Consider the following 115,343-nt stretch of genomic DNA (forward strand, 5'->3'; position numbering starts at 1 on the left):
GTTACGGGTTTCGGGCTTCAGGCCTTTGTGAACATGGCTTCAACCTTGCATCTTATCCCCACCAAGGGCATGACGCTGCCTTTCATCTCCTATGGTGGCTCCTCCGCCATGTCCATCGCTCTGGCGGTTGGCATGGTGCTGGCGCTTACGCGGCACCAGCCCGGCAGCCGCACTCAGATCGGAAACGGCTTCATGACCACTCTCAGACAATGGCGGCCCGCATGAGCACACGCACTATCGTCATTGCCGCCGGAGGGACCGGTGGGCACTTCTTTCCGGCTGAGGCATTGGCCGATGCGCTGGCCGAACGCGGCCACCATCTGGTGTTGATGACGGACGAACGCGCCGGAAAGCGGACCGAGGGCGTGTTTGCCTCCTGCCCGCAATATGTGCTGCGGGGCGCAGGGGTGGCTGGCCGTGGCCCCATCCGGGCGCTGAAGGCTGGCACAACCCTGCTGGCCAGTGCGTGGCAGGCGCGTTCCATCCTGCGCACGATCCAGCCGGATGCCGTTGTGGGGTTTGGCGGCTATCCGTCCGTGCCACCCCTGCTGGGCGCGCGCCTGCTGGGCCGCAAGCATCCGGCGCTGATCATTCATGAAGGCAATGCCGTTCTGGGCAAGGCCAATGCCGTGCTTTCCCGCTTTGCGGATGTGATCGCCACGTCCTACCCCTCCGTCGCCAAGCTGCCCATGGGGGCCCACACCGCCTTTACCGGCATGCCGGTGCGCCCCGCCATTGCCGCGCTGGCAGGGGAAGGCTTTGTGCCACCAGGCGAGACACTGAACCTGCTGGTATGGGGTGGTTCTCTGGGCGCTACGGTGTTCGCGCAGGTTGTGCCCGCAGCCCTTGGCAAACTGCCCGATGCCATTCGCGCCCGCCTGCGTGTGACCCAACAGGCCCGCAAGGCGGATCTGGATGAAGTGCGCAAGGCCTATGCTGATATGGGTATTCAGGCACGGGTTGAGCCCTTCCTGAACGATGTGCCCGCCCTGTTGCAGAGCGCGCATCTGGTGATCGGCCGTGCCGGTGGGTCTTCCGTTGCGGAACTGACCACCGCTGGCCGCCCTTCCATTCTGGTACCGCTGCCCATTGCCGCCAGTGATGAGCAGACAGAGAACGCCCGCGCCATCACCACCGCTGGCGCCGGATGGATGATCCGCCAGCCGGATTTCACCCCCGCTGCCCTTGCCTCCCGGCTGGGCGATTTGTTCACGGCTCCGGAAGAGCTGGCGCGGGCTGCGGCCGCCGCAGCCTCTCTCGCCCGACCGGACGCCGCCACCCGTCTGGCCGATGTTGTAGAAGAATGCTTGCACCTTTCCCCCTCGCCCGCCTATCCGACACCACCCAGCCAGACGGAGTTCAGCGCATGAGAGCCCTGCCCCTTTCCATTGGAACCATCCATTTTGTCGGTATTGGCGGCATTGGCATGTCCGGCATTGCGGAAGTGCTCTCCATGCTCGGCTATTCCGTGCAGGGATCGGACATTGCGGAAAACGGCAATGTCAAACGCCTGCGCGCAGCGGGTATTCCCATCGCCATCGGGCATGACGCCGCCAATCTGGGTGATGCGCAGGTGGTTGTGATCTCCACCGCCGTAAGCCGGGACAACCCGGAAGTGGTGGCCGCCCGCAGCCGCCTTATTCCCGTTGTGCGGCGTGCGGAAATGCTGGCCGAACTGATGCGCCTGCGCTGGTCCGTAGCCATTGGCGGCACACACGGCAAAACCACCACCACCAGCCTTGTGGCAGCCGTGCTGGAAGCCGCACAGCTTGACCCCACCGTGATCAATGGCGGGATTATTGAGGCCTACGGCACCAACACCCGCATGGGTAAAGGGGACTGGATGGTGGCCGAAGCGGATGAGAGCGATGGCTCCTTCCTGCGTCTGCCCTCCGTTATTTCCGTTGTGACCAACATGGACCCGGAACATCTGGACCACTGGGGTTCTGCCGAGGCCATGGAAGCTGCGTATGACCAGTTTGTCTCCAACGTGCCGTTCTATGGGTTTGCTGTTCTGTGCATTGATCACCCAGCCGTGCAGCAGATGATCCCGCGCCTGTCCGACCATCGGATTGTCACCTACGGGTTCTCCCCACAGGCAGATGTGCGCGCTGAAAAACTGATCACCGATAAAATGGGCGCAACGTTTGAAGTCACCCTGACGGACCGCGTCACCCGCCGCACCCGCAAGGCTGGCCCCTTCCGCCTGCCCATGCTGGGTTCTCACAACGTGCAGAACGCGCTAGCCGCCATTGCCGTGGCAACGGAAATGGATATCAGCGATGACGTTATCCGCTCCGGTCTGGCCTCCTTCCGGGGGGTCAAGCGCCGCTTTACCCGCACGGGTGAAGCCGGTGGCATTACCGTGATTGATGATTACGGCCACCACCCTGTTGAAATTGCCGCCGTGCTCAAAGCCGCGCGGCAGGCCGGGGCCAACCGCGTGATTGCCGTCATGCAGCCGCACCGTTACTCCCGCCTGCAAATGCTGTTCTCTGATTTCTGCACCTGCATGAATGATGCGGACACGGTGATTGTGGCCGACATCTACGCGGCCGGGGAAAACCCGATTGAAGGCGTTGACCGTGACGTGCTGATTGAAGGGCTGCGTGAACGCGGCCATCGTTCCGTAGTGCCGCTCTCCAGCCCGGACCATCTGGCGGAAATGGTAAACGCCATCGCTAAACCCGGTGATTATGTTGTGTGCCTTGGTGCAGGCACCATCACCAACTGGGCGCAGGCGCTGCCCGCACAGCTTGCCGCGCTACAGGCTACGGCCAAAGGCGGACGCGCGGCATGAGTGCCGTCACCATGACAGATCTGGTGCAACAGGCGTTTGATGGTGCACGGGGGCGGGTCACGCCTCAGGCTCCATTGGGGCCGCGCACATGGTTCCGTGTGGGTGGCGCGGCGGAATGGCTGTTTCAACCTGCGGATACGCAGGATCTGGCTGCCGTCATGCAGAAGCTCTCGCCAGAACTGCCCGTCACGGCGCTGGGGGCATGCTCCAACGTAATCATCCGGGATGGCGGGCTGGATGGCATTGTGGTGCGTCTGGCACGCGGCTTTGCCGATGTTGTGGTGGAAGACGATGGTCTGGTGGTGGGGGCAGCGTGCCTGGACGCCACCGTAGCAGAACATGCCGCACAGGCAGGGCTGGCAGGGCTGGAATTTCTGGCCGGTATCCCCGGCTCCATTGGTGGTGCTGTGCGCATGAACGCGGGCGCTTATGGTTCGGACATCGCCACGGTGCTGGACTGGGCTGAAATTGTTACGCGGGATGGTAGCATCGTCACTCTGGAAGCCGGCGCGCTGAATTTTGGCTACCGCCGCTCAGGCCTGCCGGAGGGAGCGTTTGTTACGCGCGCGCGCCTGCGAGGCACCCCTGCCAACCCTGCTGATGTTTCTGCCCGCATTGCGGATGTCCGGGCCGCGCGTGAGCAGTCACAGCCTGTACGGGCCAGAACGGGTGGTTCCACCTTCCGCAACCCGGACCCGGATGTATCCCCCCGCAAGGCGTGGGAACTGATTGACGCTGCCGGATGCCGTGGCCTGACTTTGGGCGGCGCACAGGTGAGCGAAAAACATTGCAACTTCCTGATCAATACTGGCTCCGCCTCCGCGGCGGATCTTGAGGCGCTGGGGGAAGAAGTGCGCAAACGTGTGGCCCAGAACGCGGGTGTCACACTGCATTGGGAAATCAAACGCATTGGCAAGGCAGGAACCCCGGCATGAGCAACCCTAAACGTGTGACGGTTCTGATGGGGGGTATCTCCTCCGAACGTGAGGTCAGTCTGGCATCGGGCAAGGGGATTACCGCTGCCCTGCGCACTTTGGGCCATACCGTAACGGAACTGGATGCCGGGGCGGATCTGGCTGCGCTTGTTAATGATCTGACCGCCCAGAAACCGGATGTTGTGTTCAACGCCCTGCATGGTCGGCTGGGGGAAGACGGATGTATTCAGGGCGTGCTGGAATGGATGGGCCTGCCCTACACCCATTCCGGCGTGCGCGCCTCCGCCACCGCCATGGACAAGGCCGCCGCCCGCGCCGTGTTCCTCTCCGCCGGGCTGCCCGTGGCGGAAGGCAAGGTGATTGCCATTGAAGAACTGGAAGCCGCAGACCCACTGCCCGCCCCGTATGTGGTCAAACCCGTAAGCGAAGGGTCTTCCGTCGGGGTGTCGATTGTGCGCAAGGGCTCCAACATTCGGGAAAGCATTGTGCAAAGCTGGCGTTATGGCCCGCACGCCCTGGTAGAAGAGTTCATTCCGGGCCGTGAAATCACCGTTGGCGTTCTGGGAGATCGCGCCCTGACAGTCACGGATATCACCCCTACCCCCGGCAAGGGGCATGATTTCTATGATTATGACGCCAAATACAAAGCGGGCGGTTCTTCCCACACGCTGCCAGCACAAATAGACCCGGCGGTGGCGGAACAGGCGTGTGCCATTGCCGTGGCCGCGCATCAGGCGCTGGGGTGTTCAGGCGCGTCCCGCTCTGATTTCCGGCTGGATGACACCGGCAGCGGCCCGGCGCGGGTTGTGCTGCTGGAAGTGAACACCCAGCCCGGCATGACGGAAACATCCCTGCTGCCAGAACAGGCGGCTTATTGTGGCATCAGTTACCCGGAACTGTGCGGCTGGCTGGTTGAAGAGGCACTTCGCCGCTGATGAGAACCCCGCCTTCCCCTTCTGATCGTCCGTCACGCCTTGGCCTGTTCGCCCGGCGGCAAAAGCGGCTGCTGCGGCCTTTGGCCGGGCTTCTGGTGCTGGGCGCACTTGGGGGGGCGGGATATCTGTACCTGCAACTGCCGGGCACGCGGGAACAGCTTGCCCCCCTGCGCGACAAACTGCTGAACAAGGCGCCGCTGCGCGTCACCAGTATCAAGATTGACGGCGCGCAACTGACCAGTGAAGACACCATCCGCAAGGCGCTGGGCGTTTCCGTGGGCGAACCGGTTCTGAACTTCAGTGTAACGGACGCGCGGGACAGGCTGAATGCCCTGCCCTTTATTGATCATGTTGTGGTGGAACGGCATCTGTCTGGCGAGATTGACGTCCATATTACGGAGCGCCCGCCCTTTGCCGTATGGCAGCACAAAGAGCATTTTGAACTGATAGACCGCCAAGGCAACAAGGTGCCGGATCAGGGCATGACCGGCAAGGATGCAGAAGCCTTCACCAAACTGCCGCTGGTCGTGGGTGACGGTGCGAATGAACCCGCCGCCGCCCTGATTGATGCACTGGCACAGGAGCCGGACGTACGCTCCCGCATGGTTGCGGCCGTACGCGTGAGCAACCGCCGCTGGAACCTGACGCTGAAAGACGGCGCAACCGTGCTGCTGCCAGAAGGGGAAGAGGTTCCGGCCATTCACCGTCTGGCCAAGCTGCATGCCACCACGCACCTGCTTGACCGCCCGGTGGTGCTGATTGACATGCGCCTGCCAGACCGGCTGACCATTCGGGAAAAACCGCCAGAAGCGGCCCCACAATCAGATTCCTCCGGCAAGGCCGGGCCGGACACCACCCCCGGTCATGCCGCACAACAGAACTCCGCCCAGGGTGGCTCCTCTCACGCCTCAGCCCCCCCGCCGGGAAACCCCACATGAACGACCGCTCACGCTCTTCTTCTCCCAATTTTTCCCTCGGTGGCCGCCCGCGCAAGAAAGGGACTCCTGCCTCCTCGTCTTCCAGCCTGCGGATGAGCGGGGATGAAACCATCCTGCCGCTCCCCCCTTCCGAGGCCAACAAACGCCCGCGCACCTGGCGCAGCGGATATTCCGCCGTGCTGGATATCGGGTCCACCAAGATCACGTGCCTGATCGGGCGCGGGGAGATCAATGGCGGCCTGCGGGTAGTTGGCTGCGGCTGGCGACGATCTGATGGCATCCGCAACGGAGCCATTACGGATCTGCACAAAGCGGAAACCGCCATCCGCGCCACGGTTGGGCAGGCCGAAATGATGGCCGAACGCACCATAGACCGCGTGGTGGTCAACCTCTCCTGCGGGCACCCGGCCAGCCGGTTGTTCAATGTGCGTTGGCCCGTGGGTGGACGTGTGGTGACAGAAGCGGACATCCGCCGCGTGGTAACGGAAGGCCGCGTGCAGGCCACGGTGGAAGGGCGGGATGTTGTGCACACCCTGCCCATTGATTTCACGGTGGATGATACAGAAAACGTGGCAGACCCTCGCGGGCATCTTTGTGAAACCCTCAAGGCCCGTCTGCATATTATTGATGCCGCCTCCACCGCGCTGCTGAATCTGGAAACAGTGCTCAGCCGGGCGGAACTGAAGCTGGAAGCGCTCGTTTCTTCTCCCATGGCGTCCGGCCTGTCCGTGCTGGATGCCGACGAACGTGAACTTGGCACGACGGTTATTGAGATGGGTGGTGGCACAACGTCTCTGGCCGTGTTTGGAGAAGGTCAGATTCTGCACACCGCACAGATTGGCGTAGGCGGCCTGCATGTCACACGCGATATTGCGCGGGGGCTGAGCACGTCACTGGAGAATGCCGAACGCCTTAAAACGGTGTATGGCAGCGCGGATCTGGCCTCTGATGTTGAAGATGAACTGCTGACCGTTGAACTGCTGGGCAATGATGTGCCGCAGTTTGAACAGATTTCCCGTGCTCAGTTAGGCCGGATCATCCGTCCCCGGATGGAAGAAACGCTTGAACTGGTGCGGGAGAAATTGGATGGCGCAGGGTTGGGCAATGCCGCCAGTGGTCGCATTGTGTTGACCGGCGGGGCCTCACTTCTTGATGGCATGCGCCCCCTTGCAGAACGTATTCTGGGTTCACCCGCCGCCAAGGGCCGGCATGGACCCGCCTTTACCCGGTCTGTCCGGCTGGGACGGCCCAAGCATATTCTGGGCCTGCCTGAAAAAACCGCAGCGGCGGCAGGGTTCGCCACCGCAGCGGGCCTGCTGTCCTGGGCTGCCAGCGCCGAACGTCCGTTTGGCGATGTGGAGTTCAGGGAAGCCCCGCCATCTGGCTTTTTGCAAAAACTCGTCGCTTTTATTCGTGAGAGAGTTTGATATACTTAAAAGAATATTGACTCATCACGTCACACCGCCCTTCAAAAGATACCGTTTGCCGCTGCCGTTTCCCAGGAGAGACTCATGACACTGAATCTGACCGTTCCACCTCAAAATCACGCTGATTTCTCGCCGAGAATCACAGTCATCGGCGTTGGTGGCGGCGGCACGAACGCAGTGGACAACATGATTACGTCAAACCTTCAGGGCGTGGAATTTGTTGTCGCCAATACAGATGCCCAGAGCCTTGCCAAAAGCCGGGCTGACCGCCGCATCCAGCTTGGCCCGCATCTGACCCACGGGCTGGGCGCTGGCGCAAAGCCAGATGTTGGCCGCGGGGCAGCGGAAGAAGCGGCGGATGAAATTGCACGGTATCTGGACGGCTCGCACATGGTGTTCATCACCACGGGCATGGGCGGTGGCACAGGCACCGGGGCGGCCCCCGTTATTGCGCGCATGGCGCGTGAGCGGAACATTCTGACGGTCGGTGTGGTCAGCAAGCCTTTTGACTATGAAGGCAAACGCCGCGCCCTGATTGCAGATGAAGGGATCAAGGAACTTCAGCAGTATGTTGATACGCTGATCGTGATCCCCAACCAGAACCTGTTCCGCGTTGCCAGTGAACGCACGACCCTACGTGAAGCCTATAAGATGGCTGACCATGTTCTTTACATGGGCGTGCGTGGCGTGACCGATCTGATGATGGCCCCCGGCTACATCAACCTGGACTTTGCCGATATCCGCAGCGTAATGGCGGAAATGGGCAAGGCCATGATGGGCACCGGCGAGGCCGAAGGCGAAAACCGCGCCATTGAGGCCGCTGAAGCCGCCATTGCCAACCCGCTGCTTGAAGATTCCTCCATGTCTGGCGCACAGGGCCTGCTGGTGAACATCACCGGTGGCGAAGACATGACTCTGTTTGAAGTTGAAGAAGCCGCCAAGCGCATCGGGCGTGAAGTGGCCGAAGGCGCAAACATGATCTGGGGCTCCATTATTGATGACAACATGGATGGCAAGATCCGTGTGTCTGTTGTGGCGACCGGCATTGACATGAAGCCCCCTGCTCCGGAACGCCTGCATCTGGTGCCTGCTGATGCAGAAACCCCGCAGGAAGCCCCTGCTGCAACTGGCGCTGGTCAGGCTCCGTCCACCAACACGGCTGCTCAGGCCGCACCGGAAGCCAGCGCCCCCCAGCAGCCGCGCGCCGCAGCACCGGCCCAGCCGCAGTATCAGGCTCCTCAGGGTGGTACGTCCCGCGTGGCCCCGCCGCCTGCGCACAGCATTCCGGGCCAGATTCCGCCCGCAGCAGCACCGCAGCAGCCACAGCCCGCGGCCCGGCCTATCCCGTCTCCGCGTTCTGGTCTGTTCACGGAAACACCGCGTTCGTCTTATCAGCCGGACCCCACGCCGCCTTCTTCCCGCAGCCTGTTCGGGCGCGTAACGGGTGCGTTCCGCCGGAGCACCGGCATGGATGAACCTCGGAACGAACCGGCAGCACCCGCACCCCGCCCCACCATCAGCCCGGCAGATCAGGGCCCAAGCGTGCGGCAGGCCGATACGGATGACACGGGGCTGGAAATCCCGACCTTCCTGCGCCGTCAGTAATTTTTTCCGTTCGTTTCTTTTTTCTGGCGCGCTGCTCCTTACAGGGCAGCGCGTTTTTTAGAGGCCGCTTGAACAGTCCGCAGCGTCAGACTGGTGACTATTTGTTGTAGCCGAAAAGGCGGTTTTTAAAGGCCGATACGGACACATCGGAACAAAAAAACACCATTTTTCAGGCGCAACGAACACCCATCAGCCCGATTGGGCAGACTTTTTAAACAGCCTCTCAATGTAATAGATGGCAATAATCATTGACTCGCCAGAACATCTCGCTGGCTTTAGCGTTAAGCTGCAAAGTTTTTCACTCTAGCAGGAAAACGTCAGAGCCATGGACAGTCTCCTGATGGAACCGATTACTCTTTCCACCACTCCGGAAACGTATGCGGTTCCCACTCATAACCGGGCCAGAACGGTCAAGGCCGTGCAGCATACTTTGCATCACTCCATCTCCAGCGTAGGGACGGGGTTGCATACAGGCGCACCGATCAACCTGACCCTGAGACCAGCCCCTGTTGGCCATGGCATTGTTTTCCAGCGGACCGACCTAAACGCCGCGCCCCTGCCTGCCCGATTCGATTACGTGGTGGACACGCGCCTGAGCACCGTTGTGGGGGAAGCGGGCAACCCCGCAAACCGCATTGCCACCATTGAACATCTGATGGCGGCCTTCCATGGCTGCGGCATTGATAATGCCCTTGTTCTGGTGGACGGCCCGGAAATTCCCGTTTTTGATGGCTCGGCCGCTGACTTTGTTTTTCTGCTGGATTGCGCTGGCCGTGTGCCTCAGGATGCCGTACGGCAGAGCATTGAAGTGCTGCGCCCTATCCGGGTAGAGCAGAACGGAGCCTTTGTTGAACTCCGCCCCTCCACAACCCAAACGTTGCATCTGTCTCTTCAGATTGACTTTGCCGCCGCTGCCATTGGCAAGCAGGATTATGCGCTGGAACTGACACCAGCCACCTTCCGCCATCAACTGGCCCGCAGCCGCACCTTTACCCTGCGGCAGGAAATAGAAGCCCTGCACAAGGCCGGTCTGGCCCGTGGTGGTTCGCTTGAAAACGCCATTGTTGTTGATGGAGACCAGATTCTCAATCCCTCCGGCCTGCGGTGCCCGGATGAATTCATCCGCCACAAGGTGATGGACGCGGTAGGAGATCTGTATCTGGCGGGTGCCCCCATCAAGGGCGCATTCACTGGCCATCGGTCCGGCCATAGCCTGAACAACAAGGTTCTGCGCTCCCTGTTTGCTGATCCGTCAGCATGGCGCTTTACCCCGCCTTCCGCCGTTTCTGCGCGGGTGGCTGCGTAAGAACATTAGAGAGAAAGCGCACGGACCATCTTTCCTTCCCTTTCCTTGCTCGCTATGCGTGCTATAAGACAGCTTCAAATTGAAGAGCCGGGATGTCTGTGAGCGTTATCAACCCTCTTTCCGTTCGCTGCCGCATACGCCATCTGGTGTCGGCCAGTCTGCTGTTGGGCTTGTCCGGTTGCGGGCTGTTCGGGCACGAGAAAGCGCCCCCAGTTCCCAAACTGGCTTCGGCTGAAACGCTGTATAATAACGGTATTGATGCCTTGCGCACCCGCCGTTACACGCTGGCCGCAGCCGAGTTTGAGGTGCTCCAGCAGAACTATCCCTATTCAGGTTACGTTGCCAACGCGCAGCTTATGGAAGGCTATTCCTATTACCTGAAGGGCAAGTACCCGGAAGCTGTGCAGCAGTTGAACCGCTTCATTGGCCTGCACCCCACCAGCGCGGACGCCGCCTACGCCTATTACCTGCGCGCCCTGTGCTTCTATGAACAGATTGCCGATGTGCAGCGTGACCAGCAGGGCACCGTGGAATCCATGGATGCGCTGGAGGAAGTGATTACCCGCTTCCCGCAGTCCAAATACGCACGAGATGCGCAGCTCAAGATCGACCTGTGCCGTGACCATCTGGCCGGTAAGGAAATGCTGGTAGGCCGCTATTACCAGCAGGAACGCAACTATGAAGCCGCCATCAACCGCTACCAGCGCGTTGTGGAAGACTTCCAGACCACCAACCACGTGCCCGAAGCGCTGGAACGTATGGTGGAAGTCTATCTTGATCTGGGGCTGACAGATCAGGCCCGTAAATCCGGTATTGTGCTGGGCTACAACTACCCTGGCAGCAAATGGTACCGCTTTGCTTACAGCAACCTCAAGCGTTACAAACTGCTGAGCGACAACTTCCCCGTTCCGGGCAAGCTGATTACCGCCCCCAAGGCCCCCGCCGCCACAACCACACCGCCTACGGCAGCCGGTGCGGCCCCTGCGCCTTCGGCCCTTGGCCAGCAGCCGGGTGCGGCACAGCCCATGGATATTCAGAAAGCGCCGGTTGCACCGGTCAAGGCCGAGCCCGCACCACCAGATCAGGCCCGCGTACTCTGAGCCTGAAGGTGCTCACGCCAACATTTTCCACAAAAGGGGCAGGCTGCGGTCTGCCCCTTTTTGTTTCTGTTCTCTTTCCGTTCGCCTATTTTTTTTATAGAACGCTTCAAGGCGGTTAACACACCACCGCTTCAGAGATTGTCTTCGTCAGATTTTCAGACCGGACCCATCATGCTGACAAACCTTTCCATCAGGGATGTGGTGCTTATCGAAGCGCTGGACCTTTCCCTGCACGCAGGCTTCACAGCGCTTACCGGGGAAACCGGTGCCGGGAAATCCATCCTGCTTGACAGTCTGGGGCTGGCGCTGGGGGAACGGGCCAGTGCTGGCTTGGTGCGCGCGGGCGCCGATGAGGCCCGTGTGACCGCCAGTTTTGACGTGCCACTCGATCACCCGGCCTATGCGCTGCTGAACGAACAGGGGATTCCGGCCGAAGCCGGGGAGCCCCTGATGCTCCGCCGCATTATTTCAAAGGAAGGCCGGTCTCGCGCATGGGTGAATGATCAGGCCGTGGGCATCACGCTCATGCGTCGCGTGGCTGTCACCCTGGTGGAAATTCAGGGCCAGCACGAGCAGATGGGGCTTGCCGATTCCAGCACCCATCGCGGATTGCTGGACGCCTACGGCGTGGGGTCTTCCCTGCTCACGGACGTAACGCGCGCTTACGTGACATGGCAGAAACTGATTACCGAACTGGAAACCGCACGCAGAAACCTTCAGGAAGCCGCGCGGGAAGAAGAATGGCTACGGCATACGGTGGACGAACTGGCCACCCTTGCCCCGCAAGCGGGAGAAGAAGACGCTCTGGCCCAGCAGCGCCATGCCCTTCAGCAGGCCGAACGGCGCGGTGAGGCCATTGCAGCAGCCCAGGCAGAACTGAACCCGCGAGACCGGCGCAATGCTGGCCCAGCGGCGGCCTTACGGGGTGCCAGCCGCGCTCTGCAACGCCTGCTCCCGCCTCCCTCTGCCGAAAAAACGACCCATGACCCGCTGGAGGCCCGCACCAGCGAGGCTCTGGCTGCCCTTGAAGGCGCAGAAAACGCACTGGCGGAAGCAGAAACCCTGCTCTCTCGTCTGGCCGATGAATCGGAAGCCAACCCGCGCCTGCTGGAAGAAGCGGAGGAGCGCCTGTTCGCCCTGCGTGCCGCCGCACGCAAACATGATGTAACAGTCGAGGATCTGCCCGGCCTGCGCGAACGGCTGACCCTGCGGCTGGCGGCACTTGAAACCGGCGTCACGCATCTGGATGCACTGCAACAGGCCATGCAGGAAGCCCGCACGGTGTATGAAACATCCGCCAGACGCCTTTCTGCTGCGCGGGAAAAAGCCGCCCGCAAGCTGGAACAGGCTGTGACCCGTGAACTCAAACCCATCAAACTGGAAAAGGCCCGCTTTCTGGTGGATATCCAGCCCCTGCCCCCTGAAAACTGGAGTGCGCAGGGCATGGAGCAGATTACCTTCCTGATTGCGGCCAACCCCGGCCAGCCGCCCGGCCCACTGGCCAAGGTGGCATCCGGCGGTGAGCTTTCCCGCCTGATGCTAGCGCTCAAACTGGTGTTGGCGGAGCAATCTGCCATTGGCACCATTGTGTTTGATGAAATTGACGCCGGTGTGGGCGGTGCCACCGCCGCCGCCATTGGGGAACGCCTGCACCGGCTGGCAAGCCGGTCCGTGCAGGTGCTGGCCGTGACACACAGCCCGCAGGTGGCGGCCAGCGCGGATGCCCATCTGCGCATTGGCAAGATTGTACGCAATGGCAATACCGCCACCCACGCCGCACCGCTTGGCATGGAAGAACGGCAGGAAGAAATTGCCCGTATGCTGGCCGGAGACGTGATTACCGATGCCGCCCGCGCCGCCGCCGCCAGCCTGCTTGGACAGAAGAATGACTGAACACCTCGCCCCGACTGAACTGGACGCCGCACAGGCCAAAGCTGAACTCACCCGCCTTGCAGACCTGATAGGCCGCTACAATACCGCCTATTATACGCATGATGCGCCCGAAGTGAGCGACGCCGAATATGACGCCCTGCGCAAACGCTACGATGCCATTGTGGCGCTTCACCCGGAGTCTGAACCGGCAGAGAGTGCGGCCCAGACCGTAGGGGCCGCGCCGGACAATGCTTTTGGCAAGCACCGGCATCTGGTGCCCATGCTCTCTCTGGACAACGTGTTTGATCAGACAGAATTTGAAGCCTTCATCAGCCGCGCGACCCGCTTTCTGGGGCTGAGCGAGGCGGATGCCCAGAAGCTGGCCTTTGTGGCCGAACCCAAGATTGACGGGCTTTCCATCAGCCTGACCTATGAAAACGGACGCTTTGTACGGGGCACAACCCGAGGCGATGGCACGGAAGGCGAGGATGTGACCGCCAACCTGCTCACGCTGAAGGATCTGCCTCAGCAGCTTGAGGGGCACGCGCCGGAACTGATTGAAATTCGTGGGGAAGTCTTCCTCTCCAAGGAGCATTTTCTGGCGCTGAACGCGGCGCAGGAAGCCATTGGCCGCAAACCCTTCGCTAACCCACGCAACGCAGCCGCGGGTTCCTTGCGGCAGCTTGACCCTCGCGTTACCGCCCGCCGCCCTCTTTCTCTGTTCGCCTATGCCATGGGCTTCAGTTCAGAAAAGCAGGCCCGCAGCCATTGGGCATATCTGGAGCAGTTGCGGGCATGGGGATTTCCGGTCAATCCGCTCTCCCGCAGGCTGGAAGCGGCCAGTGGTGCCGAAGCTTTTTTTGAAGAGATTGGCCGTGCCCGCGCCGCGCTGAGCTACGATATTGATGGCGTTGTTTACAAGATAGATGATCTGACATTGCAGGAACGTCTGGGCTTTGCGGGGCGCGCGCCCCGCTGGGCGGTGGCGTGGAAGTTCCCGGCAGAGCAGGCCATTACCACCCTGCGGGCCATTGAAATTCAGGTAGGCCGCACCGGCGCCCTGACCCCGGTTGCACATCTGGACCCCGTCAATGTGGGGGGCGTACTGGTCATGCGCGCCACGCTGCATAATGAAGACGAAATTGCCCGCAAGGACGTGCGCCCCGGCGATACGGTGCAGATTCAACGCGCGGGTGATGTCATTCCACAAATTCTGGCGGTGGTGCCACCGGGCCCGGATGCACCGCCCCGTGCGGAGCCATTCCACTTCCCTGACCATTGCCCTGCCTGTGGCGCGCTGGCCGTGCGGCCGGAAGGGGAAGCCGTGCGCCGCTGCACAGGGGGCCTGACCTGCCCTGCGCAGATTGTGGAGCGGCTTATCCATTTTGTCTCCCGCAATGCCTTTGACATTGAAGGGCTGGGCGAGCGCAGTATCCGCGAGTTTTATGAGGAAGGGCTGATTCACACCCCTGCGGATATTTTCCGCCTGCACACCCATGCGGAAAGCATCATGAAGCGGGATGGCTGGGGCGAACAGTCTGTGCGTAACCTGATGCAAGCCATAGAAGCGCGCCGCACCATTGCGTTCTCCCGCTTTATCTTCGCGCTGGGAATCCGCCGCATTGGCGAGAGCAACGCCCGTCTGCTGGCGCGCCATTACGGCACGTATGAAAACTGGGTGGCACAGTTGCGCAAGGCCGCCATCATTGGTTCAGACGAACGGCTTGAACTGGGCTCCATTACCGGCATTGGCAGCGTGATCGCGGATGATCTGGTGGCCTTCATGAGCGAGGAGCACAACCTTGCAACATTGGAAGACCTGAGATCGTTCCTGAACATAACAGAGGAAGAACAAACCTCCGGCGGGCCGCTGGCAGGCAAGACCGTCGTGTTTACCGGCACCCTGCACACCCTCACCCGGCAGGAAGCCCGCGCCATGGCGGAGCGGATGGGGGCAAAAGTGTCTGATTCCGTCTCCAAAAAAACGGACCTTGTCATTCTGGGGGAAAAAGCGGGCTCCAAAGCCAAAAAAGCGGCGGAACTCGGCATTGATACGCTGGACGAAGCCGGATGGAACGATTTTTGCGCAAGTCAGGGCTAAGACCGGCCTGAAGCGGGCCTTTGCCCAAAAAGAGTCATTGCCGCGGGAAACAAAACGCGTCATGCTCGTTGCTATCGATGGGGTGGATTAAGTCGTCCAAAATAAAAAAATAAAATCCGTTCGCAGATCGGCCCGTTGCTCCGGTAGTTCCCATCCCCTCGATCGGGGTAGAGCTGGCTCTGCGTTCGCACCAACGAAGTGAACGGCAAAATGACCAAGTGGATCTATAGTTTCGGCGCTGGCCATAATGAAGGCAACGCCGGAATGCGCAATCTCCTCGGCGGCAAAGGGGCCAATCTGGCTGAAATGGCCAATATCGGCCTGCCAGTTCCGCCCGGATTTACAATCACCACTGAAGTCTGCTCCGCCTTTTATGAAAATGGCCGCGCCTACCCGGCAGAGCTGGAATCCCAGATTGAGGATGCCATGGGCCGGGTTGAAAAGGCCATGGGGCTGCGCTTCGGTGATGCCAACGCACCGCTTCTTGTTTCCGTGCGCTCGGGCGCACGTGTTTCCATGCCCGGCATGATGGACACGGTGCTGAACCTGGGCCTGAATGATGAAACGGTGGAAGGGCTTGTCCGCTCCTCCGGTGATGCCCGCTTTGCGTGGGACAGCTACCGCCGCTTCATCCAGATGTACGGCTCCGTTGTGCTGGGTGTCCCGCACCATCGGTTTGAAGACATTCTGGAACAGGCCAAGCGGGAACTGGGCAAGGAAGATGATACCGCCCTCAGCGCTGAAGACTGGCAGCTTGTGGTCAAGGACTACAAGAGCATTGTTCAGAACGAAACAGGCAAACCCTTCCCTGAAAACCCGAAGGATCAGCTCTGGGGCGCCATTGGTGCCGTGTTCGGTTCCTGGATGAACCCGCGCGCCAACACCTACCGCAAGCTGCATGATATTCCGGCAAGCTGGGGCACGGCTGTCAACGTTCAGTCCATGGTGTTCGGCAACATGGGTGATGACTGCGCCACCGGCGTCTGCTTCACGCGTGATCCCTCCACCGGCGAGAACATTTTCTACGGTGAATACCTGATCAACGCGCAGGGTGAAGACGTAGTGGCTGGTATCCGCACGCCGCAGCCCATGTCCGCCGAACGCGCCACGCCTGACCAGAACCCGATGGAAAAGGCGCTACCGCAGGCCTATCAGGAAATGCTGAAGGTGCGTGAACTCCTGGAACGCCACTACAAGGACATGCAGGACATTGAGTTCACGGTGCAGAGCAACAAGCTGTACCTCCTGCAAACCCGTAACGGCAAACGTACTGCCGCAGCCGCACTGCGCATTGCCATTGACATGGCACGCGAAGGTCTGATCACGCAGGAAGACGCCATTACACGCGTACCGCCCTCCTCGCTTGATCAGCTTCTCCACCCGGTTCTTGACCCCAAGGCCGAGCGTACACAGCTTGCCCGTGGCCTTCCGGCCTCCCCCGGTGCAGCTACCGGCGTGATTGCATTCTCCGCTGAAGATGTGGAAGACCGTGCCGCCAAGGGTGAAGATGTCATTCTGGTGCGTATCGAAACCTCACCCGAAGACGTGCATGGCATGCACGCAGCCCGTGGTGTGCTGACAACCCGTGGTGGCATGACATCCCACGCGGCCGTGGTGGCCCGTGGTATGGGCCGTGTTTGCGTTGCAGGTGCTGGCAGCATTACCGTGGACTACAAGGCACAGACACTCAGCGTTGGCGGTCATACCCTGAAGGCTGGTGACTGGATCACGCTGGATGGCGGCACGGGTGCTGTCTATCTGGGCCGTGTTCCCACCATTCCGCCTTCTCTTTCTGGCGATTTCTCCACCCTGATGGGCTGGGCCGATTCCGTGCGTCGTCTGGGCATTCGTGCCAATGCAGAAACGCCGGAAGATGCTGAAACAGCCCGTCGCTTCGGCGCGGAAGGCATTGGCCTGTGCCGTACGGAACACATGTTCTTCGGCCCGGATCGGATTGGCCATGTGCGCCAGATGATCATGACGGAAGAACCGGAAGCCCGTGCCCGTGCCATTGGGGCGCTGCTGCCCTTCCAGCGGGATGATTTCTCGGCCCTGTTCCGCATCATGGCTGGGCTGCCCGTCACTATCCGTCTGCTTGACCCGCCGCTGCACGAGTTCCTGCCGCACGGGGAAGCAGAACTGAAAGACGTGGCCGCCGCCCTTGGGCAGAGCGTGGACGCCCTGCGCGCCCGCCGGTCTGCCTTGTCCGAAGCCAACCCCATGCTCGGCCACCGTGGCTGCCGTCTGGGCATCAGCTATCCGGAAATCTACGCCATGCAGGTGCGGGCCATTACGGAAGCAGCACTTGCCGTTTCCAAGGAAACTGGCAAGGCCGTTATTCCGGAAATCATGATCCCGCTGGTGGGCACCAAAGCAGAACTCGATCTGGTGCGCAAAGCCTGTGAAAGCGTGATTGCGGATGTGCTGAAAGAACAGAACGCCGAGCTGACCTACACCATTGGCACCATGATTGAGCTGCCCCGTGCAGCCATCACGGCAGACCAGATTGCGGAAAGCGCGGACTTCTTCTCCTTCGGCACGAACGATCTGACGCAGACCACCCTTGGTCTGTCCCGTGACGATGCTGGCTCCTTCCTTCCTGCCTATGTGGAGAAAGGGCTGCTGCCGCAGGACCCCTTCATCTCCATTGACCGGGAAGGCGTTGGCGCGCTGGTGCGCATGGGCGTTGAAAAAGGCCGTGCGACCAAGCCCGACCTCAAGCTGGGCATCTGCGGGGAACACGGGGGCGATCCGCTCTCCATTTCCTTCTTTGAGGAAGTGGGGCTGGATTATGTCTCCTGCTCCCCCTTCCGCGTGCCCGTTGCGCGGCTTGCCAGCGCACAGGCCGCCCTTGCCGCCCGCCGCAATGCGGTAAAAGCCTGAAGAAACAGGGCCGCCCCCAAAAAGGGCGGCCTTTTTCTCAGCCAAAACGATTATGAACCAGAAAACACTGACCCTTCATCTCGTGTCTGAAGCCACAGGCCAGACCCTTGATTCTGTTGCCCGCGCCTGCATTGCGCAGTTCCCGAACACGGAAATCCGGCTCCGCCACTGGAACCTGATCCGCTCCCGCCTCCAGCTTCGGCGTGTTCTGCGTCACATCGCGCTGGACCGTGGGCCCGTCATGTCCTCGCTGACAGATCCTGCCTTGCAGGCGGATATGGAAGCAGGATGTGCCAGCATGCAGGTACGGCTGCTGGATGTGCTGGACAGCGCTGTGACCTTCCTTTCAGAAGAAACGGGGGAGGAAGCTACGCGGCATCCTGGTGGCCAGTACATCATGGATGAAAACTATTACCAGCGTATCGAGGCCATGCATTACGTGCTGGCGCATGATGATGGTCAGGAAACAAACGAACTGAATGAAGCCGATGTAGTGTTGGTGGGCGTTTCCCGAGTTTCCAAAACGCCAACCTGCTTTTATCTGGCTAACCGGGGCATCAAGGCCGCCAACGGGCCACTGGTGATGGGCATTGAGCCACCCAAGGCATTGTTCACCATAAAACGGCCGGTGATCGGCCTGACCATTGATCCGGAAACACTGATCGAAATTCGCCGTACGCGCCTTTCCCAGATGATCCCATCCGGTCGCCTGCGTGACCCTGCTGCTGATTACGCCTACATTGATCTGGAAAAAGTGCAGGAAGAACTGCGCTGGGCCCGCCGCCTGTGCCGCCACCACAACTGGCCGGTTATTGACGTAACCCGTCGCTCCATTGAGGAAACATCAGCCTCCATTCTGGATCTGATTGAAACCCCCGGCTACGTGGGCACGGCCTGAAAAAGGCAGTGCCGGTTGGGTTGGTCTGAAGGTGTTCCTCATAAGGGACGACCATCCAACCTCGTACCATCCTCGCCCCGGAAGCCATCGCGAGAGCACCGTCCTTAGCTCATGAAAGAGGGTTATCATTCATACGAGGTTGATGGTGCGCTGAAAAAACAGTCGGTGCAAAGTGAAGTAAATTTCTGTGGGCAGAAAAAGCCGACCTGACGGCGGAATGCAAAGATGCACCCGCCCAATCAAACAGTGTTCAGCCACAAACAGCCCTGAAAAACTTGGAGCCTTTGTTAAACAGGCTCTTAATCGTCAGTCAGTTCATTGGGTTCCAGATGCTGAACCCGCGTGGCCTGTCCTTGTGCATTGTAATAGATAATGCTGCTGCCGCGGCGCTGTGCATAGCCATCCGGCTTGCCATCAGGCGTCCAGAACAGAAGGCGGTTTGCGTCGGCCTGTTCCTGCACTTTGTCCCCAGCGGGCCGGTAGCGGAATTTGCTGAAATCCTTGTGGGCGCGGGGCAAAGGCGGCTTGGCAGCCAGCTTGTGCATGTCCGGCCCTTTGTGGCCTTCTTCATCACCGCCGTCATCATCATCCGCCAAAACCGGAGACGCAGTTATCACAGGAAGGGAAACGGCCAGCAATCCTGCGGCCAGAAGACATCCTTTACGAAACCACTGCGTCATGACGTGTCGCACTCCCCACTCTCACACAGCTACATGCCAGAGATATGTGCCCGCTTTTTACGGCAAGCGCAATTGTGCACGCTGCGCCCCTGCTCTTTGGGCAAGGCAGACGCGCACGCGAGCGATACTCAGGACAAGCAACGCAATTACTTAGGCTGCCCCGGTTCAAGCTTCTGGCAGATTTCCGCCAGCTTTACGCGGGCAAACTTGGCCACCTCTCCTAGCGCCGTTGCCGTTTCAACCTCAGGTTCATATCGCAGCCGTTGCTCCAGTGCTTTCATTACTTCCGCGCGTGTCAGATCCTGAGCATAGATCACAAACGGCATATCAAACCGTTCCTGATACGCCTTGTTCAGTGCGCGAAACTGAGCAAACTCCTCAGAAGAAAGCCGGTTAAGATCCGCTGGCACATCGGAAACAGGCTGTGTCAGCGCCTCGGCTGAAGCCACGGCCAGAAATGTTTCCAACCCCGGATAAGCCCGGACTACCCGCCGGCGTGCCTCATCGGGTGCGGCACGCACCATGGCTGTCAGTGTCGTAAAAAGGGATTTGACATCAGCAAACGGCCGACACTCGTAAGCCTCTTCCGCGGCCCAGGTCGCATGATCGAATACAGAACCGAAAGTCGAGACAAATCGCTCCCGGCTCATGTCGTTAATGCTTTGCATCAATGGGTTGCTCATACAGATGCCGCCTCTCTTGCCGGCAGCCTGTGTGACAGACTGCGCCTGTGTTCAGAAAACTTGCCATGAGGAAGAAACGTGTCTCTCCCCTTATTCAGATGGTGCGTTTCTTCTCCTCCCGCAACGCAGCAACCCCTCACTTTGTTGCCATATATTTGACACGTCATCTGAACAAAACGCAGTTGGTCGATCGCACCCACAAACTTAACAGGAGGCATCTGCCACCGCGTCCATACATAGCGTGGGGAACCTCCCTTTCGCCTTTCAGACGCGGCCCTTATCATACGCGCCATGACTGAAACGCTGATCGGCCCGTTCTCATTGGAAAAAGACATCCGCAAAAGCCGTTTTCTGGCACGGGCCACCCCTGTGCGCAGTGCGGAAGAGGCCGATGCCTTTATCAGCCAGATTGCCGCCGCCGAGCCTGATGCCACACACCATTGCTGGGCCTGGCAGATTGGCCCCATCTGCCGTTGCCATGATGCAGGAGAACCCTCCGGCACCGCAGGGCGACCCATTTTACAGGTGATTACGGCACAGAAGCTGGATTTTGTGGCGGTTGTGGTCAGCCGTTGGTTTGGCGGCATCAAGCTGGGTGCGGGCGGCTTGATCCGCGCCTATGCTGGCACAGCAGCAGAATGCCTGCGCGAAGCCCCCAAGGAAGCCATTATCGAACGTGTCACCCTCACGTTCCACGTCCCGTTTTCCCTGCTGGCCATTCTTCAAGCCCGCTTGCAGGAGTGGGGGCTGGATGCAGCCACGCCGGAATACGATGCCACGGGCGCGCAGTTTGTGCTCACCCTCCCTGCCGCACAGCAGGAAGACATCACACACCGCCTGCTAGACCTGACCAGCGGCCAAACAAGCGTTTCAATTGTGGAAAAATGAGAAATGCCTCCACCAAGGGAGGCAAAGCACACCCCACAGCCTCAACAACGCTGCAGGGCACGCCATATAGGCTGGCGGATTTAGCGGGGCGTTACCCAGCCATTCCCCGTGGAGTCGCCAAGTTGACCAGAGCCGTACGGGCCACTGCTTTGATAGGCGGACCCATAACGGGAAAGATCAGAGCCTGTAATGGAGTCACGATGCACCTTGGCCAGATGATCAGGATCATCCCCATGGTTGAACTCCATGGACGGCGCGTCCTGATAACCCGGAGGCAGATTACGGTGGCCATGCACGGTTCTTTTTTCCGCAGAACCACTCTTTGAGGAGGAGCCGGAAGCTGCCCCTTCCCCAAAGGAAATGTTGTTATCCGGCGTCAGGGATGGGTCACCAGGAGCGGCTGATGCACCAGAAGCCAGACACACACCAAGGCTGAGACCCGCCAGCAGCAGGAAAGATGATTTACGCAGCTGCGCCATTGCGCGTCACCCCGTGAAAAAAAATGATCCTAACCTGCACCCTCACTGTGTGATGCAGGCGGCATGGCGTTAGTATCGCACCAACTCACGAAAAAATCCAATCCACGTTACTTTGCGTCTGGCCGAGCCACTGAATGCTCTATGGTGCTGATCTTGTTGGGGTTTCAGGATGACCTCCTGCGTGTTTCCCCAGCGGGCAGACGCCATGCCGTGTGAACAGCCCGCTCATTCTCTTTACGCATTTCCTGCTCAGTCGTTGCGCGTACGGGCGGATTACCGGAAGAAAATTTGCGTATTGGCCGCGTTTTGGACATAAAGACAGCCCCTTGCGGCCTTTATGGCAACGGGGACTGTTTTCTTTACACCTAACCCCACATCTTCAAGACAGATAGAACTGACAGGATCAAGTCCATGAGTGCCTCGCTCGCCCAGCCCCGCCCGACGTCTGCTACCTGGATGCCGGATAGCTGGCGTTCGTTTCCTGTCAAGCAGATGCCAACCTATCCGGATCAAGCCGCGCTGAAAGCGGTGGAAGACCGGCTGCATGTGTATCCGCCACTGGTATTTGCCGGTGAGGTGCGCCGCCTGCGCGCCCAGTTGGCCCAGGCCGCCAAAGGGCAGGCTTTTGTATTGCAGGGCGGCGCATGCGCCGAGAGCTTCGGCGAATTCAAGGCCGATGTGGTGCGCGATACGTTCCGCGTGCTGCTACAGATGGCGGTTGTGCTGACCTTTGGCGCAAAAGTGCCGGTAGTGAAGCTGGGCCGCATGGCGGGCCAGTTCGCCAAGCCGCGCTCTTCCGATACGGAAACCAAGGGCGATGTCACGCTGCCGTCCTACCGTGGGGATATCATCAACGGGCCGGACTTCACGGCAGAAGCCCGCATTCCTGACCCTGTGCGCATGGAAACCGGTTATTTCCAGTCCGCCGGTATCCAGAACCTGCTGCGCGCCTTCTCTCGCGGGGGCTATGCCAACCTGCATGAAGTGCACCGCTGGAATCTGGGGTTTGTGGAACGTTCTCCGCTGGCCAACCGCTACCGTGTGATGGCGGAACGGATTGGGGAGACTCTGTCCTTCATGCAGGCCTGCGGTATTGACGCTGCCTCCGCCCCGCAGGTGGATGAAACCGAATTCTATACGTCTCATGAAGCCCTGCTGCTGCCTTATGAACAGGCACTCACCCGTGTCGATTCCACATCAGGCGAATGGTATGACTGCTCCGCCCATTTCATCTGGATCGGGGACCGCACCCGCCAGCCGGACGGCGCGCATGTCGAATTCTTGCGTGGGGTGCGTAACCCCATCGGCATCAAGGTTGGTCCGACCTCCACGGTGGAAGATCTGGAAAAGCTGCTGGAAATCCTGAACCCGACTGATGAAGCCGGGCGCATTACGCTCATCTCCCGCATGGGCGCGGACAAGATTGACAAGCACCTGCCGCCGCTGATGCGGGCCGTAAAAGCCACCGGCCGTACCGTGACCTGGCTGACTGACCCGATGCACGGCAACACCATCTCCACCACGCAGAAGGTCAAAACACGGTCATTTGATGCCATCATGACGGAAGTGAAAGGCTTCTTTGATGCCTGTGCGGCTGAAGGTGTGCATGCCGGTGGCGTGCATATTGAAATGACCGGTCAGAACGTAACGGAATGCGTGGGCGGCGCACACTGCCTGACGGAATCCGATCTGGCTGACCGTTATGAAACTTTCTGTGACCCGCGCCTGAATGCCGAGCAGTCTCTGGAACTGGCGTTCCTGATGGCTGAGGAACTGACCGGCAAACGCTGAACGCGTCCACCAACCCATGATCACAGAACCGGGGGGTGCCTTTACCGCACCGCCCGGAACCCCCATCATCCAGGCAGCCTGAACCGGAATGGAGATGAGACAAGGATGGTGCAGCCTTCTAACGGCGTTGAAACGCCCGGCCTGAACACGGCCAGTTCGTCCGCACCGCTTCCCGACCCGGTCATTACGGCCAGAACGGATTCCTACTTCAACCGCACCAAGCGGATTGTCTCTCACTTTGGAGACTGTGAGGTTACATACGCCTTCTTCATTCGTCGTCCCGTCATCTCCGCGCCGGGGCTGATGCTGGAATGGCTGAAGAACGTGATGGCGGAGCGGAACAGCCCCTACACAATTGATCTGGTCCACCCGGAAGGCGAATGGGTGGGTGCTGGGGAGCCATTAGTCTATATCACCGGCTCCTTCACTCATCTGGCTGATCTGGAAACGCTTCTGCTGCAAAAGCTGGGCAGCCCCTGTGTGGCCGCGCACCGCGCGTATCAGATTGCTGTCTCCCTGCCCCACACCAAGTTTCTGGCCATGGATGCCCGCCACTGCGCTGGCTATGGAATGCAGGAACTGATGGCCTATGCGGCTTCCGTAGGGGGACGTGCCGCCAAACGCGATGGCGCCATCGGTTTTATCGGCACCGCGAATGATGCCGTAGCACCGTTTTTCAACAGCACGCATGGTTATGGCACCATGCCCCATGCCCTTATTGGCTATGCGGGTTCCACCGTGCGCGCTGCGGAAATGTTCCACGAACTTTATCCGGAAACGGATCTGGTGGTGCTGGTGGATTACTTCGGCAAGGAAGTGACGGATGCGCTGGCCGTATGCCGCCGCTTTCCTGATCTTGCCGCACAGGGCCGCCTTGGCGTGCGCCTTGACACCCATGGCGGGCGGTTTCTGGAAGGGCTGAACCCGCAGGAATCGTACGCGGTGGTTGACCGCCACGCACCGGAAGCCCTGCGCCGGTATCGTTCTGATTCAGAACTGCGTTACCTGATTGGCACCGGCGTTTCCGCCGCTGCTGTCTGGCGCATGCGTGACGCGCTGGATGAGGCTGGCTTCCCTCATGTGAAGATCATTGCTTCCTCCGGCTTTGGCGTTACCAAATGCGCCTGCATGGCCGATGCCCACGCCCCCATTGATGTGGTCGGCACCGGCTCCTTTATTCCTGATCGCTGGAACGAAACGTACGCCACGGCGGATATTGTGTCCTACAACGGCACGGAACGCGTGAAGATCGGGCGGGAATTCCTCCTCCCCTCCCAGCGCAAAGCACAGAAAGGCTCCTCTGCATGACAGAAACCCTCACACCGGAAGATAAAACCTGGCGTGTGCGTATTCTTGATCTCTCAGGCGGCGCAGAAGACAACATTGTTGAAGAAGTTGGCGGTTTTCATGATCTGGCGCACGCCAACGCGTTTGCCCGTTCTTATGTAAGAGACAGCGTGGAACGGTGCCGCGTGCCGGGCGCTTCTACCAAGGATGTGCTGACAGCCTGGTTCAGCTTTGGGGAAGACGCCGTGGTGCTGGAAGCCGAAGAGGATGGCTGGCGTTCCGCCAATGAACTGGATGATTTTGCCGCTACCCGCGCCACCCCCATGGAGCGGGACTGGCGCGCGTTGGACCCCCGCCGGCTGGTGGATGAGGAGGATGACGCTCCGTTTACGGACGACGACGAACCACCCACCACCCACTGAAAAACCGGCTGCCTGACAGGCAGGAGAGGGCTGGTATTTCCGCGCCAGTCACGGCATAGAGACGTCATGAAGCTTCGTTTTGCGCCCAGCCCCACCGGTATGCTGCATGTTGGCAATGCTCGCCTTGCCATTGCCAACGCCCTCTTTGCCCGCCGCCATGGCGGGGCGTTCCAACTCCGTATTGATGATACGGATATCGAGCGCTCCAAGGAAAGCCATGTTGAAGCCATTCAGACAGACCTGACATGGCTGGGCATTACGTGGGATGAAACCTTCCGCCAGACCGAGCGGCTGGACCGTTACGCCAAAGCCATTGAAAAACTGAAGGCCACGGGCCGCCTGTATCCGTGCTTTGAAAGCGAACAGGAACTGGCCGCCAAGCGCGAAACACAGATCCGCCAGCGCCGCGCGCCGGTATATGACCGCGCCATGCTGAAAATGACGCCAGAACAGCGCGCGCAGGCCGAAGCCAATGGCAAGGTGCCTTACTGGCGCTTCCGTCTTTCTGACCGCATCATTCAGTGGCGGGATCTTGTGATGGGGGCGTGTCAGGTCAAACTGCCTTCCGTGTCTGACCCCGTTCTGGTGCGGACCGATGGCACCGTGCTCTACACGCTCGCCTCCGTTGTGGATGATCTGGAAACAGACATTACCCACATCATCCGTGGCGAAGATCACGTCACCAATACCGGCGTGCAGATTGATATTGCCGAGGCTTTGGGCGCACGCCCCGACCATTTCCGCTTTGCGCACCTGCCGCTGCTGCTGGATGAAAATGGGGGCAAACTCTCCAAGCGGTTTGACGCCATGTCCCTGCGCACCTTGCGTCAGGACGGGGTGGAAGCCGAAGCGCTGGTGGCCTATCTGGCTCGGCTTGGCAGTTCAGATGACCCAATTCTGGTGCCGTTTGCGGAGCAGGCCAAGGTGTATGACCTCTCCCACATTTCAAAATCCGCCGCGCGGTTTGATACCAGGCAGCTTCTGGCCCTGAACCACAAGCTGCTGGCCCAGACGCCTTTCGCTACCGTGGCGGAACGCCTCCCTCACGGCGCAACGGAAGCCTTCTGGCTGGCCATTCGCGGCAATATCGAAATGCTTTCCGAAGCGAAGCTGTGGGCCAGTGTGGTCTATGGAGACATTGTGCCGCCACCGCAGGAAGCGGAAACCTCCGCCTTCCTGAAAGACGCCGCCGCGCTGCTGCCAGAAGAACCGTGGGACACCGCAACCTGGAAGCTTTGGACCACAGCCCTGAAGGAAAAAACAGGCCGCTCCGGCAAAGCCCTGTTCCTGCCCCTGCGCCTTGCCCTGACAGGCGAAGAACACGGTCCGGAACTGCGTGACCTGCTGCCACTCATCGGCCGCAAACGCGCACTCGAACGGCTACTAATGGGACAGGAAGGCTAAGCCTCCCTTCGTAAAAACCTCTGCACCACGCACGTCTCTTTGCATGCGCGGTGCAGAGGCATACTTTTCTGGTTCCATACTGAACCTAGCCTCTCTTGAAGGCACCCAGTGTCGGCCGTTCCGAAACAGGCTCTTGCAGTTTCAGTTTGTCTCGATGTGCGTTTGCACCGTTTAGCGGATGGATCGGCAGTTTTTTGCGATTGAACTGACAAAGTTTCCATCCCAACCGCCGATGTCAAACCTTCTCATGAACTTTGTCCGCTTCAAAAAACTCTCTGCCGCCCATACCGTGTTGAGCTCTCAAACACGCCCTCTGCGTTATGCGCAGCAAATGCCCGAAACAGCACGACTGCCACCTGTCGGCTCTTTTTCCGTTGAGCAGATAGGTCGTTTTTGATGGAGGGAATGAACTATCCGCTCTCGTATAATAAAGGGAGACAATAAATGCTCTGATACCCTCGCGATAAATACCAGGTTACAGCATTAAGTAGAAACAACGCACACTGGCAATATTTCCCTAGGTAGAGTATCCTTTTTTCAGGAAAAACAAGACAGAGAATAGGCAGATGGCTCGTCGGAATATCTCATTACGAGTAATTGTTGCCGCATTGATGCCTCTGCTTGGCGCTGCGGCTGCGCCTCCATCACTTGCACCTTTTATAACCAAAGATAATTTCGATGCGGGTAATTATGAGTTCGCGCGCGGCGCATTTCCCGATGCCACGCCTGAGCAGGTTGCGAGTTGGAACGCTATCAAATCTTATGTCCATGCCTGCGAGCAGGACGCAGGATTAGCTGAAGACGCGCAGTTGAAAGACATAGGCGTCAAGGCTGTCGTTCCCAGAAATCGCGGCTACCAAGACCATCTATGTGGACAAGTGTCATTGGCGTTACCGTCCGCCAAGGCGTTTAAGAATTGGGATAGCTTTCAAAAAGCATTGAAACGAAGCCTGTCTTATTATCAGACTTACGAAGCTGCATTGACTGCAGCCAGTAATGCCATTGAGGTAGATTCAAACAGCGAAAACCTTACTGAGCAAATTATGGCTCGAATCATTCCTGATCAGGGCTGGCGTTATCCGATGATGGGAACGCTGGATACTCTCTCCGGCGTCGATACGGAAACCTCTACTGTTCTCCAGCAGCGCATCCTTATGGCAATGTTTAATACCGATTGGGATAATAGCCAGTGGGTCCGAGGCATCCTGAAAACGCACGGATGGACGCGTATTGTGAAGGCTGGCAAAAAATCATCTAGGATGATGTGGCTTTTGATCCAGCACGCCGATAATGACCCTGCCTTACAAGTCATGGCATTACGCCAGATTGAACCCCTGATGAAAACGGGTCAGTTCGACAAGGCAGACTATGCTTTACTAACAGATCGTGTGAACCTCGCTACAGTTGGGACACAGTATTATGGTTCCCAGTTATCCTGTCAGCACAATCATTATGCCCCCTTCTCACTCGATGCAAAAGGCAGCGACCCTAAAGTGCTAGATGCACGCCGCGCTTCTATGGGCCTAATGTCCGAAGCGAAGTATCTGACTTATCTCCCTCCGCACTGCTAGTTTCAAAGTGGCTTCATTTTTATTGGTAATCACGAATCAATTACGAAAATCCGCAACACGATAGTCCCTGTCGTTCCCCGCGTGTTAGACCATGTGTCCGCTTTGAAAGAACAGATCATGCGCCCTCATGACTGGAATAAAGCCTGCGGACGACCCGCTCCATCGTCAGCCCCTGCACGATGATGGTGAACACCACCACGCCGTAACAGACAGGCAGCACCAGATCGCGCAAGTCTCCGGGTGGCAGTCCAAGCGCCAGAGAAACCGAGATCCCACCACGCAGGCCACCCCACGTTAGAATACCAAGGACACGACCCCGCTCCCACTGCCGGAGATGAACAGGAAGAGTGGACAACAGCACACTCAATGCCCGTACGGCAATGGACAGAGGGATCACGGCAAGCGTGGCCAGCACCGTAAACAGACGTGGGGTGATCTCCAGTATTTCAAAGCCTATGAGCATGAACAGCAGAACGTTGAGCACCTCATCAATCAACGTCCAGGCGATGTCGAGTTTCTTGCGGGACGCTTCATCGAAAATGGCATGGCTATAGCTTGTCCCAAAACACAGTCCGGCCACGACGACGGCAATCGCACCAGACATGCCAAGCTGGTTGGCGATGCTGAATGTTCCGGTGGCCAGAGCCAGAGATGTCAGCAGATCAATATGTGGATCCCGCTGCCCCTTGAGCACACGGAGCGCGATCCCTCCGGTCAGTGCGCCCAGAAGACCACCGCCCAGTGCTTCGCGGCAGAAACTCAGGGCAATTTCAGAAGCCGTTACCCCTTGGCTATCCCCGGTCGCCAGTCCGATTGTGACACCAAAAATAACAACCCCCACGCCATCATTGAACAGGCTTTCACCCGCAAAAACTGCCTGAAGCGGTCCTGGCAAGCCGAGACGTTTCAGCATTCCGACAACCGAAACCGGATCTGTTGGCGCAAGAATGGCACCAAGCACAATGCACCATGTAAAAGGAACGGCGTGGCCCAGCAGGGGGAAAACACACCATGCCGCGCCTGCCAGTAACGCTACGGCCAGAACGGTTCCTATAATAGAAAGGGCCGTTACCGAAGCCAGCTTTGTTCGCAGATGCCCGACATCCACCTGCATGGCCCCAGCGAACAGAAGCAGCGATAGCGCACCATTTAAAAGAGCCGCAGGCAGATTGATGGCTCCCAGCACAGACCGGGGGAGCGACTGAAGATCATAGGCCGGGAACAGCGGATTCAGGATCATGACCAGCAGAGAAATCAGCATCGAGAAGATCAGCACGCCGATCGTCACTGGAGCGCGTAAGGTGTGGTAATTGAGAATGCTGAAGCCTGCTGAGAGGGTCAGCAACAGAGCAAGAAGGCTGATGGTATCCATGCCCTCACGGCTGACCGCTCCAGTTCCTTACGTCAAGGAAAACTGGAAAGAGTCCGCTATTGGAGAAGTATAACGCTTGTTTGACTAACAGATGTGAGGCGAGAACCGCCTGCCTTCGTCCAATACACCGTCCCCAATATAACGGCACACCTCCTAGCCTCCCCTAACTATGAGAGACCGCCTGAAAGCCCTCCCCCATCAGTCTTGCGCTCCTTTCCTGCCAGAGTGCTGTTGCCTTTTTGCCCTATCCCTTCCGCCTTGCCTTTATTTGCCTCCCCTTCTCCCCGTGACAGAACGTGAAAGATTAGGCACTCTGCTGCCCGACGTATGTTTTCGTTCAGCCGCGCCTTCGCGCTGGATTTTTTGCAACAGCCATTCTGGACCTCGCATGCCGTCTTCTTTGACCCGCCGTTCTTTCAGTTTCGGGCTGACCGGCCTGCTGGCTGCCCCTGCTTTTGCCCGGGCAAGTTCCTTCACCCCGGCGGAAACCCCGCCCATGCTGGAAACCCTGAAATGGGCCCCCAAAACACGCACCCGCGTGCAGGCCGTGATCACCGAATATGGGCAGTATTCGGAAAAATATGATCAGACCCACCGCCCCTATGCCGTGTTTGACTGGGATGAAACCGCCATTGTTGGCAATGTGCAGGAAACATTGTTCCATTACATGCTGGCGCATTTCAGTTTCCTGTTGCCTGCGCATGAATTCCGGCACCTGATCCACACCCATATGCCAGAAAAGGCGTTACCTGCGCCGTTTACAACCCTTGATGGAAAACCTGTCTCCCAGCCCCTACTGGTTGAGGACATTCTGGAAGATTACCGGGCGCTAGCAGCACGCTACGGACACCTGCCCCACCCTCTCTCCCTTGAAGCTCTGGATAAAGACCCGGCTTATCAGGCCTTCCGCGCACGCATGATCTTTTATTATCACAGCCTGCGGGCCGTTCATGGGGGAGAGGAAGCCCAGCGCTGGATGATCCGCCTCCTGGCTGGCCAGACCATTACTGATGTTCTGGCCATGACACGCGCCGCAAATGAATGGGGGCTGGGCCAATCCATTACGCCCATTACATGGCGTTGCCCGCCTGACCGCGCCGGAAAAAGCGGTGCGGTCGAGGCCACCTTTGTACAGGCCCTGCGCCTTACGCCAGAAATGGCCGATCTGTTCCAGATCTTGCAGGAACACGGCATAGACCCGGTTATCTGCACATCCTCCCTGGAAGACTGTACAGCCTTTTTTGCAACATCTGCTGAATATGGCTACAATATTCCAAGAGAGCACGTTTATGGTGCACGGCTGGATGAACACAAGAAAGTTCTTCTTTCTACCGAAACTGCAAAATATCCGTTCCCATACGGAAGCGGTAAAACGGCCATTATCCACAAATACGTTATCGCCAAACGGAAACGCCCTCCGCTGATGATTTTTGCGGGAGAAGAAAGCTCAGCCCACCTGCTTTCCGCTTTTCCGGAAACCGCACTGTGCTGCCTTATCAACCGCAAACAGTCTGATAGTATGACCCCCTTTCTGAAAGAGGCCAGCAGCCAGCGCAGTTCCGCCACACCTCGGCTGGTCCTGCAAGGGCGGGATGAAAATACAGGGGAATGGATTCCAGAAGAAGCCAGTATTTTTCTAGGAGAAACCAAACCACGCCTGCCGTGAGCGCAGCGCGTTACCCTGGCATGGAAAACAGGTGAAGGTGAACGTCACCTTTTTACACTAAACGACGCAGCACGAACCGCACTGAGCAGACTTCTGCATCCAATATCCAGTGTGGTTCGCGCTGTGCCCGCGCCGTCGCCTTATGAAACAATCTTACTTGATGACCGCACAGGCAACACGGTCCCCTGCGCCACCAATCGGCTGGGTGGTGTAATCATCCGGGTTTGCGTGAATAACCACGGATGATCCGTCAGCATCCAGAAGGGCTGGATGCTTGCCGCCCGCGTTCAGAGAAACAAGGCTGGAGTAGAGTTCGACCGTTGCCGTGCCATCTGCGGCGACATAAAGGTTGGGCAGATCGCCCGCATCATTCGCGCCCTCATGCAGCAGGCCGTGCACAACAGGCTTTGCGGTGTGAATATGCCCACCAGCACTGGTGAACTTTGGGGGCTCGCAGCTTCCCTTTTCATGAAAATGCAGACCGTGCCATCCGGGCGTCAGCCCTTTTGCTTCCACACGAAGCAGGACACCATTGGGAGCCTCGGTCACTTTGATGGTGCCATGGGCGGCACCATCTGCCCCTTGCAGGTCACCCGTGGCGGTGCTCGCCGCCATCGCAAGGGAGGGCACCAAAGCCATCCCGCAGGCAAGGGCAGCAACAAATTTCAGACGTGAAGCAAACATTGCTTTCTCCTTTTCCGCTTCCGACAGTCGGATACGGTATCGCTATTCAGTCTCACTTGCATAGTCTGGCATACGCTCAGAGAGTTGTGAGCAGCAGAGTGCCCTCTGCACCTTAAATTGACCGAACGATGTCAAACGCATGATGCCGGAGCAAGGTTGCCGCATCTGGCCTCCCCCTGCCCCACCGAGAGCATCGTACCCCGGTTTCCACATCGTCCCGCGCCTGCTCTGCTCTGCTCTGCTCTGCTCTGCTCTGCTCTGCTCTGCTCTGCTCTGCTCTGCTCTGCTCTGCTCTGCTCTGCTCTGCTCTGCTCTGCTCTGCTCTGCTCTGCTCTGAGGGCGAGCGTTGCGCGAAGTCTTTGGTCTTTCAAACAAAAAAGCCCTGCCGCGTAAGCACGGCAGGGCTTTTTGTCAGAAACCTGAAAGAACAGGCTGGCTGATCAGTTCTTGGTTTTGTCAACCAGACGGGATTTGGAAATCCACGGCATCATGCCACGCAGTTTTTCACCAACGGCTTCAATCTGGTGGGCATCGTTAATGGCGCGGGTAGCCTTGAAGCCAATGTTGCCAGACTGGTTTTCCAGAATGAAGTTACGCACGAAGGTGCCGTTCTGAATGTCGGTCAGAATGTCCTTCATGGCCTTCTTGGTGTCCGGCGTGATCACGCGCGGACCAGACACATACTCACCATACTCAGCCGTGTTGGAGATGGAGTAGTTCATGTTGGCAATGCCGCCTTCGTAGATCAGATCCACGATCAGCTTCATTTCGTGCAGACATTCGAAATACGCCATTTCCGGTGCGTAGCCACCTTCAACCAGCGTTTCAAAACCAGCGCGGATCAGTTCAACCAGACCACCGCAGAGCACGGCCTGTTCACCAAACAGATCGGTTTCCACTTCTTCCTTGAAGCTGGTTTCAATGGTGCCTGCACGGCCACCACCAATAGCAGATGCGTAGGACAGCGCGATTTCCAGAGCGGAACCGGACTTATCCTGCGCGATAGCGACCAGACAGGGAACACCGCCGCCGCGCTGGTATTCGGAACGCACGGTGTGGCCGGGGCCCTTCGGTGCGATCAGGAACACGTCCAGATCAGGACGGGCTTCAATGATGCGGAAGTGGATGGACAGACCATGAGCAAACGCCAGAGCGGCACCCTGCTTCAGGTTCTTTTCCAGAGATTCTTTGTACAGCGTGCCCTGGCCTTCATCAGGCGTCAGCACCATCACAACATCGGCCCAGGCAGCGGCTTTATCAGGCGTCATCACGGTGAAGCCAGCATCCTGCGCCTTTTTCACGGCGGAAGATTCTTCACGCAGACCGATCACGATGTCCTTGACGCCGCTGTCTTTCAGGTTGTTGGCGTGAGCGTGGCCCTGGCTGCCATACCCGATAACTGCAACCTTTTTGGATTTGATCAGGTTCACGTCCGCATCACGGTCGTAATAAACACGCATAGACATTGTTTTTCTCCTTACCACGGCAGGGGTTTTTCCTGCCGCTCTGTTATCTTCAGTGACTCTGAATTGTCTGCGGTCCGCGGCAGATTGCCGCGATTCCGGTGCGGGAAACCTCAGCCAGCCCAAGCGGACGCATCAGTTCAATGAAACTGTCAAGTTTGTCGGTTGAACCGGTCAGTTCAAACACGAAGGAAGAGGCCGTGGTATCCACCGCGCGGGCACGGAACGCCTGCGCAATACGCAGCGCCTCGGTACGCGGCTCACCAGAGGACACAACCTTGATAAGCGCCATCTCCCGCGCCACATGCGGCCCGGCGGAAGAAAGATCAACCACGCGGGAAACAGGCACCAGACGTTCGATCTGCGCCTTCACCTGCCGGATATCTGCCGGGGTGCCGGTGGTGACAATATTAACGCGGGACACCAGTCCCTCTTCATCCACCGGGGCCACGGTCAGGCTGCGGATATTGTATCCACGCCCTGAAAACAGACCGATAATACGGGCCAGCGCACCGCTTTCGTTATCTACCAGCAGGGAGATAACCGCAGAGCCGGGAGCATTCTGCTGCATTGAAAAACTTCCTGAAAATCACGCGAGACTAAAGGCGTATCACCACGCCACGGAACAAAAAAATGGGGGCGTCAGACAAGCATCATGCCCTCACGCGTGACCTTTGCGCCACGCTCTTCCTGTTCCGGCCCAAGGATCATCTCGTTATGCGCAGCGCCGGATGGAATCATGGGGAAGCAGTTTTCCCCTTCCGCCACGCACAGATCCACAACCACTGGCCCATCATGCGCCAGCGCCTCACGGATCACGCCATCAAGCTGGTCCATCTGGGTGGCACGCAGCCCTTTGGCGTGGAAGCTCTCCGCCAGTTTTACAAAATCTGGCAGCGCATCACTATAGCTTTCAGAATAGCGGGAGCCGTGCAGCAACTCCTGCCACTGGCGCACCATGCCCATATAGTGATTGTTGATGATGAACAGCTTAACCGGCAGGCGATACTGGGCAATGGTGCCCAGTTCCTGAATGTTCATCAGGGTTGAGGCCTCCCCGGCAACATCCAGCACCAGCGCATCCGGGTGGGCAATCTGCGCCCCAACGGCAGCGGGCAGGCCATACCCCATGGTGCCAAGACCGCCAGACGTCAGCCAACGGTTGGGGGCATCAAACTTGAAGAACTGAGCCGCCCACATCTGATGCTGTCCCACTTCCGTGGAGACAAACGTATCGCGCCCGGTTTCCTGCGCCAGTTCATAAATACGCTGGATGGCCTGCTGCGGTTTGATAATGGCTTCGGGTGCGTGATCCTGATTGAAACGCAGGCAGTTCAGCCCCCGCCATGCCTCAATCTGCTCCCACCATGCAGCCAGTTCAGCCTTGTGTTCATAGGCAGGCTGTTTTTCCCACTCTTCAATCATCAGCGCGATGGTCCGGCCCACATCGCCGATAATCGGCTGATCAACATGAATGATCTTGTTGATCTGGGAAGGATCGATATCCGCATGAATTTTAAAAGAATCGGGTGAAAACGCATCCAGCCGACCGGTTACGCGGTCATCAAACCGGCTGCCCAGAGCAATCAGCACATCACATCCGTGCGTCGCCAGATTGGCTTCGTACGTGCCGTGCATGCCCAGCATACCCAGGAACTGCTTATCCGTGCCCGGAAACGCACCAAGCCCCATCAGGGTGGAGGTAACCGGAAAGCCCGTCAGCTTTGCCAGCTTGCGCAGACCTTCACTGGCTTCCGGGCCGGAGTTGATCACGCCACCACCTGTATAGAACAACGGACGACGCGCCTTTTTCATGGCGGCAACGGCCCTAGCCACGGCTTCACGCTCGGGGTCAACCTGCACTTTGCCCGTGCGCAGCTTGACCTGATCGGCCCCAACGTACGGCGCATCTCCCACTGTAATATTCTTGGGCAGATCAATCAGGACCGGACCGGGGCGGCCGGACTGCGCAATGGCAAATGCTTCATGCACCGCAGGGGCCAGATCTTCCGGACGACGCACCAGATAATTGTATTTGGTCACCGGGCGGGTAATGCCGGTGGTATCTGCCTCCTGAAAGGCATCATTCCCGATCAGCGCCGTGGGCACCTGACCGGAGAGACACACCAGCGGAATGGAATCCATCATGGCGTCCAGCAGGCCGGTTACGGCATTGGTGGCACCGGGACCACTGGTGACCAGCACCACGCCCACCTTGCCGGTTGAACGGGCATAGGCTTCTGCCGCGTGCACAGCCGCCTGTTCATGCCGCACCAGCACATGCCGGATATGGTTCTGGCGGAACAGGGCATCATAAATGGGTAGGACAGCCCCACCGGGATAGCCGAAAATAACCTCAACGCCCTGCTCAGCAAGCGCACGCATAAGGACTTCCGCACCCGGTAGGGTGGTGGGGGTCTGTGCGGCCATGGTGGCAGAAGCGGTTTTCGGTGTCATTTCTTCCTATCTCCCAAAAGCGGGTTGGGCGGCATCTTTAGGGAACCCTGCTGGCATCGTCAATCCCGGATAGAATAAAAGAAATAATTTCACTTAATTTTCTTTCCGAAAATTGCTCGGGAGGTGGCATGCACATATCAAGATCGTATGTCAGCCCCGGTTGAGAGAGTGCATGATGCGCAAACCAAGTGGCCTGCCTGCGGGTATATTTTCCCGTTGCCAGCACCGCCAGCCGTATGGCTTCCTCCTGCGGAATTTCACCACGCAGAAAGGCTGAAAGTTCCGGCACACCATGCGCCCGCATGGCAGGCAAAGCGGGGTCAAGATGCTGCGCCAGCAGGGCTTCCACCTCTTCTATGGCTCCATGCTGCATCATGTGTTCAAACCGCACCGCAATTCTGGCCCGCAGGTCTGAGCGTGGCGGAAGAAGGCGCACAGCCACAAAGCGGCAGGGCGCAGGTGGCAAACCGGGCTGGGCCTGCCACCACGCAAGGCTGCGCCCCGTGCCGCGCCAGACCTCCCACGCACGGGAAACCCGCTGAGAATCCACTGGGCGCAGGCGGCTGGCCATATCCGGATCAACATCCGCCAGTCTGGCATGCAGGGCTTCCGGCCCCTCCTCCGCCACCAGACGTCGCGCCTCGGTGCGGGCGGCCTCTCCGCAATCCGGTATTTCGGCCAGACCATCCGTCAGGGCACGCATATACATGCCGGTGCCGCCGCACAGAATGGGCAGTCGCCCCGCCTGCCATGCTTCCGCCATGGCGCCCAGAGCCTGCGCACGCCACCAGGCCACACTGCCTTTTTCCGCCGCTGGCAACACACCATAAAGCCGATGCGGCACCAGCGCTTCTTCCTGCGGCGTTGGGCGAGCGGTCACAACCCGCAGATCGCGATACACCTGCATGGAATCCGCATTGATTACGGTGCCGCCCAATTTTCGCGCCACAGTCAGCGCAAGGGCTGATTTGCCCGAGCATGTGGGGCCCGCAATGATCAGGGCAACCTGCCCGCGTTCCGCAACGCTGTTTCTCTGGTCTTCCGCTTGCTTCATGCGGGTATTCCTGTCACACCCAATTCCAAATGATGAGCCTGGTCCTGACACTTGTCGCACAGCGCGACGCCGCCACACTTGATGCCGCAACCATTGCCCTGGCGCGGGACACCGTGGATGGCGCGCAGACTGTCACCACACTCTCCGCCGGAGAAGCGGTGGACATTCCCTGCCCCGCCACTGCGGCAGACCGCCTGCCCGCCCTGCGCGCTGCGCTGGCTGACAAGCCGGTTGATGCGGTCCTGACACATCAGGATGCCCGACGCAAACGCCTGCTGGTGTCTGATATGGACAGCACCATTGTGGCGAACGAAACGCTGGATGATCTGGCCACCCATGCGGGCATTGGTGAAAAAATTGCCGAAATCACGGCCCGCTCCATGAATGGCGAGCTTGATTTTGCCACGGCCCTGCGCGAACGGGTGGCCCTGTTGAAAGGCTTTCCTGCCTCCCTGCTGGAAAAAGCCTGGAACGATGTGCGGCTGAACGAAGGCGCAAAGGAACTGGTGCAAACCATGCGCGCCCACGGTGCCCATACAGCACTGGTTTCTGGCGGGTTCACGTTCTTTACCTCCCGCGTGGCAACGCTATGCGGGTTTCAGGAAAACCACGCCAACACCCTGACCATTGCGGATGGCATGCTGACCGGAGAAACCGGGCACCCCATTCTGGGGCCAGATACCAAGCTGGCGTTACTGACCTCTCTGGCGGAAAAACACGCTCTTCCGGCCAACGCCACACTGGCCATTGGGGATGGTGCGAATGATCTACCCATGCTGAAGGCAGCGGGGCTTGGTCTGGCTTTTTATGCCAAACCCATCATCCGCAATGCCATTGCAGCGCAGATCAACCATACCTCGCTACGCACGGCGCTGTTTGTGCAAGGCTATCCGGCTTCAGTGTTTTCAGGCGCATAAAGAGCAGGCCATCAAGCCAGAAAGAGGAAGGAGATCACCCCATGCAGTTCGACCCGCGACGCAACATTTCCTCCTTTCCGTTTGTGCGCGTCTTTCTGGCTTTGGTGGGCTGCGCGCTGATGGCTTACTGCTTCCAGTATTACCTGACCCTCCCCCCAGACTCGCCTGAACACGTCATGCGCCACGTGGCTGCCCTGATTATCGGCACACTCATCCTGCTGGGCACCATCTGGGTCTAAAGGGGCACACCACGCGCCCTAAAACCCCAGCCGCCGGTGCATCTCAGCCACCAGCGCGGGCGTATCATCCAGTGGTTCCACAGCCCATGGCTCCAGTTTTCTGAATGGAGAATGCTCACGCAGCACCCGTATTCGGCCTGAACGCTCAAGTTCTTCCGCAAAACGGGTGATACGGCGTGATTTTCCAGGCAACGGAAAAACCGAGACAGGAGCCTCTCCCGCCACAGCTTCAGACACCATGGACACGCTATCTATGGTCACCACCAGATGGTCAGCGCAGGCAATAAGGCCCACATAAGGGTTTTCGCCCTCACCATCCCACAATGTGCCGCCCACCGAATCCACCAGATCACTCAGCATTTCCCGCGCCTGGGGGTCTGTGCGGCGGGAGGGCGTGACAATCAGGCTGCCTTTCTGCTCCGCAACGGCCTTAACCAGTATGGCCCCCAGCCGCGCAGCTTCCCCCACGCCAAACTGAAACCGTCCGTTGGAGCCCCCTATCAGTCCGGCAATCAACGGACGGGGTAAATGGGCAAAACGGGGCATCCATGTTTCACGTGCCTGCGCCAATCTGTCCGGCGTCAGCCCATGCAGGGCGGTGCGGCCCAGCAGCACATTGGGGCCTGAGATCTCATCATGCACACACGCCACAATCAGATCAAAGTTGGAGAGCGGCTGGCGCGGGTGCTGAATCTGCACCACGGGCCGCCCCGGCGCACGCAGGGCCGCCCCCACTGCGCCCCCTTTGCCGCCAATACTCACCACAACCCGCGCCTGATCAGCGGCAAAGGACAGCGGCTGGCCTGCACCATCATCCAGAAAGCGGGGGCGCAGCCACTGTGGGCCCCGCAGCGCCAGCCGCGCGATACGCGAAGGCCGCACGGCATGAAACTGCCCCTGCCAGCCTGCCCGGCTCACCAACCCCAACGCCTGCGAGCGCATTCCTGCAAAATCCTCTCCCACCACCAAGGCAGACACAGGCACCGCTGCCCCGGTAGCGGCCTGGTGCAAGACAGTGTTTGAAACCGTCGCCTTTCCAGCATATACGTCTTCAGCCATCAGGCGATCTCCCCCGCTTTTCATGCGCTGTCCGGCCCGGTGCCTGCGTATTGCAGAGCAGCCAGAGCGGCAGCACGCCATGCAAAGCATGTTTTTGAACCGGGTCAAGGCGGATAAAATCAGCATGTCCAACAGCTTCGAGGCAATGGGCCTTCTGCCGTCCTTGTGCGCACACGCCGCGCAGGCAGGCATGGCCACTCCTACCCCCATCCAGCAGCAGGCCATTCCGGCGGCACTCGCCGGGCGCGATGTTCTGGCCATAGCTCCCACGGGCACGGGCAAAACCGCAGCCTATGCCCTTCCGGTGCTGCATCAGTTGCTCAAGGCGCGCCGCCCTCAGGATGCGCTGGTGCTGGTGCCCACGCGGGAACTGGCGCTGCAAACGGCAGGCGTGTTTCGCATCTGTCTGGGGCTGAACCCCAGAGACAATCGACAGAAAGCTGGCACACCCGGCATTATCACGCTGTATGGCGGGGTGGACCGTGCCCCGCAGGCGGAAAACCTGCTGCACGATGGCCCCCGTGTGCTGATTGCCACCCCCGGCCGCCTGCTGGATTTTGCCCACACGGGCGAGGTTGATCTGGCCACCTGCACCCACGTGGTGCTGGATGAAGGAGACCGCCTGTTCTCCCCCGAATTTTTTGAGGAAAGCGCCACCGTGGTGGATGGGTTGCCGCAGGTGCGCCAGACCATGCTGGTCTCCGCCACGCTGCCAAAAACCCTGACCCCCATCCTGCAGAAACTTCTGCGCAAGCCGGTGGAAGTGCAGATTGAACCTTCACCCGAAAAACGGGGGCCCATCCGGCAGGGCGCGTATTTTGTGGAGCCCGCCGAGCGCCTGGCATTTCTCAAGGCGTTTTTCAACCGTGACCGCAAAAGCCGCACCCTGATATTTGTCAAAACCAAAGCGGAAGCGGATCAACTGGCCAGTGCGCTCAAAAAGCTCCGCGTGGGGGCAGCCCCTTTGCACGGAGACCTTTCTCAGGCGCAGCGTACGTCCACCGTCACCAGCTTTGCCGCAGGCCGCACGCCCGTTCTGGTGGCAACGGACATTGCCGCGCGTGGGCTGGATGTACCGGATATCCGTACCGTCATCAACATGGACCCGCCGGATCAGCCAGAAACGTATCTGCACCGTATCGGCCGCACGGGCCGGGGCGGCAAAACCGGCACGGCCCTGACGCTATGCAGCCTGACAGAGCGCAAAAAACTCCGGCAAATAGAGGTTGGAGCCTCCGTAAAGCTCAGGATTTTGTCCGAGGAGCAGGCTTTGCCGCCACTGGTCCCGCAGCAGAAGACCCAGCAGGGTGAGGCAACACGCACCAAACGTCTGAAAGCAGCTTCCCGGCCATAGAGGCCCAATCCGCCTTGACAGTCGCATTGCCCTCCGGCTCCGGCACGGGGGGCGGCTGGGCTATCATCTGCCGCAGGGCCTGCGCTATGCCCGCACTTGTGGGTGCACAGAGCACGGCCTGCGGCTTGCTGCGGAACTGCTCGGCCAGACCGCCTACATTGGTGGCCAGCACCCAACGCCCCGCGGCCAGAGCTGCAGCCCCAACACCGCTCTGGCTCGCTTCCCGGTAAGGCAGAAGCAGCACATCAGCCCACGCCAGCAAACTGGCGATCTCGCCCTCCGGCACCCAGCGATTTTCAACACTTACACCCGGCACGTGCGCCAACCGATGCAACCAAGGCGCATCCGGCCCTTTCCCCACAACCCGGCACACATAACCGGGCTGTGTCTGACCCATTTCCTGCAAGGCATCCGCCAGCAGGTCCAGCCCCTTGTAGGGCAGCAACCGGCCAAAGGCGAGCAGACGGATTGACCCGCCATGCGCCAGCGGCTGAGCGAGCGCCGTGCCACCTTCAAACGCAAAGGGCGGATGAGACGCCACAATGGCCTTACGCCCCCGCATGCAGCGCTGCGCCTCCAGCAAGGCCGCAACATGGGTGGTCAACGCCACCACAGCCTCCGCCCGCCAGACAAGCAGACGTTGCAACATGATCTGACCCGGAAAACCATCCCCCGGATGTGCCTGTGCATCATGCACAATGACCACAACCGGCACCCCCGCCCGGCGCAGGGCCTGCGCCATGAGCAGATCAAGAGGGCCGGGCATGGCGCATATGGCAAGGTCTGGCCTGATACGCCGCACTCTGGCCGTTAGCTGGCGCACCAGCCACGGGGCCTGAAGCACACGCCCCAGCAGGGACATGAGCGTTGTATAGGTACGCACGGACAGATCATTCGTGACTGAGGGATCGGCGCGCAGAATTTCCGCTTTTTCTGAAAGAGACAGCACGGCCTGACAGCCTTCAAGCGCGTTCAGGCCCCGCGCCAGTTCCACGGCCATTTTAGGGCCTGCACCACGCCGCCCCCATTGCCAGACCAGAACGCGCATTATTCTCCGTTACCCTTCCCGTGCCCCAGCCTCGCTACAGCGTTCAGCAAAGGGGCTGCTCCAAAGGCTTTCAGCACAGTCTGCCGTGCATTCATACCCAGCCTGCGCCGCAAGGGGGCATCTTCCGCCAACCTGTGCAGGGCCTGTGCCGCAGCGCCCACATTGGCTTCCGCCCACTGCGCGCCCGCAACCTGATAGACCCCACGCTCATCCTGCGCGGGAACAAGCGTATAGGGCACAGGCACGCCGCAGGAGGCATCCAGAAACTCGGCTGTTGCAGACCAGTCTGTCGCCACCACAGGCTTTTCAAGCAGCATTGCTTCCGCAGGCACAAGCCCCAGCCCTTCACTTCTATGCAAGGAGAGCACAATATCGGCGCAGCGCGTCAGGGCATGCACATCCGGCATGGGCAGGGTGCGCGTCTCAAACCGGATATTGGCCGCCCCCTGCGTGGCCGCCTGCAATCTCCGCATATCTTCAGGATAATGCGTGGCGTTGGAGACTTTCATAACCAGCACCCGGTCCGGACGCTCCCCAAAGGCTTGCCGAAATGCCGCAATAGCCGCCAAAGGGTTCTTGCGGGCAAAGCTTGAGGCCAGACTAAAGGATGTCAGCACCACTACGGCCTGTTCTGGCAGACCAAAATCCTGCCGCGTTAGCGCGGAGGGCTGAGGCTGTGCATCCACCAGTGGATACGGCACCACCCGCACACGTCCTGGTGCCAGTTCTTCCAACGCGCGGGCACTGAAACGGGAGGGCGTCCAGATTTCATGCACCGACTCCAGACCCGCCCGCCATTCTTCCGGCAGCTTGGGCAGTTCCCACACCCAATAACCCACAATGCGCCGCCCCCGCACGGCCTTACGGCCCAAGCGCAGCAAGGCCGCTGGCGTTTGCGGGCTGTTGACGTGCAATAAAAGAGCCGCCTGTTTTTCCGCCAGAAATGGCACCTTCGCCATTATTGGACGCGGTGCCAGCAGCCCCGCTTCAACAGCCTCAACGGGCACATGATGGGCCTGTAACCCTCTTAAAAGAAGACGCGCCCCTTCCCCCAGGCCCGAGCCGCGCCCGATCTCTCCCGCCACCACCACCCTGCCATCACACACAGGCGCGGGCCATGTGGCTTTAGGGGCCAGTGCTGCCGTTATGCGGGCCAGCGCCCGGCGGCGGCGTTCCACCGGCAACAGGCGCCACAGGCGATGAAAAAGGGACAGGTCGGACGTCACGCGCTTATTGTGTCAGAAACGTATTAAAGCGCCTACCCCCAGAAGGGAGAGGGATTGCACCAACACGCAAGCCAGACAATACTGCCCAGCCCATGGTGACTGATTGCAACTGCCCTGTCTGCATCGCCCCCTTTACTGCCCCTTTATGGGTGTGGGCACATGCCTTGGCAGTCATGCCGCAAAAGAGGCTGCCCGCTGCTGCCGCTGGCGCGGTTACGCCACCAGAGCCCGCCATATCATGAGTTGCGCGTCCCGCCGCCATAACCCGGAGCGGGGCCTTATTCGTGTTCGCACGCTTTCTGAAACCTTACCGCCCCCCCAGACACAGTTACCCCACTTCAGAATTGCCGTGCCCCCACCCGATCTTTCTCCATGGGAAGCGGGTAATTGCGGCATTCCCGGCGTGCATCATTTTGAAGCAGGTCAACCCGGCCCGCATGTGGCCCTCACGGCCCTGATGCACGGCAATGAGTATAGCGGTGCCTGTGCGCTGGCTGATCTGCTTACCCGCGCCATTCGCCCCCAACGCGGGCGGCTGAGTCTGATTTTCCTGAATCTGGAGGCTTTTTCCCGGTTCGACCCGCAAAAACCCACCCTCTCCCGTTTTGTGGAAGAGGACATGAACCGCCTGTGGTGCGCTGATCTTGTCCGCTCCAACCATTCCTCCGTGGAAATGGAGCGTGTGCGGCAGGTTTTTCCCATTATGGAAACCGTGGATGCCCTGCTGGACCTGCACTCCATGCTCTGGCCCTCTCCGCCCGCCTATCTCTGTGGCCTGACGGAAAAAAGCCATGCTCTGGCCTGCACCCTTTCCGCCGCCCAGCCAAAACCGCCGCTGGTGGTACAGGATGGCGGGCACGAGGAAGGGCCACGCTTGATTGATTATGAACGCTTTGCCTCCAACCGCACGGCAGCAACCGCGTGCCTGCTGGAAGCTGGCCAGCACTGGCTGCCCGAAAGCGTTACCACGGCCCGTATAACCGCCCAGCTTTTTTTGGAACAGATGGGCCTGCTGCCGCCCCGAACACTGTGCGCAACACCCCCAGCCCCACCGCGATGCGCGGTTGTAACCCACACCGTGCAGGCCCATAGCAGCCGCTTTGTTTTCACCCGCGCCTTCCGCAACGGAGATGTTGTCAAAAAAGCCGGAAGCCTTGTGGCATTTGATGGCCCAGATGAAATCAGAACCCCTTATGGCAACTGCGTTCTGGTGCTGCCCAACCTACGCCCCATGCGTGGACACACTGCTGTAAGGCTGGCCAGACTTGGGGAAGCTGTATGAACGACATACATTTTTATCTATTTGAGTATGAATGCATTGTCTCTCATCACACTCACTGGGGTAACCTGCTGACAGCATGAGGCGTAGCGCCGCTCTTTTTTAATCTCCTTTCCTCAGCTTTTTACGAAAAAAATATTCTTACAGACTATATCAGTCAGATCTGGGCTGTGTTTTCACTGTCCGGGCCAGTTCCGCCAGCGCCATGATCTGCCGCACCAGAAAGTCCCGGGTTTTCTGATCCGTGAGTTCCAGCCGCTCGGTATCAAACTTGCCTGTGGCCTGCCCTATCATCACTTCCGGGCGATTAAGAACAAAGGCATCCAGAAACACCAGACTTTGCCGCAGATGATACTGCGCCCGCGCACCCCCTATGGCACCGGGGGAGACAGTCTGAATTGCCAGCGGTTTGCCTGCAAACGGCTGCGGCGTTACGCGGGAAAGCCAGTCCAGCGCATTCTTGAGCACACCCGGCACGGAGTAATTATATTCAGGCGTGACAATAATAACGCCATCCGCAGCACGTATCTGATCAGCCATGGCCAGAACCTCAGCCGGAAAATCCGTGTCCTGCACATCCTGATTATAATGTGGGAATGCACTAATGCTCCCAAGCGGCGTGATGGTCACGCCCTCCGGCGCAAGGTCAGGGAGCGTACGCGCCACAATACCGTTGAAAGACGCCTTACGCAGGCTGCCCAGAAGCGTGACGAACCGAAATGGTGTCTCTTGTGTCATGGTCCTGTGTGTCCTTTACCTGTTTGAGTATTCCAGAAGAGGCATGCTTCCAGACAGAATTTTCCTTGAAGGATGCAGCACGTTTTTATTTTTTACGCTTTTCTCTGCATGCAGGATGGTGTGAGGCTTGCATCGTCAGGCAGCAGGAAGAAAAGACGCTGATCCCCTTTCCTCCCTGCTACACCAGCCTCTCCACTATTGGTCCTACACCGTGCCTCCATCAGGCCGGGATACCGCCGAACCGCCCGGCTCTGAAATCTTCAATCGCCTGCTGGATTTCGTCCTGCGTGTTCATGACAAATGGGCCATAACCGGCAATCGGTTCGTTCAATGGCTGGCCTGTCAGCACCAGAAAGCTGGAAGGCACTGCGGCCTGCACCGTCACGCTTGCGCCCTCACGCCCCAGCAGGACGAACTGCGCATTCCCCACTTCCTCCGTGCCATTGATAATCAGCCGTCCTTCCAGAGAGACAATGGCGCTATTGTGCCCTTCCGGCAGATCAAGCGTGGCCTGAGCGCCTTCCGGCAACCTGGCATCCCACACGTTCAATGGCGAAAATACCCGTGCTGGACCGTGCGCACCGTTATAGTCACCGGCAATCACCCTCAGGCTTCCCGCGCCATTGGCCAGCGGCACGGTTGGAATATCCGCTGCATGCAGGGTTTGATAGCTAGCAGGCGCTCCTTTATCCTTTGCAGGCAGATTGACCCATAGCTGCACCATCCGGAACGGACCGCCTGTTCTGGCATAGGCCGGAGAATGATATTCCTGATGCTGGATACCGTTCCCCGCTGTCATCCACTGCACATCCCCCGGCCCGATCACGCCGCCAGCGCCGGAGGAGTCCCGGTGTTCGACCTCGCCATCATAAACAATGGTGACGGTTTCAAAGCCTTTGTGGGGATGCTCTCCTACGCCACGGCGTTTGTCCGTGGGGCTGAAGTCATGCGGGCCTGCGTAATCCAGCAGCAGAAACGGGCTGAGGTGCTCACCAAAATTACTGTAGGAAAACAGGGACCGCACTGGAAACCCATCTCCCACCCAATGGCCACGATCATTTCCATAACGACCAAGAATTTTCTTCTGCATGGTGGTTTGTCCTGTTGATGAGAGAAAGAACGGCCCAATGCCTCTTCCGTTGAAGATGAACATGGGCTTTTCTGATTGTCTCATGAAGACTATCAGATCGAACGGTGCGTTCTACGGAAGGAACGATGAGAGACCTTAACGACTTCGAGTATTTTGTGCAGGTGGTGAAACATGGCGGATTTTCCGCCGCCGCCCGTGCAACCGGCCTCCAGAAATCCCTTCTCAGCCGTCGCATCCGCCTGCTGGAAGATCGGCTGCATGCACGTCTGATCCAGCGGTCTTCCCGTCACTTCAGTGTCACGGAAACAGGCCACCGCTTTTACGAACATTGTGTGGCCATGCTGGCAGAAGCCGACACGGCCGAACGCTCGGTAGCTCAGTTGCAGACAGAACCATGCGGGGTGGTTCGCCTGAGTTGCCCGGTAGCTCTGCTTAATTTTCAGTTCGGAGCACTACTGGCGCGCTTCATGCAGCGCCACCCCGCCGTCACCCTGCAACTGGACAGCACCAACCGGCGGGTGGATGTTCTGAAGGAAGGGCTGGATCTCGCCATACGCGTCCGGTTTCCGCCTCTCCCCTCCTCCGATCTGGTCATGCGCACGCTTGATACCAGCACCCAATGCCTGATTGCCGCCCCAGCTCTGGTGCCACAGCCCCTTGCCTGCCCGGCAGATCTGACGGCACTCCCCAGTCTGGATTTGCATACCACGCCCGGAGCCCATTCCTGGCTGCTGGAAAATCAGGACGGGCAGACCGCCACCATTTTTCATGACCCGCGACTGGTAACGGATGATATGGCCGTGCTGCGTGAAGCCGCGCTCGCCGGTATTGGCATCGTGCAACTGCCCACCATGATGATCTGGCAGGATATTGAAGCCGGGCGGCTGGTGCACGTGCTCCCCGGCTGGAGCCCACGGGCGGGCATTGTGCACGCCGTTTTTCCTTCCCGTCGTGGTCTGGTGCCAGCCGTGCGCGCCCTGCTGGATTTTCTGGCGCAGGAATGCAGTATCCAACGCGGGCTCGCCACAAAAGCATTCATCAAGCCCGTGTCTTAAAAACAGGCGGTCTCCAAACGCGGTGGGCTAACGTGCGTTACAACCGGAAAAGGGCAGACATACGCCGCTATAAGCTCTCAGGCTCCGCCGATAACAGACCAAGGCACCGCGTCCTTTTTTGCATCATATAGCCAGATCGCACACCCAACACGCGCAGCAAGGACGGACAAATGACAGCCCCCTATACCGCCCTGACAATTACCGGCCTCCTTGAAACGTCGCTTTATGTGGATGACATGGCCCGCGCTGTTCTGTTTTACGAACAGGTGCTCCATCTGCCCTGCATGCAGCGCGGCGAGGTATTGAGTGTGTTTGATGCTGGGCGTCAGGGGGTGCTGCTTCTCTTCAAACGCGGTGCATCAAAAGCCGACAGACCCAACAGCCATGGCGTTGTGCCGGGGCATGATGGTTCAGGCCCCCTGCACATGGCCTTCGCCATTCCTGCAGAAAGCTACCAACCATGGCTGCGCCATCTGCAAACCGAAGGCGTTCCCTTCCGGGGCGAAATGACATGGCCCGCAGGCGGCCGAAGCCTGTATTTTGAAGACCCCGACGGCCACCTTCTGGAATTCGCCACCCCCGGCCTGTGGCCCAATTATTAAATGTGTCGAGCAGTAGGAATTTTCTCTCGGGACACTCCCTTACGGCACGGTGACGCCACGTCATCACCCGGAATCTGGCCCGGAAGCCGCCTCTTTGCGCAGTGTCAAAAAACGGATTGGGGTACTGAAATCCTTTTTTCGGGAAGACGACGTGACGGTTTTGGGGTGACGTCACGGGCATGTCAAACGCCCTTCCTTCCGTTCATGTCATCTCCGGATTGCCCCGGTCCGGGTCAACCCTGCTTGCGGCACTTCTGCGGCAGAACCCTTATGTAAAAACCGCAGCCCACAACACGCCTGTCGCCCCCATGCTCATCCGCATGATGTCTCTTATGAGTGAGGGAGAATATCAGCCCGCGTTTACTCAAGACCAATGGCAGAACATCATGCGCGGCGTGTTGCAAACCTATCTTGACCCAGAAGCCAAAAACCCATTCCTGATCGATATCAATCGGGACTGGAGTGCTCATGCAGGGCTTCTGACAACCCTTTACCCGCAAGCAAAAATCATTTGTTGTGTGCGAGACCCTGTGTGGATTCTCAACTCGTTCGAGCATCTGATCACCCGTGATCCTCTACTGGGTTCTAAACTTGTACCCATGGCCCACCGCGCCACCCAGCATGACCGTATTGACTATCTGGCCTCACGCGAGGGCGCCTTTGGCTACGCATGGCGGTTGCTGAACGAGGTATTTTTCGGCCCCTACGCCCACCACGTCATTGTTGTGGAGTATGACCGGCTTGTGGCCTCTCCCAGCGGTGTCATGAACCATTTGGAACGTCTGCTCGGGCTGCCGCCCTTTTCCTATGATTTCCGGCATATTGCCCCAGCGGACACCACAACATTTGACGCTGCCCTCAACACACCGGGCCTGCATAGCGTCCACCCGCGTGTGGAGCCCACCCAGAAACGGCTGATCCTGCCGCCTCATGTTGTCGAGCGCATGGCGCACCAGACGTTCTGGCGTGAGCCGGGTTTGAACACGGGTGGCGCTATGGTTATCGCCTGAGGCCCGATGATTGCCGAAGGTCTGAGGGGTTGAACCCGAACTGTTTACGGAAAGCGGCTGTAAAATGACCGGGGTTTGAGTATCCCATGCGGAGCGCAATCCCAAGGATGGACTCCTCATCATTCAGAAGCAGCCGATGCGCCTCCTGCATGCGTTCCTTCTGAAAAAAGGCGTACACACTGGTTCCAAAAAGCATGCGGAAGGACCGTTGCAGGCGGGACACGCTCATCCCCGCCTGTCGGGCGAGTTTATCCAGACGAGGCGGTGCGGCAAGATCCGCCAGCAGCATGTCACGAATATTATTCAGCCTGCGTATCTCCTGCCTGGATAAGGAGGTATCAGACGCTTCCCCCTGAAACATTTGTTCCAGCAGCAGCCCCATAAAAGACAAACTCTGCCCCAGCATCTGCAACTGGCTGCCCGGTCGCTCGCCTTCGCCTGTGCTGCCTGTGCTGCCTGTGCTGCCTGTGCTGCCTGTGCTGCCTGTGCTGCCGACAGCACGCAATCCGTTTGCAAAAGCAAGAAGTTGCCGCCCGCCCCTGATCTGATTAAAATAGTGCCCTGACCGTAGTTTTTGATCGAGGCACGCTGCATCTTCCGCAGACAGGTCAGCCAGAACCGAAGGGCTGAGGGCAATGGTCACACCAGCGCCCATCCCTGCTGTTTTGGTAAAATCAATCCGACACCCCGGACGATAGGCGATGTACGCATCATGCAGACCGCCATCCGTTTCATAATGTGTCAGACCATCACGGCAGCGGGCCTCAAGATGGGCTTTGCCGCCCGTGTAGGCTCCAAAATAGATCAGATCATCATCATGCCTGACCGAGTAACTGAAATCATGCTCGGTGCGAGCATCCCAGTAAAGAATACGGATGCCGGTCTGAAGTGCAACCAAACGCGTATAAGCATTAAGCCGCACAAGGACCGGAAGCGCCGTATCCGGAGCGGCACCTTCATAGACAGTCTGGGCCGAGATGGTCTTGGGGCGTTCCGCCGTCATGATAGGGACACTTTCATGTGGAGAACTGGCATTTTTCTGTTCACCATTTGAACCGCATCCCGGCAATGACGGCCGCAGTTCCCACATCGCTGCCTGTATTGGTTTCCCGATGCCCGGCAAACATGCTGACGGTCAGATCCATTCCCGGCACACCTTTCACGGGATAGGCGGCGGTCACTGTCCGGCCTGTCTCCAATGGCATGAAGCTGCGGTTACTCTGCTCGAAAGTCACTGCGCCAAAACGGTTCAACCCGGCAGGGGGCTCCGGCTGCAAGGAAAACGCAGGGGCTGTTATGAAATACTCTTTCCCCACGGGCTTCATCTGGCTGGTGTTGGGTACAGACATATCCGTCTTGGGAGCGGAAGACCTGAGATTTTCTGTTCTGGAGCCAGACTGGCGCGTAGAAGAGGAAGCCGGTGCGGCATGGGCCATGATGCAGGCCACAGGCATCAGCAGAACTGTCAGGCCAATTCCGCAACATTGCCGCTGACGACCAGATCTGTCAGGATGATGAGTGGTAAAGATGCTCTCTGAAAAAGAGAGGAATATCGCGCTCATTGCGTCGCTCCGCACTGTAACATGCGTGCAACAAACAGCAAAAAAACGCTTTTCAGCAAATCAACAAATAAAACAGTTATACTATAGATGTTACAAATAGTTATTCCGGAACGGTTATAATCTGGATATTTTATCTCAATGAAACGAAATGATACAAATACTGTTTCTACAATATACTATACTCGCCTCTATAGTCTTCGCCCCACACGGATAACGCACGAAGAGGGTCCTGTTGGCAGGCCCATGAAGCTGCACTCACGTTTGCGGCCTCAGGGCGATGAGGGCTGGCCCCACCCGATCCCACTCCTGCTCAGGTGTGCCAGACAAGGCACCGGAGCGAGTGCTTTCCCCGCCCAGAACAAAAAAGGGGCAGACCGCAGCCTGCCCCTTCTTGCCGTTTCGTAGAACGAAGACCGTCTTATTTGGAATAGATCGGGAAACGGGCGCACAGGGCTTTGACGCGTTCATGCACGGCGTTTTCCACTTCCGTGTTGCCTTCTCCGCCAGAATCGGCAAGGGCCGTCAGCACTTCGTCAATCATTTCGCCCACTTCACGGAACTCGGCTTCACGGAAACCGCGGGCCGTAGCAGCAGGGCTGCCCAGACGCACGCCAGAAGTAATGGCGGGTTTTTCCGGATCAAACGGAATGGCGTTCTTGTTGGCGGTAATGCCCGCGCGTTCCAGAGCTTGCTCGGCGGCCTTGCCGGTCACTTTCTTGGGGCGCAGGTCAACCAGAAGCAGGTGGGAATCCGTGCCGCCGGTCACGATGTCAAACCCGCGTTCCACCAGCACTTCAGCCAGCACGTTCGCGTTCTTCTGAACAGCTTTCTGGTATTCCTTGAATTCCGGACGCAGGGCTTCCCCAAACGCCACGGCCTTGCCCGCAATCACGTGCATCAGCGGGCCACCCTGCAAGCCAGGGAACACGGCAGAGTTGATCTTCTTGGCCAGCGCCTCGTTATTGGTCAGGATCAGGCCGCCACGCGGGCCACGCAAAGTTTTGTGCGTGGTGGATGTCACGACATCCGCATACTCAATCGGGTTGGGATACAGACCGGCAGCGACCAGACCAGCGAAATGCGCCATGTCCACCATCAGCGCCGCGCCAACTTCATCGGCAATGCGGCGGAAGCGGGCAAAATCAATAATGCGCGGGTAAGCAGACCCACCAGCAACAATCAGGGTCGGTTTGCTTTCCCGAACCAGCTGTTCCATTTCGTCATAGTCCAGCAGACCATCCTGACGGCGCACACCATACTGCACGGCATTGAACCATTTGCCGGAATAGTTGGGGGCCGCACCGTGGGTCAGATGGCCACCAGCAGCCAGGCTCATACCAACAACGGTATCGCCCGGTTTGGCCAGCGCCATGAAGGCAGCCTGGTTGGCGTTCGCACCAGAATGCGGCTGCACGTTGGCAAATCCTGCGCCAAACAGGGTCTTGGCGCGCTCAATGGCCAGCACCTCAACCTTGTCCACTTCAGAACAGCCACCGTAATAACGTCGGCCGGGATAACCTTCCGCATATTTGTTGGTCAGCACACTGCCCTGAGCCTGTAACACGGCTTCAGACACCATGTTCTCGCTGGCAATCAGCTCAATGCCGTCCTGCTGGCGTTTCAGCTCACTGGCCAGAGCGGCCGCAACATCCGGATCAATTTCTGTAACCGGTGCATGAAAAAAACGATCCAGATCCGTCTGGCTCATCAGGAGCTCCCTTGAATTTCATCACTTCGTCCGGCACGGCCGCCGCCAGGATGGACACCGTGCCAGTTCATTACGTTCAAAACACATCTTGCTAAGATGTGCACACTAGCCTCTCTATAGGGCAAAGAAGGCTACCCCGGCGCTCTCTTACCGTTTTTGCCGTGGTTCTGACAGGAGAAAAATTTAATGACGCAAAGGCCTGCTTCTTCCGCAGCCTCGGCTTTTACCCGCTGTATGCCCCTGAACAAGCTGGAATCCACACAAGGCCTTAAAAGGGTTCTGGGCCCCGGCAGTCTGGTTGCGCTGGGTGTGGGCGCCACCATCGGGGCAGGTCTGTTTTCCCTCACGGGTATTGCGGCATCTGAAAATGCAGGCCCGGCCGTTGTCATTTCCTTTCTGATCGCCGCTATCGCATGCGGATTCGCAGGCCTGTGCTACAGTGAACTGGCCAGCATGATCCCCATTGCCGGCAGCGCCTATACCTATGCTTACGTTACGCTGGGCGAACTGATGGCGTGGATCATCGGGTGGGATCTTGTGCTGGAATACGCGGTGGGGGCTGCCACTGTGGCGGTAAGCTGGTCACGCTACGTTGTCTCCCTGCTGGAGTCGTGGGGGCTGGTACTACCACCCCGGCTGACAGCTTCTCCCTTTGAAACGATTCAACTGGCTGATGGCTCCACCGTAACAGGGCTGATGAACCTTCCGGCCACCTTTATCATCTGTCTGGTGTCCTGGATCCTTATTCGCGGTATTTCACAGTCCGCGCAGGTCAACGCCGTTATTGTCACCATCAAGCTGCTGGTGATTGCCGCCTTTATCGGGTTTGGCATTTCCTACATCAACCCCTCTAACTACCACCCGTTCATTCCACCCAATGATGGCACATTCGGCCATTATGGTTGGTCTGGCATCATGCGGGCCGCAGGCACCATCTTCTTTGCCTATGTGGGGTTTGATGCCGTCTCCACCACGGCGCAGGAAACCAAAAACCCGGCTCGGGACATGCCAATCGGCATTCTGGGCAGCCTGCTGGTGTGCTCTCTGGCGTATATTGCGTTCTCCTTCGTCATGACCGGGCTGGTGAACTACAAGGACATGCTGGGTGATGCCGCCCCCGTGGCCACCGCCATCAACCGCACGCCCTACCAGTGGCTGCAACTGGCGGTAAAAATCGGCATTATCTGCGGGTTTACCTCCGTGCTGCTGGGCATGCTTCTGGGTCAGAGCCGCGTGTTCTTCGCCATGTCCCGTGATGGGCTTCTGCCGCCCATGTTCAGCAAAACCCACCCACGGTATCAGACCCCCTGGCTCTCCAACCTGTTCTTCATGGTGCTCACCTGCCTGCTCAGCGCCTTTCTGCCTATCTCGGAACTGGGGCACATGACGTCCATCGGCACCCTGCTGGCCTTTGTGCTGGTGTGTGCGGGCGTGATGGTTCTGCGGCGCAAATCCCCTGACGCCCCGCGCGCCTTCCGTGTGCCGGGCGGGGATATTGTGCCGGTTCTGGGCATTCTGAGCTGCGGTGCCGTCATGGTTTCTCTGGATAAACTGACATGGATCCGTCTGGTGGTGTGGCTGGCCATCGGCATGGTCATCTATCTGGGATACGGGCGTTACCGTAGCGTTCTGGCACGGTCCTGATACGCGCTGGGCGGGGTTGCATAACGCGGCAGGGAGAGCATACTCCGCCCTGCCGTTCACCCCGTTGGCCCTGCCTGTATTCGGTCGCACTCTCCTTGCCCGGCCGTATCAGAGCGCCGACACGCTAGGAGATTCCGCCCATGAAGGCCGGTCGCTTCCCTCTGGCCCGCCCCCGTCGCAACCGTTTTGACGATTTCACCCGTCGGCTGGTTGCAGAAACCTCTTTGGGCATCAACAACCTGATCTGGCCTATCTTCTTCACGGAAGGCACAAACACCGTGACAGAAGTGGCCTCCATGCCCGGCGTGCATCGCGTTACGCTGGACCGCTTGGCCGCCCACGTTGAACCGGCCGCCAAACTGGGTATTCCTGCTGTGGCGCTGTTTCCCGTCACCCCCATGGAGGTGCGGGATGCAGAAGGCACGGAAGCCCTGAACCCGGATAACCTGATGTGCCGGGCCGCCCGTCTGCTGAAAAAGGAATTCCCCAATGTGGGGCTGATCGGGGATGTGGCGCTGGACCCCTACACCAGCCACGGCCATGATGGCGTGATCCGCGATGGGTATGTGGTGAATGAGGAATCCGTCACCATTCTGACGCAGCAGACCATCAATCAGGCCGCTGCGGGCGTGGATATCATCGCACCGTCTGACATGATGGATGGCCGCATTGGCACCATGCGCGTGGCGCTGGATGAAGCCGGGCTGCTGAACACCCGTATCATGTCCTATGCCGCCAAATACGCCAGTGCCTTCTACGGCCCGTTCCGTGATGCGTTGGGTTCTGGCGGTATGCTGAAGGGTGACAAGAAAACCTACCAGATGGACCCCGCCAATAGCGATGAAGCCCTCCGCGAAGTGGAGATGGATATTGCTGAAGGCGCGGATATGGTCATGGTCAAACCCGGCATGCCGTATCTGGACATCATCCGCCGCGTGCGGGACACATTTGCCGTGCCCACCTATGCCTATCAGGTGTCTGGTGAGTATGCGATGCTGATGGCCGCCATCCGTAATGGCTGGCTGGACCATGAACGCGCCGTGATGGAAAGCCTTCTGGCCTTCCGCCGCGCTGGCGCCAACGGCATTCTGACCTACTTTGCAGTTGAAGCCGCTGAACGGATCAAACAGACCTACGGCGTCTGATCCGTTTTTATTTCACGTCAAGGTTAAACCCTGCGCACTCTGTTGGTGTTGAAACAGAGTGCGCGTCGGGCCAGCATGCTGTTACACTTGTCCGGCAGGCTGTTAGGCGGCGCCCCAGCCCGCTCCAATCTTTGCCGGACAGGATGATATGGTTTCCTCGCTGCGACATCCGCAGTTTTTCTACACCACAGCACCGCAGCCGTGCCCCTATCTGCCGGGGCAGATGGAGCGGAAGGTTATTGCTGATCTGAATGTGCCTGCGGCAGATGCCCTGCACAGCCGCCTCTCCCGCGTGGGGTTCAGGCGCAGCCACACACTGGCCTATGCCCCCGTATGCGCCACCTGCGCCGCCTGTATTCCCATCCGCCTGCCCGTTGCGCGCTTTACGCCAGACCGCACGCAAAAACGCACCCTGCGCCGCAATGCTGACCTGACCGCCACCTGCACCGCCCCCAAGGCCACAGAAGAACAGTATGATCTGTTTACCCGTTACCAGAGTGCCCGCCACGCAGAAGGCGACATGGCCGACATGAATGCCGAAGAATATCGCGGCATGATTGAGGACACGACGGTACAAACCATGGTGGTGGAATTCCGGGATACCACCCACCAGCTTCTGGCGGTCAGCCTTGTCGACCAACTGGAAGATGGTCTTTCAGCCGTTTACAGTTTTTATGAACCCGCGGCCCCCCACCGCTCCCTGGGGAGCTTCGCCATTCTGGCCCTGATCCGTGAAACGGAACGGCTGGGACTCCCTTATCTGTATCTGGGCTACTGGGTGCAGAAAAGCCGGAAGATGTCCTACAAATCCCGCTACCACCCTGCCGAAATTCTCAGTCAGGGCACATGGCACACGCTTGACCCGGACAACCCGCCGCCAGAAGAGCGGGAGACTGCCTGATCGAACCATAAAATCAAGCTCTCAGGCCTCGTGTGTTCATGAAAAAATGCGTCCATGCATCCAATAAAACCCATGACAACTCGGTAGATATTTTATTACGCTAGAAGCATATACTCTCTTTGCATGAGAACATTGGGGAATTCAGCAATGACATTTTTCAGAACAGCAATGGTTATTTGCAGTTTGTATTTTTCGTTTTGCAGTGTCTCAAACGTATATGCTGCACCGCAAAGCGAAATATGCGCGAAAATAGAAAAAGCTGATTATCAGGCCACCGCGCATTCTGTTAAAATGTCTCTGCTCCTTTCTTCAAAGGAAGGAACAAAAAAGATACTTTCAATACCCCAAGATACACCCGACAAAAAATTTGAGGTAGAAATCCATTCAGATAAATATTTCCTGATAAAATATAGTGGAAATAAATTACTAAGTATCGGGCAGGCATGTCATTAAAAAATGCCTCAGCCCGCTGTCTCAGCGTTTTACTACTGCCTCCCTGAAGAGCCATAAGAAAAGGCTTAATAAATAATATTATAGCCTATTTCTTATGTCTTCAGACTGCCCCATTTCCATTGCACCATGCTGGGGTTGTCGCCCTTTACCCGGTCAGGCCTTTTTAACCGCCCACGGTGGAGCATTTTTGCCTACTGCTGCACGTTTGCCCACCCAGTCCTGCAAATCCGCAAACTGCCGGACCCGCACCGCACCGGGCCAGAGCAGGCCATCCGTGGAGGAGAAAACCATGGCCTGCCGCAAACCACCATCTGCATATTTCTGCAACGCCACGCCCAGCCCCCGGCCCATGACGGGCAACTGCTCAGCCGGGAAAATCAGGAAGCGGCGATTATCACCCAACACAGCAACCTGATCACCTTCCGCCGGGCTGCAAATCTTGGCGTATTCGCCTTCCTTCAGATTGAGCACCTGACGGCCAGAACGTTTTTCGGCCACCATGCTGTCTTCTTCCACCAGCATGCCGCGCCCTGCGCTGGATACCACAAGCCGTTTTGCCCCTTCCTTGACCGCAAAAACCGCTATCAAATCTTCATCATTGCCCAGATCAAACAGCAGGCGCACCGGCTGACCATCACCACGGCCACGCGGCAGATCTGCCCCCTTGAGGGTAAAGGCCCGCCCATCCGTGCCAAAGAAGCACAGCTTGTCGGTCGTCTGGCACGGCACTGCCAGTTTCAGACCATCGCCTTCCTTGAACTTCTGGTTTTCCAGATCAGTCGTATGGCCTTTGATGGCCCGCACCCAGCCCTTTTGAGACAGGATCAGGGTAATGGGTTCGCGCTCCACCGTTTCCACCACAGAGATATCAACCGGCTTGGGCGCGGACAGCAGCGTGCTACGGCGCTGCCCCAGTGCACCGGCCCCAAACTGTTTGACCATGCCATCCAGTTCCCGGCCAATGCGGGACCAGCGCAGCTTTTCATCACCCAGCAGTTTCAGAAGCTCATCCCGCTCGCCCGAGAGCTTGTCATGCTCCTTGCGAATTTCCATCTCTTCCAGACGGCGCAAGCTGCGCAGCCGCATGTTCAGCACAGCCTCTGCCTGCATATCCGTCAGCGAGAACGTGCTGATCAGGCTAGCCTTGGCATCATCCTCTTCACGGATAATGCGGATCACTTCATCCAGATTCAGATAGACGGCCAGAAAGCCGCTGAGAATTTCCAGCCGCCGTTCCACAGCCTCCAGCCGGTGGCGGCTGCGGCGTTCCAGAACCTCGTGCCGGTGGTCCAGCCATGCCTGAAGCACATCCTTCAGGCCCAGAACGCCCGGCGCACGGTCCGCGCCCAGCACGTTCATGTTCAGGCCAAAACGGCTTTCAAGCTGCGTGGCCCGGAACAGGGTTTCCATCAGCACTTCCGGCTCTATCCCGCGCGATTTGGGCTCCAGAACCAGCCGGATGACATCCGTGCTTTCATCCCGGATATCCCCCAGCAGCGGCAGCTTTTTCTGCTCCAGCAGATCTGCCACCTGCTCGATCAGGCGTGATTTCTGCACCTGATACGGAATTTCCGTAACAATGATCTGCCACGTGCCAAATCGGCCCTGCTCCACTTCCCAACGGGCACGCATGCGGAAGCTGCCGCGCCCGGTCTCATAGGCTTTCAGAATGGCGTCGGAATCTTCAACAATCAGGCCGCCTGTGGGAAAATCCGGGCCCGGCATCAGCTTCAGCAGGTCTTCCGTGGTGCTCTGGGGCTTGCGCACCAGCAAGGCAGCAGCTGCGCACACTTCCGCCGCGTTATGCGGGGGAATACTGGTGGCCATACCCACCGCAATACCGGATGCCCCATTGGCCAGCAGGTTCGGGAAGGCTGCCGGAAGCACAACCGGCTCCTGCTCCTCTCCATCATAGGTGGGGCGGAAATCCACGGCATCGTTTTCAATGCCATCCAGCAGCGCACGAGCAACTTCAGTCAGCCGGGCTTCGGTGTATCGCATGGCGGCGGCGTTATCGCCGTCAATCGAGCCAAAATTGCCCTGACCTTCCACCAGCGGGTAGCGGGCGGCAAAATCCTGCGCCAGACGCACAAGCGCTTCATAAACAGAGGCATCGCCATGGGGGTGGAACTTACCAATCACATCCCCCACCACGCGGGCGCACTTCTTGAAGCCCGCCGAAGGGTCCAGCTTCAACTGGTGCATGGCGTACACCAACCGCCGGTGCACCGGCTTCAACCCATCACGCACATCCGGCAGAGAGCGGGACATGATAGTGGACAGCGCATAGGCCAGATACCGTTCGCTCAGCGCATCCGCCAGCTTGGTCTCTTCCACATGGCCTTCAAACGTCTCGCTCATTTCCTGCTCCCCGGACACTGTGCAGGCTCTCGCCCGCCTGGACACATAGCGTTGCTTGCCCTTTTGTTCCAGCCCTCAGCAAAGAGTCGGAAAAGGTGATAGACTTTCTTCGCGCTGCTTGTGCATGGTCTGGCTCTGACGGGAGCCATATGCTGTCATGTTCCTCCGTTTCCTGTGCCAGAAAGGATACGCCATGTTCCGGGTTACGCGCAGAACGGTTCTGACCACGCTAGCCCTCAGCCCTGCCGTAACAGGCCGCGCGGAACCGGCTGCAATCCGCACACCACCTGGCTCCCTGCCCGATACTACCCTCCTGCCCTTGTGGCCCGGCACACCACCCGGCGGAGGCGGCCCGGAAAACCTCGCACCGCTTGTTTCCGCTAACGGCTCTCTCACCCGTATTGCCGCGCCCACGCTTCAGATCTACCGTCCGGCCCGCCCCAATGGCGCGGCCATGATCATGGCGGCAGGGGGAGGATATCAACACATCACGCAACGCAAGGAAGCCACGCCCGCCACACGCTGGCTGCAAAAACTCGGCATAACCGTAGGGGTGCTCACCTACCGGCTGCCTATGGAAGGATGGCATGCGGCGTCCCTCGCGCCATTTCAGGACGCCCAACGCGCCATACGGCTGCTCCGCACCCATGCCCGCCAGTATGGCATTGACCCTGACCGCATTGGTATTCTGGGATTTTCTGCCGGAGGACATCTGCTGGGGTTATGTGCCACCCGCCCTGACTGGCAGACCTACTCCCCCACGGATACCGCAGACACCGCCCCCATCAAGGTAGCGCTGGCGCTCCTCGCATATCCCATCATTTCTCTGGAACCGCCATACAACCATACGCATACAAGCCGCACATTACTCGGCCCGCACCCCACGCAGGCAGATGCGCGGGCATGGTCCATTCCCCCTTACATTCGGCACGGCAGCCCGCCGTTCTTTCTGGTTCAGGCTGCGGATGACCCGATTGCCGCCCCGGGCCAGACAGCCCTGTTAGAGCAAGCATGTCAGCAGAATGCCGTGCCTGTCACCCGGCACCTTTTTGCCTCCGGTGGTCATGGCTTTGGGCTAGGCCGCCCCGGCACCCCAACCCTCACATGGCCCCATCTGGCGGAACAGTTCCTGCACGAGCAGTCATTCATCAGCTAACATCCAGAAACTGCTGAAGGAGGCGTTATGAGAGAACGGGAGCGTCTTCCCCTGCGGGAGTGATCTTCATCCCCCTCACTCGGAAGGGTCAGCACTTTTTTCGGGCGGCTGATCATGCTCAACAAGCGTCTCAGCCTTTTCTTCAGCGTCGGCCAGACGCGCCACACGCTCTTCCAGCCGTTCCCGCGCTGCGGGCATGGGTCTATGGCGTTGCCCGTAGGCGTCCCGCGCCAAAAAATAACTGGTCAGACGGAGGCCAGCCAACCAGTCCTGCTTCGTGCCCGTCTCTTCATCAGACAGCAGAAACGCCGGGAGCGGCAACAGGCGGTTTTTCCACTCCCCGGCAACCTCCTCCGTCACAGCCTTACCTGTGCGCGGGGAAACATAGGCCAGTCCCTCCGTTGCCCCTGTCACCGCGCAACAGGAGAGATCCAGCCCGAACCCCAGATCGGCCAGAAGCGCCAGTTCCCACCGCACAACATGCGGCAACCCTTCCTGTTCGGACACGGCAGGGTCCATTCCCAGAAAAGTCAGCAATTTCAGAGTATGGGCAAACAGAGCCGGGCAAGGCTCGCCTTCTGGCAGGGCCGTATCAGCCAAAACGCACACAGACTGCATCATGGACAAAGCCAGCGGCGCATCCAGCAGCCGAAAACCACACCCGTACAGCATTTCGCCAGACAGGCGGGGCATGGTGCCTGTGCTGCGGGTCTGAAACCGGGTTTTCACCACATTGCCGGGTTGCCACAGCGCACTCCCTGCACGGGAGCGTGCGCCGTACGCCACGGCATGCACCAGACCATTCTCTTCGGTCAGCACATGCACGCGGGCATTGACCTCCCCCAACGGGAAGGCAGAAAGCACAAGGGCGGGAGCCTCCCTATCCTGGGAAGTCCCGCCCTGTTGCATCAGTCAGGTTCGCCTGAAATCAGACGCCAGAGACTTTCGCTACTTCAGCAGCAAAGTCATCGGCTTCCTTTTCAATGCCTTCACCCAGCTGGAAGCGGTCAAAGCCAACCAGCTTCACGCCAGCTTTTTCCAGCACGTTCTTCACGCGGGTTTCGCCATCATGCACCCACACCTGTTCCAGAAGAACAACTTCTTCATAGAACTTGCGGATACGGCCTTCGATCATCTTTTCGATGATCGCTTCCGGCTTGCCAGAAGCGCGAGCCTGTTCAACCAGAACAGCGCGTTCACGCTCAACTTCTTCCGGGTCCAGGCTGGTCACATCCAGAGAAGACGGACGGGTAGCAGCAACATGCATGCCAACCTGACGGCCAAGCTGTTCAATGGCATCATCAGCCGTGGGGGCTTCAATGGCAGCCAGAACACCAATCTTGCCCAGGCCCGGACGCAGCGCGCCATGCACATAAGTTGCCACAACGCCAGACGGCACCGTGAACACACGGGCACGACGCAGGGACATGTTTTCGCCAATGGTGGCAATCAGGTGCGTCAGTTCATCAGCAACCGTGCGGCCGGTTTCCAGCGTAGCGGCCTTGATGGCTTCCAGATCTTCACCAACCTTCAGGGCAACCTTGGCAACGCTTTCCACAAAGTTCTGGAAGGCTTCGTTACGGGCCACAAAGTCGGTTTCGGCGTTCACCTCAACCATGGCGGCTTTCTTGTCTTCAGACGCAACGCCTACCAGACCTTCAGCAGCGGTACGGCCGGACTTCTTGGCAGCAGCAGCCAGACCTTTGGTGCGCAGCCAGTCAATGGCGCCTTCAATTTCACCATTGGCTTCGTTCAGCGCTTTTTTGCAGTCCATCATGCCTGCGCCGGTCTTTTCGCGCAGTTCCTTCACCAGTGCAGCGGTAATAGCCGCCATATCTGTCACTCCTTAAAAACCGGAACGCGCCCGTGTAGGGGCGCGCACCGGGCTGTTTGTGCCTGCGCGCAGGCACCCATCTTATCTGAAACAGGCGGGCAAAAGGCCCGCCTGTCAGTCAACTTCAGTTTGCAGCCGGAGCTTCAGCAGCAGGAGCTGCTTCCGTTTCCAGAGCCGGATCAATCGGCAGCTCTTCAGCAGCACCGAAATCCTGGCCAGAAGCGCCGAGTTCAGCGGAAATCCCGTCCAGAACAGCGGAGGACACCAGATCACAGTACAGGGAGATCGCGCGGATGGCGTCATCATTCCCCGGAATCGGGAAGGTCACGCCCTTCGGATCAGAGTTGCTGTCCAGAATGGCCACAACCGGAATGCCCAGCTTGTTGGCTTCTTCAACAGCCAGCTTTTCCTTGTTGGTGTCGATGATGAACAGGATATCGGGCAGGCCGCCCATTTCCTTGATACCACCCAGGGAGCGTTCCAGCTTGTCGCGGTCGCGGGTCATATCAAGAATTTCTTTCTTGGTCAGACCGGCCGTGCCGCCGTCCAGCATTTCTTCAATCTGGCGCAGACGCTTGATGGAACCCGTGATGGTCTTCCAGTTGGTGAGCATACCGCCCAGCCAACGGTGGTTCACATAATACTGGCCACACCGCTTGGCGGCTTCAGCAATCGGTTCGGCTGCGGCGCGCTTGGTGCCAACAAACAGAACGCGGCCTCCACCGGCAACAGTGTTGCGGATTGCCTGCAGGGCGCGGTCAAGCAGGCCAACGGTCTGCTGCAGGTCAATGATGTGAACCTGGTTGCGCACGCCGAACAGATACGGCTCCATGCGCGGGTTCCACCGGCGGGTGTGGTGACCAAAGTGAACGCCAGCTTCCAGAAGCTGACGGAGTGTGAAATCAGGCATCGCCATGGGGCGTTTTTCCTACCATTCTGGTTAATCCTCCGCGAAGCACTGCCCTGCGTGAACAGGACACCAGAGGGTGAAGGCTTCGCGTGCGTCGTCCCGGCCTGGGCCAAGCGATGCCGATATGGCGGTTTTCGCTGGCCCATGCAAGGCAAAAAGTGTGTTTTCAGCCCTTTTTCAGCGGTCTGGCTGCCTTGTTGGGCACGCCCCCACGGGTCAGCAGAGCCCGCAGCGCCTTGACGATGGGGAACACTTCCACATTGTGGTCCCCACCCAGTTCACGCCATGCTTTCTGCTCAAGCTCCACAATCTCGCGGTCTTCTTCAAAGATACGGTGCGTGAACAGCCCCAGCGCGGGCCATGCCAGATCAAGCAGAAAACCCCATTTGGGTTTCTTGACAGACAACAGACCAAACGCCTGCGTGCCCTGCTGGTCAGAGCCCAGCGGCACATAACAGGCCCATAGATCCATGATCAGATCACCGTCCTTGTCATGAATTTTCAGCGTCTGATACGGGTAGGTGGTGCGGATGGACACCACTTCCTCCACCGGCTGCTCCCGCCCTTCCAGATCGTGGTGCTTACCAAAAATCAGGGCTTCGGCCAGCGGCTGGTTGCCGCCCTTGCGGGCAAAGCTGTAACGGGCTTCCAGAAAGTTCTCGCCCTTGTCCTGCCCCAGAAAACGCGCCGTGATGGAGCCCATCTGGCGGCGGTGCAGAAACTGATGGTTCATGTCCATCAGGTTTTCATGCATGAAGGTGTAGTGGCATTTCAGACGCGGGCCGAACTGGCGCGTCTTGTATTCCGGATTCCCTACCTGCGCGATATCCGGCACCGGCACACTCTCGGCCAGAGCGGGATCTCCGGGGAAAATGAAAATCAGGCCCGCCTTTTCCCGGCATGGATACGCCCGCACGGGCCGCCCCACATCCGAACGGTTCAGGTAGGGCACGGTCACGCATTTGCCTGCGCGGTCAAACGCCCAGCCATGATAACAGCACTTGATGCAGTCGCCTTCCACCAGCCCTTTGCTCAGGGGCACCTGACGATGCGCGCAACGATCTTCCAGTGCATAAACCGGCCCTTTTTCCGGGCGGATCAGCGCAATGGGGTGGCCAGCATAGCGGGTGGGGAAAGCCTTGCCCGGACGCACCTTGTGCGCCCACGCCACCGGGTACCAGAAATTCGGATTACTATCGATCTGCCGAAGATCATATTCCGGCGCTTCAGCCTGTTGAGCCGTTTCACTCCGAGAAGCTTCCACCAGCATGGCGTGCCCGTCCTTTCCCATGACCAGAGGCTGCTGTTCGGTGCGAACACAACCTCACACAATTCCTGCATGTTACGATTGAGCCTGTGGTTGCCATCATACAACCCCGGCCTCTGCATGCCAGATTAGCCCATGAAGAAGAGGCGTGCCTATCACGTCACGCAAAAAAGCTGCCTCCCCCGCAAGCACCAAAGCCGCAAGGAAAAGGCAGCGTCATGGAAAGCTCCTGAAAAGGGCCGCAGGAGCCCCTGTAGAAACCTGCACTGTCACAACAGCAGGGTCTAACAGTTACCCGGAAGCCGCTTTATCACTTCTGAGGCTGTGTTTCCGTATGAGGAGGCGTGGGTTTCTGGCGGCTATATTTGCCACCCTGATACTTGCCGGGCTGGTAAGCATGAGGTGGCGTAATGGATTCCTTGGTGGTTGGCGTGGAATCGGCTGGCCTGTCATTCGGCGGAGGCTGCGTGCCCGGTTGCTCGGCCTGCGTGCGCGGGTTGGTCCATAGCTTTTTGGATGGATCAATCCGTTTACCGTCTTTGTCCTGTGCCGCAGGTGGTGATTTACCAACCTGAGCGGCCGCGGAATCTGCCGTAGGGGGTTTGCCACTGTCATCCTGTGCCAGAGCAAAGGCCGGAGCCGCAACAAGTGTGGCTCCCAGCAGAAGCGAATAGAAGCGGATAGCCATGATGTGTCTCTCTGTGTTCTGTTATAATAGAGAAGCCTCATCACCTAACTAACCAGTTTTGCAGAAGTTCCTTTCAAAGACGTTTTATCTTGCAAGCAGTCTTTGCAAATGTCCCACGTCCCTGTCCGCGCGGGGCAACACTGCTCTCACGTTCTGCCATGGCTTGAAACGGAACCTTTCCGCGCGCCAGCTACCCCTCCCTGCGCCACATCCAACAGCGTGCACAACCGGCGCAAACCGGACGCACAAGGTTCCATCCATTGCCCATCAAGCAGAGATACCACACGCACCCCCAGGCTGTTGACAAGATAAAGGGCCTTTGCCTGTTGCAGACGAGATAAATCCACACTTTCTTCTGTCATCACACCAGCGCGCAACAGCACGCTCCGCGCGATGCCCGGCAATGCGCCTTCCGCCACCGAGGGCGTGATAAACCGCTCCTCTTCCTGAACCACAACAGTGCTGACAGTTGTTTCCGCCACACGCCCCTGCACGTTCAGCAGCAAGGCGTCCTCATACCCTGCACGCACAGCTTCCTGCCGTGCCAGAATATTGGGCAGATAATTCAGACTTTTGATACGGCTCAACGGAGATTGCTCATCCCGCCGCACCAACCGGCTTGTCATGACCGAGACTGATGCCACACGCGCTGTACCTGCCGCAACGGTCATGAAAACAGTCGGCCGAACATCCTGCGGTGGGGCAAGGCCACGCGGCCCTACGCCCCGTGTCACCGTAAGGCGCGCTGAGCCGTTTTGCAGCCCTGTTGCCGCCAGAAGCGCTTTTGCCGCCTGCGCTACCTCCTCGCCTGAAGGGACGGGCAGAGCCAGCACGGCACTTCCCCCCTGCAAACGCTGCATGTGCTTATCCAGATGCAGAAGGTTTCCGTTCTTGACACGTATTGTTTCAAACAGGCCGTCTCCCAGCGTCAGCCCTCTGTCCGCCAGACTCACATGGGCCTGCGCGGCCACACACACCTGCCCGTTCAGCCAGACAAACGTCATGCCGCACCACCAAACAAGGAAAAGAAGGGAGCCAACTTCAAACGCATTTCCTCATATTCCTTTTCAGGATCGGAAAGAATGGTAATCCCTCCACCCGATGCCAGCATCAGGCGGTCTGCCACGCGCGTAACCGTGCGGATAATGACGGAACTTTCCATCCTGCCCTCCACCCCGATGCAGAACACGCTACCGCAATATGCTCCGCGTGGAGAGGCTTCCAGTTCTTCTATAATTTCCATGGCTCTATGTTTGGGCGCGCCGGTCACAGACCCCGGCGGCAGGGTGGCTTGCAGCAGATCAAACACGTCCCGCCCTGCGGCCAACTCCCCTCGCACTTCAGACACCAGATGATGCACATGGGCAAAGCGTTCCACCGCCAGAAACTCCGGCACGCTCATGCTCCCTACCCGCGCCACCCGCCCGATATCATGACGCATCAGATCCACAATCATCAGGTTCTCAGCACGTTCTTTTTCATCCAGAGCCAGAGCGGCGGCAAAAGCGCTGTCCTCCTCTGGCGTGCGCCCGCGTGGGGCTGTACCCTTGATGGGACGGGACGTGACGCCCCGTTGCGCATTCACCTGCAAAAACTGTTCAGGCGATGTGGAATGCAGCGCATAGCCACCCCCGCACCCAAGATACGCCCCAAAAGGCGCCGGAGCATGCTGACGCAGCGCCAGATAAAGCGCCACATTTGAAAAATCTTCAGGAAAATGGCTGCTATATCGGCCCGTGATGTTCACCTGAAAAATATCACCCGCCGCAATATAATCCCGCGCCCGCGCCACCGCCGCGCAATAGAACTCTCGTGGCTGATCCGGCACAAACGTGACGGCTGGCAGCGGCGCACAGGCAGCAGAAACCGCAGGCAGAGCATGCCAGGCTGTTACATGCGCCTGCCATGGTTCGGAGGCTGGAACGCCTTCCGTTTCATTGGTGAATAACCCGGTAATAAAGGCACGTTTTTCAAGACGGTCCCACAGAAACGCGTGATCATAAAACCCGGCGGCAAAATCCGGTTCATCTGAAACACGATGGTCCACCCTGATCTGTTCCAGAACCTGCCCTAGCCCATAGCCTGCAAAACCAATCCATCCCCCATGAAACGGCAGGGCATAAGTGCCCGTTTCGTTGTCCACCCGTATGGCGGCAGGCATGATACGCCTCAGCCGGGCGAAGAGATCGGAGGGTGTAAAGGGAACGGCAGGTTCGGCATCCTGAATAATCAGACCGTTTTTCACGCTCAGAACATGGCGTGGCGCCGTGCAGAAAATCTGCCAGCGACTTCTATCCACCACCGGACCGCCGCTATCCAGAAACGCGCACCATGGAGCCTCTCCCCATGCGGCAAAAACCGTTTCCGGCTCCCGCCATGGCACTTCACGCGCCCACACACGCACGCTCTTCATGCTCCCTTCGGGCTCCTGTGCGGAAAACCATAAAAAGCGCCTGAGGAGGAGATCAACGCCCGGTCCTCTCTGCCGCAGGCTTACTGTCTTTCACGCCTGTTCTCTTACCTGAAAAGCGTGGTGCATTCGCCCAATACGCCGCGCTATAAACAGAGAGCCCCGACCCCATTTTTCTGTCTGGCGTCACACCTGCTCGACACGGGAAATGCCCGGCAGTGTCTTCAGTTTTTGGCCAAGCAGAGGAGTTACGCGGTAGCCACCTTTCAAGCGCACTTCCACATCACAGGTTTCATCCAGCCCCGGCATCAACACAATGCGACCGGGGCCGCCGCGCTGTTCGTTCAGCAGGGCGCTCAGTTGGGCCAGCGCATCTTCCCGCTCCACCCACACGCGCATTTCGCTCGCACCCTGTGCCGCGGCCTGCTCCAGCTCCATAATATCACTGGCCGTAATGCGCAGGGCTTCGCCTTCCAGTTTCAGGTCCGCTTTGACCAGAACCGCTGTGCCCGGCACCAGACTTTCCCGCACCCGACTGAGCACTTCAGAAAACACGGTCACTTCACACCCGCCGGAAGCATCAGACAGGCGCACCCATGCCATCTTGTTGCCCGTGCGGGTTGGGCGTTCTTTCTTGTCCACCACACATCCGGCAATGCTGACACGCCCTACCCCGGCCTCCGCAGCAGACAGAAGAGCTGACGATTTTGTTGCCCCCAACCGGCGCAGAACCGGGCCATAGGCGTCTAGCGGGTGGGCCGTCATGTGAAAGCCAATGGCTTCTGCTTCCATGGCCAGCCGTTCAAACTCCGGCCAGTCGGAACCATCCACCATGCGCAGGGGCTCCACATCCCCACCACCGCCAAACAGGCCAATCTGGCCGGACGCCGCTTCCTGCGCCTGACTTTGCGCCCGCCGCAAAATGGTATCAGCAGAGCGGTACACACGCGCCCGGTTTTTATCCAGACACTCAAAGGCCCCCGCTTTGGCCAGATTTTCCATCTGCATGCGGTTGATCTGCTTCGGGTCCACCCGTGTGGCAAAATCCGTTATGTCCTTAAACGGTTTGTTGCCCCGTGCGGCAACAAGCGCCTCCATGGCGCTGAACCCTACCTTCTTGATAGCTGCCAGCGCGTAGCGAATACCGTTGGTACCATCAGGCAATGTCTCAACCGAGAAATCGGCTTCCGATTTATTAACATCCGGCGGCAACACCTTGATGCCCATACGCTCGGCTTCCTGCCGCAGGGCCGCAAGTTTTTCCGTGCGTTCCCGCGCAAGGGACATACAGCCCGCAAGGAAGGCAACAGGATGGTTAGCCTTCATCCACGCTGTTTGGTAGGAAACAAGTGCGTATGCTGCCGCGTGAGATTTATTAAAGCCGTAGTCAGCAAATTTTGCCATGAGGTCAAACACCTCAACGGCTTTGTCACGATCAATGCCGCGTTTTACGGCTCCTTCTGTAAAGATCTCGCGCTGCGTATCCATTTCCGCACGGATTTTCTTACCCATGGCACGGCGCAGAAGGTCAGCGCCGCCAAGGCTGTAGCCCGCCATTTTCTGGGCAATCTGCATCACCTGTTCCTGATAGACCATAATGCCGTAGGTCTCTTCAAGAATATCGCGGATTTCCTCGTGCGGGGGCTCCCACGCCTCCCCATGTTTCCGGCGGCAGTAATCGGGAATGTTCGCCATCGGCCCCGGACGATACAGCGCCACGGCGGCAATCAGATCTTCCAGCCGGGTAGGACGCATCTGTTTGAGAACGTCGCGCATACCCGCGCCTTCAAACTGGAACACGCCTGCGGTGTCACCCTTGCTGAGCATTTCATACGTTGCAGGGTCATTCAGCGGAATGCGGCTGAGATCAACCTCAATGCCCATTTTCTTGAGGAAACCAACGCCCCTTTGCAAAATGGTCAGGGTTGTCAGGCCCAGAAAGTCGAACTTGACCAGCCCGGCCTGTTCAACAAACTTCATGTTGTACTGGGTGACCAGCATGTCACTCTTCGGGTCTCGGTAGAGTGGCACCAGTTCAACCAGTGGGCGGTCACCAATCACAACACCTGCGGCATGTGTACTGGCGTGGCGGAAAAGCCCTTCAATCTGCTGGCCAATTTCCAGAAGCCTGCGCAGGGATTCATCGCTTTCACGCATCTCCTGCAATTTGGGCTCGCCCGCTATGGCTTCCTTCAAGGTAACAGGTTTGGCGGGGTTGTTGGGGATCAGTTCCGCAACGCGGTTGACCATGCCATAAGGCAGCCCCAGTACACGCCCCACGTCACGCACCGCAGCACGGGCCTGCAGTTTTCCGAACGTGATAATCTGCGCCACACGGTCCGCCCCGTATTCACGCCGCACATAGGCTATCACCTCGTCTCGCCGGTCCTGACAGAAGTCGATATCAAAGTCAGGCATGGACACACGTTCAGGATTCAGAAACCGTTCGAACAGCAGATTGAACGGCAGCGGATCAATATCTGTGATGGTCAACGCCCATGCGGCCAGAGAACCTGCACCCGACCCACGCCCCGGCCCCACCGGGATATCATGCGCCTTCCCCCACTGGATGAAGTCCGCAACGATCATGAAGTAACCGGGGAAGCCCATCTTGGAGATAATATCCAGCTCAAATGCCAGACGATCGCTATATTTCTTGCGGGTTTCCTCATCCACGTTCATGCCCGCAAGGCGTTTTTCCAACCCTTCCCACGCCATGGCGCGCAGGGTTTCATCTTCTGTGGCCCCTTCACGCACCTTGGGGCAGATGGGCAGCAGCGGCTTGCGCGTTTCCACCTTCACGGCGCAGCGGCGGGCAATTTCCAGCGTGTTGTCACAGGCATCCGGCAGATCGGCAAACAGTTCCCGCATGACGGCAGGCGGCTTGAACCAGTGTTCCGGCGTCACGCGCCAACGATCACGCTCGGCCATGGTGCGGCCCTGCGCAATACAGATCAGCGCATCATGGGCTTCATACATTTCAGGCTTGGGGAAGAAACATTCATTAGTCGCCACCAGCGGCAGGCCAAACTGATTGGCCAGAGCCAGAACGCCGGGCTCCACGGCCTTTTCAATAGCAAGATTGTGGCGGTGCAGTTCCACAATCAGCCGATCATCAAACGCTTCATGCATCTGCGCCAGCCAGCGTTCGGCCTCTTCCTTCTGCCCTTCCGCCAGCATCTGGAACAGCGGGCCGCGTGTGCCGCCGGTAAACAGCATCAGCCCTTCCGATTTCTCGAACAGCGTTTTCAACTGCACAGTCGGATCAGACGGATCAGATTCCTTGAACCCTTCAGAGGAGAGAAACTGAAGGTTGGTCAGCCCCACCTCGTTCTGGGCCAGAAGCACAATGGGTTCCGCCGGGCTGCCGGGTTTGTCATTCCGGGATGGCAGACCAACCTGACAGCCAATAATGGGCTGTATGCCGGATTTGGTGCAGTACTGCGAGAATTCCAACGCCCCGAACAGATTGCCCGAATCCGTAATGGCCACGGCGGGCATCTGCATGTCTTTCGCCATCCCCGCCAGTTCTGGCACACGAATGGCCCCCTGACTGAGGGAGTAAGCGGAATGAACACGGAGATGGACAAAATCAGCGTAAGACATCCTTTGATCCTACCACAGCCCGCCCGAAATCTCACCTCTTGCAGGCCCCTATTTGGCACCCCATGCGCCCTCTTTTTTATGCGTGCGGAAACCGCGCGGAAGGGAAGATACCTACGCCCTTCCCCATGCGCTTCTCCTCCGCGCCCAATGTCGCCCTCCTACAGCCCTCCGTGACCGCGCGGGCTGACACAGCGGCCACAGAAAACAGAGTGCTCCCACTTTCTTCCGCCCTTGCAAGCTCTGCGGAGCAGCCATTCATCAGGCTCAAAAACCCGTGTGTTACGCTGCCCTGCCCTTGCCATGGCACGCCCCCTCCCCAAGGGTATGGGCTTACAAAAACGTGACGGAGTACAAAAACGTGCAATATCGTCAGCTAGGCCGTTCCGGTCTGCTTGTGTCCGCCTTCACACTGGGAACCATGACCTTTGGCGGCAAAGGGGCCTTCGCCAAGACCGGCAACACCGATGTAAAAGGTGCCTCGCGCCAGATTGACCAATGTCTGGATGCCGGGATCAACATGTTTGATACGGCGGACATCTATTCCTCGGGCGAATCAGAAACCATTCTGGGGCAGGCGCTCAAGGGCCGCACCAAGGAAGCGCTGGTAACCACCAAGGCCCGCTTCCGCACCGATGATGGACCAAATGGAGAGGGTTCTTCCCGCTATCATCTGATTGCCGCCTGTGAAGCCAGCCTGAAACGGCTGGGGCGTGATCACATTGATCTCTATTACCTGCATGAGTGGGATGGCATCACCCCGCTGGACGAGACGCTGGAAGCGCTGGATACGCTGACAAAAGCAGGCAAGATCCGCTACGCTGGTGTTTCAAACTTCTCCGGCTGGCATCTGATGAAGGCGCTCTCCATTGCTGAGCAGAACCGCCTGATCGCCCCGGTGGCCCAGCAGATTCACTATACCTTGCAAGCGCGTGAAGCAGAGTATGAACTGCTGCCCATAGCGGTGGATAAATCCATTGGCGTGCAGGTCTGGAGCCCGCTGGCCGGGGGGCTTCTCTCGGGCAAATATCGGCGCAACAAGCCCATGCCAGAAGGGCGGCAGCTTGAAAACTGGGGCGAACCCCCGGTGCATGACAAGGAAAAGCTGTTTGATATTGTAGAAGTGCTGGTGGCTGTGGGGGAAGAACTGGGCGTCTCCGCCGCGCAGGTGGCACTGGCCTGGACCATGCATCGCCCAGCCATAACATCCGTGGTTATTGGTGCCCGCACGGATGAACAGCTTGCAGATAACCTGAAAGCTGCCAGCCTCACGCTTTCTGAAGATCAGATCAAGCGGCTGGATGAGGCCAGCAAACCGCCGCTGCTTTATCCTTACTGGCATCAGGCCAGCACTGCCACTGCCCGCCTGAGCCCTGCCGACCGCCTGCTTCTGGCACCTTTTACAAAAAAGCAGTAAAATAAAAGCATTCCGGGCAAGCACGGGGCATGGGATAACGCCACCCAGCCCCGTAGCGGCCCTTTTCTTTTGCTTATCAGGACACACAATGAAGCTTGTTAGAACAAGGCAGGAACTGGCTGAGAGTGTCACGGAGTGGCAGCGCGCGGGGGAGACCATTGGCGTAGTTCCCACCATGGGCTCTCTCCATGCAGGCCATCTTGCCTTGGTTACAGCGCTGGATGGCAAGGCCACCCGACGTATTGTGACCATTTTTGTTAACCCTATCCAGTTCAACAACCCGGATGATTTTCACCTCTACCCCCGTGGGCTGGAAGCAGATGCCGCGTTACTGGAAAAAACCGGACGGGTAGATATTCTGTACGCGCCGGATGAAACACAGATTTACGCTCCCGGCTTTTCAACCCGCGTTATTGTCTCCGGGCTAGACGCCATGCTGTGCGGGAATGATCGCCCCGGCCATTTTAACGGCGTGGCCACAATTGTAACAAAGCTATTCATGCAAACCCGTGCAGATATTGCCGTTTTTGGTGAAAAAGATTTCCAGCAACTGTGCATTGTGCGTCGCCTGGTGCAGGATCTGGATCTGCCGGTTTCCATTTTGCCGGTACCCACCGTGCGTGAGGCAGACCAGCTTGCCCTGTCCTCCCGCAACCGGAGGCTGAGCCATACGCAGCGGGACCGCGCCGCCCACCTGCCCGCCAGCCTGCAAACATGTATTGCAGAACTGAAGGCAGGGAAAAATTTGGAAGCTTGCCTGAAAACATGCTGGCATGATCTGGAAGAAGCCGGGTTCACGGTGCATTACCTTGAACTGCGCTCAGAAAAAAACCTCCAGCTCACCCAGCCATCAGACCCCACAGCCCGCCTGTTTGTGGCGGCAAGCCTTGGCGATGTCCGGCTGATTGATAACATGCCCCTGTGCTGAGCCAATTCTGCTCCAGACACCCCCAACCCCACCAAGAAAGCCCTTATTCATGACCATTACACGCCTTGAGCCCGAAGAACGCCTGACGGGTGCCGTTATTTACAACGGCCTTGTGCATCTGGCCGGGCAGGTAGCGGATGATGCCTCGCTGGATGCCGAGGGCCAGATGGCCGATATTCTGCGGCAGGTGGATGCCCTGCTGGCCAAGGCTGGCACGGATAAAAGCCGCCTGCTTTCTGTTCAGATCTTTCTGGCTGACATGAGCGATATGGCCGCTATGAACCGCGCCTGGGATGCGTGGCTGGACCGCAATAACAAACCGACCCGCGCAACTGTGGAAGCCAAACTGGCCAACCCCGCATGGCGCGTGGAACTGACAGGCATCGCCGCCCTGCGCTGAGTAGCAGGACCGAAAGGAGGCGGCTTTTCTGAAAGCTGCCTCCGCCCCACGCAACCGCAACCGCAACCGCAACCGCAACCGCAACCGCAACCGCAACCGCAACCGCAACCGCAACCGCAACCGCAACCGCAACCGCAACCGCAACCGCAACCGCAACCGCAACCGCAACCGCAACCGCAACCGCAACCGCAACCGCAACAAAGCGGCGGCATTATCGGCCCACATGCAAGCATAATTTTATGCTAGACAAGGCAGTACGTTTAAATTGTCAGGGGAAAATCTGGCTGGCTCCCGAAGTAGGACTCGAACCTACGACCCAGCGATTAACAGTCGCTTGCTCTACCAACTGAGCTATTCGGGATCAGCGAGGCACCGTATAACCGGGTTCCCGGCGGGTCGTAAAGCCCCTTTTTCCATTTTTTTTCATTTCCGGTTTCCCTTGCAGGACGACACCCGGAAAAACACGGTGTAGGAAGGACTTCATGAGCACAAACGGACCTTCTTCCAGCCCGGTTTTCCGCCGCCGTATTCTGTTTACCAGCCTTGCGGGGTTGGCCATGGCAGGCGGTGTGGGCGGTTATGAACTCCACCGCGCCCACCGGCCTCCGCACAAGCAGCCAGATGGCCGTTACAGAAAGCTCACCATTGCATGGCCCCACGCCACCACGGCCCCGGTGCTGGCCGTGGCGTATCAGAAAGACTTTTTTGCCCGTTACAGTCTGGAACTGGAAACTGCCGGAGATTTTCTGGATGGTTCTGAAGCGCTGGATGCGCTGGCACATGGCAAGGCAGCCTATGCCGTTGCCCCGGCGCTGACATGGCTACCCCGGCTGCACGCGGGGCTGCAAGCCAGCCTTGTGCTGGGCATTCAACCCGGCGTGTTCCGCCTTCTGGTGCGCCGCGGTTCTGGCGTGACCCGGCTGGATCATCTCCTTAACCGCCCCGTAGGCGTGCCAGACCTGAATGCCGCGGATAAACTGTTCTTTGCCATCATGATGCGCCGCAAGGGCATTAACGCCATGGCTGGCGTGAACTGGAAAACCCTGCCCGCTGAAGAACTTCTGGGTGCTGTCCAACGCAAGGAACTGGATGCCGTTGTAGCGCATGATCCGCTGGCATGGCAGCTCCTTAATCAGAGCGATGGCCTGTTTGCCGAACTGGTTAGCAGCAACAGCGGTCATTATGCGGACCGTACCAACCTGATTTTAGGCGTGAGCGCCAGCGCTTTTGAAGAAGACCCGGATGCCGCAACCGCCCTCACCCTCGCCCTGCGCGATGCTGCAAAGTGGACCAACACCCATCGGAGCGAGGCCGCCACCCTGATTGCGGATGATACCCCCACTATGACCCCTGACAACGTGCTGGCCATGCTGAACAGTGAGCCAACAATCCGCCCCGTGACCGGCCACGCCCTACGCGAACAGATGGCCCAGTATTGTGATGAACTCCAGCTAATCTCCCTTTTGCCCGAAGCGGAAAGTGCGGCTGATCTGGCAAAAAGCTACACGCGCAACGTACTGCGCGGGTAAAGCTCTGGCCGGGCCGGTGTTTGCGCTACTGCGCTTGTTTTATCTCGATTGATGAGGCAGCCGTCCTTTTGCGATTACGGGGCAAGCGCAGTTCGCTAGCCAGTACGCCCGCCACAATCAGCCCTGCCCCCACAAGAGCAGAGGCCGGCAGAACCTCTCCCGCCATGCGCCCTACCAACCCTGCCCATACGGGTTCACCCGCATAGATCACGGTTGCTCTGGTCGGGGAGACGGTTTTCTGCGCCCAGTTCATGGCAAACTGGATAATGGCTGTCATGGCTCCCAGCCCGACCGCAGCACTTACCCAAACCCAGGAAAAGGCAGGCACGGCCTCACCCGCAAACGGCATGGCACAAAAAGCCAGCATCCCCGCCACCAGAAGCTGCACCATGGTCACCCGGCGGCTATCCACGCCCGGCGCAAAGCGGCTGATCAGAATAATTTCCACGGCAATGGCCAATGCACACAACAGCGTGGAGATTTCTCCGGCACTGAACTGTAGGCCGGTGGCGGCATTCGGCCCTGTCAGCAGCACAAGCCCCACAAAGGCGCAGGCCACGCCAACCCAACTCATGGCATGGGGCCTGCGGCGCAGGACCGCCCATTGCAGAAACGGAACCATTGGCACATACAATGCCGTAATAAAGGCGGACTGGCTGCTGGGAATGGTTTTCAACCCCAGAGTTTGCAGACTGTAGCCAAGAAACACCGCCACCCCGATACAGGCCCCGGCCTTGACCTCATGCCGCCGGAACCCGCCCAGCGATTTATGGAACAGCACCACGGACATGATACCCGCCGTTATGAACCTTACCCCTACGAAAAAAAGCGGGCCGGTATGGCGCATGGTATTATGAATGATGAGGAACGTTGCCCCCCACAACATGGTAATGCCAATCAAAATCATCTCCTGACGGGAGAGCATCTTGACTGGCGACACAGAGGTGGGATGAATCCGGTTCATAGTTTGCAGCATATATGGGCACTATAATGCACAATCAAGCCCCGCGTTCTGATGTTCTTGCCCATGTGGGAACCAATCTTCGCCGCCTACGCAAAGAAGCTGGCTTAAGTCAGGAAGCTTTAGCCGTGGCTTCCGGCATCAGCCGCCGCATGATTGTGAATCTGGAAACCGGCAACGCCAATATCAGCCTGGGCACGCTGGACCGCCTGGCGGAAGCCCTGAACACGTCCTTCCTGAAACTGGTCAGCAACCCCGAGCGTGAAATCCGGCGGCTGGAGGAAGTGATGTGGCGTGGCGTAGGACCACAGAGTCAGGCCACATTGCTGGGGGCTGCCCCTGCCCGGCATGATACCCAACTCTGGCTGTGGTCTCTGGAAGTAGGCGAGCGCTACACGGCTGATCCGGACCCGGAAGGCTGGCATGAAATGATTTTTGTGCTGCAAGGCACATTGCGGCTGGATTTTGACACGGAAAGCCAGATTGTGCCCGCCAATGACTTCACCATTTATAGCAGCGCTCAGAACTACGCCTACCAGAACGTAGGGGATGGCGTTTTACGCTTTATCCGGTCTGTGTCGTCCTGAAAGAGCATCTGGCGCGCCAACACCAGAAAGAACAAACGGTTTAACGCAAAACGGCTCGCGTCCTACAACTTCCTTTAGTGCAGATCGTCCACAAACCGGGCAATGCGGGTGCAGGCGTCTTTCAGGTCTTCATCACGGGTGGCGCAGGAAAGGCGCAGATAGGGAGACAGCCCGAACGCTGAACCCGGAACCGTGGCCACATGCGCTTCTTCCAGCAAAGCCACTGCAAAATCATGGTCGGTTTCAAGCCGGGTTCCGCCTGCTGTTGTGCGGCCAAGGCAACCCGCCACACCCGGATAGGCATAAAACGCCCCTTCCGGCATGGCGCAGGTCAAGCCGGGCACAGCACGTAAAGCCTCGACCACCATCTTACGGCGGCGGCTGTATGTTTCGGCCATGGTACGCACCAGATCAGCCGGACCATCCAGCGCGGCGGCAGCGGCGGCCTGAGCAATGGTGCAGATGCCAGAGGTAGCGTTTCCCTGTACGGCCCGCATGGTGGCAATCAGATCTTTCGGGCCACCGGCAAACCCTACGCGCCAGCCGGTCATGGCATAGGCTTTGGAGACACCATTCAACGTGATGATGCGGTCTTTCAGATCGGACGCTACGGCCGCAATCGATGCTGACTGCACGCCATCAAAAACCAGATGTTCATAGATCTCATCAGACAGAATCCATACATCCGGGTATTGCCGCAGCACCTCTGCCACGGCGTGCAGATCAGCCTGTTCACACACCGCGCCGGTAGGGTTGTTGGGGAAGTTCAGCACCACCCAGCGCGTGCGGGGGGTCATGGCCGCAGCCAGCGCCTCGGCTTTCAGGCGAAAGCCGTCTTCTTCCCGACAGGGCGCATAGACCGGCACACCACCAAACATGCGGGCAATAAGCGGGTAACTCACCCAATAAGGGGCGGGCACCACCACTTCATCCCCATCATTCAGGGTGGCCATGAAGGCGTTGAAAATAACCTGTTTGCCACCGTTGGAGACCATGATCTCGTCCGGGGCATAGTCCAGCCCGTTCTCGCGGCTGAACTTGCGGGCAACTGCCGCCTTCAGCGCCGGGGTGCCATCAACTGGCGGATATTTGGTCTGCCCGGCCAGCGCTGCCTGATGCGCAGCCTCCACCACGGCGGCTGGCGTGGGAAAATCCGGTTCCCCCAACGCCAGAGAAATCACCTGTTTGCCTTCTGCCCGCAGGGCACGGGCGCGCCGCGCCATTTCAATGGTGGCAGGCGCGGGCAGCCCTTGCATCCGGCGGGCAAAAGAGCGGACCATGCTTACACAAGCCCCGCGCAGAAACGCTGGATGCGCGCGCAGGCTTCCCGCAGGCTTTCCGTATCCGTGGCATAGGAAATCCGCATATGGCCCGGATACATGAAGGCGGAGCCATGCACAGCAGCCACACCTTCTTCTTCCAGCAGAGCCGTTACGAACGCTTCATCCGTATCCAGCTTGTGGCCACCGGCAGAGGTCTTGCCCAAACAGCCTTCCAGAGACGGAAACACGTAAAACGCGCCTTCCGGCTTGTCACACTGCAAGCCTTTTGCCTGATTGAGCATGGACACCACCAGATCACGCCGGCCCTGATAGGTTGTCACCATCTCGCCAATAAAGTTCTGCGGGCCGGTCAGCGCTTCAACCGCAGCGGCCTGTGCAATGGAGCACGCGTTGGAGGTGGACTGCCCCTGCAGCTTGTTCATGGCCTTGGTCATTTCCACTGGCGCGCCAGAGAACCCAATGCGCCAGCCGGTCATGGCATAGGCCTTTGAAACACCGTTCATGGTCACGGTGCGAGCACGCAGGCGGGGTTCCACTTCCACAAACGTGGCGGGGCGGAAACCATCGTACGCCAGCTTGGCGTAAATATCGTCCGTAAAGACCCACACATGCGGGTGGCGCAGCAGCACATCACACAGCGGCCGCAGGTCTTCAGCGGAATAAGCTGCCCCCGTGGGGTTGCATGGGGAGTTCAGGAAGAACCATTTGGTGCGCGGCGTAATGGCGGCTTCCAGTTCCTCAGCGGTCAGCTTGAAGCCGTTTTCACGCTTGCAGGGCACAATCACCGGCACGCCTTCCGCCAGCGTGACAATATCAGGGTAGGACACCCAGCACGGAGCCGGAATAATGGCTTCATCCCCAGGGTTCAGGGAGGCCATCATGGCGTTGTAGATCACCTGCTTGCCGCCGGTGGAAACAATCACTTCCTCGGGCGTGTAATCCAGCCCGCTATCCATGCGGAAGCGTTCCGCCACGGCCTTGCGCAGTTCGGGGGTGCCCGCAACATCGGTGTAGCGGGTTTTGCCGTCTTCAATCGCCTTCATGGCGGCGCGGGCAATATTGTCCGGGGTGCGGAAATCCGGCTCTCCGGCTGAAAGGCTGATAATATCCCGACCTTCCGCCTTCAGCGCGCGGGCCTTGGTCGAAATAACAATCGTCTGACTGGGGCTGATCCTGTTCAGACGGTCAGCGACAATGCTCATGATTTCCACACTTCCTGACTCAATTTTTCATTCTCGCCGCCTCAGGCGGCCGAAGCATAATGGGAGATGATTCCAAAAATCCCGCTTCGCGCGGCACAGTAATGCGCTTCTGCCTTCGGCGGAACCGGAGAAAGGCCTTTCTGCCATGATTTTTACGTAAGGCGCGGCTCTTCTCGCGCTGCCCCTACTCTTTTCAGGTGGAGCACCCCGCAAACACCGCCATGGCCCGCACGGCTTCCGGTGTCATCCCCGCTGCGCGCATCTCCCGCACGGACGCCGCACCATCCCGTTTGGACAGCCGCCGTCCCTGCGCATCACATAAAAGCGGATGAAACACATACGTGGGCGTGCGCCACCCCATAAGCGCCTGCAGCAGCCGGTGCAGGTCCGTGGCCGGGCGTAGATCCTCCCCCCGCGCCACCAACGTGACACCCTGCATGGCATCATCATGCGTGACACAAAGGTGATAAGACGCAGGCACATCCCGACGCGCCAGCACGACATCGCCAAACAATTCCGGCGTGCAGACCACCTGCCCCCGGTCCAGATCTTCATAAACCAGCGGCCATACGGAACGCTTCATCTGAAAATGGTCCTGCTCTGTGCCGCCGCCAATGCGCGCCTGTTGCTGCCCTTCGCCCCTCCTCCCCTGCGTTCGCTCCGGTGCGTGCGGAGAATGCCCGCACTGTGATCGTGCGGGAAGTGCTTCTGCTTCTGCTTCTGCTTCTGCTTCTGCTTCTGCTTCTGCTTCTGCTTCTGCTTCTGCTTCTGCTTCTGCTTCTGCTTCTGCTTCTGCTTCCAGGCTGGCTTTTTCACGCACCAAGGCAAGCGCTTTTTCCATATCCAGCCGCAGAACGTGTGGCTTGCCTTCCGCCAAACGCCGCGCCCGTTCCGGCCCGCTGATGTGACGGCAGGTTCCGGGATAGAGCAGACTGCCATCCGGGGCAGTATGTGGGGCGGAGAACATGCCCGCCTGTTCCCGTGCGATCTCCGAGCGGGTGCAAAAGCACGGATACAACACCCCCAGCCGGTCAAGCTCCGCCAACGTGCGGGCATAAGCGGGCATACGAGCCGACTGATATAGCGCCGCGCCATCCGGCTTCAGGCCCAACCAGTCCAGATCTTCCAGAATGGCGGTAGCGTATTCAGCGCGACAGCGTTGCGGGTCAATATCCTCCATCCGCACCAGCCAGCGGCCGCCCGGCTTTGCGTATCGCCACCCGAACAAAGCCGACGCCACATGGCCAAGATGCAGGAACCCGGTTGGACTCGGTGCAAAACGGGTGACCCACATTCACACTTTCCCCTTTACAGTCTGCAACAATCCCTTCCCACCAAAATGCCGTTTGAAACGCCGGCATCTGAAGGCCGATAACCGCCCTCCGGGGCTGAAAAACCAGATGTGCCAGCAGGGTGGCTGACATCGAAACGACACACCAAAACAATCAGCCACAAACACACCTGCCCGACCACCCTGACAGATTTTTCAAACAGCCTCCAGATGACGCCAATAGAGAAATAATACTGTTTTATGAAATACTTGCGCGTTTTCTTGCTGCAAGCCCGGTTATCTGCAATACTGTTGACACAAAGTGATCTCGACGACGCACCTCCAACGGCGTTCCGCTCAGAGTTTATAACGCCAGTGTTGAAGCTGCGCCCTCACGAGAAACAGGGAGGCGGGTTTTGGCTGATGGCAGTACGCTGAATTTTCCGGCACTGGTCCTTAATGCGGATTTTCGTCCGCTCTCTTACTTTCCGCTCTCGCTCTGGTCCTGGCAGGACACAATGAAGGCCGTGTGTCTGGACCGGGTTTCTGTATTGAGCGAATATGATGCTGAAGTTCATTCCCCCCACCGCACCTTCCGCCTCCCAAGCGTTATTGCGCTGAAAGACTACGTTCCAGCCGCCCGGAAACCAGCTTTTACCCGCTTCAATGTTTTCCTGCGGGATAATTTTTCCTGCCAGTATTGCGGTGACAAATTCCCCACACATGATCTGACATTTGACCACGTCATTCCGCGCTGCAAGGGTGGACGCACCACGTGGGAAAACGTGGTAACGGCCTGCGGTGTCTGTAATCTGCGCAAAGGCCCGCATCTGCCGCATGTTATTGGCATGCTGCCCCGCGCACGGCCTGCACGGCCTACATCATGGCAGTTGCAGGATAACGGGCGCGCTTTCCCGCCGAACTATCTGCACGAAAGCTGGCGTGATTACCTGTATTGGGACACGGAACTGGAAAGCTAGGGCAACAGCCCACACGCCTTTCGGCGCTTATTTGGTATAGCTGTAACCGTATTCATCCGCCTGCTTTTGCAGGTCTGGCGCATCTTTCAGGTTCAGCGGCAGCGGGTGTGCGTTTTTCTCACCCAACACCAGATTATGATTGCTCATACGCTGGCAGGTATTGGCTGCAAGCGGAAAGCTGAGAAACATGGGGCCCTTCATCTGCTTGCGCAGGCAGGACACATCCGTATCCAGCAGCGGCACCCGTCCAATTTCAGAAGAACAGCCGCCCAGCAGCGCCAATCCACCCAGCATCATGCCAAGGCCGAGGGTCTTTTTTGCTCGCATTCCCACCAAACTCACCATTTCCGTGCGCCATGGGGCTTTTGCCCCAGCCTTACCGGCGTCACATTGCCACGCCTGCTGCACGCAGCATAGAGCACCGGCTGGCACATCCCCCCCGTGCACACCGCATGACATGTCATGCCCAAGGAGGACTTTACTGCACCGGATGTTATCCGCACGTTCTGGCCCCATAATGGGAGCCACAATGCATCAGCTTACGTCGTACCCGGCACCCCGAATGGCGTTCTGTAGGGAAGACGTTCCAGCCCGCTGAGGGTCATACTGAATCTTCACTTCCCCGGTTGCCAGATTGACATCCGTATCCTGCACCCCATCCACGGCGGCCAGCGCGCGCTTGATGGCAGAAACACACCCGTCGCAGGACATTCCTTCGACAATGAAACTTGCCGTAGCCATAAGTCCATTCGCCTCCCATTTTGTCATGACTGCATGCAGCATACAGCACTTATTGGCCTGCCTAAAGCGGGGTCCTTACTTTCATCCCCTGTGCGCCGTGCCACAGGTGCGATAAAACCAGCCTATGCAGAAAATTCGCTCTGTTTCCCCATCGGCTTCCGCGCTTCCGTCTGCCTGGCGAGATACCGCGCCCCACCGGCTGATGCTCACAGCTTTGCTGAACATGCTGGATAACGCGCTGCTCACCACAGACAGCGCCACCCGCACACTGGAACACTGGTGCCGCACCCATCACCTTGCCGGAGGCACGCCTGCCGCACCCGCTGTCAGAGCAATTCTTGTGGATACCCCCCAGCGCCCGTGCCCAGATAGTTTGCGTGTGCATCTGGCCCTTCCCGCACAAGGAGAGAAGGCTCTGCGCTATCGGCATGTGCGGTTGATGTGCGGCAGTCTGGTGCTATCCGACGCAGAAAACTGGTATTTGCCTGAACGCCTGACGGCAAAGATGAACACAGCGCTGGAAACCACAGACACCCCATTCGGGCGTGCCATTGCAGATCTCGCATTCACCCGGCAGTTGGTGGTGGCAGAGCGGCTGTGGTCTCCCCTACCACAGGGATGGGAAAACACCCCTATCCCCGCCGGGACAGGCGAGACTCTGGATCTGGCACCGCAAACCCTGCGCCATCAGGCCGTGCTGCATCAGCCCGATGGTTTGCCACTCAGCGCCGTGATTGAAACCTATACCAGCGCGGCCTTCCACTTTCCGCCGCCTGACATGCCGGACGACCAGACTAAAAACTGACCGCACCCCGTCTGATCGTCTGATCGTCTGATCGTCTGATCGTCTGATCGTCTGATCGTCTGATCGTCTGATCGTCTGATCGTCTGATCGTCTGATCGTCTGATCGTCTGATCGTCTGATCGTCTGATCGTCTGAAGCGTGCTGACTAGACCGGGGCCTGTGTCAACAGGCTCCGGCAGGTCTCACGTGGCAGTTTCGTTTTCCGTTCAGACGTTTTCGCCCATCCGGGTTTCGTCCACAAACTTTTCTGTCTTGTCATCCAGCGCACGGGTTTTGCGTCCACCGGGGCCGTGCACATACAGATCCTTGCGGTCGATGGATTTCACCACATCGGGCTGGATCGGCATCAGGTAGCGGGCCTTGCGCATATGGTCGGCAAGCTGAAGCTTTGGGTTGAAGACCGAATTGAACTTCCACAGCATTTTGACAAAGTTGGTCTGCCCCTTCAGGAGCAGCCGTCCGGCAATGCCAGCGGTATCCTTGAGCGCCTGCCACCCCATATGCTTGGTGTTGAGCACCTGCTGGGTTTTCACCAGTTCCTCGTAGAACTCAGGCAATGGCAGTTTGGTAGGCAGAACAGCGTGCTGAATATCAAACAGGCGATAGTCACGCGTGGTCAGGCGGCGCGCTTCCCTGTGCCAGATTTCCGTGCCCGGATAGGGGGTGGTGACGGAAATATTCACAATTTCCGGAATTTCCAGACACCACTGGCGCACGGCTTCAAAGCGGCTACGGTCCCAATCGGGGTCAGCAATAATGTTGATGGCCACAATCAGACCCAGTGAACGGGCATAATCCAGAGCTTCAAAATTCTTGTCGAGAGAGACGCGTTTGCGGAACTGCTTCAGCCCTTCCTCATCCACCGCTTCCATACCGATGAAGATGTAGGAAAGACCAATTTCGCTCCAGACCTTGAACACGTCCTTGTTGCGCAGCAGCACGTCTGCACGGGTTTCAAGGTAGTATTCTTTCTTGATGCCGCGTTTCTTAATCTCATTGGCAATGGCCATGCCGTGCTCTTCATGCACAAAGGCCACGTCATCCACAATGAAAATACCCGGCTCCTTGATCTCCTCCAGTTCGTCCGCAATCACCTGTGGGCTGGCGGTGCGGTAGGAGCGACCATAGAAGGTCCAGGCGGAACAGAATGTGCAGTCCCACGGGCAACCACGCGCAAATTCGATAGACGCCGCCGGATCAAGCGTGCCGATAAAATACTTGTTACGGTGCCGCAGAAGATCACGCGCAGGGCGGATATCATCAAGGGATTTCACAAAAGTGGGCGGCGGGCCTTCCCCATCCATGGTGACCACACCGGGCACTTCCAGAATGTCCGTGCCGTCTTCCACCGCCTTCAGCAGCGTGCCAACGGATGCGTCACCCTCCCCTTTCAGGATACAGTTGACCGCCCCTTCAGACAGCGCCAGCACATCCCGCGCGATAAAGGAGACGGAGTGCCCTCCAATGAACTGGAAAATATTGGGATAATGCAGGCGCGTTGCGCGGCAGAGATCAATAATTTCCGGTACATTGGCCAGATAACTGCCTGAAAAACAGACCGCATCAGGCTGGAAATCATGCACCAGCTTCCAGTAATCCTTATGGGTCTCAACCTGTAGATCAATAATCCGGACATCGTGCCCGGCATCACGCGCCGCCCCGGCCACCAGTTCCAGGCCAAGAGGTTCGAGCCTGAGAAACACTTTTGTGTACATCAGAGCACTGGGATGAACCGCCAGAACTTTCATGCCATTCCTTTCGGTAGCGGCAGATGCAAACGCAGCATCGGGCCGAATGTGTCAGCAAGAGTTGAAGGCGCAAACTATAAACTATTCGCCTGCGGGAACATGGAGACAACCTGCCATCACCCATGCATCTGACGGCCACCTTGCTGAAGGGCGTATCAAAAAAGACAATAATGCCTTGATTTGAAATATTTTACTTTTGGCCGCCTTATAAAACGCACGCGCTGATCCGTGGATGCATGTCACTTATAACTTCTGCGTGCAGCACAGGCCCAAAAACAGAACAGGCCCGCACCCGGCATCCTGACGCATCATGCGCAGAATGCCCGGCCGGGCCTGTTGCTGAACCGTGCCTCCGCCCTTTTCAGGGCATCAGGCGTGGTGCCTCAATTCTTCTCAGGGAAGAATTTCGGTTTCCGCAAAGAAGAAGCGGATTTCGTTGGCAGCGTTTTCTGCGCTGTCAGAACCGTGCACGGAGTTTGCTTCAATGCTTTCAGCAAACTGAGCGCGGATGGTGTGTGCTTCGGCCTTTTTCGGGTCCGTAGCGCCCATCACTTCGCGGTTTTTGGCAACGGCGTTTTCGCCTTCCAGAACCTGCAGCACAACCGGGCCGGAGATCATGAAGGATACCAGATCATTGTAGAACGGGCGTTCCTTGTGCACTGCGTAGAAAGCGCCAGCCTGGGCCGGGGTCAGCTGCACGCGCTTCTGAGCCACAATTTTCAGGCCAGCGTCTTCAAACACGGCGTTGATCTTGCCGGTCAGGTTGCGGCGGGTTGCGTCGGGCTTAATAATGGAAAGAGTGCGTTCTGTCGCCATCTTGGGGTCTCCTCTGTGGTTCAGCCGCCAGAAACGCGGCCTTTCAGCCTGCTCCTCTAGAGCATATTCGCGCAGGCTGGTAGGTACTTCCCTCATCAAACGACACTTGCAGCAGAAACGAGAGCCCCGTTGAGTCTTCTTGTCATCTCAGACCTTACCCTCCGCATTGCAGGCCGCACCCTGCTTGATCAGGCTGACCTCTCCATAGAGCCAGGCCGCAAGGTTGGGCTTGTGGGGCGCAACGGAGCCGGAAAATCCACCCTGCTGGCCGCCATTGCGGGCGATATTGCGCCAGATGGCGGGGAAATCCGCCTCTCTGCCCGCGCACGCATGGCCCGCGTGAAACAGGAAGCACCGGCCGATGGTGCCTCGCTGATCGAGACGGTTCTGGCCGGAGACACCGAGCGCACGGCCCTGTTGACCGAGGCTGAAACCGCAACAGACCCCGTGCGTATTGCCGAAATTCACGAACGCCTGCGCGCCATCGGGGCGGAGAGCGCCCCTGCCCGTGCGGCTTCGGTTCTGGCGGGGCTTGGGTTTAACGCAGAAGCCCAGCTTCGCCCTGTGTCAGACTTTTCGGGCGGCTGGCGGATGCGTGTATCTCTGGCTACGGCGCTGTTTCTGGAGCCCGACCTGCTGCTGCTGGACGAACCCACCAACCACCTGGACCTTGAAGCCACCCTCTGGCTGGAAACATGGCTGATCCGATTCGCCGGTGCGGCGCTGATTGTCAGCCATGATCGCGGCCTTCTGGATTCGTGTGTGGATGCCATTGCCCATCTGGACAAAGGCAAACTGACCCTGACCCCCGGCGGATACGAGAATTTTGTACGAATCCGCACCGAGCACGCCCTGCAACAGGCCCGGCAGGCAGAAAAAATTGCGGCCCAGCGTGCCCATATGCAGTCCTTTGTGGACCGCTTCCGCGCCAAGGCCACCAAAGCCCGGCAGGCACAGGCACGGCTGAAAGCGCTTGAAAAACTGCCCGCCATTGAAGCCGTGGTGGAAGATGCGCCCACCCGCTTTGCCTTCCCGGAGCCGGAACAGCTTCCACCCCCCATGCTGACCATGAACCGCGTGAGTGTGGGCTATGCCGGCAAGCCTGTGCTCTCCAACATCTCGCTGCGGCTGGATATGGAAGACCGTATTGCTCTGCTGGGTGCCAACGGTAACGGGAAATCCACCTTCGCCAAACTGGTGGCGGGGCGACTTGAACCGCTCTCTGGCACGCTGGAACGCAATCCGCGATTGAAGATCGGCTATTTTGCCCAGCATCAGGCCGAAGAACTGGTGCTGAACGATACCCCGATAGACCATATGGCCCGCGCCCTGCCCAAAGCGCTGCCCCCCGTTATCCGTGCCCAGCTTGCCCGCTTCGGGCTGGATGCGGACCGGGCGGAAACCCCTGTACGCGACCTCTCGGGTGGTGAAAAAGCCCGCCTTCTGCTGGCGCTGGCCACACGGGATGCGCCCCAGCTGCTGATTCTGGACGAACCGACCAACCATCTCGATCTGGATGCGCGAGATGCGCTGGTGCGTGCCCTTTCCGAATTTGAAGGCGCCGTGCTGCTTATCAGTCATGACCCGCATCTGGTGGAACTGGTGGCGGACCGCCTGTGGCTGGTGGCGGATGGCAAGGTGACGCCTTTTGAAGGCGATATGGCGGAATACAAAAGCTGGCTGATTGAACAGAACCGCTCCGCCAACCGCAGTGCCAAACAGCAGGACACAGCCTCCCAGCAAAGCCGGAAGGATGACAGGCGCGAACGGGCGGAGGCCCGCAAGGCGCAGGCCCCCCTGCGCAAGATCATCAAGGATACCGAATCCCGGCTGGCCAAACTGGCCACCGAACGCGCCAAGATAGAAGCATCGCTGGTAGACCCCGCCCTTTATACGGATGGCAAGGCAGAAGATGTCACCCGCCTGAACACCCGGCTGGCCGCCATTGGCAAGGAACAGGCAGAAGTTGAAGAACGCTGGCTGGAAGCCGAAGCAGAACTGGAAGCCGCCAACGCCGAGGAAGACTGAAAAAGCAGGCAAGGCGGCCTCCTATCGGGGCTAGCCCTCCTGCTGCTCGGCATATTTTTCACGGCCTCTCTTACTATCGTGCGTCCTTATCCTCACCGTCTGTTTCCGTGAGTCTGCGGCTTTCTGCACCTGTATTCAGGACGCATCGTGCAATGTTCTCCCGTCCACTCCTTGTCCTTCTACAACAGGGGCGCAGGAAAAGTCCTTGAAGTGCCTGCTCTTTCCCGCCAGACATTTCTGCAATGGTTTAAGGAATACATCCCGCAAATTGTTTCAAAAATGACACTCCCTTACGGAATATCTGACTTTATTACAGTCCGTAATGCACCCAGGGCGCCTGTTCTGCCGTTGTCTGACCTACGCCTTATTGTGAAAGAGCCTTTTTTATGACGTCCGACTCTTCTTCTTCCACTGTAGATACTGCAACAGATACGCCGCTCCCTGCTCCGAATGCTGATAACAGCCCCGCCGCATGGCTGGGCAGCATCACGCATATTCTCCGTCTGACGCTAGCCCTTGCCGTCATTGCCCTGACGGTCTGGCTGCTGGGTGATGTTCTGACCGTTATTTTTGCCGCCACACTGTTTGCCGTGGTTCTGCATGGTCTGTCCCGTATTCTCGTGAAACATCTGCACATGCGGTACGGTTGGGCGCTCTCGGCTGTCACGGTTGGGTTGATTGCGGCCGTGGCCCTGCTGATCTGGGGCAGTGGACCGGCCATTGTCAGTGAGGTCTCACGCCTGCAGGATGCGCTGCACCAGCAGGAAACCTCTCTCCGCGCAACGCTGGAGAGCAGTCCTACCGGCCAGATGATTCTGAATTACCTGCCTGCCTCTCTTGGCGGGAAACAGGGTGGCGGCAGCAGTCTCGCTTCTCTGGGGTCGCGCATTGCAGGTTCCATGACGGGCATTGTGGGCTCCGCGTTTGGCGCACTGGGCACCATTGTGGTCATTCTGATTGCTGGCCTGTATTTTGCCATGTCTCCCTCACTTTATGCCAACGGCGCGCTCCGGCTGGTGCCCGTAACCCAGCGCCCCCGCGCCAAAGCCCTGATGCTGCGCGCAGGCCAGAGCCTGTGGGCGTGGGTGGCGGGGCAGTCTCTGGACATGCTGGTGGTAGGCACGCTTTCGGGCATTGGACTGTGGTTTATCGGGGTACCTCTGGCGCTGGCGCTGGGCGTGCTGGCGGGCCTGTGTAACTTTATCCCGTATATCGGGGCGATCATGGGGGCGGTGCCTGCCCTGCTGCTGGCACTTTCTCTTGGCACGCGCGAAACCATAATGGTGGCGGCGCTTTATAGCGTTATCCAGTTTGTAGAGGGGAATATTCTCGCCCCCGTCATCCAGCGCCATGCTGTGCAGATGCCCCCAGCCATTACCATTCTTTCGCAAACCTTATTCGGTGCCATCCTCGGCTTTCCGGGTTTGATCTTCGCCTCGCCTCTCACTGCTGCACTTCTTGCCATTTTTGATGGCCTGACACCCCCGTTAGGAGATGACGAACGCGTATAGACACGCTATCGTGACACTGGAGTAGGAAGACCGTAATCTTTTGGTAATTCGTTCCGGAGTCAAAGTTCAGGTAATGCGCATTCTTGTTATCGAAGACGACCTCACGGTCAGAAATTTCATCGCCAAAGGCTTATCAGAGGCCGGACATCTGGTAGAGCAGGCTGACAACGGCAAAGATGGCCTTGCGCTAGCCATCAATGAAAAATTTGACATCGTCATTCTAGACCGTCTGCTCCCCCATGGAGTGGACGGCCTGCACCTTATCAAAACCCTGCGCGGGCAAGGCAACCTGACTCCGGTGCTTATGCTCTCCGCTCTGGCAGAGGTGGAAGACAAGGTGGCTGGCCTTAAGGCTGGCGCGGATGATTACGTCACCAAACCGTTTTCCTTTGCCGAACTGGAAGCCCGCGTTGAGGCGCTGGTCCGCCGCAGCAGAAACGAAATCCAGCCCCAGACCCGCCTGACGGTAGGAGATCTGGAAATTGATCTGCTGTCCCGCGGTGTGAAACGGGCCGGACAGAGGATAGACCTTCAGCCGCGTGAATTCCGGCTGCTGGAATTTCTGATGCGCCACACAGGGCAGGTGGTTACCCGCACCATGCTGCTGGAAGGCGTGTGGGATTACCATTTTGACCCGCAGACCAACGTGATTGACGTGCATGTCTCCCGCCTGCGGCAAAAGATCGATAAACCCTTCGGTCGTCCGTTGGTGCATACTGTGCGCAACGCTGGCTATATGCTTCAGGAATAGGTTTTCCGTAAACAGAGCAGTCCTCCCAAAGCGGGAGTAACTTTACTCTGTTTGTTGCAACTTACTCGCATAAGCGCCGCTGCGAACCCCGCGGCGGCGCACTCTCTCCCTTATCTGAAAATACATTCGGAAACCGGCAACCAAGGTTAACCGTCTGCGCAGATACACACGCCAGATCCGGCACCCTCTACCATTCCCATCTGCACACGGTTTCTCCCGTCCCTTTCCCGCTTCTTCTCTTCCATTCGCCGAAACAGACGTAAAAAAGGCATGCTCTCCAGATTTCCGCCATGGATGTCCTGTAATATTGAAAATGAAGACTGTTTCAGAACGTTGCGGTGGGGCTGGTTTGAAAGATCCTCTTTCCTGGCCAGTATTGCTGTCTTTGCCGCGCTATAAAATAAGGACAATATCTGCCATGAGCCGCTTCTTTTCTCTCCGCTACGCAGCCCCGGTCGCTTGCGCCATGGCCATGTTCAGCATTGGGCCGGCCCATGCACAGGACAGTAAAGCCGAAGACTCTTATACCAAACTGGACCTGACAGGCTCGGGCTCAGTGGAAGCTCCACCGGATCAGCTTACCGCCAGCTTCCGTGCCCAAAGCCGCGATAGCAGTGCTGCCGCCGCCCAGCAGGCCGTTAACACACAGGTGCATAAGGCCGCTGAACTTGCCGAGCAGGCTGGTGGCGTAACCGCAGCCATTCTGCATTATTCGGTCTCTGAAATTCGCGGCGAAAAGGAAAAGCAGGCGTCCTCATGGTCCGCCAGCCAAACCATGACCTTCACCGCGCCAGACGGCAAAACCCTGCTGCCCCTGACCGGAAAACTTCAGGCCAATGGTCTGCTTCTGGAAGGGCTGGAATGGTCCCTTTCTCCGCAGAAGCAGCAAACCCTTCTGCTGGAAGCCGAAAAAGCGGCTGTTGCTGATCTAAAAAAACAGGCTGAGACTCTGGCCGCGTCCCTTGGGCTCCATGTGGTGCGTTTTGCCACGGTCTCTGTTTCTGGCACGCCGTTTCCGCGCCCTATGTTCATGGCCGCCATGGCCGCCCGTAGCGTTGCGGATGCTGCTCCCCCGCCTTCCAGCACTATGGAAACGCAGACGGTCCGCGCTTCCGCCAACGCCACAGTACTTCTGGCCCCCTGAACTGAGAAGAACGCAAACGCACCTCTTCCCCGCTTATCCGGTAGGCCCAACTCTCACGCCATTGGTTCTACCGGCCAACCGAAAGGGACATGCTACCAGACTTGCAGGATCTTCCGCCAAAAGGCCGCAACCAGAACCACCCCTCAACAAAAAAGCGCGCTGTGCAAGATCCTGCACAACGCGCTTTTTTATATCAGTCAGACACAAGCCTGAGAGGTCTCTGACAGGCCGTCCTGCCCCCTGTTACCGCGGTGCGAGCACCATGATCATCTGGCGGTTTTCAAGGCGCGGCATCTGCTCCACCTTGGCCAGTTCATCCATTTCCGTGCGGATACGCTCAAGAACCTTAATCCCCAGTTCCTGATGCGCCATTTCGCGCCCACGGAAGCGGAGGGTCACCTTGACCTTGTCGCCATCCCCCAGGAAGCTTTTCACGGAACGCATCTTAACCTGGTAGTCATTTTCGTCGATATTCGGACGAACCTTGACTTCCTTGATTTCGATAACCTTCTGCTTCTTGCGGGCTTCGTTGCGCTTTTTCTGCTGCTCGTACTTGAACTTCCCGTAATCCAGTATCTTGGCAACGGGCGGCTCAGCGTTCGGGCTGATTTCAAGAAGATCAAGCCCAACGCCGTAAGCACGCGCAAGCGCATCACGGGTGGTCAATACACCGGCCATCTCGCCGTTTTCGTCAATCAGACGAACCTGCGGTACACGGATCTCCTCGTTAACACGTGGTCCCTCGCGGGTGGGCGGCGCGGGAATAGGGGGTCTGGCTATGGTCAGCTCCTGTCATGGATTCAATAAACAAACAAAAGCACCCGCTTGGGTGCTTCCGCTCTGCACAGTATTATGTGCGCAATTCCGGGGCATTTATCAAGCGTGTCCGCGCAGAAAACGCCGTCATCCCTGCCTTGTTCCAGATCGCACCCTGGTTTTTACATTTTTTTGCGCATATCCGGCGGTGTGGCCTCTGCGGCAAGACGGGTAACGGCCTCATCAAAGCCCAGATTTTCCTGATCCGTGCTGCCCAGCCGCCGCATAGCCACGGTGCGCTGCTCTGCCTCACGCCGGCCAACAACCAGAATAACCGGCACACGCGCCACGCTGTGCTCGCGAATCTTGGCGTTGATCTTGTCGTTCCGCACGTCAGCCTCAGCCGCCAGCCCAGCCTCCCGAAGGGCGGCTGTCACTTCCTCGGCATAGGGTGCGGCATCACTCACAATGGAGGCCACCACAACCTGCACAGGCGCCAGCCACAGCGGGAAGCGGCCCGCATGCTGTTCGATCAGGATACCCAGGAACCGCTCAAAGGACCCCAGAATGGCGCGATGCAGCATGACCGGGCGGTGCCGCGCGGAGTCCTCACCAATATAGCTGGCATCGAGTCGTTCCGGCAGAACCAGATCGACCTGCAAGGTGCCGCACTGCCAGTCCCGCCCAATGGCGTCACGCAGCACAAACTCCAGCTTCGGCCCGTAGAACGCGCCTTCACCGGGGTTATATTCATAGTCCACGCCAGCCACGGTGCAGGCTTCTTTCAGCGCGCTTTCCGCCTTGTCCCACGTGGCGTCACTTCCGGCCCGCTGTTCAGGGCGATCAGCAAACTTCACGCGCACATGTTCAAAGCCCAGATCCTTGTAAACCGCATGCAGCATGTGCACGAACTTTACAGTTTCATCAGCAATCTGGTCTTCGGTGCAGAAGATATGGGCGTCATCCTGCGTAAAGCCGCGCACACGCATCAGACCATGCAGCGCGCCTGAAGGTTCATACCGGTGACAGGCCCCAAATTCCGCCATGCGCAAGGGCAGCTCACGGTAGGACCGCAGGCCATGGCGGAAAATCTGCACATGGCACGGGCAGTTCATGGGCTTGAGGGCGAGTGTCTTGTCCTCATCCTCAACCGTGGCCACAAACATGTGGTGGCGGTATTTGTCCCAGTGGCCGGAGGCCTCCCACAGGGCGCGGTCCACCAGTTGCGGCGTGCGCACTTCCTGATAGCCGTTGCGGGTCTGGGCCCGGCGCATATAGTCCTGCAACGCGGAATACAGACGCCAGCCCTTGGCGTGCCAGAAAATCTGGCCCACGGCTTCTTCCTGAAAATGGAACAGATCCATTTCCCGCCCGATGCGGCGGTGGTCGCGCCGTTCAGCTTCTTCAAGCTGGTGCAGGTGTGCATCCAGTTCCTTCTGGTCACGCCACGCCGTGCCGTAGATGCGGGTCAGCATGGGGTTGCGATGGTCCCCACGCCAATAAGCCCCGGCCACCTTCATGAGCTTGAAAGCGGTGCCCACATCCTTGGTGGAGCGCAGGTGCGGCCCACGGCACAGATCCAGCCATTCGCCCTGACGGTAGATGGAAATGTCTTCATCTTCCGGCAGATCACGGATCAGTTCGGCTTTGAAGCGCTCGCCTTTTTCTTCAAAGAAGGCAATGGCTTTGTCCCGTGGCCACACTTCCCGCACAAACGGTTCCGCGTTAGCCACAATTTCCTTCATCCGCGCTTCAATGGCGGCAAAATCTTCCGGGCTGAACGGCTCGTTGCGGTAAAAATCGTAATAGAAGCCGTTTTCAATGGACGGCCCGATGGTGACCTGAGTTCCGGGGAACAGGGACTGCACGGCCTCGGCCAGCACGTGGGCCGCGTCATGCCGGATCATTTCCAGCGATTCCGGGTCCTTGCGGGTAATGAAGCGGATGGATGCGTCCTGTTCAATCGGACGGCTGATATCCTGCAACGCCCCATTTACTTCCATGGCAAGCGCCGCCTTGGCCAGACCGGGGCCGATTGACCCGGCGATGGTCGTGCCCGTTACCGGCCCGTCAAAACTGCGAACGGATCCGTCGGGCAAGGTGATGGCAGGCATGGAAGAACTCCAGAATACTGAAAAGATGAAAAAAAACATTCAGAAACCGTCTGATACACCCGCAACCGGCGGCAGGGAGAGGGCTTGGGGACTGAAAGGACGGATTTTGAAAGCCCGATGCGAAACACCGGGACAAAAAGCCAACACATTCAGACGCAAAAAGCCCCGCCAGACCACGCTGACAGGTGTCTCAAACAAGCCTCTTAATGACGCCACGAGAGCGCGGCTGCAACCCTATCAACAGAAAGTAGAGCCAGATCACGCACAGAAAGCACACAAACCTGCCCCGGCGCGGCCCCTAAAGGCGCGGTAAGGGCTGGATTGCTCTCGGCAGAGAACAGCACCACACAACGGCAACCCATCAGGGCGGCCTCATGCATGGGGCCAGTATCATTCCCCACTGCTACTGCGGCACGGCCCAGAACACCGGCCAGATCGGGCAGGCTGGTCTGGCCGGTCAGATCAAGGGCTTGCGGGCATAACTGGCGGATCATTTCGGCAAGCGGTTTATCCGCCGCGCCCCCCACCACCACGGGCAGAAGCCCCTGCGCCACCATTTTCTGCGCCAGTTCTCCGTAACGGCGCGCAGGCCAGCGCTTGGCTGGCCGATGCGGCGCAGCTCCGGGCACCAGCACAGCATAGGGGGATGAAAGATGCGGCCCTCTTCCGGCCAGCCAGCTTACATCCGGCTGCACAGGTACATCCTCAATCCCGGCCATGCGCAACTGATCACGCTGGCGGGCGCGGGTGTGCATGTCATCCCGCCATGGATTGGCATGAGCCAGTGCGGCGCGCGCCACATGGCCTGACCACTCTGGCCGGCCCGCCAGCCAGAAATACCGGGCCGTGCGGCCAGAGGTCTGAAGATCATAAACCCGATCATACCCGTGCAACTGCGCGCGCAGGGCCATGACCCCTTTCAGGTTGCGCCAGCGGGAACGGGCATCCACCTCGACCGCGTCAAACCACGGCGCGAGCCTGCCCAATTCCGCAAACGGTCGCGTGGTCAGGAGCGTGATATGAGCATGCGGGTGCGCCTGCCGGATGGCCTGAAACGGACCAAAACTCTGCACAAAATCTCCCAGCGCGCCTAGCCGGATCACCAGAATACGCTCTGGCTCCGTCTTCTGTGGCCCACCCCGCATGACACCCTGCCCTTGCGTTTTCACGGAGACTCCGCATCCGCAGCATCAGGGTCTGCCGCCAGCACAGCCAGATCCTGCCGGGCCAGATCGGCCTCATGCCCATCCGGGGCCAGATCGAGCACACGCTGCCAGTCTGTCCGTGCGCCCACGGCATCGCCCACCTGCTCACGGATGATCCCTTCCTCAAGCAGGGCAGCAGGGTTTTCTGGCGCACGCGCAAGGGCACGGGCCACATGCTCCCGCGCCTTGTCCAGCTGGCCGCATCGCCGCTCGGCCGAGGCAAGAAGCACATAAGCCTCTGCTCCCGCTGTGGGGGTATGCGCCACCAATGCGCCCAGTTCCGCCACCACCGCCTGCGGGTTGTTCAGTTCCAGCAGGGCCCGCGCCTTGGCCACACTCAGCGCCTCATCTCCGGGGCGAATGGCTAGGGCGTAATCCGCCACCCGCACTGCATTCTGCGGCATCCCGGCGGCAAGCCACGCATCCACGGCCTCTACCGCCATGATGGCCCGTACACTGGCGGAACTATCCGGCCCGGAAAATGGCTCCTTGGTCACCAGATCGTCCAGTTCCTGCGCGGCTGTCTGCTCATCCCCCAGTTCAATCAGCGCCAGAGCATGGCAGTGCCGGGCTGCGCGATCTCCCCCATGGTGCAGCCAGTCCTGCGCGTAATCCCGTGCGCCAAACGGATCTTCCCCCACCATGGCCAGACACGCATCAGCCGTCCATGCAGCCGCTGCATGCCCGGCCCCGGGGGTGGCGGAGTGGTCACCTGCCTGCCCCGGAGACGCCGCACGGGGTTGTTCATGAACATGGAGGGTGCTGAGGGTTTTATCCGCCTGCGGCAGGGCGCGGGCTGGCTGGGCCAGCAGCAGCAGCCCCAACCCCAACGGCACGCACAAGGCCGAACCACGCACGGAAAAAGACAAATCAGACATCACACCCGCCATAGGGAAACAAGCCTGCGTACCGGTCAACCCGCAACTTGGCAACGCAGGCACACTGCGGAGTGGTCTGTGGCGTGAAAACCATGCTAACAGCCGAACATGACTAATCCGCCATCTTCTCCCGTTATCCTGCAAATCCTGCCTGCGCTGAATCAGGGTGGGGTAGAACGGGGCACGCTGGAAATGGCGGATGCCATTACCCAGGCCGGGGCAAAAGCGGTGGTTGTCAGCGCCGGGGGGCGGCTGGTGCCCGCGCTGGAGCGGCTGGGGGCCACACATATCATGCTGCCAACCTGTGGCAGCAAGAACCCGCTCATTATCATGCGCAATGCCCGCCATCTGGCACGCATCATACAGGAGCATCAGGTCTCTCTTGTTCATGCCCGCTCCCGCGCGCCAGCTTGGGTGGCGCGGCTGGCGTGCCGCCGCACGGACACACCGTTTGTCACCACCTGGCACGGCGTGCATGCCAATTCTTTTCCCGGCAAGAAACGCTATAACGCCGTTCTGGCCGCAGGGGACCGTGTGATCGCCATCAGCCGCCATATCGGCCAGCGGCTGGCGGAGGAGTATCATGTGGGGCCAGACCGGCTGCGCGTTATTCCCCGTGGCGCGGATATCCGGCAGTTCAGCCCGGAAGCCGTAAGCGGCCAGCGCGTCCATACCCTTAGCGAGGCATGGGCGCTTCCGCCGGATACGCCCGTTATTCTGATGCCCGGCCGGCTGACGGAGTGGAAAGGCCAGCGGTTTCTGCTTGATGCCCTCGCCCGCCTGAAAAAACAGACCCCAACCCTGCCGTGGTATTGCGTGTTTGCAGGCTCCTGCCCCGCAAAAAGCACCTACGGGCAGGAACTGGCCACCTATGCCCAGACGCTGGGCCTTGCCGAACAGGTGCGTTTTGCGGGCCATTGTCAGGACATGCCTGCGGCCCTCGCACTGTCAACCGCTGTGGTCATTCCGTCCCTGCGGCCTGAACCCTTCGGGCGTGTGGTGGTGGAGGCCCAGGCCATGTGCCGCCCGGTGATTGTCACCAGCCATGGGGCCGCGCTGGAAACCGTTCAGCACGGCATGACGGGCCTGAGCGTGCCGCCCGGTGATACCGAGGCCCTGGCTGATGCGCTGTCCGCCGTGCTGCATGCCGCGCCAGAAGGACGGCTGGCCATGGGGCAAGCCGCCCGCGCCATGGTGCTGGAGCACTACACCACCCTGACCATGCAGACCGCCACCCTTGCCGTTTATGATGACATTCTGGGCACCTGCCTGGCTGAACAGTTCGCCCTCCATGTGGCGGAAGCCCAGTGGCAGGCGGAAGCGGAGAAAAATGCGTTCCCCCTCCTTCACCCCACCGCCGTTGCAGGATAAGGGAAACCCTTTGTTTTCCGCACAATCAGCCTTGGGGCGACTGCCATGACCTTCAGCCCGATCCCGGCCCAGCCGCCCTTGCCTGCTGCACAGGATGTTCCGACCCGCATTGCCTTCATGGCCGCCCCCACCGAGGCCGCGCGCCATGAATTTGACCGTCTGGCCCGCCAGTATGGCAACGTGCACCCCGGCGAGGCCGAAGTGATTGTGTGCCTGGGGGGCGATGGCTTCATGCTGGAAACCCTGCGCGTGGTGTTGGAAGAAAACCTGAACGTGCCGGTCTATGGCATGAACTGCGGCTCCGTCGGGTTTCTGATGAACCCCATGCTGGAGGAAGATCTGCCCCAGCGGCTGGCCACCACCCAAGCGGCCCAGTTGCACCCGTTGCGCATGAAGGCCACGCAGGTTTCTGGCGAGGTTTTTGAAGCCCTTGCCCTGAATGATGTGTTCCTGTTCCGCCAGACACGGCAGGCCGCCAAACTGCGGGTGGATGTGGATGGCATGGTGCGCATGCCCGAATTGATCTGTGATGGCGCACTGGTGGCCACGCCTGCAGGCTCCACCGCCTATAACCTTTCCGCCCATGGGCCCATTGTGCCGCTGGCGGGCAACATGCTGCCGCTAACCCCCATCTGCCCGTTCCGCCCCCGGCGCTGGCGGGGCGCGCTGCTGCCCTCTACCGCGCATGTGGGCTTCACCATTCTGGAACACGAGAAACGGCCCGTTGCGGCCGTGGCAGATTCGATCGAGATCCGGGATGTTGTCTCCGTTCATGTGCATGAAGACCGGAGTTTGGCCGTAACCGTGCTGTTTGACCCCGGCCAGACCCTTTCTGAACGCATTACGGCCGAGCAGTTCTCGGCCTGATGCCGCATATTCGCCCCTTTGCGGGCGGAAAATGCGTTCACCCATTCCACCCGGCCTCTTTTCTGGTTTAGTCTTGCCCGTAATGCAGAGCACCCTTCTCCCATCGCCGCGTCTCGCTGCGCTGTGCGCCCTCCTCCTGCTGCCCGCCGCTGGCGCGCAGGCTCAGGTTGTCACCAATTCTCAGGCGCTGGATGCTCTGGGCGGCGCACCCGCACAGCAGGCTGCCCCCGCGACCAAAACCCCGCACGCTCCGGCGCATCCCTCCGCCGGGCACCGGCCTGTGGCGCAAAAGCCGGTCATGCAGCCACCACTCACCAGCGCCCCTGCGGCATCATCCCAACAGACGGCTCCGACGGTAGCAGGTACCCGCTCATCCAGTCGCACCGCCACCAGCAGCAGTTCGGTCTCCAAAACCACCCAGCCTGCCCAGCCGCAGACCACACCCGCAACTGGCACTGGCACGCAAGGCCACGCTGCCTCACCGGGGCACACAAGTTCCTCTGTTCCAAACGGCGGACAGGCAACCAGAGCAACCACCGCGCAACCAGCGGCAGGACGGACAACAGGGCAGAGCACCACACAAGCAGGCAAGCCTAGCAACGGGCATGTGCCGCCCTCACCCACCATTCCACCTGCGCCACCGCCGGAACCCACCCTGACCCCGGCCCCGCCGGATATCGAGATCCACCCCTTCCCCGTGCCGCCGCAGCCTGCGGTTGATCTGAACGCAAAGGGTGCGGTCACCCCTATTCCCGGCGGCGTAAGGCTGACCTTTGCGCCGGGCTCCTCCGCCCTGAACCCGGAGACCCATCAGGCCATTCTGGCGTTTGGGCAGCGTCTGTCTGACAAACCCCATGTCCGCGCACTGATTGATGTTTACAGCTCCGGCGCTGCGGATGATCCCTCCCTGCCGCGCCGCATGGCGCTGGCGCGCGGGCTGGCGGCCCGCAGCGTGCTGATGAATGGCGGCACGCCCTCCACCCGCATCTATCTCCGTGTGATTGGTGTGCCCAAAACACCTGCTCCGGATGGCGTGCAGGATTACATGGACATTTATCAGTCTGACGCCGTCCCCTGACGATTCCCCTCTAAAAATCGGAACCGAAGAGCATGACCCGTCCTACACAGTATCTGTTCAGAATGATCGGGTTCCTCGTCTGCGTGGCGCTTGTGGCCGCCACGCTCTGGCGGCCCCTGCGGGATGCCTTCTTCAGCAACCCTCTGCTTGACGGCCTGATTCTGGGCATTCTGGCCGTGGGCGTGGGCTGGAACATGATGATGGTCCGCCGCCTGATGCCGGAAGTGCGGTGGGTGGAAACCATCCGCCAGTCCCGCGCCGGGCTGACAACTGCCCCCGCCCCCCGCCTGCTGGTGCCACTGGCCACAGCGCTGGGCTCCCGGCCTGATCATCGCGGGCAACCTATTGCGCTCTCCACACCGGCCATGCAGGCCGTGCTCGATTCCGTCTCCGGCAGGCTGGATGAGGGGCGTGAAGTCTCCCGTTACATGACGGGCCTGCTGATCTTTCTGGGCCTTTTGGGCACCTTCTATGGCCTGCTGCTGACCGTGGCCGCCATTGCAGATGTGATTGCTGGCATGTCCGTTGGCAGCGGGGATCTGGACGCCATGTTCGGGCAGCTTAAAACCGGGCTGGCCAAACCGCTGCACGGCATGAGCACGGCGTTTTCCGGCTCTCTGTTCGGGTTGGCGAGTGCATTGGTGCTTGGGTTTCTGGACCTGACGGCAGGACAGGCCCAGAACCGCTTTTTCAACGAACTGGAAGAATGGCTGGCCGAACAGACCCGCTTTGGCGCGACGGGCTCCGCATCGGCCCCCACCACGGAAGGCGGTGCGCCCATTCCCGCCTATATTCAGGCCCTGCTTGAACAGACAGCGGAAAATCTGGAATCCCTGCAAAATCTGGTGCGGGTGAGTGAAGCCCGGCGCGAGAAGGAAAGCGCTGTTCTAAGCAAACTGTCTGACCGGCTGGAAGGCACGGCCACCCAGACGGAGACCCTGCACAATATTGAACGCCTGCTGCAAATACTGGTGCAGACTTCAGAAGAAGGCCGCACCCGCATGACAGCGGATTTGCGGAATGATCTGCGCGTGCTGGCCCGCACCATTGCGGCCGCAGCCGATAACGCGCCTCATACCCCGAAAGCACCCTGACCATGGCCCGCCGCCGCAGAAAACTGCATGCCGGGCTGGATGCATGGCCCGGTTATGTGGATGCCCTTTCCACCCTGCTGATGGTGGTTATTTTTGTGCTGCTGGTGTTCGTGATGGGGCAGACCCTGCTCTCCGCAGCGCTCAACCGGCGTGAGCATGTGCTGGAAAAGCTGGAGGGACAGGCAGCCGAACTCTCCCGCCAGCTTGATACGGAACACGCCCGCAACCATGCGCTGAGCGATACCGTAACTGGCCTGCAAACCCAGCACCAGCAAGATGCCTCGGCCCTGGCCGCTGATGCCGCCGCCATTGAAACCGCCAAAAAAACAGCCGATGCCGCAACGGCCCTGACCGTGGCCGATCAGGCACGCATCACCCAGTTGGATGATACGCTGACAGACCTCAACGCTCGCCTGGCCGCCTTGGGTGAGGCGCTTGATGTCTCGCAGAAAAACGTGCAGGCGCGTGATGCCAAAATTACGGATCTGGCCGCAAAACTGAATACGGCACTGGCGAACAAGGTGACGGAACTCAGCCGTTATCGTTCGGAATTTTTTGGCCGCCTGCGGGATATCCTGCACAACCAGAAGGGCGTGCATGTGGTGGGAGACCGCTTTGTCTTCCAGAGCGAGGTGCTCTTTCCCGTTGGCAGTGCTGATCTTTCTGCTGAGGGCAGGAAGGAAATCACCACGTTGGCGCATACGCTCAAAGAGGTGACGGCCCATATCCCTGCCGATATCCCATGGATTCTGCGCGTGGATGGACATGCAGACCGGCAGCCCATTCACACTGCCTTCCCCAGCAACTGGGAGCTTTCAAGTGCGCGCGCCATTACCGTGGTCAAGCTTCTGGTGGCGGAAGGGATTGACCCGCACCGTCTGGCGGCCACCGGCTTTGCGGACTACCAGCCGCTCGATGCCCAGAACACGCCAGAAGCCTATGCCCGCAACCGCCGTATTGAGTTCCGCCTGACAGACCGCTGAGAAGCGGCCTGCACATGCAGGAACGAGCGCCAACAGGCAGAAACCGCCGCAAAGAGCGTTAGCCAAAATAACCTGTTAGTCGTCTCTGCCTCCAACACACACGAGGCAGAGACATACAAACAAATTCTTCACACAGTTCTTTCGCGCATCTGGTATTTCAACAGGATACACACTCAACAGTGTCCTTATCTCTGAGCCAGAATAGGTTTTTTATGAGATCCCTTTCAAAGCGCACCGTGATTACAGCCGTTCTTTCAGTCACCACCCTTTTCAGCACCAGCATGGGCCTTCATTCCTCCGCAGCATGGGGGCAAGCCGCCACGCCGCCGCCAGCCGCATCATCCTCCTGCCCTGTCGCTGCGCACATGCCCTCTGCTCCAGAACTCAAGGACATTGCCCGCACGGCCACAGACCGGGGGTTTTTATGGCAGGTGACCAGCGACGGTCATTCCTCTTGGTTGTATGGCACCATGCATGTGGCCAAGCTGAACTGGGCCTTTCCCGGCCCCCTCATACGGGCAGCCCTCCACCAGAGCGACACCATTGCCGTGGAGCTCTCCCTGTCTGATCCCGCCACCTTGCAGGTATTACGCGATAAAGAAGACCCTGCCCGCCTTCAGCATCTTGTTGATACACACCGCAAGGCCCGGCTGGATGAGATTGCCGCACAGCAATGCCTGCCGCCTTATGCGTTTGATGCGCTTGCCACAGGAATGGAAGCTGCCGCTCTTGTTTCCCTCAGTGGCCGCAAGGATGGGATTTATCCTGATTACGCCATTGATTCCGTCATACAGGGATATGCCCGTTCCGTACACAAACCCATTGTGCCGCTTGAAACAGCCACTGCCCAGCGGCAGTTACTGATTGGGACCACCGCAGCAGCAGAAGATGCCCTGATTGATGACGCCCTGCATGATCTCAGCTCTGATACAGGCCGTAAGGAGCTATTGGCCATAGCCACCATGTGGGCCAACAGTGACCTGAACAAACTTGAGCATTATCGGGAGTGGTGTGACTGCTTGAAGACCGCGCAGGAAAAAGCCCACACCAAAGCCATGCTGGATGACCGCAATATAGAAATGGTAAAGAAAATCATCCAGATGCACGCCAGCAGCCATAAGCTGTTTGTGGCGGTCGGTGCCCTGCATATGAGCGGCCCTAACGGCTTGCCCGCCCTGCTGCGCAAGGAAGGGTTCAAGGTCACGCAGATAGTACCCTCACCATCAGCGACAGCAAGCCAGCTTTAAAGGCCATATGGAGAATCAGCGCGTCAGAACCGCGAGGGGATTTCGAGTCTGAAAAGGCGGATTTGATCAGATGCTGCGGATCTGGCTGAACGAAATTCCAATACGTTCAGCCGCAAAAGGACCCGCTTCATACTCCCCTGAAAGACGCTTCACGCTGTCTTTCAGATTTTCAGGAGAGCGTTTCTTCAATCAGCTTGCGGGCTTCCGTCGCCAGAACGTCCACACGCTCGTTTTCCGGCACGCCGGAATGGCCTTTCACCCAGTGCCAGGACACATCATGCTGTTTGGCGGCATCCAGCAACCTGCGCCATAAATCCATATTGGCAACCGGATCACCCGAAGCATTGCGCCAGTTGCGGCGCACCCAGCCCGTGTGCCAGCGGGTAATGCCGTTGCGCACATATTCGCTGTCCGTATGCAGGCGCACCACACAGGGGCGCTTCAACGCTTCCAGCGCCTCGGCCGCGGCGGTCAGTTCCATACGGTTGTTGGTGGTTTCCGCCTCCCCGCCTGAAAGCTCCCGCTCCGTGCCCTTGAAGCGCAGCAGCACACCCCAGCCGCCAGGGCCTGGGTTCGGGCGGCATCCGCCATCGGTCCAGATTTCCACCACATCTTGCGCTGCCTCTGGCGCATTTGCCGGTGCGTTTTCAGACGCCATATCCATCCACATTCTCCGTCGCCAGATGGAAGCGTAGCCGCTTGAGGTAATCCAGCGGGTCTTTGGGGGTTACCAGCGCATCCGCCGGGGTGTTGATCCAGTCGTACAGCCGCGTCAGCAAAAAGCGCATGGCGGCACCCCGGGCCAGAACAGGCAGGGCTGCAAGTTCCGGCGCGCTTAACGGCCGAACATCCTGATATCCCTGCAAAAGCTGGCGGGCAAACGTTACGTTAAAGGAGCCATCCACGTCAAAGCACCAGGCGTTCAGGCAGATGGCAATATCGTAGGCCAGAATATCCGTGCAGGCGAAATAGAAATCAATCAGGCCGGAAACGCTATCATGCAGAAAGAACACGTTATCCGGGAACAGATCAGCATGAATCTGCCCACGCGGTAGGTCCGGGTTGCCGTCACGGCCCGGCCAGAGGGGCAGAATATGGGCAAAAGCGGCATCAAGCTCTGCTTCCAGCCCCCGCTGAACGGTTTCTGCCCCGCTGCGGCAGGAATTCAGCAGCGGCTGCCACGCAGCAGGCCCAAGGCTGTTATGCCGCACGGGAGCATAGCTGCGTCCGGCCTCATGCAGTTGGGCCAGCGCCCGCCCCAATGGGCGACAATGGCAGGTGCGAACCTTACGAGGCCACACGCCGGGCAGAAAAGTGGTAATGGCGGCAGGACGGCCCGCCAGTGTTTTCAGCGTGGTGCCTGTTTTATCTGCCACAGGCTGCGGGCAGGTCACCCCCTGCACCGCCAGATGCTGCATCAGGCCGAGAAACCAGGGGAGTTCACGCACATTCACCCGCTTTTCATACAGGGTGAGAATAAAATCCCCCTGTGTGGTGCGCAGTTGAAAGTTGCTGTTTTCCACCCCTTCGGCAATGCCCCGGAAGGCAACCAGCCCCCCGATGGCATAGTCAGCAAGAAACGCTTCAAGCGCCTCGTCACTCACATCCGTGTAAACGGCCATATAACAGCAGCAGCCTCTTTTTAACCGAGCGGGGCCGGCAGGCGGAAGGTCACGTTTTCTTCCTTCACCGTGCGTTCATCAATGCACAGCGTGTACCGCTTGGCCAGTTCCGCCACCATTTCCTGCACCAGCGCTTCCGGCGCGGAAGCCCCGGCCGTAATGCCCAGCGTGTCCACGCCTTCCAGCACGGACCAGTCCAGCGCGTTCAGGCGCGGCACCAGCAGCGCACGGGTAGCGCCAGAACGTTCCGCCACTTCCCGCAACCGCTGAGAGTTGGAGGAGTTGGGAGAACCGATCACGATCACCAGATCACATTCCGGCGCAATGGCCTTCACGGCTTCCTGACGGTTGGTGGTGGCGTAGCAGATATCCTCACGCCGGGGGCCTTCAATCAGCGGGAACCGCTCACGCAGGATATCCACAATTTCCGCCGTATCATCAACGGAAAGGGTGGTCTGGGTAATAAAGGCCAGACGGGAAGGATCAGCAGGCTGCACGCTGCGGGCTTCATCCGCATCATTGATCAGCGTCACGGCACCCGGCGGCAACTGGCCCATGGTGCCCACCACCTCCGGGTGGCCCGCATGGCCAATCATCAGAATATGGCGGCTTTCCGGGCCACCACCGGCAAAGTGGCGCTCAGCTTCACGATGCACCTTGGACACCAGCGGACATGTGGCATCCAGATACAGCAGATTGCGGCGCTCGGCTTCAGCCGGAACGGTCTTGGGCACACCATGGGCGGAGAACACAACATGGCCATCGGGCGGAACCTCATCCAGCTCCTCCACAAAAATGGCGCCCTGGGCTTCCAGCTCTTCCACCACCGTACGGTTGTGAACAATTTCATGCCGGACATACACCGGCGCGCCATAACGGCGGATGGCTTCCTCAACCACACGGATGGCGCGATCGACCCCGGCGCAGAACCCGCGCGGGCCAGCCAGAAGCACTTTAAGAGATTTGCCATGAGAGGCCGTGGCGGTCTCTGCTGTGGCAAGGGTTTGAGTTTGATCGGGCATGGTGTTCCCCAAACTTGCGGCGGACGGTATAGAAGAAGTGGCTATGACAAAGCATATTGAAAAAAGGCTATGCCCGAAACCCGGAGAAGGCACGGTAACCGTGCGCATGGCCTACGCAAAGCGCGGGGCGGATGCAAGCCGTTTTCGGGCATCGGAGCCCCACGTTTGATAGGTGTGTCTGTCTTTAGTCCTTTTTTGGTCCTGTTTTCTGCCTGTTCAACCCTTTAACTGATGAGCCCGGATTCGCACATGCCGCATGACCTTTCCCACCCACACCGCCTGCTACCGCGCGTTGCGCTGTCCGGCTTTGTGGCACTTGGCCTGCTGACCGCACTGGCCGGATGTGGAGATGAAGAAAGCCAGTCCGTCTCATTCGCGCCCAGCTGCCCGCTGACCCATATCCCCCCCGAAGCGGCGGATTACTACCAGTATGAAGGCAAAACCTTCACCTTCCCGCATCTGGTCACGCGTGCCAGCATTCTGAAGTTGCAGGGTGATTGTCTGGCCGCAGGCCGCAAGGACCTGCAAACCCGAATCGCGCTGCGGTTTGTGGTCAGCCGTGGCATGGCCGCGCATGACGGCACGGTCACCCTGCCGTGGTTCATTGCCGTGGTGCATGGCGATAAAATTGTGAACAAGCACGTGTTCCACCACACGTTCCAGTTCCCGGCCAATCTGTCCAGCTACACCACAGATACGCATGTGGTGACGGTTGATCTGCCCATTCCGCCCAAGAACACGGAATCCGACTACCGTTTTGAAGTTGGCTTCCAGTTGACCAAGGACCAACTGGATTACAATGAAACACACCTGAAAAAAGTGGACTATCAGGCCTACTAAGGCCTGATACCACCGAGCCGTACCTTACCTAATAAAGGAAGGATACGGCTTGGTGGCCCACTGGAAAACTCGCCCTCTACCGGACACTCATACGAATGTCTGACATAGCCGCCTGCCCTATCGGAGAGAAGGTGCCCTACGGACTACGCGCTCTTCGAGACAAGGTCATCGTGCATCGCATTGGCGGACAAAAGAGCCTCAAGAGAGCTTGCGCGCTCCCGCCATAAAAAAAAGAGCGCCTTGTTCAGGCGCTCTTTCCCCAAAAACCTCTCAGATCCGATCAGAGGTCGTTGAGCTTACCTTTTACGGTGCCCTTGGCCTTTTCGGCATCACCTTTGATTTTCTGTGCCTTGCCTTTGATTTCCAGTTCCGGGTCGTTGGTCACTTTCCCAACGCTTTCCTTGACAGAACCCACAACCTTGTCAGCAGCGCCTTTAACTTTGTCAGTAAATTCGCCCATCGGAATTCTCCTTGATACTGTTGGGTCCGGTCAGCCAGACCCTTACCAACATTAACGCGCCATGCTCTTCCGGGTTCACACGCCTCCACTTCTTCTCGTGTTAAAAACTCTCGGCCTGCTTTTTTCCGGTCATGCCCGAAATTAAAAAAATGGTGCGGAACCACTCCCCATCGCTCTCCCCATAGTGCCGGCGGACGCCGCGCTCCCTTCTGGTCCATGCGCCCCGTGTGTGGGCTTTGACCACTCTCCGCAACACACACCATCCAGCAGCACGTCCAACGGGGCAGGAACGGGGTCTGGCCCCACTTTTTTCTCCAGAAGCTGACCGTTGATGCCCAACAGCGCCAGACCATGGACCTGCGCCCAGCACGCTGCCGCCAGTGCGCTGATGGCAACCGCGCCATGCTCAAACCTTCGGAACTCACACCTGCCACATCGGCAGTCATCACCCAGATTGTGCAGGCTGTTTTTACCCCAGAGCAGTTTTCCGTTGTGATGGGCGACGCAGAAACCGGGGCTGCATTCACGGCTTTGCCGTTTGATCATATCCTGTTCACAGGAAGCACGGCAGTTGGTAAAAAATTGCCGCGGCGGCCGCCAAAAATCTTACGCCGGTTACACTTGAACTGGGCGGCAAATCTCCCGTGGTGATCGAACCCGGTTTTTCCATGAAACGTGCGGCGGAACGTATTGCATTTGGTGAACTGATCAATGCCGAACAAACCTGCATCGCACCGGATTATGTGCTGGTCCATAAAGCGGATCAGAACGCTTTTGCCACAACCTTTCAGGACGCCGTAAAAAAGCTTTATCCACACGGCTATGCTGGATCTCCCGATTATACAGCCATCCTCAACCAGCATCACTACGAACGGCTGACAGACCTGATACGTGATGCCCAGACGCTTAAGGCGCGTGTTATCCGGCTGGGAGAGGATTCACCTGCCGATCATCTCCTCGCCCCCGTTCTTGTGCTGGACGCAACACCCGAAATGGCCGTCATGCAGGAAGAAATTTTCGGGCCTGTCCTGCCTGTTCTGACATACTGGCATCCCGATGAAGCCATCGCCTTCATCAACGAACGCCCTCGCCCGCTGGCACTGTATTATTTTGAAAAAAAACGCCATGAACTCAACAGGGTTCTGAAATATACCGTTTCAGGAAATGTCACGGTCAATGACACATTGCTGCATTACGCTCAGGAAGATCTGCCCTTTGGCGGCGTGGGAGAAAGCGGCATTGGAGCCTATCACGGAAAGGAAGGTTTCATGGCCCTCCCCCACCCACGCGGCATTTACAAACAGGGCCGCTTCAACGCCGCACCCCTCCTCCAGCCCCCGTTTGGAAAGCTGACTGATATCATCACAAATTTTATGACACGATGAGAAAGAGCAGTTTATATTTTTCATTCGTCACGAAGTTGTTCTAAAATATTTTTATCTCTAATCTTATGGTCTTTTTGCAACAAGGCGATCCGATAGAGAATGGAATTCAGGATATCGTCATCATATAGAGGCTGATAATCCCCAATATCTTCTTCACGTGTCGAGTGCGAGAGTGTTTCTAATGTGAGGTGGCGATACTGAGGGACCATAATGACTTCACCGCTTCCGAGATGAATACGATACTGGTGAAGCCTACCGGTAACGATAACATGCCGCTCGTCCAGTGTTACAGCCCCCTTTTCTTGTAAAGAAGGCAGCAGAGCTTCGATAATCTGCCGCCTGCTTTGGGCCAGCCCACCATAATGGGGTTCATCTGGCAATGCTATATCTGACAAACCCTGCTGGCGTCTCCATTTTCCTAGTTCTGGCACAGCCTGAATAGAAGATGCATCAAACTTCAGGTTACTTGCTGCAACACTCACCATAAGATCCAGATCTCGCATAACTTCCGAAAATACGATCTGGTCTATATCTGCCAGCCGAACTGGCTTTTTCATGGACGTCAGCTTTCGCCCTCCATCAAATCGCCAGTCTCCACGATCTTTAAGAATACAGAACCTTACTCGATCAGTCATGACATGCGTAAAAGCCGGAGCAGATCGACCGAGGTCATTATACCCTACTCCCCCTGTACGGAATTCCGCATAAATACCATACGCCGGTATGATTAAAGACCACGGGGCGCCCTCACTGGATGGAATATGCGCGGTAAGGGTTCGGATGCGCCACCCGCGTTTACGCCCAATTTCTATTACCTGAGCCTGACCAAGAATACGTTGTGCATAACGGTAGGAGGAAGGAGAGCTTTCTCGCTCCGCTTGGGTTATTGTGTAGGTCTCACGCCATACTTGACGGATAGGTTGCCGGATATCCAAACGCTCCAGTGTCTCCCGCCACCGTGCAACAACACTCCCCTTGCAGTCATCGCTCATTTTTTGAAGTGGGTGCCACAAGCTAAGAAGAGTATCGGGATGAAGCGGAGGCGCTTTATTACCATCTGGATCATATACTGTGGTCGCCTCCCTTCCAAACAGACATGTTCTAATAGAACCTCCCGGTTCAGCAACAAGCCATATCTGCCGACGCGCCAGCCAACCAAGAAGCGGATGGTTTAACCATCTTTCGATAAACGCCCTCAAAGTCCAGGTTTGGCCGGTCAGCCATGAACGCTCCAACCTGTAACGATGCACCAGCATATCCGCCGAAATTGCCTTGGCATCTGACCGCATACTTTTCAGAAGCACCCTGCATTTTTCTTGTTCAAGGACAAATGGAGGCAGTTTTGAAATGCGATCTCCCTTTTCCCCCTCATAATAAATCGAACCCTGACCGGAACCAGTAATCGAGAGGACGGCCGCGTAACCATCAGGCAAGTTCACACGGTGAGAACTTGTTGAATCGAGTTCGTATTCCTGAGCAAGAAGTTCTTCCGCCTCAACTGTCGTAAGCCCTGAAGCTGCGGCCGCTTTTGCCAAAGATCTTTCCAAAGCATTGAACATTGTGGCATGCCTGACACGTGCGCGTAAGCGGACCATTCCCCGAATGGCGTCGGGTGTTCCAATCAGGCCTACCGTTGCAACCAGACGATTGAAAATAGCCACATCTTCCGCTGCCAAAGCCTTTTTACAGGCTGGAAGAAGCCATTCAAGATCCACAGCATCCGCAGCAGCGGCGATCATCCACAAACAACCTGCTATGATATCAGGGGAAATTGTCGGGGGTGATAATGAAGAGGAACATGGATGACAATCTGGCTTTACAGATTTGACGGGAGGTGGATTTTTATAGCGCAATCCCTTTTGACGCCCTAACCTCATTATGCCGTTATTTTCGCCACCACCAAAACGAAATGAATAAAGCGAAGGGGAGAGAAGAAATGCTTCAGCAACCTTCCGAACAGACTCTGTTCTGGAAACTGCTCCTGTAACCAACCGAACAAATCTTGACAAAATAGCAGCCCGATAAAGGGCGGGCTGTTTCAACAAATGCCAAGAGGTTAATATCTTTTCTGAAGACTCAAAAGCTTCTCGAACAAACGATCTTGCAAATTCAAGATCTTTTATCCCCTCTGGTTTTGCGAGATGCTCTTTATAACGTGCAAGCGTTTTTAACGATGGTTGAGGGGCTTCTGGAACCTGGAAAAGCTCCAACCGTGAATCCATTGACTCTGTGGAACTTGCGGCATCCTCCCGCAAAACCATTTCACGCGCCAACCAGAGAAGATGTGGTATATCCCGTTCCATCTTCTCACAATCCTGCAACGCCTGATCAAACCATTTTTCATCAGGCAGGCTCGTACCTGAATCACTGAAACTGTAGAAATACTCACGCAGGTTGTTTGGCGTTCTATTATAATATGAGCCATCCGACATTCGGACGGGTTTTGGCAAAAAACTTGACGTTATGAAACCAAGCGCATTTGTCTGATACGTACGCGCAAAACTTCTATACCATGCAGGCGGCCGAGGCAGACTCTGTCTATTGAGCAATTCCGGCATCATGGCTGCAGCCAGTGGCATGTGCGCCAACGTTACATTCTGCAATAAAGGCTGTTGGGTTATCTTATAGCACGAGGATATTTTCTGCTCATAACGCTCAAGCCAGGCTTGTTGGAGCTTATCAAAAACCCGCGGGTCAACCTGTTTCATTTCAGCAATCCACCGAACCAAAGGGCGTTCGAGTTGACCGACTTCAAAAAGAACCATGCGTGTTATAGCCAGATCAGACTCAATCATATCTATTGCCATTATCTGCGCTCTCCCGTTCTATTCGGGCTCCCCAAAAAATGATTCGTATATTAAATAAGGCGCAAATAAAATTTTCTAACACATCGTGTAGAAGTATGTAAAAATATTTAGAAGTTGGAATAGTAAAATTTTTCTAGCGCGAAAAATATTATATATTTTTATTACAATATTATTAAAAATGTGTTTCTACCTCTATCAATCAGACTTACGCCTCATAGGGAAGGTTATCTCTATAAGCAGAATACGCTACCCACAGACTATACATATTCCTAACAACAATGAAATTTTTCTATTTATCGAGGAAAAATTTAGGATAAAATTTCTATAGACGGTATATTATCCCATAACGTTATTGTCTCTTCAAAAGAGAAATCAGGAGGTCCATTTGAGTAATCCCGAAGTTTTCCTGGTAGGAGACCTCTTGCGCGCAAGAAAAATCTTGCCTCACGAAAATAAAACTTTACTGAGAGATCTTCATGGTTCGTATTTCTTGAATAGATCTCCCGTTCTTCTACTGCATCGCAAAACAGCCCACAGGCAAGACTCCCCTTTTGGCATCATTGCCTACAAACAAAAAAATGGGGTATGGAAAGAAGACAAATGGCCAGTTCGTTTAAATAATTTTGAGCTTGTTGCCCGTCCCGCAGCAAGCAAAATATTAAACCCTTATCATACTTACAAAGGGGTTATTCAACCCCGGTCTATTTCGATATATATGAACAAATACTGTTATTTCATAACCGGCCGATTGGCAGCTCCAGCTTTCGACGATCCTGATGTCGAGTGGCCTATTCTGCCTAAACCTTGCTTGGAAAGTCAACTTGGGTCAGCTGCCAGAAAGGTCTTGATGGAAGTACATGATTATGAGTGTCTGTGGGATGGAAAATCTTATCCTCATGCATTTATTGTAAAAATGAAGGAGCGGCATAAGCTGGCACATGACCTTCTTAAAACCAGACTTTCAGAAGCCTTTGGGCCGAAAGTCAATAAAGCGTCATCAAAAGATACCCTCTTAAATATGAATATGCTTTTTGATTGCTTTCAAATGAAGCCAACAACCTGGACAGGTCAAGGCTGGGCTGGCCAGACTGAGGAAGCATTCATAAATGTCGGCTTAGATGCATCCGACCATGATCTCGGAAAAGAAATCATGTCAATTTTAAACAGACCAAACGTTAAAACGGATTTTTACAAGAAAAATCATCCATTTCTTTCTCAAATTTTGCCTTACCTTGAAAGCCACATTGTAGATGCTCGTTTTTAATAACATTCTTTACAGGATATGAGAATCCACACCTGAATCATAAACGCCTGCTATAAGCAGAATGTGGAGTTAACCTGTCACTCCCCTTCACTGACAAAGGCCACTCTCCTTACGAGATCATCATCCTCATTCGTGTATACCTGTGGCACGATGCTTTCATTTGAAAAATACTGATCTCTTCCTGTAGTCTCACGTCCATCTTACCAGCATAAGGCCTGTCGATGGCTCCCGCGCCTTTTGATCCACCGCCTTCCCCTGGTCGTTCTCCGCAGGAGGATGAGCAGCCTGTGCTCTCTGCCCAGCCCCAGAAGCAGAAGAAAGCGGTTTATGCCAAAAGCTGGATTGTTAGCGCTGCCGCAGCCTGTTGTGGTCTTTATATGCTGGTTATGGGTATCGCCCATCAGCCCGATACGTCTCCAACCCAGACATCCGCGTCATCCGGCAGCTACGCCTTTCTGGATGACAATCACAAGCCTGTCCTGAACAGAGTAGAGACACCACGCCTGCGCGCTCCACCAGAAATGAAGGACAAAGGTATTTCCGGTATCAGTATTGTAGGGTGCGATATTGGCGAAGATGGCAAGGCCCATGCCTGCCGTATAGAACGGGGCACCAATCCTTATTTCAACCGCGCGGGCATGGAGTATATGGCCCGCGCGGTTTTCTTTCCTGCCATGGAGCACGGCAAACCGGTTACACGGCATTTTCGTATGCGGCTGTTTTTCGGCATAAAGCCGGAGCAGGCACAGTCCTTCGCCAAATATGGACCACCGCTTTTTACCGGCGGCCCCACTCTCCTGCCTTATCTTCCGTGAAAAAAGATCTGCGAAAAGCACGAGTATTTAAGAAACAAGAAATCAGGTGCAGCCCATAGAAAACAAAGAGCCACTCGCCCACCCAGACCGTTTTTTTGAGTGCTCTTTGCAAAAACGGAACTATAGAAAACGTGAGGATGGTCCTGTACGCTTTTTATTGAAACGGGGTAGCCTCTGCCGGTAGCCTATAATCTTGCTCCGCTCTCCTGACGAGGCTGCTTCATGGCTTCTGCCCCGCCTGACCCTGATGAAACCCAAAAACATCAGCCGCCTCCGGCAGAACCAGCCGCGCATCCGCTGTTACAGAAGCAGGAAGAGGCCCCCAATGCCAAAAGCTGGATACTGACCGCCGCAACGGCATGCTGCGGGCTGTATGTGCTGGTGATGGGGATGACACAGCCGACGCCACACCCTGCGCCGCCCCCGCCTACACAGTATAATGGCTTTGTGGATGATAACCGCGGACCACACCTCAACAAACTGGCCACACCCCCACCCTATTACCCGACGCTCATGGAGCAACGGAACATTACCGGTATGGCGATAGTGGGATGCGACATTGATGAAAAAGGGAAAGCCCACGGCTGCCACATTGAAAAAGGGACCAACCCTTATTTCAATCAGGCCGGACTGGATTTTATGAGCCACGCCGTTTTCTTCCCGGCAATGCAGCACGGCAAACCTGTAAGCCACCCTTACCACCAGCGAATCAAATTTCGCATGGGGGCACCCCAGTCCACCTCGAAATATGGTCCCCCTCTTTTTACGGGTGAGCCAATATTCCTGCCGTTCCTCCCGTAAGAGTCTGTTTAAAAACTCAATAGTTGGAAAGTGATGCAAACTTTTGGGGAATGAAAAACAGAAAATTTGCAGGCTTGATAAAACGTTGTTGGAATGCCCGCCCAACACACTCAGCCCCCAGAAACGTGGCCCGGCTGATCTGGCTGACACTTCAAACAACCTGCATGAAGAAGGCAGAACCCGATTGGCAGGAGAGACTGAAAGAGCACGGGCCTTTGCCGTCTCTCCTGCGGCCGATAACCCGTTACGTTATCGGCGTTTCAGGGAAACGTGCGGCTGCCACGGCAGCTTTCTGGCGTTCAGCCAAGGCCTGCTCATCAAATTCCGCAATGATTTCATGGAACAGTTGATACCAGTTCATCTTCACCTTCAGGCGCATGAAGACTGAACCAAGCCCCACGGCAGAACGGTCCACCAGCACAAATTCGCGCGGCAGGCGGACGCCGCCCGTGCGTTGCAGACCTTCATGCACTTTTGTCAGCACTTCGCGCCCGAACACAGGGTTGCTGTCTTCCTGAATGAACCGTTCACGGTCGTCCATCAGCGGAGCGTACAGGAAGCCCGCCCATTCGTTCAGCACGTCAACCTTTTCGGGCGTCAGGTTCGTAAAGCCCCAGGCGGCGTAAGCCTCGGTCGCCATGGCTTTGTCGCCACTCTGCAAGGCCCGGTAGAGGTCAATGTTCCCCTTGATAAAGGACGGCTGGAAAATACGGATCGCCCCGAAATCCAGCAGGTTCAGCCCGTAATCATCGCGTAGGGTGAAGTTGCCCATATGCGGGTCACCATGCACCACGCCATATTGATACAACGGCAGATACCATGCACGGAACAGGGAGCGGGCAATCTTCTTTTTCTGCTCCTCGGTCAGTCCGGCTTCAATCGCGGCGTTCAGGCTACGGCCACTCACCCACTCCATGGTCAGCAGGCGATGGGTGGAGAGCTCATCAATCGGCGCAGGAACCGTGATCTCCGGGCAGTCAGCCAGAATGGCGCGATACAGCCGCATGTTGGCGGCCTCCCGCGTGTAGTCCAGTTCCTCCCGCAGGCGTTCGGCCAGTTCCTCCACCACGTCATCCTGTCGGATGGCGTTATCCAGCCGGTGGTAGACACCAATGGCCATACGGAACTGCCGCAGATCAGACTCCACGGCGGCTTTCATGTCCGGATATTGCAGCTTGCACGCCACGCGACGGCCGTCTGTCAGCACGGCCTGATGCACCTGCCCCAGACTGGCAGCCGCCGCAGCTTCCCGCCCGAAGGAGCGGAAATGTTTTTCCCACCCCGGGCCGAGTTCCGCTGCCATACGCCGGCGCACAAAGTTCCAGCCCATGGGCGGGGCATTGGCCTGAAGTTCGGCCAGTTCCTTGGCATATTCCTCCGGCAGGGCACCGGGAATGGTGGACAGAAGCTGGGCCGCCTTCATCAACGGGCCTTTCAGCCCCCCCAGCATGGATTTCAGATCTTCCGCGTGGGACGCGCCGCCAGACCGCAGGCCTATCTTGTGTCCGGCCATGCGGGCGGCAATGCCGCCTACCGTGCCCGTGGTCTGCACCATGCGGCGCAGTTCCCCGAACATGCCGCTGTTATCAAGATCACGTTCTGCCATTGCTCAGGCCTGCTCCAACTGGTCAATAAAGCCGGAAATCACATCCAGCCCCTTGCGCCAGAAATTGGGGTCGGACGCATCAAGCCCGAAGGGTGCCAGCAGTTCCTTGTGGCGCAGCGTGCCACCGGCTTCCAGCATGGCAATATATTTGTCCTGAAAGCCCGGAGTGCCATCCGTGAACACACCATACAGGGCGTTCACCAGACAGTCCCCAAACGCGTAGGCATACACATAGAACGGTGAGTGGATGAAGTGCGGAATGTACGCCCAGAACACATCATAGTCCGGGGTAAAGTTGAAGGCCGGACCAAGGCTTTCCGTCTGTACCTGCCGCCAGATCTCGCCAATGCGTTCGGGCAGCAGTTCACCGCTTTTGCGTTCGTCGTGCACGCGGGTTTCAAATTCGTAGAACGCAATCTGGCGCACCACGGTGTTGAGCATATCTTCCACCTTGCCAGCCAGCAGGGTGCGTTTGCGAGCAGGGTCCTGTTCAGCATCCAGCAGGGACTGGAAGGTGAGCATTTCACCAAACACACTGGCCGTTTCAGCCAGTGTAAGCGGCGTGTTGGACAGGAAGTAGCCCTGCCTGGCTGCCAGAACCTGATGCACACCATGCCCAAGCTCATGCGCAAGCGTCATCACATCGCGCGTGCGGCCATGATAGTTGAGCAGGATGAACGGATGCGCAGATGGCACGGTGGGGTGCGCGAACGCGCCAGGTGACTTGCCGGGCGCAGGCGGCACGTCAATCCACGGATGGGTTAGGAAGGTGTTGATCACCTTGCCCATGCGCGGATCAAACCCATCATAGGCTTTCTGCACAATCTGCTTGGCTTCGTCCCACGGGATCTTGCGGTCTTCACAGCCGGGCAGCGGTGCATTGCGGTCCCAGTGCTCCAACTTGTCCAGCCCCATCCATTTGGCCTTCAGCGCGTAATAGCGGTGCGCCAGACGCGGGTAATCCTGCCGCACGGCGGAAACCAGCGCATCCACCACCTCGTCTTCCACCATGTTGGAAAGATTGCGGGAGGATGTGGGCCGCGCATAATGGCGCAGACCATCAGAGA

Annotated in this window: 100 protein-coding genes, 1 tRNA gene and 2 pseudogenes (2 of these 103 running past the window's edge); 56 read left to right on the plus strand and 47 right to left on the minus strand. The window is 58.3% G+C overall.

Features of this window, described 5'->3' with window-relative positions; genetic code table 11:
* From QWU00_RS03310 to QWU00_RS03375, 14 genes are all read left to right on the plus strand, one after another.
* On the plus strand, nt 1–225 hold the 3' portion of the coding sequence (locus tag QWU00_RS03310) for an FtsW/RodA/SpoVE family cell cycle protein (RefSeq protein WP_006558219.1). Its footprint begins 942 nt before the window's first position; 225 of the gene's 1,167 nt are visible here — the last part of the coding sequence; its start codon lies beyond the left edge, outside the window; its stop codon occupies nt 223–225.
* Complete coding sequence (gene murG, locus QWU00_RS03315; RefSeq protein WP_035380519.1) at nt 222–1,370, plus strand: undecaprenyldiphospho-muramoylpentapeptide beta-N-acetylglucosaminyltransferase; 1,149 nt, start codon at nt 222–224, stop codon at nt 1,368–1,370. The genes QWU00_RS03310 and murG overlap by 4 nt, the downstream gene beginning before the upstream one ends.
* Nucleotides 1,367–2,800 carry a UDP-N-acetylmuramate--L-alanine ligase gene (murC, locus tag QWU00_RS03320; RefSeq protein ID WP_006558221.1) on the plus strand — a complete coding sequence of 478 codons (1,434 nt, stop codon included), beginning with the start codon at nt 1,367–1,369 and terminating at the stop codon, nt 2,798–2,800. Before murG ends, murC begins: the two co-directional genes overlap by 4 nt.
* Nucleotides 2,797–3,735 carry a UDP-N-acetylmuramate dehydrogenase gene (gene murB, locus QWU00_RS03325; protein ID WP_035380411.1) on the plus strand — a complete coding sequence of 313 codons (939 nt, stop codon included), beginning with the start codon at nt 2,797–2,799 and terminating at the stop codon, nt 3,733–3,735. Before murC ends, murB begins: the two co-directional genes overlap by 4 nt.
* Nucleotides 3,732–4,670, plus strand: coding sequence for a D-alanine--D-alanine ligase (locus tag QWU00_RS03330; protein ID WP_035380413.1), 939 nt, complete (start codon nt 3,732–3,734; stop codon nt 4,668–4,670). The genes murB and QWU00_RS03330 overlap by 4 nt, the downstream gene beginning before the upstream one ends.
* Nucleotides 4,670–5,608, plus strand: coding sequence for a cell division protein FtsQ/DivIB (locus QWU00_RS03335; RefSeq protein WP_035380414.1), 939 nt, complete (start codon nt 4,670–4,672; stop codon nt 5,606–5,608). The genes QWU00_RS03330 and QWU00_RS03335 overlap by 1 nt, the downstream gene beginning before the upstream one ends.
* Nucleotides 5,605–7,035: a cell division protein FtsA gene (ftsA, locus tag QWU00_RS03340; RefSeq protein WP_035380417.1), complete on the plus strand. Its 1,431-nt coding sequence runs from the start codon at nt 5,605–5,607 to the stop codon at nt 7,033–7,035. The genes QWU00_RS03335 and ftsA overlap by 4 nt, the downstream gene beginning before the upstream one ends.
* 84 nt (nt 7,036–7,119) lie before the next feature.
* The gene (gene ftsZ / locus QWU00_RS03345; RefSeq protein WP_035380419.1) at nt 7,120–8,640 is read left to right on the plus strand and encodes a cell division protein FtsZ; all 1,521 of its coding nucleotides are present in this window, start codon (nt 7,120–7,122) and stop codon (nt 8,638–8,640) included.
* 325 nt (nt 8,641–8,965) lie between these two features.
* On the plus strand, nt 8,966–9,946 hold the full coding sequence (lpxC, locus tag QWU00_RS03350) for a UDP-3-O-acyl-N-acetylglucosamine deacetylase (protein ID WP_035380420.1): 981 nt from the start codon (nt 8,966–8,968) through the stop codon (nt 9,944–9,946).
* A gap of 92 nt (nt 9,947–10,038) precedes the next feature.
* On the plus strand, nt 10,039–11,046 hold the full coding sequence (locus QWU00_RS03355) for an outer membrane protein assembly factor BamD (protein ID WP_006558229.1): 1,008 nt from the start codon (nt 10,039–10,041) through the stop codon (nt 11,044–11,046).
* A gap of 171 nt (nt 11,047–11,217) precedes the next feature.
* The gene (gene recN / locus QWU00_RS03360) at nt 11,218–12,939 is read left to right on the plus strand and encodes a DNA repair protein RecN (protein ID WP_035380520.1); all 1,722 of its coding nucleotides are present in this window, start codon (nt 11,218–11,220) and stop codon (nt 12,937–12,939) included.
* Complete coding sequence (ligA, locus tag QWU00_RS03365) at nt 12,932–15,019, plus strand: NAD-dependent DNA ligase LigA (protein ID WP_035380421.1); 2,088 nt, start codon at nt 12,932–12,934, stop codon at nt 15,017–15,019. The genes recN and ligA overlap by 8 nt, the downstream gene beginning before the upstream one ends.
* Nucleotides 15,020–15,229: 210 nt before the next feature.
* Nucleotides 15,230–17,902, plus strand: coding sequence for a pyruvate, phosphate dikinase (gene ppdK / locus QWU00_RS03370; RefSeq protein WP_035380423.1), 2,673 nt, complete (start codon nt 15,230–15,232; stop codon nt 17,900–17,902).
* 52 nt (nt 17,903–17,954) lie between these two features.
* Nucleotides 17,955–18,800 carry a pyruvate, water dikinase regulatory protein gene (locus QWU00_RS03375; protein WP_035380426.1) on the plus strand — a complete coding sequence of 282 codons (846 nt, stop codon included), beginning with the start codon at nt 17,955–17,957 and terminating at the stop codon, nt 18,798–18,800.
* 299 nt (nt 18,801–19,099) lie between these two features.
* On the opposite strand, the gene QWU00_RS03380 is transcribed toward QWU00_RS03375, so the two are convergent.
* Nucleotides 19,100–19,480, minus strand: a complete 381-nt coding sequence (locus QWU00_RS03380; RefSeq protein WP_006558235.1) for a hypothetical protein — start codon at nt 19,478–19,480, stop codon at nt 19,100–19,102.
* A gap of 146 nt (nt 19,481–19,626) precedes the next feature.
* Complete coding sequence (gene uraD / locus QWU00_RS03385; protein WP_052051373.1) at nt 19,627–20,163, minus strand: 2-oxo-4-hydroxy-4-carboxy-5-ureidoimidazoline decarboxylase; 537 nt, start codon at nt 20,161–20,163, stop codon at nt 19,627–19,629.
* Between the two features lie 291 nt (nt 20,164–20,454).
* Here uraD and QWU00_RS03390 point away from each other — a divergent pair, with 291 nt between their 5' ends.
* Nucleotides 20,455–21,051 (plus strand): IMPACT family protein, encoded by a 597-nt coding sequence (locus QWU00_RS03390; RefSeq protein WP_035380430.1) that lies wholly within the window; start codon nt 20,455–20,457, stop codon nt 21,049–21,051.
* Between the two features lie 80 nt (nt 21,052–21,131).
* On the opposite strand, the gene QWU00_RS03395 is transcribed toward QWU00_RS03390, so the two are convergent.
* Complete coding sequence (locus QWU00_RS03395) at nt 21,132–21,530, minus strand: hypothetical protein (RefSeq protein WP_035380432.1); 399 nt, start codon at nt 21,528–21,530, stop codon at nt 21,132–21,134.
* Nucleotides 21,531–21,941: 411 nt separating this feature from the next.
* Here QWU00_RS03395 and QWU00_RS03400 point away from each other — a divergent pair, with 411 nt between their 5' ends.
* From QWU00_RS03400 to QWU00_RS03420, 5 genes are all read left to right on the plus strand, one after another.
* Complete coding sequence (locus tag QWU00_RS03400; RefSeq protein ID WP_035380434.1) at nt 21,942–23,321, plus strand: class II 3-deoxy-7-phosphoheptulonate synthase; 1,380 nt, start codon at nt 21,942–21,944, stop codon at nt 23,319–23,321.
* Between the two features lie 105 nt (nt 23,322–23,426).
* On the plus strand, nt 23,427–24,629 hold the full coding sequence (locus QWU00_RS03405) for a nicotinate phosphoribosyltransferase (RefSeq protein WP_081939062.1): 1,203 nt from the start codon (nt 23,427–23,429) through the stop codon (nt 24,627–24,629).
* The gene (locus QWU00_RS03410) at nt 24,626–25,030 is read left to right on the plus strand and encodes a hypothetical protein (RefSeq protein WP_035380438.1); all 405 of its coding nucleotides are present in this window, start codon (nt 24,626–24,628) and stop codon (nt 25,028–25,030) included. The genes QWU00_RS03405 and QWU00_RS03410 overlap by 4 nt, the downstream gene beginning before the upstream one ends.
* 66 nt (nt 25,031–25,096) lie before the next feature.
* Nucleotides 25,097–26,434 (plus strand): glutamate--tRNA ligase, encoded by a 1,338-nt coding sequence (gene gltX, locus QWU00_RS03415; RefSeq protein ID WP_035380440.1) that lies wholly within the window; start codon nt 25,097–25,099, stop codon nt 26,432–26,434.
* Between the two features lie 566 nt (nt 26,435–27,000).
* Nucleotides 27,001–28,005 (plus strand): DUF6624 domain-containing protein, encoded by a 1,005-nt coding sequence (locus QWU00_RS03420; protein ID WP_052051374.1) that lies wholly within the window; start codon nt 27,001–27,003, stop codon nt 28,003–28,005.
* A gap of 115 nt (nt 28,006–28,120) precedes the next feature.
* Here the strand turns inward: QWU00_RS03420 and QWU00_RS03425 are convergent, their stop codons facing one another.
* Nucleotides 28,121–29,377: a cation:proton antiporter gene (locus QWU00_RS03425; RefSeq protein ID WP_035380442.1), complete on the minus strand. Its 1,257-nt coding sequence runs from the start codon at nt 29,375–29,377 to the stop codon at nt 28,121–28,123.
* Nucleotides 29,378–29,765: 388 nt separating this feature from the next.
* Between QWU00_RS03425 and QWU00_RS03430 the strand changes: the two genes are divergently transcribed.
* Nucleotides 29,766–31,043, plus strand: a complete 1,278-nt coding sequence (locus tag QWU00_RS03430; protein WP_035380443.1) for a lipoprotein pyruvate-formate lyase — start codon at nt 29,766–29,768, stop codon at nt 31,041–31,043.
* Between the two features lie 153 nt (nt 31,044–31,196).
* On the opposite strand, the gene sodC is transcribed toward QWU00_RS03430, so the two are convergent.
* The 5 genes from sodC to miaA form a co-directional block, all read right to left on the minus strand.
* Entirely contained in the window at nt 31,197–31,727 is a 531-nt protein-coding gene (gene sodC / locus QWU00_RS03435) for a superoxide dismutase[Cu-Zn] (protein WP_035380444.1), read from the minus strand.
* A 440-nt stretch (nt 31,728–32,167) separates the two neighbouring features.
* The gene (ilvC, locus tag QWU00_RS03440) at nt 32,168–33,187 is read right to left on the minus strand and encodes a ketol-acid reductoisomerase (RefSeq protein WP_006560245.1); all 1,020 of its coding nucleotides are present in this window, start codon (nt 33,185–33,187) and stop codon (nt 32,168–32,170) included.
* A 55-nt stretch (nt 33,188–33,242) separates the two neighbouring features.
* A complete protein-coding gene (gene ilvN, locus QWU00_RS03445) occupies nt 33,243–33,761 on the minus strand; it encodes an acetolactate synthase small subunit (RefSeq protein ID WP_006560244.1) in 519 nt (172 codons plus the stop codon).
* Nucleotides 33,762–33,832: 71 nt separating this feature from the next.
* Nucleotides 33,833–35,647 carry a biosynthetic-type acetolactate synthase large subunit gene (ilvB, locus tag QWU00_RS03450; protein ID WP_035380446.1) on the minus strand — a complete coding sequence of 605 codons (1,815 nt, stop codon included), beginning with the start codon at nt 35,645–35,647 and terminating at the stop codon, nt 33,833–33,835.
* 37 nt (nt 35,648–35,684) lie between these two features.
* Nucleotides 35,685–36,701 carry a tRNA (adenosine(37)-N6)-dimethylallyltransferase MiaA gene (gene miaA / locus QWU00_RS03455; RefSeq protein ID WP_035380447.1) on the minus strand — a complete coding sequence of 339 codons (1,017 nt, stop codon included), beginning with the start codon at nt 36,699–36,701 and terminating at the stop codon, nt 35,685–35,687.
* A gap of 29 nt (nt 36,702–36,730) precedes the next feature.
* Here miaA and serB point away from each other — a divergent pair, with 29 nt between their 5' ends.
* Together serB and QWU00_RS03465 are read left to right on the plus strand one after the other, a co-directional pair.
* A complete protein-coding gene (gene serB / locus QWU00_RS03460; protein ID WP_035380449.1) occupies nt 36,731–37,618 on the plus strand; it encodes a phosphoserine phosphatase SerB in 888 nt (295 codons plus the stop codon).
* A gap of 41 nt (nt 37,619–37,659) precedes the next feature.
* Nucleotides 37,660–37,857 carry a hypothetical protein gene (locus QWU00_RS03465; RefSeq protein WP_035380451.1) on the plus strand — a complete coding sequence of 66 codons (198 nt, stop codon included), beginning with the start codon at nt 37,660–37,662 and terminating at the stop codon, nt 37,855–37,857.
* Nucleotides 37,858–37,875: 18 nt separating this feature from the next.
* On the opposite strand, the gene QWU00_RS03470 is transcribed toward QWU00_RS03465, so the two are convergent.
* Nucleotides 37,876–38,916 (minus strand): mitochondrial fission ELM1 family protein, encoded by a 1,041-nt coding sequence (locus QWU00_RS03470; RefSeq protein WP_052051381.1) that lies wholly within the window; start codon nt 38,914–38,916, stop codon nt 37,876–37,878.
* Between the two features lie 79 nt (nt 38,917–38,995).
* On the opposite strand from QWU00_RS03470, the gene QWU00_RS03475 reads away from it, so the two are divergent.
* Nucleotides 38,996–40,270 carry a DEAD/DEAH box helicase gene (locus QWU00_RS03475; protein ID WP_238706718.1) on the plus strand — a complete coding sequence of 425 codons (1,275 nt, stop codon included), beginning with the start codon at nt 38,996–38,998 and terminating at the stop codon, nt 40,268–40,270.
* Here the strand turns inward: QWU00_RS03475 and QWU00_RS03480 are convergent.
* The gene (locus tag QWU00_RS03480) at nt 40,161–41,318 is read right to left on the minus strand and encodes a glycosyltransferase (protein WP_081939063.1); all 1,158 of its coding nucleotides are present in this window, start codon (nt 41,316–41,318) and stop codon (nt 40,161–40,163) included. The genes QWU00_RS03475 and QWU00_RS03480 overlap by 110 nt on opposite strands.
* The gene (locus QWU00_RS03485; RefSeq protein WP_035380457.1) at nt 41,318–42,544 is read right to left on the minus strand and encodes a glycosyltransferase family 4 protein; all 1,227 of its coding nucleotides are present in this window, start codon (nt 42,542–42,544) and stop codon (nt 41,318–41,320) included. The genes QWU00_RS03480 and QWU00_RS03485 overlap by 1 nt, the downstream gene beginning before the upstream one ends.
* 103 nt (nt 42,545–42,647) lie before the next feature.
* Between QWU00_RS03485 and QWU00_RS03490 the strand changes: the two genes are divergently transcribed.
* Nucleotides 42,648–43,826 (plus strand): M14 family metallopeptidase, encoded by a 1,179-nt coding sequence (locus QWU00_RS03490; protein ID WP_231551702.1) that lies wholly within the window; start codon nt 42,648–42,650, stop codon nt 43,824–43,826.
* Between the two features lie 150 nt (nt 43,827–43,976).
* On the opposite strand, the gene QWU00_RS03495 is transcribed toward QWU00_RS03490, so the two are convergent.
* Together QWU00_RS03495 and QWU00_RS03500 are read right to left on the minus strand one after the other, a co-directional pair.
* Nucleotides 43,977–44,561, minus strand: a complete 585-nt coding sequence (locus QWU00_RS03495; RefSeq protein WP_035380459.1) for an NADPH-dependent FMN reductase — start codon at nt 44,559–44,561, stop codon at nt 43,977–43,979.
* Between the two features lie 220 nt (nt 44,562–44,781).
* The gene (locus QWU00_RS03500; protein ID WP_035380532.1) at nt 44,782–45,651 is read right to left on the minus strand and encodes a pirin family protein; all 870 of its coding nucleotides are present in this window, start codon (nt 45,649–45,651) and stop codon (nt 44,782–44,784) included.
* A gap of 125 nt (nt 45,652–45,776) precedes the next feature.
* Here QWU00_RS03500 and QWU00_RS03505 point away from each other — a divergent pair, with 125 nt between their 5' ends.
* From QWU00_RS03505 to QWU00_RS03515, 3 genes are all read left to right on the plus strand, one after another.
* Complete coding sequence (locus QWU00_RS03505) at nt 45,777–46,706, plus strand: LysR substrate-binding domain-containing protein (protein WP_035380461.1); 930 nt, start codon at nt 45,777–45,779, stop codon at nt 46,704–46,706.
* Between the two features lie 170 nt (nt 46,707–46,876).
* Complete coding sequence (locus QWU00_RS03510; RefSeq protein WP_035380463.1) at nt 46,877–47,308, plus strand: VOC family protein; 432 nt, start codon at nt 46,877–46,879, stop codon at nt 47,306–47,308.
* Between the two features lie 179 nt (nt 47,309–47,487).
* Nucleotides 47,488–48,318 (plus strand): sulfotransferase family protein, encoded by an 831-nt coding sequence (locus QWU00_RS03515; protein WP_035380465.1) that lies wholly within the window; start codon nt 47,488–47,490, stop codon nt 48,316–48,318.
* Here the strand turns inward: QWU00_RS03515 and QWU00_RS03520 are convergent.
* The 3 genes from QWU00_RS03520 to glyA all read right to left on the minus strand — a co-directional run bounded on the left by QWU00_RS03520 (nt 48,308) and on the right by glyA (nt 51,588).
* Nucleotides 48,308–49,321 (minus strand): helix-turn-helix transcriptional regulator, encoded by a 1,014-nt coding sequence (locus QWU00_RS03520; protein ID WP_035380467.1) that lies wholly within the window; start codon nt 49,319–49,321, stop codon nt 48,308–48,310. The two genes, QWU00_RS03515 and QWU00_RS03520, sit on opposite strands and share 11 nt — an antisense overlap.
* A 40-nt stretch (nt 49,322–49,361) precedes the next feature.
* Nucleotides 49,362–49,880, minus strand: a complete 519-nt coding sequence (locus QWU00_RS03525; protein WP_052051375.1) for a hypothetical protein — start codon at nt 49,878–49,880, stop codon at nt 49,362–49,364.
* Nucleotides 49,881–50,298: 418 nt separating this feature from the next.
* Entirely contained in the window at nt 50,299–51,588 is a 1,290-nt protein-coding gene (glyA, locus tag QWU00_RS03530) for a serine hydroxymethyltransferase (protein ID WP_035380469.1), read from the minus strand.
* 186 nt (nt 51,589–51,774) lie between these two features.
* On the opposite strand from glyA, the gene QWU00_RS03535 reads away from it, so the two are divergent.
* The 4 genes from QWU00_RS03535 to QWU00_RS03550 all read left to right on the plus strand — a co-directional run bounded on the left by QWU00_RS03535 (nt 51,775) and on the right by QWU00_RS03550 (nt 55,731).
* Nucleotides 51,775–53,232 (plus strand): amino acid permease, encoded by a 1,458-nt coding sequence (locus QWU00_RS03535; protein ID WP_035380471.1) that lies wholly within the window; start codon nt 51,775–51,777, stop codon nt 53,230–53,232.
* 140 nt (nt 53,233–53,372) lie between these two features.
* On the plus strand, nt 53,373–54,377 hold the full coding sequence (gene hemB / locus QWU00_RS03540) for a porphobilinogen synthase (protein ID WP_006558734.1): 1,005 nt from the start codon (nt 53,373–53,375) through the stop codon (nt 54,375–54,377).
* Nucleotides 54,378–54,525: 148 nt separating this feature from the next.
* On the plus strand, nt 54,526–55,278 hold the full coding sequence (locus QWU00_RS03545; protein WP_035380473.1) for an arginyltransferase: 753 nt from the start codon (nt 54,526–54,528) through the stop codon (nt 55,276–55,278).
* A 147-nt stretch (nt 55,279–55,425) separates the two neighbouring features.
* Complete coding sequence (locus QWU00_RS03550) at nt 55,426–55,731, plus strand: hypothetical protein (RefSeq protein ID WP_140329641.1); 306 nt, start codon at nt 55,426–55,428, stop codon at nt 55,729–55,731.
* A 153-nt stretch (nt 55,732–55,884) separates the two neighbouring features.
* Here the strand turns inward: QWU00_RS03550 and parC are convergent, their stop codons facing one another.
* Nucleotides 55,885–58,092 (minus strand): DNA topoisomerase IV subunit A, encoded by a 2,208-nt coding sequence (parC, locus tag QWU00_RS03555; RefSeq protein WP_035380474.1) that lies wholly within the window; start codon nt 58,090–58,092, stop codon nt 55,885–55,887.
* A gap of 157 nt (nt 58,093–58,249) precedes the next feature.
* Here parC and QWU00_RS03560 point away from each other — a divergent pair, with 157 nt between their 5' ends.
* Entirely contained in the window at nt 58,250–59,248 is a 999-nt protein-coding gene (locus QWU00_RS03560) for an alpha/beta hydrolase (protein ID WP_231551704.1), read from the plus strand.
* A gap of 75 nt (nt 59,249–59,323) precedes the next feature.
* Here the strand turns inward: QWU00_RS03560 and recO are convergent, their stop codons facing one another.
* From recO to dnaE, 8 genes are all read right to left on the minus strand, one after another.
* On the minus strand, nt 59,324–60,157 hold the full coding sequence (gene recO / locus QWU00_RS03565; protein ID WP_035380478.1) for a DNA repair protein RecO: 834 nt from the start codon (nt 60,155–60,157) through the stop codon (nt 59,324–59,326).
* 19 nt (nt 60,158–60,176) lie between these two features.
* The gene (gene tsf / locus QWU00_RS03570) at nt 60,177–61,082 is read right to left on the minus strand and encodes a translation elongation factor Ts (protein ID WP_035380479.1); all 906 of its coding nucleotides are present in this window, start codon (nt 61,080–61,082) and stop codon (nt 60,177–60,179) included.
* Nucleotides 61,083–61,206: 124 nt separating this feature from the next.
* Nucleotides 61,207–61,998 (minus strand): 30S ribosomal protein S2, encoded by a 792-nt coding sequence (rpsB, locus tag QWU00_RS03575; RefSeq protein WP_035380481.1) that lies wholly within the window; start codon nt 61,996–61,998, stop codon nt 61,207–61,209.
* 160 nt (nt 61,999–62,158) lie between these two features.
* Nucleotides 62,159–63,262 (minus strand): aromatic ring-hydroxylating dioxygenase subunit alpha, encoded by a 1,104-nt coding sequence (locus QWU00_RS03580; RefSeq protein WP_035380482.1) that lies wholly within the window; start codon nt 63,260–63,262, stop codon nt 62,159–62,161.
* Nucleotides 63,263–63,569: 307 nt separating this feature from the next.
* A complete protein-coding gene (locus QWU00_RS03585; protein ID WP_052051376.1) occupies nt 63,570–63,947 on the minus strand; it encodes a hypothetical protein in 378 nt (125 codons plus the stop codon).
* A gap of 146 nt (nt 63,948–64,093) precedes the next feature.
* Nucleotides 64,094–64,951: an aminotransferase class IV gene (locus QWU00_RS03590; protein ID WP_052051377.1), complete on the minus strand. Its 858-nt coding sequence runs from the start codon at nt 64,949–64,951 to the stop codon at nt 64,094–64,096.
* Nucleotides 64,948–66,360, minus strand: coding sequence for an anthranilate synthase component I family protein (locus QWU00_RS03595; protein WP_035380483.1), 1,413 nt, complete (start codon nt 66,358–66,360; stop codon nt 64,948–64,950). The genes QWU00_RS03590 and QWU00_RS03595 overlap by 4 nt, the downstream gene beginning before the upstream one ends.
* 183 nt (nt 66,361–66,543) lie before the next feature.
* Nucleotides 66,544–69,963: a DNA polymerase III subunit alpha gene (gene dnaE / locus QWU00_RS03600; protein WP_006558746.1), complete on the minus strand. Its 3,420-nt coding sequence runs from the start codon at nt 69,961–69,963 to the stop codon at nt 66,544–66,546.
* 358 nt (nt 69,964–70,321) lie between these two features.
* On the opposite strand from dnaE, the gene QWU00_RS03605 reads away from it, so the two are divergent.
* From QWU00_RS03605 to QWU00_RS03615, 3 genes are all read left to right on the plus strand, one after another.
* Nucleotides 70,322–71,377, plus strand: coding sequence for an aldo/keto reductase (locus QWU00_RS03605; RefSeq protein WP_035380540.1), 1,056 nt, complete (start codon nt 70,322–70,324; stop codon nt 71,375–71,377).
* 88 nt (nt 71,378–71,465) lie between these two features.
* Nucleotides 71,466–72,305, plus strand: coding sequence for a pantoate--beta-alanine ligase (panC, locus tag QWU00_RS03610; protein WP_035380485.1), 840 nt, complete (start codon nt 71,466–71,468; stop codon nt 72,303–72,305).
* 49 nt (nt 72,306–72,354) lie between these two features.
* Nucleotides 72,355–72,705 (plus strand): RidA family protein, encoded by a 351-nt coding sequence (locus QWU00_RS03615; protein ID WP_035380486.1) that lies wholly within the window; start codon nt 72,355–72,357, stop codon nt 72,703–72,705.
* A gap of 285 nt (nt 72,706–72,990) precedes the next feature.
* On the opposite strand, the gene QWU00_RS03620 is transcribed toward QWU00_RS03615, so the two are convergent.
* A tRNA-Asn gene (locus tag QWU00_RS03620) sits at nt 72,991–73,066 on the minus strand.
* Between the two features lie 121 nt (nt 73,067–73,187).
* On the opposite strand from QWU00_RS03620, the gene QWU00_RS03625 reads away from it, so the two are divergent.
* Entirely contained in the window at nt 73,188–74,234 is a 1,047-nt protein-coding gene (locus QWU00_RS03625; RefSeq protein ID WP_035380488.1) for an ABC transporter substrate-binding protein, read from the plus strand.
* A 25-nt stretch (nt 74,235–74,259) separates the two neighbouring features.
* On the opposite strand, the gene QWU00_RS03630 is transcribed toward QWU00_RS03625, so the two are convergent.
* Nucleotides 74,260–75,159: a DMT family transporter gene (locus tag QWU00_RS03630; RefSeq protein ID WP_035380542.1), complete on the minus strand. Its 900-nt coding sequence runs from the start codon at nt 75,157–75,159 to the stop codon at nt 74,260–74,262.
* 65 nt (nt 75,160–75,224) lie between these two features.
* On the opposite strand from QWU00_RS03630, the gene QWU00_RS03635 reads away from it, so the two are divergent.
* On the plus strand, nt 75,225–75,782 hold the full coding sequence (locus QWU00_RS03635; RefSeq protein WP_197056321.1) for a helix-turn-helix domain-containing protein: 558 nt from the start codon (nt 75,225–75,227) through the stop codon (nt 75,780–75,782).
* 74 nt (nt 75,783–75,856) lie between these two features.
* On the opposite strand, the gene QWU00_RS03640 is transcribed toward QWU00_RS03635, so the two are convergent.
* The 3 genes from QWU00_RS03640 to QWU00_RS03650 all read right to left on the minus strand — a co-directional run bounded on the left by QWU00_RS03640 (nt 75,857) and on the right by QWU00_RS03650 (nt 79,561).
* Nucleotides 75,857–77,062 (minus strand): pyridoxal phosphate-dependent aminotransferase, encoded by a 1,206-nt coding sequence (locus QWU00_RS03640; protein ID WP_035380497.1) that lies wholly within the window; start codon nt 77,060–77,062, stop codon nt 75,857–75,859.
* A 2-nt stretch (nt 77,063–77,064) separates the two neighbouring features.
* Complete coding sequence (locus QWU00_RS03645; RefSeq protein ID WP_035380499.1) at nt 77,065–78,267, minus strand: pyridoxal phosphate-dependent aminotransferase; 1,203 nt, start codon at nt 78,265–78,267, stop codon at nt 77,065–77,067.
* 193 nt (nt 78,268–78,460) lie between these two features.
* Nucleotides 78,461–79,561, minus strand: a complete 1,101-nt coding sequence (locus QWU00_RS03650; protein ID WP_304651023.1) for a glutamate--tRNA ligase family protein — start codon at nt 79,559–79,561, stop codon at nt 78,461–78,463.
* 392 nt (nt 79,562–79,953) lie between these two features.
* Between QWU00_RS03650 and QWU00_RS03655 the strand changes: the two genes are divergently transcribed.
* Nucleotides 79,954–80,517 carry an HNH endonuclease gene (locus tag QWU00_RS03655; RefSeq protein WP_035382261.1) on the plus strand — a complete coding sequence of 188 codons (564 nt, stop codon included), beginning with the start codon at nt 79,954–79,956 and terminating at the stop codon, nt 80,515–80,517.
* Between the two features lie 27 nt (nt 80,518–80,544).
* Here QWU00_RS03655 and QWU00_RS03660 read toward each other — a convergent pair whose 3' ends face one another.
* Entirely contained in the window at nt 80,545–80,844 is a 300-nt protein-coding gene (locus QWU00_RS03660; protein WP_035382322.1) for a hypothetical protein, read from the minus strand.
* Between the two features lie 207 nt (nt 80,845–81,051).
* Nucleotides 81,052–81,300, minus strand: a complete 249-nt coding sequence (locus QWU00_RS03665) for a heavy-metal-associated domain-containing protein (protein WP_006560329.1) — start codon at nt 81,298–81,300, stop codon at nt 81,052–81,054.
* Nucleotides 81,301–81,382: 82 nt separating this feature from the next.
* Here QWU00_RS03665 and QWU00_RS03670 point away from each other — a divergent pair, with 82 nt between their 5' ends.
* Nucleotides 81,383–82,063, plus strand: a complete 681-nt coding sequence (locus QWU00_RS03670; RefSeq protein ID WP_035382262.1) for a hypothetical protein — start codon at nt 81,383–81,385, stop codon at nt 82,061–82,063.
* A gap of 206 nt (nt 82,064–82,269) precedes the next feature.
* Here the strand turns inward: QWU00_RS03670 and hpnR are convergent, their stop codons facing one another.
* On the minus strand, nt 82,270–83,811 hold the full coding sequence (hpnR, locus tag QWU00_RS03675; protein ID WP_035382263.1) for a hopanoid C-3 methylase HpnR: 1,542 nt from the start codon (nt 83,809–83,811) through the stop codon (nt 82,270–82,272).
* A 393-nt stretch (nt 83,812–84,204) separates the two neighbouring features.
* Nucleotides 84,205–84,627, minus strand: a complete 423-nt coding sequence (gene ndk, locus QWU00_RS03680; protein WP_035382264.1) for a nucleoside-diphosphate kinase — start codon at nt 84,625–84,627, stop codon at nt 84,205–84,207.
* A gap of 129 nt (nt 84,628–84,756) precedes the next feature.
* Here ndk and QWU00_RS03685 point away from each other — a divergent pair, with 129 nt between their 5' ends.
* From QWU00_RS03685 to QWU00_RS03700, 4 genes are all read left to right on the plus strand, one after another.
* Complete coding sequence (locus QWU00_RS03685; RefSeq protein ID WP_035382265.1) at nt 84,757–86,655, plus strand: ABC-F family ATP-binding cassette domain-containing protein; 1,899 nt, start codon at nt 84,757–84,759, stop codon at nt 86,653–86,655.
* Between the two features lie 386 nt (nt 86,656–87,041).
* Complete coding sequence (locus QWU00_RS03690) at nt 87,042–88,166, plus strand: AI-2E family transporter (RefSeq protein ID WP_035382267.1); 1,125 nt, start codon at nt 87,042–87,044, stop codon at nt 88,164–88,166.
* Between the two features lie 73 nt (nt 88,167–88,239).
* Nucleotides 88,240–88,917, plus strand: a complete 678-nt coding sequence (locus QWU00_RS03695; protein ID WP_035382268.1) for a response regulator transcription factor — start codon at nt 88,240–88,242, stop codon at nt 88,915–88,917.
* Between the two features lie 418 nt (nt 88,918–89,335).
* Nucleotides 89,336–90,061, plus strand: a complete 726-nt coding sequence (locus QWU00_RS03700; protein WP_035382269.1) for an SIMPL domain-containing protein — start codon at nt 89,336–89,338, stop codon at nt 90,059–90,061.
* A gap of 243 nt (nt 90,062–90,304) precedes the next feature.
* Here the strand turns inward: QWU00_RS03700 and infC are convergent, their stop codons facing one another.
* The 4 genes from infC to QWU00_RS03720 all read right to left on the minus strand — a co-directional run bounded on the left by infC (nt 90,305) and on the right by QWU00_RS03720 (nt 95,014).
* The gene (gene infC / locus QWU00_RS03705; RefSeq protein WP_035382270.1) at nt 90,305–90,826 is read right to left on the minus strand and encodes a translation initiation factor IF-3; all 522 of its coding nucleotides are present in this window, start codon (nt 90,824–90,826) and stop codon (nt 90,305–90,307) included.
* Nucleotides 90,827–90,999: 173 nt separating this feature from the next.
* On the minus strand, nt 91,000–92,931 hold the full coding sequence (gene thrS / locus QWU00_RS03710) for a threonine--tRNA ligase (RefSeq protein ID WP_006560201.1): 1,932 nt from the start codon (nt 92,929–92,931) through the stop codon (nt 91,000–91,002).
* Between the two features lie 203 nt (nt 92,932–93,134).
* Complete coding sequence (locus tag QWU00_RS03715; protein ID WP_035382324.1) at nt 93,135–94,076, minus strand: glycosyltransferase family 9 protein; 942 nt, start codon at nt 94,074–94,076, stop codon at nt 93,135–93,137.
* Nucleotides 94,077–94,096: 20 nt separating this feature from the next.
* On the minus strand, nt 94,097–95,014 hold the full coding sequence (locus QWU00_RS03720) for a tetratricopeptide repeat protein (protein ID WP_231551912.1): 918 nt from the start codon (nt 95,012–95,014) through the stop codon (nt 94,097–94,099).
* A gap of 108 nt (nt 95,015–95,122) precedes the next feature.
* On the opposite strand from QWU00_RS03720, the gene QWU00_RS03725 reads away from it, so the two are divergent.
* From QWU00_RS03725 to QWU00_RS03750, 6 genes are all read left to right on the plus strand, one after another.
* Nucleotides 95,123–96,385, plus strand: a complete 1,263-nt coding sequence (locus tag QWU00_RS03725) for a glycosyltransferase family 4 protein (RefSeq protein WP_035382271.1) — start codon at nt 95,123–95,125, stop codon at nt 96,383–96,385.
* A 45-nt stretch (nt 96,386–96,430) separates the two neighbouring features.
* A complete protein-coding gene (locus QWU00_RS03730) occupies nt 96,431–97,252 on the plus strand; it encodes an NAD kinase (RefSeq protein ID WP_006560487.1) in 822 nt (273 codons plus the stop codon).
* 31 nt (nt 97,253–97,283) lie between these two features.
* Nucleotides 97,284–98,330, plus strand: coding sequence for an OmpA family protein (locus tag QWU00_RS03735; RefSeq protein WP_052051545.1), 1,047 nt, complete (start codon nt 97,284–97,286; stop codon nt 98,328–98,330).
* 32 nt (nt 98,331–98,362) lie between these two features.
* Nucleotides 98,363–99,424, plus strand: coding sequence for a hypothetical protein (locus tag QWU00_RS03740; RefSeq protein WP_035382272.1), 1,062 nt, complete (start codon nt 98,363–98,365; stop codon nt 99,422–99,424).
* 2 nt (nt 99,425–99,426) lie between these two features.
* A complete protein-coding gene (locus QWU00_RS03745) occupies nt 99,427–100,407 on the plus strand; it encodes a peptidoglycan -binding protein (protein ID WP_035382273.1) in 981 nt (326 codons plus the stop codon).
* A 212-nt stretch (nt 100,408–100,619) separates the two neighbouring features.
* Nucleotides 100,620–101,654 (plus strand): TraB/GumN family protein, encoded by a 1,035-nt coding sequence (locus tag QWU00_RS03750; protein ID WP_222942019.1) that lies wholly within the window; start codon nt 100,620–100,622, stop codon nt 101,652–101,654.
* 169 nt (nt 101,655–101,823) lie between these two features.
* On the opposite strand, the gene rnhA is transcribed toward QWU00_RS03750, so the two are convergent.
* The 3 genes from rnhA to ispH are packed head-to-tail and all read right to left on the minus strand — an operon-like array spanning nt 101,824 to nt 104,298.
* The gene (gene rnhA / locus QWU00_RS03755) at nt 101,824–102,312 is read right to left on the minus strand and encodes a ribonuclease HI (protein ID WP_006559970.1); all 489 of its coding nucleotides are present in this window, start codon (nt 102,310–102,312) and stop codon (nt 101,824–101,826) included.
* On the minus strand, nt 102,302–103,276 hold the full coding sequence (locus tag QWU00_RS03760) for a homoserine kinase (RefSeq protein ID WP_035382275.1): 975 nt from the start codon (nt 103,274–103,276) through the stop codon (nt 102,302–102,304). The genes rnhA and QWU00_RS03760 overlap by 11 nt, the downstream gene beginning before the upstream one ends.
* A gap of 20 nt (nt 103,277–103,296) precedes the next feature.
* Nucleotides 103,297–104,298, minus strand: coding sequence for a 4-hydroxy-3-methylbut-2-enyl diphosphate reductase (gene ispH / locus QWU00_RS03765; protein ID WP_006559972.1), 1,002 nt, complete (start codon nt 104,296–104,298; stop codon nt 103,297–103,299).
* Between ispH and QWU00_RS03770 the strand changes: the two genes are divergently transcribed.
* Both QWU00_RS03770 and QWU00_RS03775 read left to right on the plus strand, forming a co-directional pair.
* On the plus strand, nt 104,297–104,467 hold the full coding sequence (locus tag QWU00_RS03770) for a hypothetical protein (protein ID WP_006559973.1): 171 nt from the start codon (nt 104,297–104,299) through the stop codon (nt 104,465–104,467). The genes ispH and QWU00_RS03770 overlap by 2 nt on opposite strands.
* A gap of 80 nt (nt 104,468–104,547) precedes the next feature.
* Complete coding sequence (locus QWU00_RS03775) at nt 104,548–105,138, plus strand: hypothetical protein (RefSeq protein ID WP_035382328.1); 591 nt, start codon at nt 104,548–104,550, stop codon at nt 105,136–105,138.
* 280 nt (nt 105,139–105,418) lie between these two features.
* On the opposite strand, the gene QWU00_RS03780 is transcribed toward QWU00_RS03775, so the two are convergent.
* Both QWU00_RS03780 and QWU00_RS03785 read right to left on the minus strand, forming a co-directional pair.
* Nucleotides 105,419–105,598 (minus strand): CsbD family protein, encoded by a 180-nt coding sequence (locus QWU00_RS03780; RefSeq protein ID WP_035382276.1) that lies wholly within the window; start codon nt 105,596–105,598, stop codon nt 105,419–105,421.
* 249 nt (nt 105,599–105,847) lie between these two features.
* Nucleotides 105,848–105,994, minus strand: a pseudogene (locus QWU00_RS03785) (TetR/AcrR family transcriptional regulator); the annotation flags it as partial.
* Between QWU00_RS03785 and QWU00_RS03790 the strand changes: the two are divergent.
* A pseudogene (locus QWU00_RS03790) lies at nt 105,983–106,983 on the plus strand (aldehyde dehydrogenase family protein); the annotation flags it as partial. The pseudogenes QWU00_RS03785 and QWU00_RS03790 sit on opposite strands and share 12 nt — an antisense overlap.
* Before the next feature lie 20 nt (nt 106,984–107,003).
* Here the strand turns inward: QWU00_RS03790 and QWU00_RS03795 are convergent.
* Nucleotides 107,004–109,778, minus strand: coding sequence for a DUF4132 domain-containing protein (locus QWU00_RS03795; protein ID WP_231551913.1), 2,775 nt, complete (start codon nt 109,776–109,778; stop codon nt 107,004–107,006).
* Between the two features lie 397 nt (nt 109,779–110,175).
* Between QWU00_RS03795 and QWU00_RS03800 the strand changes: the two genes are divergently transcribed.
* From QWU00_RS03800 to QWU00_RS03810, 3 genes are all read left to right on the plus strand, one after another.
* Complete coding sequence (locus QWU00_RS03800) at nt 110,176–111,054, plus strand: hypothetical protein (protein WP_150395613.1); 879 nt, start codon at nt 110,176–110,178, stop codon at nt 111,052–111,054.
* Nucleotides 111,055–111,275: 221 nt separating this feature from the next.
* Nucleotides 111,276–111,869, plus strand: coding sequence for an energy transducer TonB (locus QWU00_RS03805; RefSeq protein ID WP_035382279.1), 594 nt, complete (start codon nt 111,276–111,278; stop codon nt 111,867–111,869).
* Between the two features lie 222 nt (nt 111,870–112,091).
* Nucleotides 112,092–112,670 (plus strand): energy transducer TonB, encoded by a 579-nt coding sequence (locus QWU00_RS03810; protein WP_006558308.1) that lies wholly within the window; start codon nt 112,092–112,094, stop codon nt 112,668–112,670.
* Between the two features lie 244 nt (nt 112,671–112,914).
* Here QWU00_RS03810 and QWU00_RS03815 read toward each other — a convergent pair whose 3' ends face one another.
* Nucleotides 112,915–114,276 (minus strand): ABC1 kinase family protein, encoded by a 1,362-nt coding sequence (locus QWU00_RS03815; protein ID WP_006558310.1) that lies wholly within the window; start codon nt 114,274–114,276, stop codon nt 112,915–112,917.
* Nucleotides 114,277–114,279: 3 nt separating this feature from the next.
* Nucleotides 114,280–115,343, minus strand: the 3' portion of a protein-coding gene (locus QWU00_RS03820) for a M3 family oligoendopeptidase (protein WP_035382280.1). It continues 772 nt past the right edge of the window; the window shows 1,064 of its 1,836 coding nt (coding positions 773–1,836); its start codon lies off the right edge, out of view; the stop codon is at nt 114,280–114,282.

It is taken from the genome of Acetobacter tropicalis (assembly GCF_030644465.1).
In the GTDB taxonomy this organism is placed as follows: domain Bacteria; phylum Pseudomonadota; class Alphaproteobacteria; order Acetobacterales; family Acetobacteraceae; genus Acetobacter; species Acetobacter tropicalis.

What these genes read in the sequence shown, in the direction of transcription:
- murG (WP_035380519.1), top strand. Translation starts at nt 222, where the DNA reads ATGAGCACACGCACTATCGTCATTGCCGCCGGAGGGACCGGTGGGCAC.
- murC (WP_006558221.1), top strand. Translation starts at nt 1,367, where the DNA reads ATGAGAGCCCTGCCCCTTTCCATTGGAACCATCCATTTTGTCGGTATT.
- murB (WP_035380411.1), top strand. Translation starts at nt 2,797, where the DNA reads ATGAGTGCCGTCACCATGACAGATCTGGTGCAACAGGCGTTTGATGGT.
- QWU00_RS03330 (WP_035380413.1), top strand. Translation starts at nt 3,732, where the DNA reads ATGAGCAACCCTAAACGTGTGACGGTTCTGATGGGGGGTATCTCCTCC.
- QWU00_RS03335 (WP_035380414.1), top strand. Translation starts at nt 4,670, where the DNA reads ATGAGAACCCCGCCTTCCCCTTCTGATCGTCCGTCACGCCTTGGCCTG.
- ftsA (WP_035380417.1), top strand. Translation starts at nt 5,605, where the DNA reads ATGAACGACCGCTCACGCTCTTCTTCTCCCAATTTTTCCCTCGGTGGC.
- ftsZ (WP_035380419.1), top strand. Translation starts at nt 7,120, where the DNA reads ATGACACTGAATCTGACCGTTCCACCTCAAAATCACGCTGATTTCTCG.
- lpxC (WP_035380420.1), top strand. Translation starts at nt 8,966, where the DNA reads ATGGACAGTCTCCTGATGGAACCGATTACTCTTTCCACCACTCCGGAA.
- QWU00_RS03355 (WP_006558229.1), top strand. Translation starts at nt 10,039, where the DNA reads ATGTCTGTGAGCGTTATCAACCCTCTTTCCGTTCGCTGCCGCATACGC.
- recN (WP_035380520.1), top strand. Translation starts at nt 11,218, where the DNA reads ATGCTGACAAACCTTTCCATCAGGGATGTGGTGCTTATCGAAGCGCTG.
- ligA (WP_035380421.1), top strand. Translation starts at nt 12,932, where the DNA reads ATGACTGAACACCTCGCCCCGACTGAACTGGACGCCGCACAGGCCAAA.
- ppdK (WP_035380423.1), top strand. Translation starts at nt 15,230, where the DNA reads ATGACCAAGTGGATCTATAGTTTCGGCGCTGGCCATAATGAAGGCAAC.
- QWU00_RS03375 (WP_035380426.1), top strand. Translation starts at nt 17,955, where the DNA reads ATGAACCAGAAAACACTGACCCTTCATCTCGTGTCTGAAGCCACAGGC.
- QWU00_RS03380 (WP_006558235.1), bottom strand. Translation starts at nt 19,480, where the DNA reads ATGACGCAGTGGTTTCGTAAAGGATGTCTTCTGGCCGCAGGATTGCTG.
- uraD (WP_052051373.1), bottom strand. Translation starts at nt 20,163, where the DNA reads ATGAGCAACCCATTGATGCAAAGCATTAACGACATGAGCCGGGAGCGA.
- QWU00_RS03390 (WP_035380430.1), top strand. Translation starts at nt 20,455, where the DNA reads ATGACTGAAACGCTGATCGGCCCGTTCTCATTGGAAAAAGACATCCGC.
- QWU00_RS03395 (WP_035380432.1), bottom strand. Translation starts at nt 21,530, where the DNA reads ATGGCGCAGCTGCGTAAATCATCTTTCCTGCTGCTGGCGGGTCTCAGC.
- QWU00_RS03400 (WP_035380434.1), top strand. Translation starts at nt 21,942, where the DNA reads ATGAGTGCCTCGCTCGCCCAGCCCCGCCCGACGTCTGCTACCTGGATG.
- QWU00_RS03405 (WP_081939062.1), top strand. Translation starts at nt 23,427, where the DNA reads ATGGTGCAGCCTTCTAACGGCGTTGAAACGCCCGGCCTGAACACGGCC.
- QWU00_RS03410 (WP_035380438.1), top strand. Translation starts at nt 24,626, where the DNA reads ATGACAGAAACCCTCACACCGGAAGATAAAACCTGGCGTGTGCGTATT.
- gltX (WP_035380440.1), top strand. Translation starts at nt 25,097, where the DNA reads ATGAAGCTTCGTTTTGCGCCCAGCCCCACCGGTATGCTGCATGTTGGC.
- QWU00_RS03420 (WP_052051374.1), top strand. Translation starts at nt 27,001, where the DNA reads ATGGCTCGTCGGAATATCTCATTACGAGTAATTGTTGCCGCATTGATG.
- QWU00_RS03425 (WP_035380442.1), bottom strand. Translation starts at nt 29,377, where the DNA reads ATGGATACCATCAGCCTTCTTGCTCTGTTGCTGACCCTCTCAGCAGGC.
- QWU00_RS03430 (WP_035380443.1), top strand. Translation starts at nt 29,766, where the DNA reads ATGCCGTCTTCTTTGACCCGCCGTTCTTTCAGTTTCGGGCTGACCGGC.
- sodC (WP_035380444.1), bottom strand. Translation starts at nt 31,727, where the DNA reads ATGTTTGCTTCACGTCTGAAATTTGTTGCTGCCCTTGCCTGCGGGATG.
- ilvC (WP_006560245.1), bottom strand. Translation starts at nt 33,187, where the DNA reads ATGCGTGTTTATTACGACCGTGATGCGGACGTGAACCTGATCAAATCC.
- ilvN (WP_006560244.1), bottom strand. Translation starts at nt 33,761, where the DNA reads ATGCAGCAGAATGCTCCCGGCTCTGCGGTTATCTCCCTGCTGGTAGAT.
- ilvB (WP_035380446.1), bottom strand. Translation starts at nt 35,647, where the DNA reads ATGACACCGAAAACCGCTTCTGCCACCATGGCCGCACAGACCCCCACC.
- miaA (WP_035380447.1), bottom strand. Translation starts at nt 36,701, where the DNA reads ATGAAGCAAGCGGAAGACCAGAGAAACAGCGTTGCGGAACGCGGGCAG.
- serB (WP_035380449.1), top strand. Translation starts at nt 36,731, where the DNA reads ATGATGAGCCTGGTCCTGACACTTGTCGCACAGCGCGACGCCGCCACA.
- QWU00_RS03465 (WP_035380451.1), top strand. Translation starts at nt 37,660, where the DNA reads ATGCAGTTCGACCCGCGACGCAACATTTCCTCCTTTCCGTTTGTGCGC.
- QWU00_RS03470 (WP_052051381.1), bottom strand. Translation starts at nt 38,916, where the DNA reads ATGGCTGAAGACGTATATGCTGGAAAGGCGACGGTTTCAAACACTGTC.
- QWU00_RS03475 (WP_238706718.1), top strand. Translation starts at nt 38,996, where the DNA reads ATGCAAAGCATGTTTTTGAACCGGGTCAAGGCGGATAAAATCAGCATG.
- QWU00_RS03480 (WP_081939063.1), bottom strand. Translation starts at nt 41,318, where the DNA reads ATGCGCGTTCTGGTCTGGCAATGGGGGCGGCGTGGTGCAGGCCCTAAA.
- QWU00_RS03495 (WP_035380459.1), bottom strand. Translation starts at nt 44,561, where the DNA reads ATGACACAAGAGACACCATTTCGGTTCGTCACGCTTCTGGGCAGCCTG.
- QWU00_RS03500 (WP_035380532.1), bottom strand. Translation starts at nt 45,651, where the DNA reads ATGCAGAAGAAAATTCTTGGTCGTTATGGAAATGATCGTGGCCATTGG.
- QWU00_RS03505 (WP_035380461.1), top strand. Translation starts at nt 45,777, where the DNA reads ATGAGAGACCTTAACGACTTCGAGTATTTTGTGCAGGTGGTGAAACAT.
- QWU00_RS03510 (WP_035380463.1), top strand. Translation starts at nt 46,877, where the DNA reads ATGACAGCCCCCTATACCGCCCTGACAATTACCGGCCTCCTTGAAACG.
- QWU00_RS03515 (WP_035380465.1), top strand. Translation starts at nt 47,488, where the DNA reads ATGTCAAACGCCCTTCCTTCCGTTCATGTCATCTCCGGATTGCCCCGG.
- QWU00_RS03520 (WP_035380467.1), bottom strand. Translation starts at nt 49,321, where the DNA reads ATGACGGCGGAACGCCCCAAGACCATCTCGGCCCAGACTGTCTATGAA.
- QWU00_RS03525 (WP_052051375.1), bottom strand. Translation starts at nt 49,880, where the DNA reads ATGAGCGCGATATTCCTCTCTTTTTCAGAGAGCATCTTTACCACTCAT.
- glyA (WP_035380469.1), bottom strand. Translation starts at nt 51,588, where the DNA reads ATGAGCCAGACGGATCTGGATCGTTTTTTTCATGCACCGGTTACAGAA.
- QWU00_RS03535 (WP_035380471.1), top strand. Translation starts at nt 51,775, where the DNA reads ATGACGCAAAGGCCTGCTTCTTCCGCAGCCTCGGCTTTTACCCGCTGT.
- hemB (WP_006558734.1), top strand. Translation starts at nt 53,373, where the DNA reads ATGAAGGCCGGTCGCTTCCCTCTGGCCCGCCCCCGTCGCAACCGTTTT.
- QWU00_RS03545 (WP_035380473.1), top strand. Translation starts at nt 54,526, where the DNA reads ATGGTTTCCTCGCTGCGACATCCGCAGTTTTTCTACACCACAGCACCG.
- QWU00_RS03550 (WP_140329641.1), top strand. Translation starts at nt 55,426, where the DNA reads ATGACATTTTTCAGAACAGCAATGGTTATTTGCAGTTTGTATTTTTCG.
- parC (WP_035380474.1), bottom strand. Translation starts at nt 58,092, where the DNA reads ATGAGCGAGACGTTTGAAGGCCATGTGGAAGAGACCAAGCTGGCGGAT.
- QWU00_RS03560 (WP_231551704.1), top strand. Translation starts at nt 58,250, where the DNA reads ATGTTCCTCCGTTTCCTGTGCCAGAAAGGATACGCCATGTTCCGGGTT.
- recO (WP_035380478.1), bottom strand. Translation starts at nt 60,157, where the DNA reads ATGCAACAGGGCGGGACTTCCCAGGATAGGGAGGCTCCCGCCCTTGTG.
- tsf (WP_035380479.1), bottom strand. Translation starts at nt 61,082, where the DNA reads ATGGCGGCTATTACCGCTGCACTGGTGAAGGAACTGCGCGAAAAGACC.
- rpsB (WP_035380481.1), bottom strand. Translation starts at nt 61,998, where the DNA reads ATGGCGATGCCTGATTTCACACTCCGTCAGCTTCTGGAAGCTGGCGTT.
- QWU00_RS03580 (WP_035380482.1), bottom strand. Translation starts at nt 63,262, where the DNA reads ATGCTGGTGGAAGCTTCTCGGAGTGAAACGGCTCAACAGGCTGAAGCG.
- QWU00_RS03585 (WP_052051376.1), bottom strand. Translation starts at nt 63,947, where the DNA reads ATGGCTATCCGCTTCTATTCGCTTCTGCTGGGAGCCACACTTGTTGCG.
- QWU00_RS03590 (WP_052051377.1), bottom strand. Translation starts at nt 64,951, where the DNA reads ATGACGTTTGTCTGGCTGAACGGGCAGGTGTGTGTGGCCGCGCAGGCC.
- QWU00_RS03595 (WP_035380483.1), bottom strand. Translation starts at nt 66,360, where the DNA reads ATGAAGAGCGTGCGTGTGTGGGCGCGTGAAGTGCCATGGCGGGAGCCG.
- dnaE (WP_006558746.1), bottom strand. Translation starts at nt 69,963, where the DNA reads ATGTCTTACGCTGATTTTGTCCATCTCCGTGTTCATTCCGCTTACTCC.
- panC (WP_035380485.1), top strand. Translation starts at nt 71,466, where the DNA reads ATGAAGCTTGTTAGAACAAGGCAGGAACTGGCTGAGAGTGTCACGGAG.
- QWU00_RS03615 (WP_035380486.1), top strand. Translation starts at nt 72,355, where the DNA reads ATGACCATTACACGCCTTGAGCCCGAAGAACGCCTGACGGGTGCCGTT.
- QWU00_RS03625 (WP_035380488.1), top strand. Translation starts at nt 73,188, where the DNA reads ATGAGCACAAACGGACCTTCTTCCAGCCCGGTTTTCCGCCGCCGTATT.
- QWU00_RS03630 (WP_035380542.1), bottom strand. Translation starts at nt 75,159, where the DNA reads ATGCTCTCCCGTCAGGAGATGATTTTGATTGGCATTACCATGTTGTGG.
- QWU00_RS03635 (WP_197056321.1), top strand. Translation starts at nt 75,225, where the DNA reads ATGCACAATCAAGCCCCGCGTTCTGATGTTCTTGCCCATGTGGGAACC.
- QWU00_RS03640 (WP_035380497.1), bottom strand. Translation starts at nt 77,062, where the DNA reads ATGGTCCGCTCTTTTGCCCGCCGGATGCAAGGGCTGCCCGCGCCTGCC.
- QWU00_RS03645 (WP_035380499.1), bottom strand. Translation starts at nt 78,267, where the DNA reads ATGAGCATTGTCGCTGACCGTCTGAACAGGATCAGCCCCAGTCAGACG.
- QWU00_RS03650 (WP_304651023.1), bottom strand. Translation starts at nt 79,561, where the DNA reads ATGTGGGTCACCCGTTTTGCACCGAGTCCAACCGGGTTCCTGCATCTT.
- QWU00_RS03660 (WP_035382322.1), bottom strand. Translation starts at nt 80,844, where the DNA reads ATGCGAGCAAAAAAGACCCTCGGCCTTGGCATGATGCTGGGTGGATTG.
- QWU00_RS03665 (WP_006560329.1), bottom strand. Translation starts at nt 81,300, where the DNA reads ATGCTGCATGCAGTCATGACAAAATGGGAGGCGAATGGACTTATGGCT.
- QWU00_RS03670 (WP_035382262.1), top strand. Translation starts at nt 81,383, where the DNA reads ATGCAGAAAATTCGCTCTGTTTCCCCATCGGCTTCCGCGCTTCCGTCT.
- hpnR (WP_035382263.1), bottom strand. Translation starts at nt 83,811, where the DNA reads ATGAAAGTTCTGGCGGTTCATCCCAGTGCTCTGATGTACACAAAAGTG.
- ndk (WP_035382264.1), bottom strand. Translation starts at nt 84,627, where the DNA reads ATGGCGACAGAACGCACTCTTTCCATTATTAAGCCCGACGCAACCCGC.
- QWU00_RS03690 (WP_035382267.1), top strand. Translation starts at nt 87,042, where the DNA reads ATGACGTCCGACTCTTCTTCTTCCACTGTAGATACTGCAACAGATACG.
- QWU00_RS03695 (WP_035382268.1), top strand. Translation starts at nt 88,240, where the DNA reads ATGCGCATTCTTGTTATCGAAGACGACCTCACGGTCAGAAATTTCATC.
- QWU00_RS03700 (WP_035382269.1), top strand. Translation starts at nt 89,336, where the DNA reads ATGAGCCGCTTCTTTTCTCTCCGCTACGCAGCCCCGGTCGCTTGCGCC.
- thrS (WP_006560201.1), bottom strand. Translation starts at nt 92,931, where the DNA reads ATGCCTGCCATCACCTTGCCCGACGGATCCGTTCGCAGTTTTGACGGG.
- QWU00_RS03715 (WP_035382324.1), bottom strand. Translation starts at nt 94,076, where the DNA reads ATGCGGGGTGGGCCACAGAAGACGGAGCCAGAGCGTATTCTGGTGATC.
- QWU00_RS03720 (WP_231551912.1), bottom strand. Translation starts at nt 95,014, where the DNA reads ATGTCTGATTTGTCTTTTTCCGTGCGTGGTTCGGCCTTGTGCGTGCCG.
- QWU00_RS03725 (WP_035382271.1), top strand. Translation starts at nt 95,123, where the DNA reads ATGACTAATCCGCCATCTTCTCCCGTTATCCTGCAAATCCTGCCTGCG.
- QWU00_RS03730 (WP_006560487.1), top strand. Translation starts at nt 96,431, where the DNA reads ATGACCTTCAGCCCGATCCCGGCCCAGCCGCCCTTGCCTGCTGCACAG.
- QWU00_RS03735 (WP_052051545.1), top strand. Translation starts at nt 97,284, where the DNA reads ATGCGTTCACCCATTCCACCCGGCCTCTTTTCTGGTTTAGTCTTGCCC.
- QWU00_RS03740 (WP_035382272.1), top strand. Translation starts at nt 98,363, where the DNA reads ATGACCCGTCCTACACAGTATCTGTTCAGAATGATCGGGTTCCTCGTC.
- QWU00_RS03745 (WP_035382273.1), top strand. Translation starts at nt 99,427, where the DNA reads ATGGCCCGCCGCCGCAGAAAACTGCATGCCGGGCTGGATGCATGGCCC.
- QWU00_RS03750 (WP_222942019.1), top strand. Translation starts at nt 100,620, where the DNA reads ATGAGATCCCTTTCAAAGCGCACCGTGATTACAGCCGTTCTTTCAGTC.
- rnhA (WP_006559970.1), bottom strand. Translation starts at nt 102,312, where the DNA reads ATGGCGTCTGAAAACGCACCGGCAAATGCGCCAGAGGCAGCGCAAGAT.
- QWU00_RS03760 (WP_035382275.1), bottom strand. Translation starts at nt 103,276, where the DNA reads ATGGCCGTTTACACGGATGTGAGTGACGAGGCGCTTGAAGCGTTTCTT.
- QWU00_RS03770 (WP_006559973.1), top strand. Translation starts at nt 104,297, where the DNA reads ATGGTGTTCCCCAAACTTGCGGCGGACGGTATAGAAGAAGTGGCTATG.
- ispH (WP_006559972.1), bottom strand. Translation starts at nt 104,298, where the DNA reads ATGCCCGATCAAACTCAAACCCTTGCCACAGCAGAGACCGCCACGGCC.
- QWU00_RS03775 (WP_035382328.1), top strand. Translation starts at nt 104,548, where the DNA reads ATGCCGCATGACCTTTCCCACCCACACCGCCTGCTACCGCGCGTTGCG.
- QWU00_RS03780 (WP_035382276.1), bottom strand. Translation starts at nt 105,598, where the DNA reads ATGGGCGAATTTACTGACAAAGTTAAAGGCGCTGCTGACAAGGTTGTG.
- QWU00_RS03795 (WP_231551913.1), bottom strand. Translation starts at nt 109,778, where the DNA reads ATGATTGAGTCTGATCTGGCTATAACACGCATGGTTCTTTTTGAAGTC.
- QWU00_RS03805 (WP_035382279.1), top strand. Translation starts at nt 111,276, where the DNA reads ATGGCTCCCGCGCCTTTTGATCCACCGCCTTCCCCTGGTCGTTCTCCG.
- QWU00_RS03810 (WP_006558308.1), top strand. Translation starts at nt 112,092, where the DNA reads ATGGCTTCTGCCCCGCCTGACCCTGATGAAACCCAAAAACATCAGCCG.
- QWU00_RS03815 (WP_006558310.1), bottom strand. Translation starts at nt 114,276, where the DNA reads ATGGCAGAACGTGATCTTGATAACAGCGGCATGTTCGGGGAACTGCGC.